Here is a 112,511-nt window from a genome sequence, read left to right as displayed (position 1 = left end):
GTGGGTGCCGATGTGCCAGTGATTGCCGGCCGGGTCCGTCACGCCGCCGCTGCGGTCGCCATAGAACATGTCCGAAGGCTCCATCACCGACGTGCCGCCGGCCTTCAGCGCCATCTGGTAAACCGCATCCACATTGGGCACGTAGAGGTGCAGCATGGCCGAGGTGGCCTTTGCGCGCTCGGAAGAATCGGAAATCATCACGACGGAATCGCCGATCTTGAGCTCCGCGTGCATGATCTTGCCGTCGGGCCGCATCATCGGCTCAAACACGAATTGTGCGCCGAATGCGCTCTTCATGAACTGGATGATCCTTTCCGCGCCGTCGACGACGAGATAAGGCGTGAGGGTGTGATATCCTTCAGGAACGGGTTTTACTTTGGTTGCCATCGCTGTCTCCTCTGGTTTGGATGACGCTTGCAGCAGAACGACCCAACATTCCCCCTTGTTCCCCTGGATTTTCACGCGGTTGTTTGTGGAAAGTGTGACGGTCTCATTGCCACGACGGCGGGTCCGCCGTGCTCGCGCTGCAGGGGTTCCGCGTTCCTTCGCGGAACAACAGGAAAGCTTATGGTCTAGCGTGCCCGTACAGGCGCATGCTTCCGCAGATCGCGCCGAGCATTCCTCAACATCACGAAAGCTCGGCCTAACGCGACACCAGCGGAACAAAATCGTATTCGCCGACGCCTTGCAGAACCAGGAAGATGAGCGACGTCGTGCCGCCGTTGGTCACCAGATGCGGGCGCGTCGGTTTGACGACATAGACTTCGCCGGGCTTCAGATTCACTTCCTCTTTCGGCTGCTGCAGGAACAGCCGCATGTGGCCTTCCAGAACGTAAAACGTATCTGACACATTGGTGTGGGTGTGCCACGGCACCTTCTGGGTCGCAGAGAGCTGCAACTCCGTAATGCGAAAGCCGGGGCGCGCGGCGTGCTCGGCACGGCGCTCGACTTCGTAAAGCTGACTGGCGTCCTTGACTGGCTGCGGCTGGTTCATGACGGCCTTCCTCGGATCATGTGCCCCCATCGCGTGGTGATGCCGCGCGATGATAGCCTTGCTCTGGCCTTCACGAAACGGTCAGCTTCGTAGGGTGGGTTGGGCGAAGCCGTAACCCACCAACGTGTCGATACGCGGTTGGTGCGGCGGTGGGTTACGCTCCGCTAACCCACCCTACGAGGCTGCGACCGTCGCCGCTGCCTTGTCACTCCTCTTCGTCCCTTAGGCGCTGCTCGCCCTCGCGCAGGCGCTGCGCGATCGCGGTTCGCCTTGGGATCAGCGCGGCCTCATCCGCGAGCCGCTGCGCGAGATCGGAGTGATATTGCTGCACGACGTCGAGCACCGCGTCCTTGGCGAGCCTGCGATGGTACTCGGCAAGAAATCTGTGCAGGTCAGCGAGCTGTTCGTCATCCATGGGCATCGCACCAAATATACCGCGACCGGTGGATCCCGCGCCAGCTTTCGACGCTCCCAACCCCGACAAACCGGGCCGCGGCAGAGCGGGGCAGCCGCGGTACCTCAAATGGGCTGCTCACCGCTCGTTCCGTTAACCATCTATTAACCATAGCGACCTAGCCTGTAGTCATTGCCAGTCATCACTAGCGGATTTACCGCCGGTTCGTTCGAGGAGAACAGCCGATGTCCGTTGAGATTCTGACCTATGGCGCCCTCGGCGCCCGCCTGAACATCTCGCCAGTGGCCGCCCGTTCGCTTGCCAGGCGGCTCCGGTTGCCGCGCTCGCTGTCGGACGATGGCAAGGCCCTGGTGAGCGTTGATCTCGCTGAAATAAGGCATACGCCGCAGCCACTGGGCCGTCGCCAGGCAGATGACGTCGCTCAGTGGGCGGCAAAGGTGGCGGTTTTGGAGACGGAGATCGCGCAGCTCGAAGCGAGGGCAGCCGGTCACCGCGCGGATTTCGAGCATGAACGCGGGCGCGCCGATCGCCTGATGGCCGAGCTGCTGCAGGCGAGAGCCGAGTCCACGGCCGCCAGGGAAGCGGCGGCGCGGCTCGAGGGGGAGGTGGCAGTTCTTCGGACCGCTGTCCGAACTGGCGGTTCGAACGAGAATCACGGACATTCTGCGCGCCGGGTGGGGCATCTGGCTGCGAGCCTGGTGGAATCAGACCGCAAGGCGGCGAGTGGGTAACAATCTTTTCATTCCGCGGCTTGGCGGAGCAACCGTGGGGCAAGAATGGACGTCACCGATATTCACGAACTGAGGGCACGCATCATCGTGTTCGGGGTCGGCGGCGCCGGCGGTAATGCCGTCAACAACATGATCGAGGCCGGGCTCGAAGGCGTCGACTTCATCGTCGCCAATACCGACGCACAGGCGCTCACCAGTTCGAAGGCCAGGCGCGTCATTCAGATGGGCACGAAGGTGACCGGCGGCCTTGGCGCCGGCGCGCAGCCCGACGTCGGACGCGCCGCGGCCGAAGAGGCCATCGATGAAATCCGCGATCATCTGACCGGCGCACACATGGTGTTCATCACGGCCGGCATGGGCGGCGGTACCGGCACCGGGGCCGCGCCTATCATCGCCAGAACCGCGCGTGAACTCGGCATTCTCACCATCGGCGTCGTCACCAAACCATTCCAGTTCGAGGGCCAGCGCCGCATGCGTTATGCCGAAACCGGCATCGCGGAACTCCTGAAGGCGGTCGACACCCTGCTGATCATCCCGAACCAGAACCTGTTCCGGGTCGCCAACGAGAAGACCACCTTCGCCGATGCCTTCGCCATGGCCGATCAGGTGCTCTATTCGGGTGTGGCCTGCATCAGCGACCTCATCGTCAAGGAAGGTCTGATCAATCTCGATTTTGCCGACGTTCTCTCGGTCATGCGCGAGAAGGGCAAGGCCATGATGGGCAGGGGCGAGGCCTCCGGCCCGAAGCGCGTGCTCAACGCCGCTATTGCCGCAATTTCCAATCCATTGATCGAGGATCCCTCGATCAAGCGCGCCAGTGGCCTGATCGTCTCCATCACCGGCGGCAGGGATCTGACGCTGTTCGAGGTTGACGAAGCTGCGACCCGCATCCGCGACGAGGCCGATCCGGACGCCAACATCATCGTCGGCGCGACCTTCGATGCAAGCCTCGAAGGCGTCGTCCGCGTCTCGGTCGTGGCGACCGGCATCGATAATCTCGCCGAAGCGCGTTCGACGCAGCCGGCAGAAAACTCACTCGCGGATCTCGCCGGCCGGCTGAGCAACGACAGGCGCCGCATCGCCGACCGTAGTGTGCCGCCGCCGCAATACGCGAGCCCGCCGTCGCTCATTCCGGCGGCCCGCCACCCTGAAGTGCGACCGGCAAGGCCGATCGCGGAGCAGGCGCGGCCGGCGGCGCCGCAGCGCCTCGATCCGTTCGGCCGCGCGGCTCCTGCACGCAATCCGGCCGAGGAAAAGGTTCTCGATATTCCGGCCTTCCTGGGCCGCAAGGCGAACTGAGCCGTCGTTGGGACCAGGGCAATTCGCTTCCAGCTGTCGGAAGCAGAGCGCTGCGCCGCGACTTCAGGAAGCCTACCGTCAAAGCCGCGTGCGGACGCAACAGTCCGCATTGCCCAAAATCAGCCCTATACTTTCCATCCTCCAGCCTTGCTTTGGTCAAAACAGCGGTAGGGAGTGTCTACAATCCGACGATCGCCCGTTCAGTTGACGGCAAACTGGCAGGAGGCGCCCCATGGATTCCTCTGTTAACACTAAGCAAACCGATCCACGCGAGGTTGGTCCGGGACTGTCCACGCAAGACATCGAGCTGGTCGCGCGCGCCGATGAACGGCTCGCGCACGCTTACGAACAGATCGCCCGCGCCGATGAACAGCTGGCGCGCGTCAATGAACAGATTTCCAGGATGGAGGACGATTCCGCACGGAAGAAGGCCGTGCACAAGCTTCACCGGCCGTCGCGTGGCAGGCCGGCGCTGCGCGGCTTCATCGGCCTGCTGCTGACTGCCTGCATTTGTATTGCTGCATTCGCTTCGCAATCCTATGGCGAGACGGCCCGGCTGATGATCTCCCGGTGGACGCCGCAACTGGTTTCGTCGTTGCCGTCGGCAACACCGAAGCTCGCCGCCCAGCAGAGCCTGCCCGCTGTTCAGGTGGCTGCGGCGGACGCAGCCATTTCGCAATTATCGCCTTCGGCTCAGGCCGTGCCGCAAGACGCGGCGCCCGCCCCGATCCCACCTGAGGTGACACAGTCGCTCCAAACGATGGCGCGCGATCTCGCAAGCGTGCAGCAGGAGATCGGGCAGCTCAAGGCCAGCCAGGAAGAATTGGCGCGCGAAAATGCCAGGACCGCCGAACAGCTCAAGGCAAGCCAGGAACAAATGGCGCGCGCGATCTCCAGCGCCTCCGAGCAGAACCTGCGGAAGACATCAGTGGCGACATCAGCTAATCCGCCGCTGCCGGTTGCCAAGCCTGCGCGTAAGCCTGTGTCGACGCCTCCGCCGACGCAAGCCAGGGCGCAAGCGCGCGTGCCGGCGCCGGCGCCGGTGCAGTTGCAGTCCCGACAACAGTAGTCGTTTTCATAGACGCCGCCGTCCCCGAAGGCTGTGTCCACTTTCTTGCCGGGAGAGGGGACAAGCCGGCACCTGGAAGTTGGGCAAGGCAATGGCCGAGCGCATGATCATGAGGATCTTGCTGCCAATCGTGCTGTCCATGGTTGCCCTCGCGCGGGAGGCGACCGCACAGGAGGAATGCGCCGCCGAGCGCGCCGCCATGGTCGAAACCATCCGCGCCTACGCCCGGTCCGACAGTGCTGTGAGACCGCAGGGCCTCTCGGAGCGAGTTCTTGAGGCCATGGGGCGGACCAAACGCCATCTGTTCACCCCTGAGCGGACTTGCTCCATCGCATACGCGGACAGGCCGGTTTCGATCGGCCACGGCCAGACCATATCGCAGCCGTTCATCGTGGCCCTGATGACAGAGCTGGCCGAGGTCGCGCCCGATCATGTCGTGCTCGAAATCGGCACGGGTTCGGGCTATCAGGCCGCCATCCTTGCGCAGCTGGCGCGGAAGGTCTGCACCATCGAGATTATCCCGGCATTGGCCGAGACCGCCACGAAAACACTCAAAGACCTCGCGTATGACAATGTGAGCGTCAAGCTGGGCGACGGCTTTGTCGGCTGGCCCGAATGCGGTCCTTTTGACGCCATCGTCGTGACCGCCGCACTCGGGCAGGTACCGCCGCCGCTGATTGAGCAGCTCAAAGTGGGTGGCCGGCTCGTCATGCCGGTGGGGGCCGCTTACACCACGCAGCAGCTCACGGTGGTCGAAAAAACCGCCGCTGGCAAGACGACGACGCGCGCCGTCGCTCTCGTGCGCTTTGTGCCCTTCACGCGTTCGAAAAATTAAGAGCCGGCCTGGTTCTTGAAGAAGGCATCGGCGCGGTTACATTAACGATGCCTAAAATCGAATGGTGAGGGAAAGACACGATGGCGGCGGCGCCGGAAGTCAAATCCGCGGGCGCGAGCATCCGGGCAAGCGCGACCAGCACCATTGTGCTCGGCTTTGCGGCCGACCCGATGGCGCGTTGGGCTTGGCCTGAATCGTCCGAATACCTGAGAGTGATGCCTCAGTTCGTCAATGCTATCGGCGGCCGGGCTTTCGAGCATCGCACAGCCGACATCACTGAAGGGGCTCGCGCCGCCGCCCTTTGGCTGCCGCCAGGCATCGAGCCAGACGAGGTAGAAATGAGCGCAGTGATGGAGCAGTCCCTGCGTCCGGAGATCGCCGCGGACATTGGCGCCGTCATGAAAGGCATGGCCGAACATCATCCCCGTGAGGCGCATTGGTATCTACCCCTTGTTGCCGCCGATCCGAACTGGATCGGGCAAGGGCTCGGCACGTTGCTGATGAAACACGCGCTTCGACGATGCGACGAGGAGGGCGTCGCGGCCTACCTCGAAAGCTCGAATCCGCGTAACATTTCCTTCTATGAACGGCATGGCTTCAAGATTACCGGCAAGATACAAAGCGGCTCTTCTCCCGTGATGACACCGATGCTGCGGCCCGCGTCCCGAGCGCTCTAACGAGCTACAACAGGGTCGCCCGGCCTGCGCTCGCTTCGTCCCCGTTCAACTCGTATAAAACGTCGTCGCTGCCGGCCAGTCCGTTTTCTTATGGGTTCTTATGGGCTGAGGTGCATCCAGGCGGTGGAAGCGCTGCGACAACTCCCGTTTCAGGAGGATGAGCAATCGCTCGTCGCCATATTCTCTTGTGCGGAAAAATCGAGTTGCAGATACCGTCACTGCACGCCTGCGAGTCATGTCAGGAAAGCCCGTATTTTTGAGTGCGCCAATCTGTCCCGGCATTCCCACGTGGCACTAGCGGGACGATGCGCTACGCTCCCTGAAAAATTCAGGGAGAGAATCATGTCAGTGAAAATCAATCGCCGTCACTTCATCGCTGCCGGCACGGCAGCCGCCGCGACGCCTTTCCTGTTGCGCGGGGCCTCGGCGCAAGCCGCGTGGCCGTCGCGGAATATACGTATGGTCTGCAGCTACCCGGCGGGCGGGCAGACCGACCTGCTCGCGCGCGCCTTCGGCGATTTCATCACCAGGCAGCTGGGACAGACCGTCGTCATCGAAAACAAGGCGGGCGCCTCCGGCTCGATCGGCGCGGCGGAAGTCGCGCGCGCGGCGCCGGATGGTCACACGATCCTGTGCTCGATTTCGACCACCTATGTGATGAACAGGGTCATGATGAAGAACCCCGGCTACGACATGGACAGAGACCTGACGCTCGTCAGTATCATCCCGGGCGCCGGGCTGCCGCTGGTCGCGAGCCTGGCGTCCGGCGTCAAAACGCTGGACGATTTCGTCGCGTTCGCGCGCAAGAAGGGCCAGGTGAATTTCGGCACCTATAGCGCGGGCTCAGTGCCGCACATGACGATCAACGAACTCAACAAGCAGTATGGTCTCAAGATCGAACCGATCCACTACCGGGGCGAAGCGCCGATGTGGACGGGGCTGCTGGACGGCACGCTCGATGCCGCGATGGGCAGCTACACGGCCGCGCAATCCGTCCTGCAAGGCGATAAGGGCGTTGTGTTCGCGGTGAGTTCGAGGAAGGTCGCCGCGATCCCTGATATCAAGACTCTGCCCGAACAAGGCGCGACATCGAAGTTCTTCACCGTAAGCGGCTTCACCGGATGGGCGGTGCCGAAGGCGACACCGCAGCCGATCGTCGATCGGCTGGCGGAACTTTGCGTGGCAGCCAACAGCGATCCGAAGGTGAAGGAAGTTCTCTCTACATTCGTGCTGGATCCGGCGATCGGCTTCAAGGAGAGCAATGCCTTGTACCAGCGCGAATTGCCAACCTGGATCGAGAGCGCCCAGGCGCTCGGCCTCGAGCCAGCCTAGCGCGACAGGCGATCAGCGGGTAGGGTGGGTAGAGCGAAGCGAAACCCACCCTGTGAACCTGATACATTGGTGCTCGATCTTGAATGCGATGGCTGAGGACGACCCGACCGACGAGATTTCACTCATCGAGGAGCGGCTCCAGGAGCTTGCCGTAGTCTCGGAGCGATGCCGAAAGATCATTCTGGTTTCCAAGGCGGCCATCGCCGGCGGCGGCGCATTGCTGCTCGTCATGATGCTCGGCCTGTTCGGCTCCAGTCAGGTCGCGGCCCTCGGCTCGATCGCCGCAGTGCTGGGCGGCATCGTGTCGCTCGGATCGAATGTCAGTACGTTGCGGCAGACGAGCGACGCCATCAGCGCCGCCGAGGCGCTCCGTTCCGATCTGATCGGCAGGATCGATCTTCGGGTGGTCGGCGATAGCCCCATGAAACTGAGTTGACGCGCCCGCTCGCGCGGTGCCGTAGGGTGGGCAAAGCGAAGCGTGCCCACCACCCATCGGCATATTGCCTGGAAATGGTGGGCACGCTTCGCTTTGCCCACCCTACGAAGCTGGAGAGCGCAACTATCTCAACGCAACTTCGAAGGCAGCGCTCGACCCCACGATCTTGATCAGGCGGCGACCGATGCCGGCTTTGACTTCCGGCGATAGGCCATGAAGCCAACGCCGGCGAAGCCGAGCAGCATCATCGCCCAGGTCGAGGGTTCGGGGACGGCCGAGGTTACGGAATAGGTGAGGATGGCATCGAACTGAATCCCGGTCGGGCCGGTTGATGACGTTAGGTTGCCGGATATTCCTGTGCCGGTATCGTTTATAATAAAGGACAGTGTGTTCTGACCGACGAGGAAGCCGCTTGTCACGTCATCATGGGGCAGGCCATTCCCTGACGTGAATAGAAACGGATCATTCGCGCCGCCGCCCGTGAAAACGAAAGACCCGGGACCCGGGCCAAAAATGCCGGTGTTGCCTACTGTGGTGCCATTGAGCTGCAGGATGGCGCGATCGTCAGCGTTGAACGTGGTAATGGTGAGCTTCGCGTTTGTAAAACCACTGGGTAGACTAAAGCCAAGGTCAGCAGTGTAAAATGAAGTAAGAAAGCTGTTGTCGAGGGAATAATTTAAATTAACAGTCTCCGCCGAGGCAGAACACATTCCCACCGCTGCGAAGAGAATAGCGGCGGCACAGGTCTTGATTGAAAGCATTTTCAGTCTCTCCTCAATGAAAGTCTTAAACTGATTTGAGTAAACGCCAGAGTTTGCCGGTTGCTCGGGAAATCAGCGCGACCGAGGGCGGCCTTTTGCATTCATCTCGATCAGGCGGCGAGGGCCGCCGGCGCGGCTTTCCTACGGCGATAGACGCCGTAGCCAATGCCGGCGAAGCCGAGCAGCATCATGGCCCAGGTCGAGGGCTCGGGCACGGCGCCCGTCACAAAATTCCGACTGAAACTGTCGGCATTCAGGCTCAGGTCTCTAAAGGTGATCGTGTTCGCGCTAGAGCCGCTATATTCCTCGAGCAGAAACACATCGAGCGTGAGCTGCTGGTTGGTGAAGCCCGAGATCGTAAACGTACCGCCGCCTGCGCCAGGGGTGTAGGTCAATGAGTTGATGCTCAGAAAGTTGTTGACGTGAACGTCGCCGGAACTGGCGAAATGAAACACGTCGGAAAAACTGTTCGCCTGATTATGGACTTCCAGTCCGGCTTCACCATCCGGAGCAAGTATCGACGGATAGAGGTCGAAGACCGAAAGCGTGAAGTTGCCGGAGAACGTAAAGTTGCTCTGGAGATCGGCGCGCCCATGGTTGGTGCCGCTATCATGGGTGAATACAATTCCATTACTGGTCAGCGCGGCACCGAAGCCCGGGGTGGTGGTGATCGAAAGATTTGGATTGAGCGTGCCGCTGGTGAGGCTGTCGAAAAATGTCACCGCTTGCGCTTGACCTATCGAGCTGACTGCAAGCCCGGACAGGAGAGCGAATGCCAACGCATTATTCCTGAACAATTTCATTTTGCGAAAATCTCCTACACTCAAAATTGACCGATGCGAAAGGCTAGAAGATGGATGGGGCAGAAGCCATCCGTTCGGGCTTTTGCGCGGCGTTCGGTCGCTACATCAAATGATGTACGGCAGGGCCGGCTGTTGCAGTTATTGGGCACGGCGCTACACTGTCTTGATTACGGTGCTGCAAGTCGTTTCAATTCTGCCATTTTACCGCGGGGGCGGGGGCTTGATGAACCAGGACGATTTGCTCGTCATCATCGAGAAGATCTATGAGGCCGCGACCGACACCAGCCGGTGGCCCGTCGTCCTTCAGACCATCGCCGATGCCTTTGGCGCGCAGGATGCGTCGCTGAGCGCGGTCTCGCCGGTGGCCGTGCCCTGGCTGGTCGCGCCGCGCACCGATCCTTCGTTCCTGCAAAGCTACGGGCAGCATTATCACCCGCTCAACCTGTTCTGGGACCGGATGACGCGCGTGCCGGTCGGCACCGCGGTGACGGACCGCATGGTGCTTCGCCAGGAAACCCTTCGCGCCAGTCAATTCTACAACGAGTGGTCGCGGCCGCAGAACTATCTTTCGGTGATGGGGGCGACGCTTCTCGTCGAGGATCAATGGCGCTTCGAGTTCGTCGTCCCCGGCAAGAACGCGTTCGGGCTGGAGCAGATCAAGCTCTACGATGCGCTTGCGCCGCACCTCAAACGCGCGGTGCAACTCACCCACCGCCTGCAATCCGCGGAGCTCGATCGCGCCTATTCGCGCGGTGCGCTCGACAGCCTCGATCGCGGCATGCTGATGGTCGACTCTAGGGCGCGCGTGCTGTTCGCAAACCAGGCGGCAAAGAAATCGTTCAATGCCGGCCTGAAAATGGTCGACGGCGTGCTGTGCGGCACGAAGCCGTCGGAAACCGCGCGGCTTCATCTGGCGATCGCCGATCCCTTCAACAATGGCGGGCGCAACGAGATCGCGATTTCGCGAGGTGCGGATCGCGCGCCGCTGTCGTTAACGGTGATCCCGCTGCGGCATCGCGTCGAATGGATCGCGCGGCAAGAGCAGGCGGCGATCGTCTTCGTCAGCGATCCCGAAGACGCCGCGGGCCAGCGGCATCAGGTGTTGCAGCAGCAGTTCGGCCTGACGCGCGCGGAAGCCGGCCTGGTCGAGGAAATGCTGAAAGGCGGAGACATGCCGGATGTCGCAGCCCGGCTCGGAATAGCTCCGGCGACGGCGCGAACGCACCTGCATCGCATCTTCAGGAAAACGAGAACGACGCGCCAGTCGGAGCTGGTGCATCTGGCGTTGTCGCCGGGCGAGGGTGTTCGACAAAACGGCGGTGCGTAGGGTGGGCAAAGCGAAGCGTGCCCACCACTTTTTCTGCCTCACAGAGATGGTGGGCACGGCGCATATGCGCCTTTGCCCACCCTACGAAGCTACGAAGCCTCTTCACTTCATCCCCGTACAACTCGCATAGAACGTCGTCGTCGCCGGCCAGTCCGAGAACATGCCGCGCACGCCGACCTGTTTTGCGAGCACGTCCAGCACCGTCAGCGTATCGCCGTCGCGATCGACCGCTGATCTGATCGATTTGTGATAGAAGCCGCCGCCCTTGTGCAGCGGGCCGTCGCGCTCCAGCGACCAGCCGATCAGGTCGAGGCCTGCGGCCTTCGCGGCCTTGGCGTATTCGGACGGGACGATTTCGCGTCTGTCGTTCAGCGTCAGCATGGTCCAGATCGGCGGTCCGAGGATCGCGACGCCTTGCGCTTTCAATTCCGCCATCGAGGGTTTCCAGGTCTCGGGCTTATTGGGATCGAGACCCTGCTTCTCGTAGCGATCCTCAAGATACACCGCCTGCGCCCCGAACGCCGGCTCGGTCTTCACCCAATAGAGTACGTCGGCGAGATTGAAGCTTTGCGCAAACACGTCGCTTGGGGGAATGCCGGCCTTCTTGTAGGCGTTCAGCATTTGCGAAGCATATTTCTCCTGGGTGTAGTCGCCGTCGAACGGCATCGCCACTTCGGGCGCCTTCAGCTCCGGCGTGAATTTGGCGCCTAAGCTCTTGATCAGCGCGATGCTCTCGTCATGCGTCATCAGCGTGCCCGAATTGGCGTAAAGATCCGTGCGCCAGCGCGGCGTGCCGTTCTGGTATTCCTCCGGCGTCTTCGCATCCGCGTTGAAGCCGTCCATCTTCGCGGTCAACGTGCGGAATTCGGCGAGCGTGATGTCGCTGGTGCAGCATTTCGCCGACGCCTTCTTGCCGGTTGCCGGGTCGGCCGGGCTGAACGCTTGCGAGCATTTTGCGGCAAGCTCCGGCACCGTCAGGATGTTGGTCGTGGTGTGCAGGTCGCATTGCGAATGGCGGCAGACCAGTTCGCGGTCTTTGGTAAAGGTCACGTCGCATTCGATGATGCCGGCGCCCATCCGGGCGGCCGCCACATAAGACTCTTTCGTGTGCTCGGGAAACTCCAGCGCCGCGCCGCGGTGGCCGATGGAAAAGTCGGTCTTGCGAAACGGCCCGGTGCATTGGCTGAGCTGTTGCTTCAGCGGCCCGTCCTTCATCTTGTCGACCAGATAAAACGGCCGCGGCCCGATCTGCGGCTCGCGCGGCAGCATGATCTCGTCGGCAAGAGCGGGAACGGCTGCCGTCAACAGGCACAGGGCTGCAAGAAGGGCGGAGCGATGGCGGGCAGGCATGGGTGGCACCTCGGATAACGCGTTGCGCGCGGCCTTGATATCACGGAGCATGTGACAGTTTGAATGGTGCGTAGGTGCGTAGGGTGGGCAAAGCGCAGCGTGCCCACCATGTCTTGCACCGTTGTTGATGCGTGGTGGGCACGCTACGCTTTGCCCACCCTACGAGAAGCTACAAGAACAATTCCTGGGAGAGAAACATGCCCGCAGCCTTTTTCGTCGTCCGCGCCACCGTGTCGGACCCCGCCAAGCGTCAGGCCTTCGATACCTGGTATTCGCGCGAGCATCTGCCGGATGCGATGAAATCGTTCGGGGCCGTGAAGGCATGGCGCTACTGGAGCGTCACCGAACCATCGCTGCACCAGGCGATGTACCAATTCCCCGATAAGGCTGCGCTCGACCGCGCGATCGAGGGGCCGGAGATGAAGCGCCTGATCGCCGATTTCAACCGCGACTGGCCGGACGTGACGCGAACGCGGGATGTGCTGGTGCTTGCCGAGGAGCTGGTAGCGGCTTGAGATGCAGACAGCGCGGCCGGCACACGCCCGCGCGATGCAGAAATGCCGCAATAGCAATAAAAGTTCCGCTGTGACCAGCAGCGCTATGAAAATAATTCTGGATCGGCTTCGTTCGCAGCAAAGCTGAACGCGCAGTTCACCGCGCATTCATCTCGGCACCTCGAAACTCTCTTTCTCGCACACAGCAGACGGAGGAGGAGATGTGATGGAACGCCGCCACTTTCTGAAACTCGCCTTTGGATTTGCCGCGGGCGGCATCGCGCTTGCAGCGAGCGCGCAGGCCGCGCCGCTGATGCCGGCGCCGCTCGCCGACGACGCCAAACTGCCCGCCAATCCCGATGCTCAACCCGCCGTCACGTCGGGCGAGGAGGTCGATCGCCTCACGCCGGAAGAAGTGCGCTGGGGCCGCGGCCGCGGCCGTCATCGCGGCTGGGGCCGCCGACGCTGGGGCTGGCGTCGCCGGCACTGGGGGTGGCGCCGCCGCCGTTGGCGTCGCAGGTATTGGGGCTGGCATCGCCGCCGTCGTTGGCGCCGCCGCTACTGGCGTCGTCGTCGTTACTACTGGTAAGTCGCCGTCAGGGATTGCTTACAAGGAATAAAAAAAAGCCCCGCGCGAGCGGGGCTTTTGTCATGAATTGGAAATGTCAGTAAGCGCGGCAGCGTCCATACCGCCACACGGTGCCGTAAGGGCACCCGCGACCGGGCCGCACCACCACGACCGGAGCTGCGGGCCGCACCACGACGACCGGGCCCGGACGAACCACAACGGCCCGGCGATTGGGCTGGCAACCGCCATAGGGACCGCGATGCCAGCCGGGGCCGCATCCGCCCGCGGCTTCCGCCGCGCTGAAGCTGGCAACGGTGCCCAGGGCCAAAACTGCTGCGAAAAGGTACTTCAATGTTTTCTCCCGTTCTTGGCCGCAAGGCGGCACGGTTCGGAACCTAGTCACGAACACCTGAATGGAACATGAATGTTGTGATTTGTCATGGGGCTACAGCCAGAAATCCGAGCACCAGTTCGCTGTACCTGGCCGGCGCCTCCAGAAATACAAGATGGCCGGCATTCGGCACCACCTCGGCCCGGCCGTTCGCCATCCTGGCGGCGACGGCTTTGGCCAGCTCGGCATTCTGTCCCATTTTCGCGCGCAGTGCCTCCGGCGCATTGGCCCTACCCGGCGCGTTGTGATCGTCGGCGCCCATCACGAACAGCGTCGGCTGCGTGATCAGCGGTATCTCGTGCGCGACAGGCTCGCGGTAGATCATTTGCGCCGAGCTGACGAAGGCGCGCAGCCAGCGCGGATATTCGGCGCTGCCCTTGATGTTGAAACGCGCGTCGATGAAGGGTGTGACCTGTTCGGGCGGCAGCTTTAGCGCGTAGTTGGTCTCGAGCTGCTTGCGATAGCCGTCGGCGGTGAGCTTGTCCTCGTTCTCCAAAATCTTCTCGGTTGGCGTCGGCGGCACGTAGAGCCGATAATCCTCCAGGCCGATCGGGGCGGTCAGCACCAGATGGGCGATCCGGTCGGGATAGGCGCGCGCGATCCGGACGCCGAGCATGCCGCCGAGCGAATGCGCCACGATGTCGGCCTTGGCTACTCCGAGATGATCGAGCAGTGCGATCGTGTTGCGCGCCAGCGTATCGAAATGCAGGTCGGCTAGCGGCTTGGAGGATTTGCCGAAGCCGATCTGATCCGGCACCACCACGCGATAGCCGGCATCGTTCAGCGTCTTGATGACCGGCGCCCAATAGCTCGATGGAAAATTTCGGCCATGCAGCAGCACCACGGTGCGCCCGTTCGGCTGCGCGGGAGCTACGTCCATATAGGCCATCCGTAACTGTTCGCCGTCGTTGACGAGCGGCAGCATGTGGACGGGGTAGGGATAGGCAAAACCTTCGAGACCGATGCCGTAGGGTTCGCGCTGCCCGCTTTCCGCGGCTCCGGCCGGCAGCAAAGGCTGGATGCAAAGGGCGACGGTGAGCACGCCGGCAAGAATTCGTCGCATCGCAAACTCCATCTGAAGATGAAGCTGTATTGATGCCGATACCGGCCGTCGTAAAGGCCGCACAGCTTCACATTTTGCGGAGATCAGGCCTGTCTCATTCCGCCTTCAGCACGGCGCTGAAATCGCCGCCGGTGTCCGTCGTGTAGAGATGCTTCAACTGGCCGCGGTCATCGATCAGGTAATAGTGATTGCCGTTGATGCCTTGCTCGTTGCGCTTGCCGCGGAACACGATGAGGCGGCTGTCGGCCCGGCTGATCACGGGCTCGAAATCATCTGATACTTCGCCCCAGTTGGAGACGGTGAAGAACTGGGTGATCCGCCCGGTGCGGACGTCGAGGAATGTCGGCGCCTGGCATTCCGAACCGCAGGGCAGGATGACGACGATGTAGCGCCCGCCGGCATTGACCTTCTTGTCTTCCATCGCCCCGCGATAGGTTTCGCTGCGATCGCGCCAGAATTCGTGGTCGAGGCGCGGTTTTGTGTGCTTGCCGGTGTAGACCTTCACCGTGTAGTCGCCGAATTTGGGCGGAGCTTCTGCGCGGACGGGCAGGGCGTAGCACGCGAACAGCATCGCGGCGGCAATAGCTTTAAGGAAACGATTCATGGAAGTCTCGTCGGAAACGCAGGCACCGTTTGGTCTACGTTCCCGCCGGACTGGTTCACAAGGCGCGCTTAAGCCGGCTCGTTCCCGAACAGTGCGGCGAAGCGTTTTTCACCGGTGCGTGTAAAATTCACGACACGGCTGCCCGGCGCGGGATCGCGCGCCGCCCAGTTCAATTCGGTGAACCGGTTCATCACGGCTGCACCCAGCGTGCCGGCGAGGTGATGCCGCCGTTCGCTCCAGTCGAGGCAGGCCTTGCACACCGGCCTGCGCGGATGCGCCAGCGCCTCGGTGTCGATTTGCAGCGCCTGCGCCATGAAGCGCTTGCCTTCGCCGGTGAGCTCGATGTCCTGTTTGGTTTGCCGGACCAGCCGCTGCTTGCGCAGGCTGTCGAGCATCTGCACGCCGAGATCGCCGGCGAGATGGTCGTAGCAGATCCGCGCTCGCCGCAGCGCCGGCTCCTTCGGTCCCGTGCGCACGCGGGTGTGGCCGGCGCGCTCCGCGAGACCCGCAAGGCCTTCGAGCACATGCGCGACATCGGGGCCGGTGAGGCGGTAGTAGCGGTGACGGCCCTGTTTTTCCGGCTCGATCAGGCCGCCGGCCTCGAGTTTCGCCAGATGCGAACTCGCGGTCTGCGGCGTGATGCCGGCCTGGTGCGCCAGCTCGCTCGCGGTCAGCGCGCGACCGGTCATCAGCGCAGTCAGCATGTTGGAGCGCGCGGGATCGCCGACGAGAGAGGCGACCATGGCGATGTCGGGGCCTGCTTTCATAGTTCGATGATAGCCGAAGCATTGACGTAGGGCAAGCGGGTACTCTCAGGGCTGCAACACAAGGCTCCGTCATTGCGAGCGAAGCGAAGCAATCCATCGCGCCGCAAGCGGAGGAATGGATTGCTTCGTCGCTTCGCTTCCTTGCGCAAACGCTTCGCGTTTGTCGCAGGTAATGACGGTGCAGAAGTATTGGAGAATCTCAATGACCATCACCGTTTTCATCCGCTACCAGCTCGATCCGTTCAAGCGCGCTCAGTTCGAGCAGTACTCAAAAAACTGGCTCACCATCATCCCGAAATGCGGCGGCGACCTCATCGGCTACTGGATGCCGCACGAAGGCACCAACAACATCGCGTTTGCGCTGATCTCGTTCGAGAGCCTCGCCGCCTATGAAAGCTACCGCGCGCGGTTGCGCGCCGACAGCGAAGGCATGGCCAATTTCAATTTCGCCGAGAAGAACAAGTTCATCCTCACTGAGGAGCGGACGTTCCTGCGCAAGGTCGTGGCGTGAGGCGTCTGGCAGAACGGGCGTTGCACACCTATGTACGCGGCGCAAACAACATTGAGGGGAGCGACCCATGCTGACACCTGCTGACAAACGCGCCGCATTCAGGAAATTGCACGAGAGCGGGTGCTTCATCATCCCCAATCCCTTTGATGTCGGCAGCGCGGTAGCCTTGCAGCATCTCGGCTTCAAGGCGCTGGCTTCGACGAGTGCGGGCTTTGCCTGGACGATTGGCAAGGCCGACAACCGCGTCACCGTCGACGACGTCTGCGACCATCTCACCGCGATCTGCGCGGCGGTCGATATTCCCGTTAATGCCGATTTCGAGGACGGCTTTGCGCACGAGCCGGACAAGGTCGGCGTCAATGTCACGCGCGCCGTCAAGACCGGCGTGGCCGGCCTTTCGATCGAGGATTTTACCGGCGACAACGCAAAACCCCTGTTCGATCGTGCGCTCGCGGTCGATCGTATCAGCGCGGCGCGCAAGGCCATCGATGCCGACAATAGCGGCGTCCTGCTCACCGGCCGCTGCGAGGCGTTTTTGCGCGGGCAGAAGGATCTGACGCTCGTGATCGACCGGCTCACCGCCTATGCCGAGGCGGGCGCCGATTGCCTCTATGCGCCCGGCATCACGACGGCTGAAGAGATTTCGGCTGTCGTGAAGGCGGTGCATCCAAAACCCGTCAATCTCCTGGTCGGCGCGGCCGGCCCGTCGCTGAAGGCGGCCTCCGATCTCGGCGTGCGCCGGATCAGCGTCGGCGCCTCGCTGGCGCGGATGGCATGGGCCGGCTTCATGAAGGCATCAAAGGAGATGGCGGAGCAGGGGACGTTCGCCGAATTCGCGAACGGTTATTCCGGTGGTGAACTCAACAAGATGTTCAGCTAGACATAAAATTTACTCGCCACAAAAAAAGCAGCGGGCCGATGGGCCCGCTGCGCGCCGTTTCAAATGACGATTGTTACTGCTTGGCCGGCGCGTTGTCGGCTGGCGGCGTAGTCGCCTTGTTCATGTCCGTGCTCGAATCAGTCGGAGCCGCCGGGCGATTGGTCGCCGCGCCCGTGGTCGTGCCCGGCTGGTTGTTGGTGCGGGGCGTCACGTCACGCATGCCCGGAGGCGCCGCAGGGTTGGCTGGCTGCGTCTGTGCGGTCTGGTTGGTCGGCGAGGTGCCTGCCTGGTTTACGGTCGTATTGTTGAGGCCATAGAACAGGGCGCCCAGCACCACCGCGATGGCGACCGCGAACATGGCGACCTTGCCGCCACTGGGAGGACCCTCGGCGAGGCTGGGATCGGCTTGCAACTCATTGTCCAGACTGTTGAGGCGGGCCTGATGGCGGATTTCTTCTTCGCTCAGGCCGGCGCGGTAGGGATCGTTCGGATTGGGTTGGTATGCCATGAATGGGTTCCTCCGTTAGCATCCCAGAGTTAAGCGCCAAGACAATGGTTGGCGTGACCGGATGTTCCGCGCCAATGTTGCAACCCCGTAGCGTTGGAACCGGTGATTCCCTGGAGTTCCCAATGTGAGGTTGCCAGATTCGAGGTTGTCATGTGGAGCCTGCCGCCCGGCGATACCGTTCTGCATTTGCTGTCCTATGTGGCGCTGACCGCGCAGGCCATGACCGCCGCACTCGCGGCGGGCCGGCGCAGCATGGACTGGGCTGGCGTATGCATGCTCGGCTGCATTACGGCGCTCGGCGGCGGCACCATTCGCGACGTGCTGCTAGGACACTATCCACTGGTCTGGGTGCAGAACCCTTCCTATCTCGCGCTGACGGCGGTAGCGGCATTCGCCACCATCCTGATCGCGCGGCACGTGCACCGGCTCAATACGGCGTTTCTGGTGCTCGATGCGATCGGGCTGGTCGTGTTCACCATGGCCGGCTGCGATGTCGCCTGGCAGATGAATGCCTCGCTGCCGATCGTGATCGTGGCGGGCATGATCACCGGCTGCGCCGGCGGCGTGCTGCGCGACATTCTTTGCAACGACGTGCCGCTGTTGTTTCGCTCTGAACTCTACGCCAGCGTCTCCGTCGTGACCGGACTGTTCTATGCCACCGCCTTCGGGCTCAACCTCAATGCCCAGGTCTGGACCGCGCTGACCTTTGCGCTCGGTCTCACGCTGCGCCTGCTGGCGATCCGCTACAAATGGGAAATGCCGAAATTCGTGTTCAATGGTGAACCGCGCTGAGCAGCTATCTTGCCTTTCGCGCCTTCGCGACTTCATCCGCCGTCACCAGCGGGGCCGCATTGCCCCAGGCGTTGCGGATGAAGTTCGTCACGTCGGCAATCTGCTGGTCGGTCATCTTTGCGGCATAGGCCGGCATCGATCCCTTGTTGGGCGCGCGCGGCGTCGTCACGGTCTGTGCGCCGTCCAGGATGATGCGCAGCGTGCTCAAGGCGTCAGCCGATTGCAGGTTGGCGTTGCCGGGCAGCGGTGGGTAGATCCGCGGCGCGCCTGATCCATCGTCCTCGTGGCAGGCGATGCAGGCGCCATTATAGAGCTTCGCGCCCTCCGCCATTTGCGCCGGCGGAGGCGGGGTGACCTTCGGCTCGGGAGCGCCGGCCGGCAGGTCTTTCAGGTAGACCGCGATGGCGCGGACATCCGCATCGCTCATCTTCGAGGTCGAATTGACCACGACCTCCGACATCAGTTCGCCGGCATGGCTCCTGCCGTTGCGGCCGCTCTGCAGATACTCGGTGATGTCTTCCACGCTCCAGGATTTCAGGCCGCTGCGCTCGGCGCCGTCCAGCCGCGGCGCGAACATGCCGTCGACCCGCCCGCCGCCGTAAGCCTGGCCGCGTTTGTCGGCGCCAAACATGTTCTTCGGCGTATGGCAGGCGCCGCAATGGCTGACGCCCTCGACCAGATAGCGCCCGCGATTCCACTCCGCGCTCTTCTGCTGGTCCGGCATCAAAATGCCGGGCTTGAAGAACAGCCAGTTCCAGCCGCGCATGACGACGCGATAATTGTACGGCCAGCGCAGCTCGGACGCGCGCGGCGCATTGCTCACCGGCGTCAGCGTCGCCAGATAGGCGCGGATGGCAAAAATGTCCTGGCGCGTCAGCCTGGTGAAGTTCGGATAGGGGAAGGCCGGATAATAGCGCGAGCCGTCGCGCGCCATCCCGAACCGTAACGCGCGGTAGAAGTCGTCATCGCTCCAGGCGCCCAAGCCCGTCTCGCGGTCCGGCGTCAGATTGGGCGAATAGATGCCGCCGAACGGGGTATCGATCCGCTTGCCCCCGGCGAACGGTTTTGCGGGATCGGCGGTATGGCAGCTTGCACAGTCGCCGGCGTCGGTCAGCGCCTTGCCGCGCGCGATATCCTCTGCGGTCGGCTCGACCCTCGACTGGGCGTGGACTTCGCCAATGGCGAGCGCAGTGCACAAAAGCACGCGAGCGAGAATCGTCCGCATGGTCCGGCGTCTTCCCTGCACCATCTGGCCTCCTGGGGCGTTATAGCGCGAAAGCGGACCGATGAGGGATGTCATGCCGTTTCGCGGCGGGGCTCCCGGACGACACAAACCGAAAAGCGCTGCCGCTATTCCCGGCACGAAATTGCGATCTTTGAAAGCGCGGCTCTTTGGCCGAGATTTGTGGTGGCGCGGCTCGGAAAATCCGACATAGACTGGTTCTAAGAAGTTCAGATGCCTAGATAAAAAGCGGCGTCTCGATCAACGCTCAAGAGGCAAAAGAGGGCTTAAATGGGAATCAACCAGGGTCCGATCAGTCTCGATCAGAAATACACCCAAGGTACCGGCCACATCTTCCTGACCGGCATCCAGGCGCTGGTCCGCCTGCCGATGGCCCAGATTCGCCGCGACCGTGCCGCGGGGCTGAACACCGCCGGCTTCATCTCCGGCTATCGCGGCTCTCCCTTGGGCGGCTACGACCAGCAGCTCTTCGCCGCGCGAAAACACCTCGAACAGTACAACATCAAGTTCCAGCCCGGCGTGAACGAGGACCTCGCGGCCACCGCGATCTGGGGCTCGCAGCAGCTCAATCTCTCGCCCGGCGCCAAATATGATGGCGCGGTCGGCATCTGGTACGGCAAGGGCCCTGGCGTCGACCGCTGCGGCGACGTCTTCCGCCACGGCAATACAGCAGGCTCGGCCAAAAATGGCGGCGTGCTTTGCCTCGCGGGCGACGACCACGGCGCAAAGTCCTCGACCGTCCCGCATCAGTCGGACCACGCCTTCATCTCCGCGCTGATGCCTTATCTTTATCCCTCCAGCATCCACGAAATAATCGAGATGGGCCTCTTGGGTATCGCAATGTCGCGCTACTCTGGCTGCTGGGTCGGCATGAAGGTGATCACCGAGACGGTGGAAACCACCGCCGAGATCGACCTCACCGACGAGATGACCCCCTTCGCGATCCCAACCGATTTCGAGATGCCGCCGGGTGGACTCAACCTGCGCTGGCCTGATGATCGTTATGCGCAGGACCTGCGCCTGCAGGACTACAAGGGCTATGCGGCGATCGCGTTTGCGCGCGCCAACAAGATCAACCGCATCACCATGGATTCGCCGAATGCCCGCTACGGCATCATGGCATCGGGCAAGAGCTACGAGGACATCCGCCAGGCGCTGCGCGAACTCGGCATCACCGAGGAAGTCGCCGCCAAGATCGGGCTTCGACTTTACAAGATCGGCATGCCCTGGCCGCTGGAGCCGGAAGGCGTGCGCAATTTCGCCGTCGGCCTCGAGGAAATCTTCATCATCGAAGAGCGCCGCGAGATCGTCGAAAATCAGGTCAAGCAGGAATTGTTCAACTGGCGCGACGACGTCCGCCCTCGCATCGTCGGCAAGATGGACGATCACGACAAGCGTTTTCTCACTTTCGCCGCCGAACTTTCCGTCGCTTCGCTCGCGAGCTCGCTGACCGAACGGCTGCTTCGGCTTAATCTCAATCCCGAAATCGCCGCGATGCTCCGCGCCAAGGCCGACTGGTTCAACGGCCGGCAGGCGACCCAGATGCAGGCGGTCGCCCCCGTCACCCGCACCCCGTATTTCTGCTCAGGCTGTCCACACAACTCGTCGACCAAGGTGCCCGAGGGCAGCCGCGCCTTCGCGGGCATCGGTTGTCATTTCATGGCGCTGTGGATGGACCGCAACACCGAGACCTACACCCACATGGGGGGCGAGGGCGTGCCGTGGGTCGGCGTCGCACCGTTCACCAAGGAAGAGCACGTATTCGCCAATCTCGGCGACGGCACCTATTTCCACTCCGGCAGCCTCGCGATCCGCCAGGCGATCGCCTCCGGCGCCAATATTACCTACAAGCTCCTCTACAACGATGCCACCGCGATGACCGGCGGCCAGCATGTCGACGGCGAATTGTCGCCGCAGCAGATCACCTTCCAGCTTCATTCCGAAGGCATCCGCAACATCTATCTCGTCTCTGAAAGTCCGGCTGCTTATCCGGCGTCCGACATCGCGCCCGGCGTCAAGGTTGCGCATCGCGACGAACTCGACGCGGTCCAGAGGACCTGCCGGACGCTGAAGGGCACCTCGGCGATCGTCTTCGTGCAGACCTGCGCCGCTGAAAAACGCCGCCGCCGCAAGCGCGGCCTGATGGAAGATCCGGCGCGCCGCGTCATGATCAATCCCGCCGTGTGCGAAGGCTGCGGCGATTGCTCGGTGCAGTCGAACTGCATTTCGGTCGAGCCTTTGGAAACCGAGATGGGCCGCAAGCGCACCATCAACCAGTCGACCTGCAACAAGGACTATTCGTGTCTGAAGGGCTTCTGCCCGTCCTTCGTCACCATCGACGGCGGCAAGCCGCGCCGCCGCGCGCCGGCAAACCTTGGCGACACCGGCCTCGGCGACATCGGCGATCTGCCCGAGCCGGCCTCGTTCCCCTCGCTGCAGCGGCCCTACAACATCGCCGTCGGCGGCGTCGGCGGCACCGGCGTGCTGACGATCGGCGCGCTGCTCGGCATGGCCGCGCATATCGAGGGCAAGGCCAGCATGATCCTCGACATGTCCGGCCTGGCACAAAAGGGCGGCGCGGTGCTCAGCCATGTTCGTCTGTCAGAACATACCGCCGACGTCACCTGTTCGCGCATCGTCACCGGCACCGCCGATCTCGTGATGGCCGCCGACGAGGTGGTGGCTGCCGCCAAGGACACCATCACGCTTTGCGAAGCCAGCCGCACCGTCGGCGTCATCAACACCCACGTCATTCCCACCGCCGACTTCATCCTCAACCGCGATTTCAATTTCCAGAGCCGCAAGGTCAACCACGTGCTGGAAACCGAGCTGCGCAAGGACTCGTCTTTCTACGACTTCACCAAGCCCGCCGAAGCGCTGCTGGGTGACTCCATCGCCACCAACATCATGATGCTGGGCTACGCCTACCAGAAGGGCCTGCTGCCACTGTCGGCAAAGGCTATCCTGCAGGCGATCGAGGTCAACGGCGTCTCGATCAAGATGAACACGCAGGCCTTCCAGCTCGGCCGTCTCGCCGCGGCCGATCCGGCGCGGCTTGAAGCGATGATGAAGGGGCAGGACGAAACGGTCGCGCCCAAGACGCTGGACGCGATGTCGCTCGACGAGGTCATCGCCCACCGCAGCGCGCACCTCGCCGATTATCAAAATGCCGCGCTCGCCGACCGCTATCGTGGCCTCGTGAAGCGAGTGCGCGATGCGGCTACCAATGGCGGCTATGGCGATGCGTTGCCGCGCGCAGTCGCGGTCAACTACGCAAAGCTGCTCGCCTACAAGGACGAATACGAAGTCGCACGGCTGTTCACCGATGGCCGCTTCGAAAAGCAACTCCGTGACCAATTCGAAGGCGACTTCAAATTCAACTTCAATCTCGCGCCGCCCATCCTCGGCGGCGGCAAGGATGCGCTCGGCCGCCCGAAGAAGCGCGCATTCGGCGCGTGGATGATGCCGGTGTTCCGGACACTTGCAAAACTGCGCTTCCTGCGCGGCACGCCGTTCGACATCTTCGGCCACAGCGCCGACCGCAAGCTCGAGCGCGACCTGATCGCAGGCTACGAGAAGGACGTCGCCACCGTGCTCGGTCTGCTGTCGCCGGTGACGCACGATACCGCAGTCGAAATTCTCTCGCTGCCCGACCGCATCCGCGGCTACGGTCCGGTGAAGGAGAAGGCGGTGCAGGACGCAAAGGTGCGCTACACGCAACTCGCCGCCGACCTCGCCAATCCGCCACCTGCGCCACGGCAGATCGCGGCGGAGTAGGCTGCGTAGGGTGGGCAAAGCGAAGCGTGCCCACCATCTCTCGACGGCTGTTGTCCGGAATGGTGGGCACGCTTCGCTTTGCCCACCCTACGGGCGACTGTTCGTTTCGCGGCTGCGAGCAATGCAGCAGGCTCGGACTAAACGATGCTTCGGCTGCGCAAACGCATACCTGAAATCCTCCTAACCACGGTAGCATTATTGCATTCTGCGGTTCTGGAGTTGCGGCAATGCCGATCAAACCGCCCATTGTTACAGAGATAGACCTGATACGCGGTCGTCAGATCGTGCGCTCATTGCCGCCCCTCAAACGGCTCTCTTGCGACGATGCTCAGATCGTTGCGAGGGTAATTGCCGAAAGCTTCGCGGAGGGTCGCAGACAAGGTTTCGACATAGCGAAGGCCAACTTGCAAGCATACCCATGGTGTCCCAAGGAAGCCGCAGCGAAGGGGATGCCGCCTATTCCGGAGTTAAAGGAAGTCCTTCGGTTTCTGTCGGGACACCATGGACAACCAAGCCACGAGTAGCTTGGTAAGACTTCATTTCCGGCTTGGGTCATTGGCTTCGTTTGACCCGGAGCCGGTTGGCTTCCTCCTCGGGCTTTGTATGAGTAGCAAATCGGAATATTGTGAAAGTCAGTCGGAGAAGTTTGCCCTGCCGGGCCTTCCCGCCAGATTGAGAATTCAGAAACCGTTTCCAACTCGCGAAAGGCCGCAGAATGCGGGCTTCCTTCGCACCATCGCCGGATACGCTCGACCAAGAGCCGCTAAGGGGAACCCGATGGAAATGATCGATCTGAGCCGTGACCTGTTCCACCGCACGCAGACGCATCCCGCCCACCCTCCCGTGATCATCTCCGTGTGGTACGACCACGCCGAGAAGAAGCGCGCGGGAAACACGGACTTTTCCTCCAAAGCTTTGTCCATCGCCTTCAGCGATCATGCGGGAACACACGTGGATGCGCCGGTGCACTTCGATTGCCGTCCCGGTGCCCTTTCAATCGATCAGATGCCGCTGGAGAAATTTTATACGTCTGGCATCTGTCTTGATCTGTCCCACGTACCGTTGCGCCATGCCGTGACGGTCCCGGAAATGGAAGCGGCCCTGGCGGCTTCCGGGCAGGAAATCCGCGCCGACGACACCGTGCTGCTGCACATGGCCACCAACGAGCGCCTGTTGGGTAAGCCGGGCTACCTCCACGATTTCCCCGGTCTCGCGGTGGAAAGCGGGCATTGGCTGGCCGACCGGGGCATCGGCATGTTTGGTGTGGAGGCGGTGAGCCCAGCCCGCCGAAGGCGAACCCAACTTCCAGGCCCATCTTGCATGTGGCGAACGGGGGATCACGCACATGGAATGCCTTGCCAATCTCGACAAGCTTGTGGGACGCGGTCGATTCCGCTTCATCGGCTTTCCACTCAAGATCCGCGGTGGCACCGCAAGCCCCATCCGCGCCGTCGCGATCTTCGAGTGAACCCGCCAAAACCTGATGGTGGGTTACGCCTGCGCTCAGGATAGGTAAAGCATGGACTCGGCCCAAAAGATCGTCACACAGATGCCGCTCGTAGAGCTCTGGAACGCAGACGGCCTGTTGGATGCACGTCGCGCTGAGAATCTGGGAGAGACAGATATTAAGCGGCTTCTGCGGGACGGTTCGAGTTTCGTGGTTGCTGAGGCAGGGCAGCCCCTGCGGTGGATATCCGAGGGCGATCGCTTTGCCTTCTGGAAAACCGAGGTGAAGTGTCGACTGGTAGCACTAGATGCGGATGGCTTCTGCCTCGGCGACTATCCAGGCAATTACTGCTATGTCGCGTCAATGTGGAAGTGCGCGTCCTCCACATCGATCATTGTTCTGGAAAAGCATCACTGATTTAGGGCTGCGACTGCTCCCCCTCCGTCATTCCGGGGCGCGCCTTTTGGCGCGAGCCCGGAATCCATTGGCCTGCAAGCGTTGTGGTGAAATGGATTCTCTGATGTGCAATTGCACATCATAGCTCGTGCTTCGCACGCCCCGGAATGACGGAAAGATTGCCTGTCGGGCAAATCAGCAGGCGTCAGCGCTCGGCGCACGTTCAATATACCGCAAAACCCGCTGCGCGCAAAAACGAATTTCACCAGCCATTTCAACGTGATTTCGGTTGTCCAGAGTGCGCGGCAAAAATATTCCGCTTCTCGTTTCCCCCAAATCAGCTCCATCTTCGCGCCATCCCGCCTCATCGAAGAGGGGCGTACGCGTCGTCACGATACGTGGAGTGCGGGTTGCGGTGGACGCGATGGCGTTGCGCGCGCGAGGCATTGCAGGGCGGCCTCAAGCTTTGTCTTGGGGCTGTGAGCGATCGATCCGCGCAAGGCGAGCGGCGTTGTTGCGTACGGCAAAAGCGTGTGGTTCTGGCACCCGTGGCTGGTGTCAAGCTGGCGGAGGCTGATCGAATCCAACCGGGGTCGATCGGCCGCTAATCCGGCAGCGACGGAGGCAAGAGGAATTCGTCTCCGGGAAGAGCGCGCCATAAGCCGTCAAACCATTGCGCAGGGAAGGCCGGATGCTCTCCGCTGGACCTGTATGCTCGTGTGCGCACTTCTTTGTGCACATTGCACACGAGACCGCGGGTGCAGCGCGCACCCGGTCTTCCCTGCGCCCTCTCATGTCAGAGAGGGCAAGCGACCAGGTACAACTCGGGCGCGTCGCGCCGCGAGAACGCACCGGCATATCCGCCTCTCCCGACCTGATACGATTTCCGCCGATAATCATCCCGAGTTGAGTCCAGTCGCTACTGTCTCGCTCTGCGGAATATTTCCGCGCTTGCCAAGGGGGCGGCGACAGGCCAGAAAAAACCTGGAAGAAGAAACGCCAACGGAGAACGATTTGACCATCAAGGGAAAAGCCTACATTGCCGGGATCTACGAGCATCCCACCCGGCACGCACCCGACAAATCGACCGCGCAGTTGCACGCCGAGGTCGCCAAGGGGGCGATCGAGGATGCCGGGCTCACCAAGGCTGACATCGACGGCTATTTTTGCGCCGGCGACGCCCCCGGCGGCCTCTGGCCGATGGTCGATTACCTCGGCCTCAAGGTTCGCCACATGGATTCCACCGATACCGGTGGTTGCTCCTATTTGATCCATGTCGGTCACGCCGCTGAGGCAATCGCGGCCGGGAAATGCTCGATCGCGCTGATCACCCTGGCGGGCAAGCCGCGCACCGGCCCGATGCCGCCGCGCGCGGCCGGCGCGGAGGTAGATTTCGAGGCGGCCTATGGCGCCACCACCCACAATGCTTACGGCATGTGTGCCATGCGCCATATGCACGACTACGGCACGACAAGCGAACAGCTCGCCTGGATCAAGGTCGCGGCCTCCCATCACGCCCAGTACAACCCGCACGCGATGCTGAAAGACGTCGTCACCGTCGAGGACGTCATCAACTCGCCGATGATCTCGGACCCGCTGCATCGCATGGATTGCTGCGTCGTCACCGACGGCGGCGGCGCGCTGATCGTGACCACGCCGGAGATCGCCAAAAGCCTGAAGAAGCCGCTGGTGCGGCTGATCGGCCATGGCGAGGCGATGAAGGGCCCGCGCGGCGGAAAGGATCTCGATCTCACTTATTCCGCGGGCGTGTGGTCCGGCCCGCGTGCGTTCGAGGAGGCGGGCATCACGCCAAAGGATATCAAGTACGCCTCGATCTATGACAGCTTCACCATCACGGTCTTGATGCAGCTCGAAGACCTCGGCTTCTGCAAGAAGGGCGAGGGCGGCAAGTTCGTCGCCGACGGCAATCTCATTTCCGGCGTCGGCAAGCTGCCGTTCAACACCGATGGCGGCGGTCTCTGCAGCAACCATCCTGTTAATCGCGGCGGCATGACCAAAATTCTCGAGGCTATCAGGCAATTGCGCGGCGAAGCCCATCCGAAGGTGCAGGTGCCGAATTGCGACCTCGCCATCGCCCATGGCACCGGCGGACTTCTCGGCGTGCGTCACGCCGCCTCAACCTGCATTCTGGAGCGTGTGTGATGGCAGAAGTGAAAAAATATCCGGCACCGGTGACCAATCCGGAGACCGCGCAGTTCTGGGAAGCGGCCAAGGCCGGCAAGTTCATGATCAAGCGCTGCACCGCCTGCGGCGAGCCGCACTACTTCCCGCGCTCGGTCTGCCCGTTCTGCTTCTCCGACAAGACGGTGTGGGAAGAAGCTTCCGGCGAAGCCACGATCTACACCTACAGCCTGATGCGCAAATCGCCGACCGGGCCGTACGCGATCGCCTATGTCACGCTGAAGGAAGGCCCGTCGCTGCAGACCAACATCGTCGACTGCGATCTAACGAGCCTGAAGATCGGCCAGAAGGTGAAGGTGGTGTTCAAGCCAACCGACGGCGCTCCACTGCCGTTCTTCACGGCGGCCTGACGGAATTGCTCGCGCTGCGCGGCAAACAACAAGTCGTCATCCCCGCGAAGGCGGGGATCCAGTAAACGCCGGTGGTTACTGGACCCCCGGCCGGAGCCTGTCATCCGGCCGGCCAAAGGCCGGACCGGGTGGCGGGGGTGACGAAAGAAAGCGTTGCAACGGCACAAGAAAGATTCGGGAGAGGACGACCGCGATGCCGATCAATTACGAACAGCTCATGGCCCTGAAAAATCTCGGCCAGAAATACGCCTATACCGATCGCGACGTGATGCTTTATGCCTACGGTATCGGCATGGGCGCCGACCCGATGGACGAGAACGAACTCGCCTACGTCAACGAAGGCACCTTCACCCCGCGTCCCCTAAAAGTCGTGCCGACCTTCGCCTCGGTGGCGGCGTGGGGTTCGGGCCCCGGCGAGATGAATCTCAACCGCATGATGGTGGTCGACGGCGAGCGCGACATCACCTTCCACAAGCCGCTGCCGGGCGCGGCCAAGATCACGGCCGACTCGACCGTGCTCGACGTCTTCGACAAGGGCAAGGACAAGGGCGCCGTCATCCGCCACCAGACCGTGCTGAAGGACGAGAACGGCGAGAAGCTCGCCACCCTGGTCGCCTCGCGCTTCGCGCGCGGCGATGGCGGATTCGGCGGGCCGTCCGAAGGCCAGTCTGAACCGCACAAGGTGCCGAGCCGCGCGCCCGACAAGATCGTCGACATCACGACGCGACCGGATCAGGCGCTGGTCTATCGCCTCTGCGGCGACCGCAATCCGCTGCACTCCGATCCGGAGTTTGCGAAGAAGGCCGGTTTCCCGAAGCCGATCCTGCACGGCATGTGCACCTACGGCATCACCTGCCGCGGCGTGCTGCAGACCTATGCGGACTACGATCCGTCGGCCTTCAAACAGCACGTCGCGCGGTTTTCCTCACCGGTCTTCCCCGGCGAGACCGTGACGATGGAATTGTGGAAGGACGGCAACGTCGTCTCGTTCGAAGCCAAGGTGAAGTCGAGAGGCGTCACCGTGATCAAGAGCGGCAAGACGGTGCTGGGTTAGACGGTGTACTCCCTCGCCCCGCTCTTGCGGGGAGAGGGTCGGGGTGAGGGGTCTATCCGCGAGTCCGGTGTTTCTAGATAGACCTGTACCCCCTCACCCGGATCGCAAGTGCGATCCGACCTCTCCCCGCAAGCGGGGCGAGGTTAAGGAAGAAACCGAAAGGGAGAAACCACCATGGGATTACTCGACGGCAAGGTCGCGATCATCACCGGTGCGGGCGGCGGGCTCGGTGAGGCCTACGCAAAGCTGTTTGCGCGCGAGGGCGCGGCGGTCGTGGTCAACGACCTCGGCGGTCCCCGCGATGGTTCCGGCGCCGACGTGTCGATGGCGCAGAAGGTGGTCAACGCGATCAAGGAAGAGGGCGGCCGTGCCGTCGCCAACGGATCCGACATCTCGACCATCGCAGGCGGGCAGTCGGTCTTCGAGGACGCCATCAAGAATTTCGGCCGCGCTGACATTCTGGTGAATAACGCCGGCATCCTCCTCGACGAGACTTTTGCAAAAGCCAAGGAAGCCAACTGGGACAGGGTGATCAAGGTGCACCTCAAAGGCACCTTCTGCTGCACCCAGCCGGTGTTCAAATGGATGCGCGAAAACGGCGGCGGCGTCATCGTCAACACGTCCTCGACCTCGGGCCTGATCGGCAATTTCGGCCAGACCAATTACGGCGCCGCCAAGGGCGGTATCTGGGGACTGTCGAACGTGCTGGCGATCGAGGGCCGCAAGTACAACATCCGGATCTGGACGCTCGCCCCGGGCGCGCTGACCCGCATGACCGCCGACCTGCCGCGCTATAAGGAGAACCCCGGCGCGGCGCTCGGCCCGGACGGCATCGCGCCGGCCGTGCTATACATGGTCAGCGATTTGTCGGGCGACCAGACCGGCAAGGTGCTCGGCGTTTCCGGCCCGCGTGGCGTGCGGGAAATGCGGATGATGGAAATGGAAGGCTGGACGCCGCCGTTTACGGGGTGGAAGGCCGAGGATATCGTTACCCACGCCAAGGAAATCTTCTTCTCCGAGGAGGAGATCAAGAAATCGGCGCGGCGATTCAAGTAAATGTCGTTCCGGGGCGATGCGATAGCATCGAACCCGGAATCTCGAGATTCCGGGTTCGCGCTATCGCGCGCCCCGGAATGACGAAAGAGGATAGAGGATCCCACCATGAAACTGACCGCTCAGGCCGCAGGCACTTTTGCGATCGCGCCGACCCCGTTCCACGATGACGGCCGCATCGACGAGAAATCGATCGACCGGCTGACCGACTTCTACGCCGAAGTCGGCTGCGACGGCGTCACCGTGCTCGGCATTTTGGGCGAGGCGCCGAAGCTCGATGCCGCTGAAGCCGAGCAGGTGGCGGTTCGCTTCGTCAAGCGCGCCAAGAACATGCAGATCATCGTCGGCGTCTCGGCGCCCGGCTTTGCCTCGATGCGCTCGCTGGCGAAAGCGTCGATGGACGCAGGCGCCGCCGGCGTCATGATCGCGCCGCCGCCGCATCTGCGCACCGACGACCAGATCACGGGCTATTTCAAGCAGGCCCAGGAAGCGATCGGCGACGAGATTCCCTGGGTGCTGCAGGACTATCCGCTGACGCTCAACGTCATCTTCACGCCCGCCGTGATCCGCAAGATCGTGATGGACTCGCCGTCCTGCGTGATGCTCAAGCATGAGGACTGGCCGGGTCTGGAGAAGATTTCCACGCTGCGCGGCTATCAGAAAGACGGCTCGTTGCGGCCGCTGTCCATTCTGGTCGGCAATGGCGGACTGTTCCTCGATTTCGAAATGGAGCGCGGCGCCGACGGCGCCATGACGGGTTACGCATTCCCCGAACTCCTGATCGATGTCGTCAAACTGTCGAAGGCCGGCAAGCGCGACGCGGCGCACGATCTGTTCGACGCGCATCTGCCGCTGATCCGCTACGAGCAGCAGCCCGGCGCGGGCCTGTCGGTGCGCAAATACGTGCTGCAGAAGCGCGGCATCATCTCGTCCAGTGCGCAGCGCAAGCCCGGCGCCACCATCACGGCCACCGCAAAGGCCGAAGTCGATTATCTGCTGTCACGGGTGGCGCGCGTCGATCGCCGCGCCAACCTGCAACCGCAATCCAGCGCGGCAGGTTAGTCCAATGGCCGAAACCATCGCCCCGCGTCCCGCATCCACGATCCTGCTGTTGCGCGATAGCGCTGCGCTCAAGGAAATCGAGGTCTTCATGATGGTTCGCCACTATGAGATCGATTTTAATTCCGGCGCGCTGGTGTTTCCCGGCGGCAGCGTCGACAAGGGCGACAAGGAGATCATCGCGACATCAGAGCTGTATTCGGGCGGCGAGGGGCTCGATGAGGCGACGCTCAGCTTCCGCATCGCCGCGATCCGCGAGACCTTCGAGGAGAGCGGCATCCTGCTGGCACGGCCGAAGGGCTCGAAGACGCTGGTCGATGCCAAACGTGCCAGGGAAATCGAGGCCGCGCATCGCGCCGACCTCTGCGACAGCAAGATCAGCTTCCTCAAGGTGCTCTCCGACAACGCCATGGTGCTGGCGCTCGATGAACTCGTTCCTTACGCGCACTGGATCACGCCGGAGGGCATGCCCAAGCGGTTCGACACCTGGTTTTTCCTCGCCGCCGCGCCACCGGAACAGGTCGGCGCCCATGACGGCAAGGAATCCACCGACTCGATCTGGGTCTCGCCGCGCGAGGCGCTGGAGGGCGGCGAGAGCGGGCGCTTCAAGCTGCCATTCCCGACCACGCGCAACCTGATCAAGCTCGGCAAGCAGCAAAGCGTGAAGGTGGCGCTCGACGACTCCAGAGGCAAATCCGTCGTCACCGTGACGCCGGTCATGACGAAGAGCAATGGCGGCCGCCAGCTCCGCATTCCCCTCGAAGCCGGCTATGACGGCGAGGTGTTCGAGGTCGGCTCGGTCGGCTGACGCGTCCGACGCGGGCCGCAGCGAAGGCTGCATCCACACTTCGGCGTACAACGAAGTATTGAGGGGCTTCCGGCTGTAATGTCCGTCCCGGCATTCATCGAGACCGGGAAACACGGACATGGGCGGTACGCATCCTCAACGCGCCAGCATGGCGACCGAACTGGCGTTGCTGCTCGCGCTCGCGACGCTGTGGGGCGCGTCCTACACCTTCATCCGGATCGGCGTCGCAACCATCCCGCCGATCACCCTGATCGCGTGCCGCACGCTGATTGCCGGATTGCTGCTGCTGATCATCCTGCGCTGGCGCGGCGTGAGAATGCCCGTGGATGCCACGACCTGGCGGCGCTTCCTGTTTCAGGCCTGCCTCAACAGCGTCATCCCGTGGACGATGGTCGCCTGGGGCGCGCAGGCGTTGGACGCGGGGGTGGCAACCATCCTCAACTCCACGGCGCCGATATTCACGTTTTTCCTGACGCTCGCTATCAGGCGCCATGAGGAGGTGACGTCACGGAAGCTGCTCGGCGTCATCGCCGGGATGGCCGGCATCTGCCTGATCGTCGGGGTGCAGGCGCTGTCCGGCTTCGGCGCGGAACTGACGGCCCAGATCGTGATGGTGCTTGCCGCCATCGCTTACGCAGGTGCGGCCATCCTCGGCCGGGGGTTCAGGGATCTCGATCCGATGGTGCCCGCGGCCGGATCCTTGCTGTGCGGCGCGGCGCTCCTGATTCCCGTCAGCCTGGCGCTGGAGCGGCCGTGGACGCTGCAGCCGTCGACCAGTTCGATGCTGGCGCTGGCAGCGCTTGCGGTGTTCTCCACGGCGCTCGCCTTCGTGATCTATTTCCGCCTGATCCGGACCCTGGGATCGATCGGCGCCACGGCGCAGGCCTATCTGCGCGTGCCGATCGGCGTCGCGGCGGGCGTGGTTTTCCTCGGCGAGCAATTGAGTTCGACCGCCTGGATCGGGCTCGCCTGCGTCGTCGTCGGCGTCGCCGCGATGACGATTCCGGCGCGAAAGGCGAGACCGATCGGGGAGGCTGCCTGAGCGGGCTTCACGTCAGAAAGGTGTCGACCTGCGCCTGGTCCTGGTCATAGACCCAGCATTCGGAAAGCAGTCCGTCGCGCACGGCGTACGCCAGCAGGCGCTCGACTTCGGCCGTCCTGCCTTCACGCTCGAAACGCTCGCGCACCAGCAGCGCGCCGCGCTCTGGCCCAGCCATGACGTCGACGATGGCGATCAGCCGGCGATTGGTGCGACGCGTGACCTCGGCCAGGATGCCGAGCGCGGCGGCCTTGCCGGCGTGGTCGCCGGCCAGCGGGTTGCGGCCGAAGTAATGCAGCGTGAAGTCGTCATGATAACAGGCGGCAAGCGCTGCGCGATCGCCTGCAAGCCATGCGCTCGCGTAGCGGCCAACGGCTAGTCGTGTGCGCTCAATGGCGGTTTGGTGCTCGATCTCAGACCGGTTATTTGTCATCGTTGTCAATCCTGGGGGATCGTTGCCATTCCAGATGTTAGATCCGCCTGACAATCCGGGGCTTTCAAGAACTGGCTATGCGCGCAATGACGGCAGCGAAACTGATCGGGTGGGGCGCACGGGTGCTGTACCTCGGCCCGGCCTTCGGGTTGACGCCGCACCGGAATGCGACCGCCGTCCTTGCCGTCGGCCTCGATGCGCCGCTGGAAGTCGCTGACGATCCGGCGGATCGCACGACGCATTATCGCGCAGCCCGCAGCGTGCTGATCCTGCCCAACAGCCTGCACCATTTGCGCATCGAGCGGGGCCGGATGGCGTTCCTCTATGTCGATCCGTTGGGGCGCGACCTCAAGGCATTGATCGCGCGGATGACGACCACAACGCCGCGGGCCGCCTTCGACCTGAGGGACGAGTCCGGTGTGGTCGAAATCATGACCGGCCTGGCCGAAAGCCGGATCGCGCCGCAGGATGGACGCGTATCGCTCGGCGAATTGCTGGGTGTGGGGTCGCGCGGGAAAACCAGCGCGCGCATCGCCGCAGCACTACAGCATTTGCGGGATGAACCACAGCGCGCCCATCGGCTGACGGCCTTGGCGGCGCGGGCTGGCCTGTCGCCGTCGCGGTTTTTGCACCTGTTCAAGGCGGAGACCGGGGTGCCGCTGCGGCGCTACCGCATCTGGAACCGGATGGGCGCGGCGGTTCGCGCCAGCGGCGAGGGCGCTTCGCTTACGGAAGCGGCCCATGCCGCCGGCTTTGCCAGTTCGGCACATTTTTCCAGCGCATTTCGCGACATGTTCGGCATGATGCCGTCGGATCTGGCGAGGGCGCTGAGGCCGGGGGCGACCCAAGTGTGACAGGGCTGCGTGACCGGGCCGCTGCCCGTTCGACCGAGGAATCGGCCTATATACCGCCATTAACCACCGGCCGACATGTTCCCCACGGCCCGAAATACATCGTATATTGCGCCCGATAGGAGCCCGGCCCCGACCAACATGACCGCTGAAACGCCGCCGAATTCGCTGCCGCCGCGATCGTTCTCGCTTTCGATCGGCCAACTGACATTCGGCAGTTTCATGCTGGTGCTGGCGGTGATCATCATCACCTCGACCGCCAGCGTCATCGCTATCCGCCATATCGATTCGACCTTTGCCGAGCTGCAGCGGCTGCAGAGCGTGGGCGATTTGGCCGAGGACATCGACCGCCGCATGAACGAATTGCGGCTCGCAGCGCGGGATTTTGTCACCGACCCCGGCAGCCAGTCGTTCCAGGTCGGTGAAGCCGCGACTACGCTCAGCGAGGTCCTGAAGAAGACGCGGCTGGAACTCGCTCCCGAGCAGCAGGATATGATCGACGGCGTATCCGAACGCCTGTCGACCTACCGCAGCGGCATCGAGCGCATTTCAGCGCTGATCAACCGCCGCGCCGAAATGATCGTCGCGTTGCCGCCTTTGCGCGAAAAATTCGATACGGCGATCGCCGAAGCGTCCGATTCCCGGATGGCGATGGCCCTGCTGCAGACCCAGAGCCGCATCGCCTCGGCGCTGCTGGCGCATAACCCCTCGGCTGCAGAACAAGCCGCGGAAAGCATGCGCTCGATGACGATCGCGGATCCGCAGCTGCGCGCCGTAGTCGACGATTATGCGCTGGCGATCGTCAACATATCGATCCGCGAACGGCAGATATCCGACATAGACAGGGAAGTACTAGGCGCGGAGGGCCGCCTGATCCAGCGCGTGACGGAATTGTTGCGCGACGTCAGCGAGCGGCGGGGGCGTGTCCTCGCCCGCGATTTTGCGCGGACGCTCGCGGAAGCCAAGTGGCAGAGCATCGTGCTCGGCACCGCCGGCGTTCTGATCGGGCTTTTCGCATCAATGCTGGTGGTACGCCGCACCGTGCGCCCGCTCGCCTCGATCGCAAACTCGATTCGCGCAGTGGCCCGTGGCGAAAAGAGCGCCTCGATCCCGGCAACCGACGTGGACAACGAGATCGGCGACATTGCCCGCGCGGCCGAGGTGTTTCGCCAAACGCTGGTCGATGCCGATGCGGCGCGCGAGGCGGCGGTGCGCGCGCTCGCTGAACAGCGGCTTGCCGAGGAAAGTTACCGCAAGCTGTTCGAGTCCTCGGTCGACGGAATTTACGTCACGACGCCCGGCGGCGCGCTGCTGAACGCCAACCCGGCGCTGGCGCGGATGATGGGTTATGCCACGCCGCAGGACCTGATCAACGGCATCGGCGACATCGCGGGTACGGTCTACGTCCATCCCGAGGCACGGGCGGAATACGAGCGGCTGATGCAGCGCGACGGCATGATCCGTGAGTATGAGTACCAGGTTCTCACGCGCAACGGCTCGGTGCTGTGGCTCTCCGACAGCGCGAGCGCCGTGCACAACGAGGCCGGCGTCATCGTCCGCTACGAGGGAACGGTGCGCGACATTACCGACCAGAAGCGCGCCGAGGATGCGATCGCCGAAGGCCGCCGCTTGCTGCAAATGGTGATCGACACCGTGCCTGCGGTCATCAACGTCAAGGACAAGGAGCTCCGCTACGTCCTGATGAACCGCTATATGGCTGGAATTTTCGGGGTCGAGCCGGTGGATGCGATCGGCCGCACCACGGCAGATCTGATGTCGCGCTACGGCGCCGAAAAGACCGACGAGCCCGACAAGCGGGTGCTGGCGGCCGGCAAGGAACTCGGCTTCTACGAGGAGGAATACAAGGATGCGTCCGGCCATATGCGGCAATGGCTGGTCAACAAGCTGCCGATCCTCGATGCGGCCGGCGAGATCGAGAACATCGTGACCGTTGCGCTCGACATCGGCGAGCGCAAGCGCGTCGAATCCGAGATGCGCAAGGCCAAGGATGCGGCGGAGGGCGCGTTGCGTAATCTGCGGGAGACGCAGAATTCGCTGATCGAAGCTGAAAAGCTCGCCGCCTTGGGACGGCTGGTAGCGGGCGTAGCCCACGAGGTCAACAACCCCGTCGGCATCAGCCTGACGGTTGCGTCGGCGCTGGAGCGCAAGACGTCGAACTTTACGGCCGAGGTCGCCCGTGGCGAACTGCGGCGCTCCAGCCTGAACGATTTTCTCGAGACCAGCCGCGATGCGTCGTCGCAGCTGGTCGCCAACCTCAACCGCGCCGCCGAGCTGATCCAGTCGTTCAAGCAGGTCGCCGCCGACCGCAACTATTCAGACCAGCGCTCTTTCGACCTCGGCGATCTCACCGAGCAAGTGGTAATGAGTCTGCGGCCGGGTCTGCGCAAGCACAATTTGACGCTCAACGTCGAGTGCCAGCCCAATCTGGTGATGAACAGCTATCCCGGACCCTACGGACAGGTGCTCACCAACCTGTTTCTCAATTCGGTGGCGCATGCCTTCCCGGACGGCAAGTCCGGCACGGTCGACATCCAGGTTCGGGAGTCCGGCAAAGACAATGTCGAGATCATCTTTTCCGACAATGGATGCGGCATGAGCCTCGACGTCCGCCGCCGCGCCTTCGATCCGTTCTTTACCACGCGACGCGATCAGGGCGGTACCGGGCTCGGCCTGCACATCGTCTACAGCATCGTGACGACACGCCTGGGCGGCCGGCTTGATCTCGATTCGCAGCCGGGCGGCGGCACGCGAATCCAGATGATCCTGCCGCGCACCGCGCCGCTGGAGCAGGCGGCGGAGTAGCAACCAGGGACCATAAATGAGCAACGGAATTGATTTGGCGGAGAAGCTGTCCACATTCTCCGAGCACTGGTCGCCCCGCACGGTGACGCAGTTCAACAATTGCGACGTGATGGTCGTGAAAGTGGAAGGCGAATTTGTCTGGCACAAGCACGATGACACGGACGATTTTTTTCTCGTCCTTAAGGGGGCTGGATATTCAACTTCGCGATCGAACCATCACGCTCGGGCCGGGGCAAATGTATGTCGTGCCCAAGGGCGTGGAACATCGTCCCGTTGCGAGGGAAGAGGTTCATCTGCTGTTGATCGAGCCGAGCGGCACGCCCAACAGTGGCGATGTCGCAACAGCCGCGCCGCGCAAGACGGCATGAAAATCCACCGACGAATAGGCGGGCCGACTAATTGATATCCGCCAGCTTGTGCAGGGTGGCGCCGAAGATCTGGCTCGCTTTGCCGACCAGCGCGGTTCCATTCATGCTGCCGCGGGTGTCGGTGAAGGTTCCGGATACGCCGATGCCGACCGGATTGGGGCCGCCGAACAGCGGGTTGTCATTGTCGCGCGGGGTGGTGTGGCGCTGCACCAGGACCTCGCCTTTGAAGGTGTCGCCCTTCACGGTGTAGCTGCCGGTATAAAACAGATAGGCGTCGCCGCCGAGGATCTGGCCATCCCGGAACAGAATGACGCCACTGCCCTTGCCGGTGCGCCCATCCAGCAGGGTGACGTGGATCGAATAGAGCCCGTTCTTCATGACGTCCCAGATGCCGGCCGCCGCGCCCACGGAAGCCGGTCAAGGAGTTATGCCAAAGCGTGGCCCGCACCGTCAACGCGTCAGGTTGACTGCTAATTCCCGCTCAGGAAGCAAACATTGTGCGCACTACTCCGGCGTGATGCGAGGATGACGGTGGGCCGACTCAACTTGGCCCGCGAAATGCATAGCTCGATTTGGCACCGGCCGGCGGGTGCTGGAGCAAGAGAAACAGGTGACCAACTGGATCAATTCCGGCGGCCACGTGCCGCACCCAAAGATCGGGAACAGTGAAACTACGGGCCGTCATCGCGCGGGCCGTTGGAAAAAGTGGATGATGATCGGCAGCGTGTTGTTGATGTTGCCGCTCGCCGCCGATCGCGGCGAGGCCCGCGATCCCGACGGCCGCTACGCGAACTCACCGCTGAAGCAGTGGTTCGACAGCCTGAAGAGCGGGAAGGGACCGTGTTGTTCCGACGCCGATGGATATGCGCTGAGCGACGTCGATTGGGAGTCCGGCAACGGGCATTACCGCGTGCGGATCGACGGCGAGTGGCACGACGTGCCCGACGACGCCGTGATCACCGAACCGAATCGGGTAGGCCGAACCATGGTCTGGCCGATGCGCGGTTATCAAGGATTGAGCATCCGCTGCTTCATGCCGGGCAGCATGACGTAACGGTCGCCGTTTCGCGCGCTCGCGTCGGAGTCTGACCGTCATACTCCGCGAAAGCGGAGTATCCAGTACGCCGCGGCTTTTCAGTCTGTCTGAGGTCTCTGGAATACTGGATCACCCGCCTTCTTCGCGGGTGATGACAGTCCGGAAGCGTCAGCGCGTCACGCATATTTCTTGTCGCGCTCCAGCAGCTCGACTGAAATGCCCTGCGGCCCGCGGATGAAGCAGATGCGCACGCCGGGCCGGATGGTGGTCGGCTCCTTCGTGAACTCGACGCCCTTGGCCTTGATCTCGGCGGCGACCGCGTCGATGTCTTTCACGGTCAGGCCGAAATGGTCGAGACCCTGATAGGGCGTCACCGGCGGGGTGTTGACGCCGTCGCCGGCGGTGACGGGTGCGATGAACACATTGGCGCCGCCGAGTTTGACGTCGATCCGTCCGGGGCCACGGACGATCTCGCCACCCAGAATGTCTTCGAGCCACGCCGCGGTCGCTTCGGGATCGGGACTGCGCAGGTGAACATGATCCCAGGTAACGGTCGGCATTTCGGTCTCCCCCTTATTGTTGTTGCGGCGCTCAAGGCCGGTTGCGGTGCGGCCAATGTAGCCGCCGGGCATCCGCAATTCCATCCCGGTCGCGCCGCCGCCGCAATATTGTCGAGGTGGCATGAAACCAATTCTGCCTTCGGTGATTGTTGACGGGCGGCGGGATCCGTACAGCGGCGGTCGTGACAGAAGCCGTACGGGAAAACGCCCGTAGGGCTTTTTTCGTGCGCGGCACGGCAATCGCCGGTGCTGCCGGGTGAGGGCACGGCTATGAGAATCGCCGGGTGGTCGTTCGGAAGGTCCGAAGCACGGCTCGCCGTGCTGCCGGCCATCGCCATCGCTGGCTGCGCCATGTGGTTGATGCTCCCGCAGGCAAGCGATGCGGAGGGTCATTCCACCGCGACGTCGCCTGAAGTTACCCGCGTCACGCAAGATACATCCCGCAACGGCGACACGGCCGGGATCCAGGCGACCTTGTCGGGCCCGGCTCCGTCAGCCGTTTCCCCCGACGCCAATCCGGCGGCAGCCGCTGCCGCGCCTACTGACATCGCGCCGCCCGAAACGGTGGAGCCCCAATCGCCGCTCGACGGCCTGAAAATTATCTCGCAGTCGTGGCGAAGGGGCGGGCTCGGCTCGAAGGCGCTGGTGACCTTCACGCTCCGCAACGCCAATGACTACGCGGTGAAGGATATCGAGATCGCCTGCAAGTTCGCCCGCCGGGACGGCAGCCATCTGACCGACCGCAGGCGTATCATTCCCGATACCGTGAACATGAAGAGCCGGAAGCGGTACGCCGGCATGCTGGTCGGGTTCATCAACGTCAACGCAAATAAGGCGAAATGTTCGGTGGTTACAGCCAGCCGTATTTAACCCTGCGCGATCAAACGCGCGGTCCCGCACCCGAAAATGTGATCGGCGTCTTTGAACCTTGCCGGTGGGCCAGGAACTAACTGGTGTATCGCCCGTTAGGCGATTGAACCGCGCAGTACTCGCGCGGGGGGAGCGAGACCAATGCCCGTAGCGCGTTATTTCCTGTTTGTCGGCGGAGTGCTGCTCGCGCTGTTGTTGGCGATCGATACGATCATCCCACAGCAGGCCGTCGTGGCCAGCCAGGCCGCTCCTTCGGTCAACAAGACCGTCAACAAGACCGTTGTGCGCATTCGCTCCGACCAGAAGCTGCCGGAGCGGGTGGTTTACGACACCAGCCTTCCGACGATTGTTCCGCCGACCGTGACGGCCCAGGCCGTTGCGCCGCCGACGCCTGCCGTGGCCTCAGCCGATGCCACCGCCCAGGCCCGTGTGCGGGAGACGTTTGCACAGTTCGTCCCGGCGGAGGCGAAGAAGCCCGAGCCGCAGGTTCAGCGCAAGCGCAAGATCGCCAAGAGCCGTCAGGCGCCGCAGATGCAGTTCGCGCAGCCGCAAATGCGGGTGGCGCAGCAGTCGCATTTCGGCTTCTTCGGCGGTCCGAGTTGGAACAGCACCTGGTAAGGTGCGCCGACTGCTTTAGTTAGCGCGGCAGCTTCGGAATCTTGTCCGCAAAACCGTTGTAGCAGGTCAGCCGCTCGTCTTCCTCCTTGAGGAAGCGGCAGTCATTGACGCCCTTCGCCGCCGGCGCCTTCGGCTTGGGTTGCGGCGCATAAATGGCGTCGTAGCAATTCAGGCGTTCCTTGGTCGCATCGTCGATGTCCTGGCAGGCCTGCAACTTCTGGGCGGGGGACAAAGGCTTTTCCTTCTTACCCGCCTCTGATTTCTTCGACCCGACCACAACCAGTGGTTTGCCGCCGACAGACGGGGGATTGGCGGGGGCGGTCCCCTGAGCCAGCGCCGCCGCCGGATACAGGATCGCCAGCGTCAGGATGATCTTTCTCATGTCGAAATGTCCGAATAGCCGTAAGCCGAACGAGCGCGCCCGGAGAGACCAGAACTCCCGACCTTCGGAATCGAAAATCCCGCTGCCCGCCTGCGTTCTCTAGCACCATCCCCAAGCGTCTGTCTAACCTGTTGATTCAATGGCCATTCAATTGAGCCTGCGACGGCCCGGAGGGCGCGGGCGGCCGGTCCTTGCTTTTGACCTTTGGTTGCCCTGCGGCGTGGCGACTTGCGGTCGGCACGCCCAGTGCCAACCTTGTGGTCTGGAGAGCGCTTGTTCGGCGGTCGCGTGGGGTGTCGTCGTCGGAGCATTCGCTGGGCCGAAAGGAGAGCATCATGTCCGATCCGCAACGCCGGGAGTTTCTGGCCGCCGCGGGCATTGCCTCGCTGGCAGCGCTGGGCGGGGCCCAGCCGGCCGCCGGCGGCGATCCGAGCTTCATGAACAATGTTCCGGACCCAACGCTCGCGGGCAAGGATCTGCCGACCTTCAAATTCGCGCTGGAGAAGTCGGACGGCAAGGTCATCGGCAACAGTTACGGCAAGGAGGCGACCGTCGCGCAACTGCCTATCTCCAAGGGGATCGCCGGCGTCTCGATGCGACTCGAGCCCGGCGCGATGCGCGAACTGCACTGGCACGCCACCGCGGCGGAATGGGCGTTCGTTCTTGAGGGCCGCGTCCGCACCACTGTCGTCGACCCAGGCGGCCTCGCCGAGACCAACAATTTCGACCCCGGCGACGTCTGGTACTTCCCGCGCGGCCACGGCCACATGCTGCAATGCCTCGGCGACAAGCCCTGTCATTTCATCCTGATCTTCGACAACGGCTACTTCTCCGAATTCGGCACCTTCAGCATCACCGACTGGGTCGGACATACGCCGCCGGCGCTGCTGGCGAAGAATTTCGGCCTGCCCGAAGCAGCGTTCGCGACGTTTCCGAAGGAGGAAGTGTATTTTGCACGCGGCAAACCGCCGCCTGCCGAGCCTTCGGTGCCGCTGCAGGGCTGGAAGCTGCCGCCGGAGACCCACAAGTACCGCCTGCTGGCGCAGACGCCGCATGCGACCTATCAGGGCGGCCGCGAGTGGCGCGTCGATTCCTTGAGCTTCCCGATTGCGAAGACGATCACGGGCGTCGTCCTCGATCTCGATCCCGGTGCGCTGCGGACGCTGCACTGGCATCCGAACGCCGACGAGTGGCAGTATGTCGTCGAGGGCGAAGTGAGCGTCACCCTGTTCGGCTCGCACGGCCGCTACCGGACCGAGCGATTGCAGAAGGGCGACGTTGGCTACATCCCGCAGGGCTATGGCCACTCGATCGAGAATGTCGGCAGCGCACCCGCGCGCATGCTGATCGGGTTCAATGCGGGCATCTACGAGACCATCGATCTGTCGCAATGGATCGCGGCAAATCCCAAGGACGTGCTCGCCACGAATTTCGGTCAGCCGGCGGAAGTGTTTGGAAAATTCCCCGATCGCGACGTGTTCATCGCCGGAAAGGATGGCGGCCGGTAGGAAAGTGCCGCCAGGCGTGAATCAAAACGCCGGCTGGTCGCGCGGCGCCATCGTGCCGCGTGGAGCAGATCTAGCGCAGGCGATAGGCATCGAACGCGTGGGCGAGGAATATGCCGATGCTGACGAAGATGAGGAACGCTGTCACGACTTCGGTCATAGCCTTCCTCCCTGTGTTGCCATGCCGGAAAGGGCACGCTTGAGGAATCCGCGATAAATGAGGTTCAGGACCGATACAAACATGATCTAACCCCGTGTTTGATGGGACAACACCGTAGGGGGCCTTTGTTTCCAGAGGACTTCGCGGCGGATCGAAATGGTTTCGTTGCGCCGCCCGCGGATCACGGAATCGCGACGGAACTGGAACAAATGATTGCCATCGTCCGCCCTTTTCTCGCCATCCTAGTTCGGGAGACCTGCGGTCGCGGGTCTGCGAAGGCCGTCTTCCCAAAGGTCCTGTGTGATCGTCCGAGATTTGTTGCAAAACGAGACTTCCCGCCGCGCATTCCTGCGCGGGATCGCGTCTTCCGCCAGCGTGCTCGCGCTCGGTGGATGCGCCAGTCTTGGCGCGACCGGCGCGCGCTACGACGCTTCGTCGCTTACCGCGGAACCCACATTGCTCGTCACAACCACGCGCAAGGCGGTCAACGGCGGGCGAACGAAACCCTGGTTCGGGCCGGAGCGCGCGACCAGGATGACCGTGGCACGAGCAAAGCTGGTGGCGCCTGACGAGAGCCGTTTCTCGCTCGCCGCCGCCGGTATTGGCGATTGGCGTCTCGATGGGGTCGAACCGGTGTCGGCAGAGGTCAGCGATCTTCTCGCGCAGGGCGGCGGGGGCGACGTCCTGATCTACGTGCACGGTTTCAAACAGACATTCGAGACGGCCGCGCTCGACGCAGCACACCTCGCCGACGGCATCAAATTCCGCGGCCAGACGATGGTGTTCTCCTGGCCGTCCAAGGCTGGACTGTTCGACTACGCCTATGACCGCGACAGCGCGATGTGGTCGCGCGATGGCTTCGAGCGCGTGCTCCAGGCCGCCGTCACGACTCCGGGCGTCGGCCGTGTTCACATCGTCGCACACAGCATGGGCACCATGCTGACGCTCGAAAGCCTGCGCCAGCTCTATGCGCGAAACGGCGACAGCGTTACGGACAAGATCGGGGCCGTGGTGTTCGCCTCGCCTGATATCGACATGGACGTATTCTCGTCGGCCGTCACCCGCATCGGTCCGCTCGGCCGCAAGATCACCGTCGTTGCCGCAACGAACGATCGCGCGCTGGCGCTGTCGGGACGGTTGGCCGGCGGAATGACACGGGTCGGCGCCGCCGAGAAGGCCGCCATCGAGCAACTCGGGGTGCGCGTCATCGATGCGTCCGACTCCGGCTGGGGCGTCATCAACCACGATCTGTTCCTGTCCAATGCGGAGGTGCGGCGGGTGATACGCCGCTCGATCGATACCTCAGCCGCGTAAAGCGGGCCTTGAGCAGCTGTTTTCGGCGGCGTTAGCGAGCCGTTAACCAGCCGCGCAGCGCCATGGAACCGGCCGAGCATCGATTTTAAGGGTTTGGCGGCACGATCAAGGCGATTGGATCCCTTGTGGTTGCCTCGTGAACAATATCGCGAAGTTATTTCGGATCGATGCCGAGAATCACGAATTGATGGGCGCGCAGCTCGCGGCGTTTTCGCGGCCGGTCCGGTTGCTCTATTTTATCCTGAGCGTGAATTCGATCGCGTTGGCGTTTACCCATCTTGGCATGGCGCCGCTAAGCCTGACCGTTGCGTTTCCAGGCTTTCTGGTGGGGGCCTGCGCGATCCGTTGCCTGATCTGGCTGCGGCGCCGTGACGGCGTGGTCGAGCCGAAGGCCGCCGCCCGCACCCTGCGGGCGACGGTGTTGCTGGGCGGCGCACTGGGCTTTGCGTTCCTGGCGTGGGCGCTTAGCCTGTTTCCGTATGGCGACACCTCCCGCCACGGCCATATCCTGTTCTTCGTAGGTATCACGGTCGTCAGCTGCATCTTCTGCCTGATGCATGTGCGCCCGGCGGCGCTGATCCTGACCGGCACGGTGATCGCACCGTTCGTGGTGTTTCTGCTGGCGAGCGGTGACGTGGTTCATATCGCCATCGGATTGAATCTTTTCCTGGTCACGGTCGCGATGATCTACATCCTGATCATCTGTTCCGGGCAGTTCGCCGCCATGGTCAATGGTCAAGTCGAGACCAAGCGTCTCAGCAACGAGAACTTCCGTCTCGCCAATGTCGACAGCCTGACCGATCTGCCCAACCGGCGCCAGTTCTTCCACCGGCTGTCGGTCCTCGCAGAACGAGCGAAAACGGAAAACCACCGGTTCGTCGTCGGCGTGCTCGATCTCGACGGCTTCAAGGCGGTCAACGATCTCTACGGGCACGGGGTCGGCGATCGGGTGTTGAAGGAAACCGGCCAGCGCCTGCTGGAGCTTTCCGATGACACGCAATTCATCGCGCGTCTCGGCGGCGACGAGTTTGGCATCATCGTCGATGCGGACCTCGACCCCGAGGCTGTTCTTGCGGTCGGCTCAAAAGTCTGCTCAGTCTTCGACGCGCCGTTTTCCGTCGCCGGGATCGTCGCCAAGATCGGCGGCTCGGTGGGATTTGCACTTGCTCCGGATGCCGGCATGACGGCGGAACTGCTCTACGAGCGCGCCGACTACGCGCTCTACCACGCCAAGGCGAGATACCGCGGCCAGCCGGTGATCTTCTCCAGGGAGCACGAAGTCGAAATCCGCAAGCTCAGCATCATTGAACACACGTTGCGGCGGATCGATCTCGACGCAGAACTGTCGTTGCATTACCAGCCGATCGTCAATGTCGGGACGGCGCGGCTGGTCGGATTCGAAGCGCTCGCGCGATGGCATAATCCCGAGCTCGGCGATGTCGCTCCCGACGTCTTCATCTCGGTCGCGGAGCGCACCGAACTGATAGGGACGATCACGCAGGTCCTGTTGCGCAAGGCGCTGGCCGCAGCCCACTCCTGGCCGGAGGATATCTTCCTGTCCTTCAATCTGTCGATGCGCGACCTGATCTCGCAAGTCACCATCCTGCAGACCGTGGCCCTCATCGAAAGCAGCGGCATCGATCCTCGCCGCATTATCATCGAGGTCACCGAGACGGCGTTGATGCAGGATTACGAGCAGGTGCAGGATTCGCTCAGGATTTTGCGATCGATGGGATTGAAGGTGGCGCTGGACGACTTCGGATCGGGGCAGTCCAGCCTGAGCTATGTCCATCAATTGTCGCTGGACAAGATCAAGATCGACCGGGGCTTCATTCGCAATATCGCGACGCAGGAGAACGCCCGCAACATCGTCAAGACGGTGATCGACCTGTGCCGCAATCTGAAATTCGACTGCGTGGTCGAAGGCGTCGAAACGGCAGAGCAGGTCGAGATCATCGGCCGACTCGGTTGCTCGACGATGCAGGGATATTTCTTTGCGAAGCCGATGCCGCTGCGTGAGGTCGAAAGCTTCATCGCCAACTATCGTATATCGGATCATCCGCGACTGGCCGCCGCGGCCGGGTGAGGTTCGATCAACGCCTGATGTCGCAGCGCCGTTGCCGCACAGTGCAACGGGCTAGCGCCGCAACATGATGGCGACAACCTGTCATTGATCGCGCGGGCCGTCGCAATGTCACCACGCTGTCACCCTTAATGTCGCCAAATTGACGGAACACTTATTCGTGGCCGGCACGAAGGTGCCCGGTCTCGCCTCGAACTGCTCAACGCTTGAACTGCTCAACGTGCGCAACGCCGACCGGTTGTCGGCGCGCGACGCTTTGCGGATAGATCGGGGAGATACGGGCGGCGCCGGGTGCTTGCCGGCGATCCAAATTATTCAGTTGGTACAAGGGAATGAGAATCATGCGTCAAGCAACATCAAAGGCCGTGGCAGGTTCGAGCGCGGACCGCCGACCGGTGCTGTCACTCGCGGCGGGCATCGCCTTGCTCGCGGGCGTCACCACGGCTCACGCGCAGAGCACGGGTATTGCCGCCTGTGACGACTTCCTGACCAAATACGACGCCTGCGTCGTCTCCAAGGTCCCCGAGGCGCAGCGCGCGATGTACAAGACGCAGATCGACCAGACGCGCAAGGCGTGGGTCGACATGGCCAAGAATCCGTCGGCAAAGGCGACCATGGAATCGACCTGCAAGCAGACCCTGGATGCGACGAAGGCCTCGCTCACGGCGTATGGCTGCTCATTCTGATCGGCGCGTGCGCCGCTGAAAAGGAGTGGCGCCGAGTGGGCGCCATTCCTTGACGGCGGCCGGGGCGGGACGGGGGAGCGGCCGACGATGCCGGCGAGGCGCTCTTCCGGACTTTGGCCGAAACGACGTGTGCACCGCCGGCGCGCAATTCACAACCAAGCGGCGCGTCTTCAAGGCGCGGTCTGCAAACTTCTCTTTATGCCGATTAACCACTTGTTAACCATAACGCCCCAGCATTGCCCCTCTAAAGAGAGCCGCCACGGGCGTTAGTCCGAAGGCGCAATTGATCGTTCATCTTGGGGGCGGGCCGAGGCTCGCGGGGCTCCAAGGAGTAACGTCATGTCGTCACCTGGCGTAAAACACGAAGCAAGTTTGCTTTCTGAATTCGTTCCGGCGATTTTCGGCGCACTTGGTTTGGGTGTTCCGATTGCGGTTGCGATCATCTGGATTTGTTCCTGATCGGCATGCCCGCTTGTTTCTTGACGGCGCTCGGCTGTGAGGGGCGTGGCGGGCTGCGGCCGGTCAAGATCGGCGCTGTTCGTTCGCAGCGCTCCCATGCTGCCGCAGCACTGCGCGCCGCCGGCTACCGTATCTCAGATCGCAGGCGCTATCATTCCGACCCTCATATCCTTGGCGATATATACGCATGCGTCGTTGGCAAACACGCTGCCGTCAGCAATTCCAACAGCCAGTTTGCCGCGCCTTACCTGGCGCATACAGACCTCGTAGCGCACGCGCTTGATGTCTGGCTTGATGTCTCCCCGGAACTTGACCTCGCCGACGCCGACGGCGCGGCCCTTGCCCGGTGAGCCCGACCAGCCAAGCCAATAGCCGACGAGTTGCCACATGGCGTCCAGACCCAGACATCCCGGCATCACGGGATCGCCGGGAAAGTGGCAATCAAAAAACCAGAGGCTTGGTGTGATATCCAGCTCAGCGATGACGTGGCCCTTGCGGAATTCGCCGCCATCCAGGCTGATCTCGGTGATGCGGTCCATCATCAGCATGGGCGGCGCCGGCAGCTGGGCGTTGCCCGGGCCGAAATAGCCACCTTCGCTCGATTTGAGCAGATCCTCTTTTGTGTAGGACGATTGCGGCGCGTGAAAGTCGCGAGGGTTGGACAAGGCAAACTCCTTCGGCGTTAGGCTGGCGGTTGCTGAGCGTCAGGCGACTTTGTCGCGACCTCTTTTTTCGATGCCGGCGTTAGCCGTCAGGCGCAGGGCTCCGGCCATGAAGGCCCAAATCTCATCCGTGAGTTTCTCCGGATCGGGTCGTCGTTCGCTCATCAGGGCGCCGATCAGCGCCTGGCGAATTCCGCCGATCATCAGCGCAATGGTGAGATGTGGATCGACGTGATCGGGAACGAAGCCGTCACGCTGTGCCGCCTCGATCATGCGCGCGCCACCAGCGAGCTGTTTGTTGGTGAAAGCTCTCTCGACATCCAGGACTTCAGGCGCGCGGCTCAAGGCTCCGATGACAAGGGGAGCGAAGGGGTGGTCGTAGTGGAAGGCGATGTAGGAGGCTATTCGCCGCCGTTCTCTGTTCGCCCAGCTTTCCGAGGGCCGGCACGCGTCGTTGAAAACCTCTTCATCGAGGCGGCTATAGAACGCTTCAACAACGGCGGCGATCAGGCCGGCCTTCGATCCAAAGTGGTGATAGGCCAGCCCGACCGAAACCTGCGCCCGCTTCGCGACAGCCTGCATTTCCAGATGGCCATGATTCCGGATGAGCTCCTGTTGGGCCGCCCGGATTAATCTTTCTCGTGTCGTGATCGTCGTGGTCATCTTTGATTGAGGGTTAAATTGAATTCAATTCAATATCGATTTTCGAGCCGAGATTCAAGTCGGGGATCGCGCTTGGCGAACTGGGTCAACAGGACGTCCGTCCGTCTCTCCTCCGGCTCAAATGCAACTGGACCGGTTCGATCCCTGCGGCCATGAAATGAGGAACAGTGGGTAGTGACAGGCGGGCGCCTGTCGTGCACCTCCTGCGGGAATCGGCCGACTTGCTGCCATCTTTGCGGCGCAGGCTGCCGGCGGCTCAACTGATTCTTGTTAATTTTAATTGTGATGAAGGGCGCGAATGCCGCGGCCATCATAGGCGGTCAATGTATGGCGGGAACAATCTTGGTGCCGGGGACGATTTCGGCATCGCCCGGGGGAGGAGAATTTGCGTAACCGCCAATGCGAATTCGGCTAGCGTCGGTCGAAAATGCATCACCACACGGCTTTTCATGATCCCGTTCTGGTCGCGCTATCAATTCTGATCGCGGCACTCGCCTCCTATACTGCATTAGACTTGGCAACCCGGATGCGAGCCGCTTCCGGCAGGGCCCGCAGAGCCTGGCTTGTAGCCGCTGCGATTGCCATGGGGGGTGGCATCTGGTCCATGCATTTTGTCGGCATGCTGGCCTTCAGCCTGCCCGGAATCGAGATTTCGTACGATCCATTCCTGACTCTTCTCTCGCTTGCCATTCCAATTGTCGTCGCCGCTGCCGCATTTGCCGTTGTAGGACGGCGCCCACAGGCGCTCCTCGCATCGGGCTTCGCGATGGGGCTTGGTATCTCCGGTATGCACTATACCGGTATGGCCGCGATGCGAATGGCAGCCTTCATAGCGTACGATCCCCGGTGGGTTGTGCTCTCGATCGTGATCGCAATCAGCGCCTCCGTCGTGGCGCTCTGGCTCGCCTTTCGTAACACTAGCGCGATCCAGCGGCTGTTCGCGGGATTCGTGATGGGGCTTGCGATCTCCGGCATGCATTACGCCGCGATGGAAGGCGCCATGTTCCTGCCGACGATCCCCATGGCAGGGCAGACAGGACATCTCGGCGTCGGTCAGGCGCCGCTCGGGTTCCTGCTCGCTGGCATCACAATTGTGATCCTGAGCATCGGGATCGCCGCCGCCGTCTATGACAGGGCATCCGCGGAACGCGCCCAACGCGAGGCCAACGTACTGCGGCGCAGCGAAGAGCGCTTTCGGCTCCTAGTGGAAGGTATCGTCGACCACGCGATCTTCATGCTCGAGCCGGACGGGCGCGTGGGCAACTGGAATCTCGGCGCGCGCGTGCTGATGGGCTATGGCGACGACATCGTAGGGACGAGCTACAGGGTCTTTCATACCGAGGAAGATTGCGCGGCTGGGGCGCCCGCACGCGCTCTCCTTGAAGCTGAGCGGAAGGGGAAGTCCGCCATCGAAGGCTGGCGTGTGCGCCAGGACGGCAGCCACTTCTGGGCAGAGGCAACGATCGTCGCGGTACGGAATGAAAGCGGCGCAATCGCCGGCTTTGCTAACATCGTGCGCGACGTCAGCGAAAGGAGACGGGCGCAGGAAGCACTGGATCGGGCGCGCGAAGCGCTGATGATGTCGCAGAAGATGGAGACCATCGGCCAGCTCACCGGCGGCGTGGCCCACGATTTCAACAACCTGCTTGCCGCCGTTCTCGGTAGCCTTGAGCTCTTGAAGAAGCGCTTGCCGTCGAGCGATCCGAAGACCCAACGCCTGGTGGACAACGCGATGCAAGCCGCGTTGCGCGGCGCCTCATTGACCCAGCGTATGCTCGCTTTCGCGCGTAAACAGGATCTCAGGCCAGCGGTTGTCGATGTCCGCGAATTGGTGCGTGGCATGGCATCGCTGTTAAAATTCGAGGCCGGCATTCGTGTCGAGACGCTGTTTCCGATCGACCTGCCGAAGGTGAGGGTCGACGCGAACCAGCTCGAACTGGCTGTCCTCAACCTGGCGGTCAACGCACGCGACGCGATGCCGGACGGTGGCCTGATTACCATCGCCGCTCGCGAGGAGCAGGACTATGGCGGCCTTCCGACGAGCGGCTATATTGCGCTCTCAGTGAGCGACACGGGTTGCGGCATGGACGATGAGACCCTCAAACACGCTCAAGAGCCGTTCTTTACGACCAAGGGTGTCGGCAAAGGCACGGGGCTCGGTCTGTCAATGGTCCACGGGCTTGCCGAGCAGTCCGGCGGCAGGCTCGTATTGAAGAGCCGTCCTGGAGAGGGCACGACAGCCGACATCTGGCTGCCTATTGCCGAAGAGACCGCGGTGCCAGAGCCGCGTGTGAAGGCTCCGGCACCCCTACCTCTGGCCAGCCGACGGCTTTCCGTGCTCGTCGTCGATGATGACCTCTTGGTGCTTGAGAACACAGCGGCGATGCTGGAGGATCTTGGGCACACAGTGGTCGAGGCACGCTCGGGCGAGGAGGCGCTGGCTTTGCTCCGCCGCACGCGTACCGTCGACCTAGTTGTTACCGACTATGCCATGCCTGGTATGACTGGACTGCAACTTGCCAACGCGGTCGCTTCGGAGCGCCCCGGGACGGTCATTCTCCTGAGCACGGGATACGCGGAGCTTCCAAGCGACGCGCGATCCAGCTTGCCGCGTCTATCAAAGCCATTTGACCAGGCCGCGCTTGCGAAGGCCATCGAGGCGGTGATGCACGAAGAAGAGCAAACCGGATCAATCGTCGCGTTTCGGCCGAAGAGCGCGTGAATGCCTGATTATGAATGGCGCGCCACGGCCGATGAAGATGGGCACTATTGCTTCGCCGTGGCGCTATGATGCAACGGCCGCTTAAGCGATCCGGCCGGATGACCACCGATGGCCTGCGATCTTGCGCTACGCCTCATGGGCGGCTGTCCGCCCGATCTCGCTGGTGGTCCGGTTACCCTTCGGCTGCGGCCATTTCGATCAGTCCCAGGAACGGCGCGATGGGGCACAAACTACATCCCACCGGGCAGTCGACAAGCTTAGTTTATCCGCGGGCAGTATTGATCTCGCCCGTTTTGGTGCCACACCAGGCGATCGACCAATTCGTCTTTGTTGCGTAGGAATGTGACCTGTGCATCGACAATCCGAAGAAAGAATCGATTTTCGCTTTCAGCGAACAGTTCAAATTCGCTCTGGCCCGTTCCACGGCCAAACAGATGCCCATCCGCCGCGCGTATCGTAATGCTGAACGTTGGTGTGAGCTCATAGACGCCCCCGTAGCTTGCCAGCACGCCCTGATCTACGGTCACTTTCGGAAGATAATCTGCAACCTTGAACGCCGGGTTGGCGAGGTGAAATCCGAGATCATCGATCATGTATATGGCGGTGTTCGACAACACGACGGCACCGGACTTCAGTTTCGTCGAAAAGCCAACGTGGCCGCAATAGCCGCCCGTGGCGCCGCCATGTCGGATAATTTCATCACCATTCGCCTTGCGTACGTGCCAGCCGAGATAGTAGCTGTTGCCGAAGATATGGGGCCGTCGCTTCTCCAGCAGGAGCGCGGCGGCTTTGCTCAATGGGCCCTGCGGATCAGGAAGGCACGTCGCTCGCATGAACCGGACAAGGTCATTGGCCGTGGACCGCAGCGCACCGGCGCCGGCGATCGCCGGAGGCAGGTCCCAATTCATCGCCGGCTTGAGATCGGCACGATGGCCTTGAGCCAATCGTTCCTGCATTGACGGCGTCAAGCTGGCCCGCGTGTCGGCGAGGTTTAGAGGATCGCAGATGCGGGAAATGATCAGCTCTTCGTAGCTCGCGTTGGCGCGCAACGCCAGGACGTGGCCAAGCAGGCCAAATCCAAGGTTTGAATACGATGAAATCGAGCCAGGTTCATATTGCGGGTACGAGTTCGCAACGGCGCTGTAGAGCTGATCGGTCGTGTATGCTGCATAGGGATCGATGTCATCCCTGAAAACGAAACCCGCCGGTTCGCGCGGAAGCCCGGACGTGTGAGAGGCCAGATGCCAGAGCGCGATCTGTTTGCCCCGACTCTCCGGGACGCGAACGCGATCTGGAAGATATTTCGAAACAGGGTCGTCAAGCGCAACCTCACCCCGCGTTACCATCTCCGCCAGCAAGAGCGCGGTGAAGACCTTGGTGATCGATCCGATTTCGAAAACGGTATCGCCATCGAGTGCGCGGTTATTCTTGCTGTCCGATTTGCCGTAAGGCACGATCCGCTGCGTATTCGCATCAAAGGTCGCCGCAACAATGCCAACACTTTGCCGGGTCGTATCGACGCGTTCGCGCAAGGCCGTGAGAATGTCGTCAGTAGAGAGCGGCTCGCCACCTGCGGTCTCGATGAATAGACCACTTGCCGCAGCGGTCAGCGCTGCAGCGGCTCCACCCAATGCGGCGCCGACGAGAAAATCACGACGTCCAATCATGAGCCCGCCCGCTCAAAAGTAATGGCCAACTACCAATGATTGTAGATAAGCTGTTCGGCACAGCAACATCACCAGCGCTGGCCGGCAATGACCAAGCGGTCAATTTTGACCTGGTTTTGACCCATACGATCACCGCTCCGGGTCATAAGCTGCCATTGAAGACGAAGGCACATTTTTTACTCGATCCTGACCGGCTTTCTTCCCGATCTCCTGATGTCTATCTTGGTTGAAAAACACGAGAGGCAGCGAAATGCTACCGGCACCAATCGCTTATTGCTTCTACCGATGTCGCGGGCTCTGCCTTCACACTTGGGTCGTCGCGACTTTCGCAATCGTGATGGCCTCCGCTCCACTGCAGGCTTCAACAGCACCAAAAACGTCAGCGTGCGGATACCTCGCTGGTCTGATCGATAAGGCACCGCCATCAGAGCCGTTGTTCCTGCCCAGCTATCCGACCGTCGAATCGGGGCCTCTGCATGGCGCCGCCTACCTCTATGACAATGCGGTAGCCGCCATCGCGTTGGTCGGTTGCGGTGAGCAGGACAAAGCGTATCGGATTGGCTCGGCGATTTTCTGGGCCATCGACAACGACCGCACCTGGCATGATGGACGGCTCAGGAATGCTTACGCCGCGGGTGTGGTGGCGAACGGCCCCGTCAAACTTCCAGGGTGGTGGGACAATGCTCAGAACAAATGGTTGGAGGATCGATATCAGGTTGGCAGCGATGTTGGTAACATCGCATGGGCCATGTTGGCATTGCTGTCGATTGATGATGTGAACACCGGCTCTCGGTTCCGCGATGGTGCAGCACGGCTTGGCGCCTGGGTCGCGCAATGGGCCGATACGCGCGGTGCTGGCGGTTTCACGGGTGGTACGTTCGGGCACGAACCGACGCCGGACGTGCGGACGTGGAAATCGACTGAACATAATACTGACCTCGCCGCCGCGTTTGGCCTTCTTGCGATCCGTACAGGCGATTCGGGCTGGCGCGATAAGGCAACGGTTGCTGAGTACTTCGTAAATACGATGTGGAATCCGGCATGCGCCTGTTTCGCCGCTGGGACAGCGGAAGACGGCGTCACGCACAATCCGGTTTTGGCTCTGGATGCTCAGATCTGGCCTTTAACAGCGCTTCACGGAGCGGCCGGGAAATTTGCATCGGCAATGACGACCGCCGAACAGCGAATGAGTGTCGACGGAGGCTTTTCTTACGGTGAAGACCGGGATGGTGTGTGGACCGAAGGGACGGCCCAAATGGCTCTGTTGATGAAATTGCTCGGCAGAACTAAGAGGGCAAACTCGTTGATCGCTGTCATCGAATCCCAGAGGTCACCGGATGGTGGGTTCTATGCCGCAAGTGTCCGCGAGTTACCGACCGGGTTCGTGTTGGACACCGACCCGACTAAGCCGCGGCTTTATTTCCGATTGTCACATCTTGGCGCAGCTTCGTGGGCTGCCCTCGCGGAACGTGGGTTCAATCCCTTTACGATGACAAAAGCACTTCCGTAGTTGAGCCGCAGCGCTTCTCGTCTCGGCCTGTTCGGTCTTTTTTGATTTCGATATGTCCGCAAAGGGTCCAGGCTGTGTGAAAACCCCGTCGATGCTATGATTCTCTTGCTGAATCGGCGGGGGAAGTGATGCGGGGTTTCGTTCAAGGGGCGGATCGCCAGCAGACGACGCTGTTGCCGGAATGCCTCGATGATTGGGTCGACGAGAGCAATTCTATTCGCGCGGTCGATGTATTCGTGGATGCATTGGAACTGCGCGACCTCGGGTTCGATGGCGTTGATCCTGCGGCGACCGGCCGGCCGGCGTACCATCCTTCGCCGATGCTCAAGCTCTACATTTACGGCTATCTCAACCGGGTGCAATCGAGCCGGCGGCTGGAGCGCGAGGCTGGCCGCAATCTTGAGGTGATGTGGCTGACCGGACGGCTCGCGCCGGATCACAAAACCATCGCCGACTTCCGCAAGGACAATGGCGCAGCGATCAAAAAGGTTTGCGCGCAATTCGTCGAGTTGTGCCGCAAGATGGGCCTGCTGACGAAGGCCAGCGTTGCCATCGACGGCAGCAAGTTCAAGGCCGTGAACAGTCGCGACAACAACTTCACGCAAGGCAAGATCCAGCGCCGCCAGAAGCAGATCGAAGAGAGCGTGGCGCGCTACATGAGCCAACTGGACACCGCCGACCGCCAGACGGCCGCAGGAGAAGAGCCGTCGGAAACGGTGCTGATGACCAAGACGCGGCTTAGGGAAAAGCTGGCGAAGCTCGAAGAAGAAGTGAAACGACTGGCCGCGATTGAAAAGGCATTGCTCGCCTCGCCCGACAAGCAGATATCGCTGACCGATCCCGATTGCCGCTCGATGGCAACGAGCGGGCGCGGCTCAGGCATGGTCGCCTACAACGTACAAAGTGCGGTCGACACCACGAACCATCTGATTGTCGCGCACGAGGTCACCAACGTCGGCACCGATAGATCGCAACTGGCGACGATGGCGCAGGCGGCGAAAGCCGTGCTGCGCAGCGATAACTTGGACGTCGTTGCGGATCGGGGCTACTTTAAAGGTGAGGAAATCCTGGCATGCGAACAGGCCGGGGTCGCGGTCACGCTACCCAAGCCGCAAACTTCGGGAGCCAAGTCGGCAGGCCGCTTTGGGAAACCTGATTTTGTCTATTTGGCCAAGGATGACGTCTATCGCTGTCCGGCCGGCGAGAAGCTGGCGCACCACTTCACCGCTGATGAAGATGGCCAGAAAATGCGGATTTACTTGACGAAGGCGTGCCGCACATGCCCGTTCAAGGATCAGTGCACAACGTCCAACGAGCGCCGCATCAAACGCTGGGAACACGAACACGTCGTCGAGGCCGCGCAGACGCGGCTCGATCAGAACCCGCAAGCCATGCGTGTGCGCCGCGAAACCGTCGAGCATCCGTTCGCCACACTGAAGATGCGGATGGGTGCGACACACTTTCTAATGAAGCGGTTGCCCAATGTCGCGACCGAAATGGCGCTGAACGTACTCGCCTACAACCTCACGCGCGTAGTGAACATCGTCGGCATCAAGCCGCTCCTGGTGGCAATCCGGGCGTGAAGAGCTCGTGCTGTTATGCGCATCGTGTAACCGCTCAGGTCGCTCAGCGTGGCCCGAGGTTGCGCCCGGATTGACTCCAGACTCGATACAGCAAAAATACGCTCAGACCGTCGTGTCGACGCGGATCGTCCCCGGTTGCGTGCAGTTTTTGGGGGCGGAAAAACGTTTTTACACAGTCTGGGTCATTCGCGTCGATATTGCCGAGTCCGCCTTCTCGTCCGCTATCGACAATACCCGGCATCACCCGACCGAGAGCTGGGGCGCAGATCTCGCCCGATTAGGACGGCAAGATAAAAGCGACGATGTCGCTCGGGGCCGTCGGGGGTGGTAAGTGTTTGTCTGCACATTGATTTGGATGGCACTGCAGCGGCACCGCATGAAGTCGCCTGGTGCCGCTCGAACCGAGAAAGCATTCAAAATCAACGTTCCGAGCGCCATCGTTCGCAGCATGGCGTCTTGTTGCGCGTGCTCGGCGGGATGTCCGGCCAAGAACGCATGGGAGGCCGCTGCCGGACCAACAGTGCGCCGTCAAGGCTCGCGCTGCGCGCGACCGGCTCCGCCGGCTCGCGGCCTTGACGGCGCTCCGTTGGCCCGGCTCTTTTGCTTCCATGCGTTCATGGCCTGCTCTGCGCGATCGCGCTCATGCTGCAGAGAAAGTGCGAGTTCGCAGGGCTGCAGCGTGACTTGGCGCGGACTTCGGCCATTCTGTGGATCGGCCAGGCCTGCCACAGTGGCGCCATGGCTCCCCCTCACAAATCGCAGCTACGGCGTCCGCCGGATCGCGCCCCACTTGACGATCTCTACGACTATGCGCGTGCGCCCGCGCGTCGTGGTCGACGACGAGCGAAGCGCGCTTCGATGACATGGGCGGTGACGGATGATTGGCCGAAGGACGTGCCGGTGACCGAAACGGAGATCGATGTCTTCGAAGCTTGGTTCGGTGATCTGTTCGACGAGTTGTTTGGAAAGGACTGAGGGGACATCACCATGGCTGCAACGGTTCGGGCGGCTCTCTACCTGCGGGTCTCGACGGGACGGCAAGCCGATAGCGATCTCTCTATCCCGGATCAGCGCCGCCAGGCGAAGGGCTATTGCGCATCGCGTGGGTGGGAGATTGTCTCCGACTATGTCGAGCCGGGCGCGTCTGCGACCGACGATCGGCGGCCGGAGTTCCAGCGCATGATCGACGCGGCGACGGTCAAGCCGCCGGCGTTCGAGGTGATCCTGGTCCACAGCTTCAGCCGCTTCTTCCGCGACCAGTTCCAGCTTGAGTTCTACGTCCGCCGGCTCGCCAAGAGCGGCGTGCGTCTGGTGTCGATCACGCAAGAGCTCGGCGACGATACGATGAGCAACATGATCCGCCAGATCATGGCGCTGTTCGACGAATATCAGTCCAAGGAGAACGCCAAGCATACGCTGCGGGCGATGAAGGAGAATGCACGGCAAGGCTTCTGGAACGGCGCGCTGCCGCCGATTGGTTACCGCATCGTGGAAGCCGCCGAGCAGCGCGGCCACCGCACCAAGAAGACATTGGAGATTGATCCGATCCAGGCCGAAACCGTGCGGCTGATCTTCCGGCTGGCCCGCGAGGGAAACGGTTCATCGGGGGCGATGGGCGTCAAGTCAATTGCCAAACACTTGAACGAAGCCGGCATCCGAACGCGTGACGGTGGACGCTGGGGCATTGACGCCGTGCACAAGGTGCTGACGCGTACGACGTACACCGGCCGCCACCGCTTCAACACCAAATATTGGAAGACCCGCGAACGCAAACCGGAGGCCGAGGTGGTCGAAATGGCGGTGCCGCCGATCATCGAGGTCGGCCGAATTTGAGGCGGTACAGACGTTGCTCAAGACGCGCAGCCCCGCACTGAGCGCGCCGCGCGTCGTCAGCGGCCCGACCCTCCTTACCGGCATCTGCTTTTGCGCTGCCTGCGGTGGCGCGATGACACTGAGGACCGGGAAGAGCGGGAGGTACAGGTATTACACTTGCTGCACCAAGGCCCGGCAAGGTGAGACTGGCTGCAAGGGGCAGACCGTTCCCATGGAGAAGCTGGACAGCCTCGTTGCCGACCACATCGAGCAGCGACTTTTGCAACCCAAACGCCTAGAGGAAGTCCTCTCGGCAATCCTCCATCGCCGGAAAGAACGTGCCGAGCGCCGAACGACGCATATCGCCGAATTGCGCAAGCGCGCGGCCGAAGCGGAAGCCAAGCTCAAGCGATTGTACGATGCAATCGAAAACGGGATCGCCGATGTATCAGACCCGATGCTCAAGGAGCGCGTGACCGAGCTGAAGTCCGTCCGCGATCAGGCCCGCGCTGACGCAGAGCGGGCCGAGGGCGCGCTTGATCGGGCTGGGCCGAGCATGACACCCCAGGCGCTCAAGACCTTTGCCACCCAAGCCCGCAGGCGAATGCGGACCGAGTCGGGCGGCTACCGCCGCGACCACCTCCGCGCCTTGGCCCAGCGCGTGGAAGTGGATACGAAAGAAGTTCGCATCATGGGGTCGAAAAGCGTGCTCCTGCGCACGCTTGTCGCCGCCTCAAGCGCAAAAACGGCAGGTTTTGGAGTGCCCAGTTTTGTACCGAAGTGGCGCGCTCGGAGAGATTCGAACTCCCGACCCTCGGAATCGAAATCCGATGCTCTATCCAGCTGAGCTACGAGCGCGTGCGGCCTGCCGATTATCAGACTTGGCCCGGCAGGGCCAGCAGCGGAATGTCAGTAACAGGGATGCCGCCGGCGGTCCTGGCCGATATAGGCGGCCGCGCCCTGGCGGCAGAGGACGGTGGACGGACCGTCGTAATAGGCGAAGGTGCCGGGCTGCAGGCCGGGGCCGTAATTGTGCAGGTAGCTGATCGGGTAGGGCAGGCCCCAATTGTGCAGGTGGTGCCGATTATGGCGGGCATCGGCCAGACCTGGGGTCAGGGTCGCGGTGGCGAGGAGGGCGGCGGCAACGAAAAACTTCGCTTTGGTCATTTCGATTCTCCGGGAGTCCCACTGGGACGGTAGCGATTTCGAGCTGAGCGGATAGCCATTCGTGTGAAGAAAGCACGTCAAAACAATAAGATAGACACTGAACCTGTGATTCGATCGAAGCCTGTGTCCCCTGACATTTTGGCCGATCTGATTTGGCATTCTAGGAGAAACGGGCAGAAAAGCTGCGGAAAACCGCCCTGACGCGCCCATTTTTGGCCTCAAGCGATGCTTAACGAATTCCCAACACAGTCCGGCCAGAATTTTGCTGTCCGGTTCTGACTCTACGGGCCGACTTATCCCGCGTCACACAAAGGCTATCCGGTTCCCGATCGACCCATGCGCATCACGCCCCTTGCCTTGCTGTCCCTCTCGGTTCTGGTCGCGACGCCAGCGCGCGCCGACCTGCATATCACGCGCGATCACGGCGGATATGTCGAGGAGTACAAGGCCAAGTACAAGCGCATCCGCGAGCGCAGGGAGCGCGTGATCATCGACGGCATCTGCAATTCGGCCTGCACGCTGGTGTTCGGCATCGTGCCGATGAACAAGATTTGCGTGACGCCGAAGGCGAGCGTTGGTTTCCACCAGGCCTATTACGACAAGGCCTTCACCTTCGGCATCAAAGTCACCAGTGCGGAAGGGACGTCGGACCTGATGTCCTATTACCCGGAAACCGTGAAGGACTGGATCCGGCGCAATGGCGGGCTCACCACCGAGATGAAGAAGATCAAGAACGGCCGCGAGCTCTGGAGGATCGTCGATCCCTGCCCGGAGGAGTGGTGATCGCGTGTTGATCGCGCTTGCCGCCGCTCAAGCGGTGACGCGATCCCGGCCGGCCTGTTTTGCCTCATAAAGCAGTTTGTCGGCGCGGGTGAGGGCATCGCTGATGCTTTCTTCCGGTGCGACCGCGCAGGCGCCGATGCTGATCGAAACCGTGCGGCCCGGCCCAAGGCCCGGGTGCGGAATTTTCAGATCGTGCACGGCCTTGCGCAGGCGTTCTGCCGCCTGCCGCGCCTCGGTCAGGTCGGCGTCTTGCAGGATGACCGCGAATTCCTCGCCGCCGTAGCGGATCACCAGATCATCCTCGGAGCGCATGGCGTGGCGAAGCGCCTCGGCAATCTGCTTCAGGCAGCGATCGCCTTCGGCGTGTCCACCATGATCGTTGAACAGCTTGAAATGGTCGACGTCGATCATCAGCACGCCTTGCCAGGGCGCGGGGGCGATCGAAATGGACGATTGCTGCACGAACTGGTCGAGGTAACGGCGATTGAATGCGCCGGTCAGGGAATCGGTGTTGGATAGCTCCGACAGCCGGATGTTCGCCTTGCGAAGCTCGGCGGTGCGCTCGGCGTCGATCACGCGCATGCGGCGCAGTTCGGCCAGCCGCGTGTCACGCTGCAATCGCATTTTCAGGGCGAGGAAGCAGAGCGGGATGGCGAGGCCAACGAGATCGAGGTTGGCCCATGCCGGAGGCATCTGCAGTCCGGTGGCGGCCACGACGGCAAACCCGGCGAGCGAAGCCAGCGTCACGGCCTTGGGAGCCTTTCGGAAGCCTAGAACGTCACCACGCCGCGGATCGACTCGCCGCGCTTCATCAGTTCGAACGCGTTGTTGATCCGGCGCGATCAGTGCTTGCCGCATAGCATATGATCGGGCAACAGGGGCGCAAATGACGGGCGACCTTGAAAAAATGGCCGCGCGCGCTGCGCCGGCGATCTTCGTCGTGCTGTGGAGCACGGGCTTCATCGGCACCAAATATGTGCTGCGCGATGCGGAGCCGCTGACCTATCTCGCGATCCGTATGGCGTTTGTTGTGGGATTGATGGCGATCATCGTGGCGGTCGCGCGGCCACCCTGGCCGGATCGCATCGGTGTCGCGCACAGCGCCGTCGCCGGCATTCTGGTGCATGGAATCTATCTCGGCGGCACGGCGATCGCGATCGCGCATTCGATTCCGGCGGGGCTCTCGGCCTTGATTCCGGGCTTGCAGCCGATCCTCACCTCGACGCTCGCGAGCCGCTGGCTCGGCGAACGCGTCACGCCGCTGCAATGGAGCGGATTGCTGCTCGGGCTCGCCGGCGTCGTGCTGATCCTGCACGACAGGCCGATGGGCGGGGAGGCGGGCTGGGGATGGCTCGCCTCGGCCATCTCTCTGGTCAGCATCACGCTCGGCACGCTGTACCAGCGCCGCTACTGCAGCGAGATCGACTGGCGTTCCGGCAATCTCGTGCAATACATCGCCGTGACGATTTTCTTCGGCCTCGGCGCATGGCTGTTCGAGACCAATGTGGTGCACTGGACCACCGAGTTCATGCTGGCGCTGGCCTGGCTTGCCGTGGTGCTGTCGATCGGATCGATCGGGCTGCTGTACTGGCTGATCCGCCGCTCGGCCGCGACATCGGTGGCGAGCTTGTTCTATCTGGTCCCGGCGGTAACGTCGCTGATGGCGTATGTGCTGTTCGGCGAGAAGCTCGACGCGGTTTCTATTGTCGGCATGATCGCCTGTGCCGCCGCGGTGCTGGTGGTCAATCGCCGCTCAGTTTGAGGTAGAGTCCGGGGCGTTCGCACACGTATAAATTTCATATATCTCCCAATAACTTGCCAAGGGTTGTGCCCATTAAGGCGATCGTAAGCAAAACGGGTCAGATTAGGCCCGATTTTGGGGGATTTCTCGTTATGACCACGCGATCTATTGGAAAGTTCCTGCCGGCGCTCAAGCTGCGGCTCGGTACCAAGGCCGTCATCTCGGCCATCCTGCTGATTGCGGTAAATACCGCGCTGGTGGTGGGGGCGGCCCATTGGTCGCTGACATCAGAATTCGGCGACAGGGCGCTGCGGGACATCGAAGTCAACCTGCGCACGCTGGGTCTGGCGTTTGCCGAGACCTACAGCGACGCCAAGATCACCCTCAAGGACGGGGCCGTCGCCCGCGCCGAAATTGCCAAGATGCCCGAGTTCAAGGACCACGCGATCGTCGATCGCGCGGTCGGCTATACCGGCGGCAACGCGACCCTGTTCGTTTATGACGAAGCCAGCAACCAGTTCGTCCGCCGCACCACCAACGTCAAGAAGGAGAACGGCGACCGCGCCGTCGGCACCCAGCTCGCCCCCGACCACCCCGGACAGGCGGTGGTGCGCCGCGGCGAGGCCTATAAGGGGCCGGCGACGCTGTTCGGCAAGACGTTCATGACGGCCTACTACCCGATCATGAATCCGGCCGGAAAGGTGGTCGGACTGCTCTATGTCGGCATTCCGATGGCGCACTACGAGACCATGCTGTCGCATGCCATCCAGAACATGGCGATCGCCGCCGGCATCGCAGCACTGCTCGTAATGCTGCTGACCATGCTGATCGTGCGCCGGGTGACCAAGCCGCTGACGTCGGTCACGGCCTCGCTCACCGCGATCGCCAACGGCAACGCCGATGTCGAGATCGATTGCGAAGACCGCATGGACGAGATCGGCGAGATTGCGCGTACTCTCGCAGTCTTCAAGAACAACTCGGTCGAACGTCGCCGGATGCGCGACGAGCAGATTGCGGCTGCCGCCGCCGCAACCGAGCAGCGCAAGACTGAATTGCGGAGCTTCGTCGACGAGTTCCAGACCAGCGTCGGCAGCATCCTCGACAAGGTGCTGAGCTCCTCCAGCGAATTCGAGCGCGTCGCGCGGCAACTCACCGAGACCGCGCGGACCACGGCCGGCCTGTCGGGCAAGTCGGCCGGCGCTTCGGAAACTGCCTCCGAGCATGTCCGCACCGCGGCGACCGCCTCGGACGAACTCTCCAGCTCGATCGCCGAAATCACCCGCCGGGTCCAGGAATCGAACGGGATCGCGGCCGACGCCGTCAAGCAGGCGGCCGCCACCGACCAGCGCATCAACGAATTGTCGGAAGCGGGCGCGCGGATCGGCGACGTGGTGAAGCTGATCACTTCGATTGCCGAGCAGACCAATTTGCTGGCGCTCAACGCCACCATCGAGGCGGCGCGGGCAGGGGACGCCGGCCGCGGCTTTGCCGTGGTGGCGCAGGAGGTCAAGAGCCTCGCCGGCCAGACCGCGAAGGCGACCGAGGAGATCTCCAGCCAGATCGGCAACATGCAGCTTGCGACCGAAGAGTCGGTCAGCGCGATCAAGGCGATCGGCCAGACCATCGAACGCATCAGCGATATCGCCACCTCGATCTCGGCGGCGGTCGAGCAGCAGCGCGGCGCGACCCAGAACATCGCCCAGAGCGTTCGCGCAGCGGCGAGCGGAACGGCCGATGTCGCGGCCAACATCCGCAACGCCGCGCAGGGCGCCGACGAGACCGGCGAGACGTCGAGCCGAATGTTTGCGTCCGCACAGAATCTGTCGAGCGAGAGCCTGCATCTGAAGGCCGAGGTCGAGAAATTCCTCGACCGCGTCCGCGCCGCCTGACGGAAGCGTCACGGCGGCAGCGCCTGCTGCCCGTGAAACCGGAAGCCTCCACGTTCGTAATTCGCTTATACCGCGAATGATTGCCCCTCGTTTCCCGGGCTGGAGGGCTTTGCGTGAACCGATACGCCGCGCTCTATCTGGTGACGCTGATCGTCATCGTGCCCCTTGATTTTCTGTTCCTTGGCGTCGTCGCCAAGGACTTCTTCACCTCCCAGGTCGGCAACATGCTGGGCGAGATCAAGCTCGCACCCGCGATCCTGTTCTATCTGCTCTACGTCGCCGGCGTCGTGATCTTCGTCAGCGGCGGGCAGGGCGCTACCTGGCAATCGACGCTGCTGTATGGCGCGTTGTTCGGCTTCTTTTGCTATGCGACCTTCGACCTGACCTCGCTGGCGCTGCTCAAGCACTGGAGCTGGCCGGTCGCGATCGTCGACATCGCCTGGGGCGCATTCGTGACGGCGGTCTCGTCGACCGCCGGATTGCTCGTGGCGAATTGGCTGGTGCCGCGAGGCTAATCGTTGCGGCGACTCTGTAGGGTGGGCAAGGCGCACTTGCGCCGTGCCCACCATCGAGAGTGACGCAAGTAGTGGTGGGCACGCTGCGCTTTGCCCACCCTACGACTTCGGACCATTCCGGGATGACCGCTACGCCATCACTTCGGCTGCGGCACGATCCGGATGTAGGGCTTCGGCGCCTTCCAGCCTGCGGGATAGATCGTCTTCGCCTCGTCGTCGGACACGGAGCCCGCGATGATGACGTCCTCACCCTGTTTCCAGTCGGCAGGCGTCGCGACGCGATGCTTGGCCGTCATCTGCAGGGAGTCGATCACGCGCAGGATTTCCGCGAAATTGCGGCCCGTCGTCATCGGATAGACCAGCACCAGCTTGATCTTCTTGTCCGGCCCGATGATGAAGACGTTGCGGACGGTCTGGTTGTCGGCGGGCGTGCGCGTGAGCGGATCGCCCGACGTTGAAGCCGGCAGCATGTCGTAGAGCTTGGAGACGTTGTAATCGGTGTCGCCGATCATCGGATAGTTCGGCGCCGCACCTTGCGTCTCCTTGATGTCCTCGGACCATTTTGAATGCCGGTCGACGGGATCGACGCTCAGGCCCATCAGCTTGACGCCGCGCTTGTCGAATTCCGGCTTCAACTTCGCGAGAGCGCCGAGTTCGGTGGTGCAAACCGGCGTGAAATCCTTCGGGTGCGAGAACAAAAGCGCCCAGCTATTGCCGATCCAGTCGTGGAAGTTGATCTTTCCTTCGGTGGTCTGGGCTTCGAAATCGGGGGCGACTGCGCCAATCTGGAGTGCCATGGTTTCACCTCATCTTATTCAAGTTACAGGGAAATTCGTCTTTAAGATTATACGAGTCTGAAGCGGTTAAGTGAACCGGTTAGCGCAAAAGGTGAGATCCTTCTCCGCAAGCCCGGAACTCCTAGCATCTTCTTTTGATCCGCGCCTCTGCGACGAAAAGAACCCGTTTGCTCCGCATTCGACGGGGACAAGAGAGGTTCTAACGCTATCTTTCTGTTTGATCGCAATCTTTTCAACACTGTTCCACTTTTCTGCCGCCGCGGCCCCGATATTGCCTTTTATCGCCCGCATCACGCCGGGCCGCTTTGCACCCGAGGGTGCGTTGAGGATGCTTTGGCCTGAACCGTGACCGGCATCACAGCGACCAATTGGCAACCATCTAAAAATCTCGAAGTGCCAGTTTCGAATCGTTAACCGCTCGTTCATGCCCCGTATGGAAATGCTGGACCTGAAAAAGAAATCGAGAAGTGCAACTATGCCTGCCCCGACTGCCACCACTGAGACGTCCGACGTCCCGCAACCTTCCTGCCGCCGGACCGCAGCCCACGCCCTCACCATCGTGCGTGACGGCGTGATCACCGGCGAGGGCCCCACGACCCGGGGCCGTATCCATTTCTCCCGCGCGCTCGACGCCGATGACGCCGCCTGGTGCGCGCGCATCCTGACCGTGAGCGCGGTGGAGCATCAGCCGGTGAGCCGCGCCGAGATCGAGGCGCTGTTCGAAATCAGCGACGCCGCCGCCGAGCGTACCGACGACGGCCGTTTCGACGACCTGCTGGCCAAGGCGGTCGCCCACCATGCGGCGTCCGAGTCCGGCCTGCCGGTGCCGCCGCGCACGGTTGCGCTGTCGCCCGACACCGACATCGAGAGTTGGGCGCCGACGCAGGCCGCCAAGATCGATACCAAGGTGCTGGAATGGCTTGCCAGCCAGATGCGCGGCAAGCGCCGCATCAACCACCGCCTCACGGCGCTGGTCGCAACCCTGATCGGCGCCGCGGCGCTGCCGCTCGCGCAACTGCCGGGCATGCTGGATATGGGAATGCTGTAGGTTCATCTGGCGATCCCTGATCTGAAGACGGCGGGGTCATTCCCCGCCGTTTTTGTTTTGTAGGATGGGTGGAGCCAATGGTGCGTCATTGCGAGCGCAGCTTGTAGCCCGGATGAGCGAAGCGAGATCCGGGGCGGTGTCAGAGTGGTCCCGGATCTCGCTTCGCTCATCCGGGCTACGAACTGAATATGACTTCGCCTTCTCGCGGCGCTGATCGCCCGAGGTTTGCATCTTCGTTTGCCCTCCAGAGAAACAGAGGGCGCAGGGAAGACCGGGTGCTTGCTGCACCCGCGGTTTCGCGTGCGATTTGCGCAAACAAAAATGCACACGAGCATACAGGGCAGCGGGAGCATTCCGGCCTTCCCTGCGCAATGGCTTTACGGCTTATAGCGAGCTCTCCCCGGTGAACGGCTCTTTTGCCACCGTCGCTCGTGAGAGGCGTGCCTCTCGCGAACTTGACGCCAGCACCGCGGCGTCAGGACCACACGACTTCGCCGTACGTTTGAGCCACACACGTCAGTCGCAGCTCTCGCGTCCACCGCATCTCACCGCACGTTCGTGACGATCGCGAGCGCCCCTCAAATTGGGTGAGACGGGTGGAGTTATGCGGCTGATTTGGCCTGCGGCGGAAGCGGAATATTTTTACGCGAATGGCTGGACAGGTTCTGACTGATTTGCCCGTCGTGTTGATTTGTCGCAGCCGTGCGTCGAGATTGTGCTTGCGCGCAAAGCAAATCAATTTGCAGCGCATTGTAGGGTGGGCCAAGCGCAAGCGTGCCCACCAGGCGACCAGTCAAACTTAGGTATGTCCTCCTCTACAAAAGGTTACATACGGTCAACCTCTGTTCAGTGGTCTGGTTCACCTCTCACGATTACGCTTGGTGAGGAACTTGGTAGTGGACGGCACGTGAGCCGCCTCGCACTGCCATAAGGGAACAACAAAAGGTGAGGGACGACATGGGCTCGCTGTTCGACAATGTCGGACGCTTTCTCGCTCGGCTGCAGCAGCCAGCCAACCGTGAGCCGTTCGCTCCAAACGACATGACGGCTTTACGCGAGACCCTTCGACCTGGCGATGTTCTGCTGGTCGAGGGCAAAGGCCGTATCTCCGGCAGCATCAAATATCTCACTCAGTCGGTTTGGTCGCATTCGGCGCTGTACGTAGGGCCGATGGCCGGCACAGAAACCGAGGCCGAACCCCATGTCCTGATCGAAGCCAATATCGAAGAAGGAGTCGTGTCGGCGCCGCTGTCGAAATATCTGCATTGCCGAACCCGCATCTGCCGGCCGGTGGGCCTCACCCAAGCGGACTGCGAGACCGTCTGCCGTTACGCTTCCGAACGCATCGGTCTTGGCTACGACTTTAAGAACGTCATCGACCTGATGCGGTATCTCTTTCCAGGTCCGACGGCGCAACGTTGGCGCCGCCGAACGGTCACGCTCGGCTCCGGCGATGCCAGCCGCATCATCTGTTCTTCGCTGATTGCGCAAGCTTTCGACGCCGTGCGTTATCCGGTCCTGCCCGAGATCAAGCGCGTCGAGGGCCAGACGGGGCGGCACGAAGTTGCCGAGATCCGTCACTCATCTTTTTATGCGCCACGCGATTTCGATATTTCGCCCTACTTCATGGTCGTCAAGCCCACGCTCGCGCGCGGCTTTAATTACAAAGACATGCGTTGGGCCGATCTTGCCCAAATTCATGCCGCGCAGGTCACGCTCGCTCCAGAGAAAGGCGATAGCGATGAGTGGTCCGAGTACGCCGACTTTCCCCAGTGCGCGATCCTCACGGCGTAGGACATTCAAGCTCCTCACCGATCTACAGGTTGCGCCACCATGCTCAGAGATAAGTTGAAGGTGCCTCGATGAGTACAAATCGTTCGCACGACGGGCGCGCACAAATCCTTTCCACGGTAGCTGCCGTACCGCCGCCGCGCGTAAGCGTCCGGACGACGCCGCAGTTTGAGCGATGCAAAGAAGGAGTTGCGATTTGATCAATCCAACAAGAATGGTGGACAGTTACGAGCAACCGGTGAACTGGGCACGGATTGTTGTTCTCGTCGCAGTTGCGTTGCCGGTTCTTGGCTATCTGTTGGAGAGGAGATCAGGCGCTGGTCGTCGCAAACCATTGACGATAGGAGAACGTGTCCGACTGAATAGCGGAAGCCCAATCGGCTTAGTTGTTGAGACTGGCGAGCTGGTGACCATCGCTTGGCCGGCGGGAGAAGCAACATTCTCCGCGGAGTGTTTGCACCGCGTTTAGTGCATTCGACATATTCGACGAACATTGGCTTGCGTTTTGACTGCGGTGTGCGCCGCGCCTCCTCGCAGTCGCCACCGTTGCCGGTCTTGGGGTTGCTCTTAGCGCTTTCGTTTAGCGCGTGCCACAACGTGTACTCACCGATTTTCGTCCGGATACACTGCTAAGCCATGTCGCGCTGGCGCCCGTGGGTTTCAACACGTGAGCGGGGCAGGCTGCTGTCACGCGATGCTTTCAGCGCCTTCAAATAACCGCTTCTGGAGGTACCCCAAAAGAGTGAGTCTTAGGGGACGTGCGCGGGCAGTATAATTGCATGTGCCGATCCGAATGCGCGCGGTGACGGAGCAGAGGCGGACCGTACATCATTCTCCAACGCTGGATCGTGATGTTGGCAACGCATTGCTGCATACAACCGATTTCGTTCGTCGATGCTTTCAGCATTTGAGCCGTTCGGCACGGGCATACATGCATTCGATCGAGATGCACGAAACCGACAGAGGAGGACGCCATGCGCTTGGTCCATACATCAGCAATAGTCCTTTGTCTGCTCACCGCCGCTCCGGGGGTGTCCCTCGCCGAGGACGCCAGAGGCGCGGTCGAGAAGGCATACACAGCATGGGATGCCGCATTTAACAAGCAAGACGCGAAGGCCGTCGCTGCCACGTATGTCCCCGGCGCCAAGCTGATGCCGCCGACGCACCAAGTCGCGTCGGGGCCAGCGGAAATCGAGAAGTTCTGGGCCGGGCTCTTCGCGAATGGCGTGACGGGCCACAAGCTGGAGATCATCGACGCCGGCGGAGACGATAAGGTCGTTTTCGGCACGGCCAAGTGGAGCGCAACCGGGAAGGACAAGGACGGCAAGCCGGCGCCACTCAGTGGGCTCGCGACGCACGTATTCGAGCGCCAAGCGGATGGTTCGCTAAAGCTGAGACTTCAGACGTTCAACTGAGTTGGAGCGATGCTGGACAAATGACCGCATTTTCACCCCAAAATGCCAGGAGGGTGCAGATGAGCGAACATGAGAACCGACAGCTTGTCGAGCAGGCTTACGCCACCTTCAAAGCCGGCGACATCCCGACGCTGTTGCAATCCATGTCAGACGACATCACGTGGCAGATGCCAGAGGTTGAGAACGTGCCTTTTGCCGGCAAGCGACAGGGGCTCGACGCGGTCGGCGAGTTCTTTTCGACGCTCGCCAGTTTGCAGGATGCGCGTTCATTCGAGCCACGTGAATTCATTGCACAGGGCGACAAGGTCGTCGTGCTCGGTCACTACGCCTGGGAGGTCAAAGCCAACGGGCGCACCTACGAGAGCGACTTCGCGCACGTCTTCACCGTCCGCGGCGGCCAGATCGTAGCCTTTCATGAGTACACGGACACAGCCGCGGCCGCCAAAGCGTTTCGTTAAGGTTGAGCGCCAAGTAGGAGCCATAGACCGCGCCGGAGCTGACGTGGACTTGATGTCGCACGTAAGCTCCTCCGTTGAGCGGCGGTAACCCTATGGGAGCACATGATAGTGGCGCTTGATGACTTACGCCTGATGGGTTCTCCAGTTTGACATGCTGTTGCTGAGACGACGGAGGATTTAAGGGTTTAGCGGACGGAAATGAAATCGACTTGACCCAGGAAGTCTATGACGCTGAGGGGGGCAAATCGGTGTTGGAGCCGTACGAGGCATCGGCCGTCTCAGCGCAGCTCAAGGGCGTGCAACAGCAGCGCCCGGTTTGGCGTATCGGCGGGCGCGAGATCAAAGCGGCTGCAGTTGCGTGACCCGCTCGTATGACGAACCCGCGTTGCGCGGTCTCGGAAAGGGACGGTTGTTCGGCTTTGTCCGTTGAAGATATCCGTTTGGACGTGATTCAAGCGCCCAACTGGACTAATGAGCCGCGCGCCAGGTTCCTGGAGTTGAGGTTCCGGGGCTTTAATTCTCGCTCGGGCACCCTATATAAGCTCACATGGCACAATGGAAATCATCGACCACGCGGCAACCACCGATGACAAAGGACGAGTTGCGTCTGATGCTGGCCGAAGCTGTCCGCAACACGCAACCGAGCCCGGACCCCAAGCCGAGAGGCTCGAAGGTCGAGGACGACCAGGCCTGATTGGCGCCCTCGATCAACCGTATTGGATTGATTGCCTACCAGCCGGAAACGAACATAAGTCGCGGCAGTGATGTCGACCCGACAGTGCTGCCTTGATCAAGAATTCAAAAGGGAATAGCGGATGCGGATTGCGGCCAAGCCCACCGAGCAAGAGATCATCGAGGGGCCACAAGCGGTATCCTTTCTGATCGCGAACGGGAATGCGCGGCAGCGCTGCATTCTGCAAACCGAGCTGCCGACGAAGGCGCTGGCGCAAAAATATCTTCTCGCAAATTGGTCTGTTATCGAAAAGATGGCACGCGACGCGCTTGCGGCGGGAAACTTTGAAGACGGCCAGATCAAACTCGTGGCCTGAGTAGTTCATTGGCCTAAGCCGTTCATCATCAACGCCAGTTTTGGATTGCAGGACCAGTTATGCTGAAAGATCGCGAGAATATCCTGAATGCGCTTCGCGAGAAGCCGCTCAAAGCCTATCAACTCATGCGGCGTGCCAATCTTCCGAATGAAGAAGCTTGCCAATCGCTGCTTCTGAAAATGCGCGACGAAGGTTTGGTGAAATTCGACATCCACAAGGGGCTTTGGCTCATCGGATAGTCAGATACATGCGGCGGGGTTATTTCCCCGCCGTTTTTTTTGTTTCGGTGCGTTTTGGGGCAACTTCGTAGGGTGGGCAAAGGCGCGCTTGCGCCGTGCCCACCACCTCTCGAAGAGCGTCATCCCGAATGGTGGGCACGCTACGCTTTGCCCACCCTACGAAACTTCAAGCTGAACGAACTTCAGCCTGCCTTTCGCAGCTTCAGGCTGTCGTAGAACGCCGTTTCGAAGTTCATGTAGCCGACGAACGAAGCCGGATCGCCGAACGGCAGAATTTGTGTGGCCCAGAATCCACCGAACCCGTTCGCCCGGTCGATCCAGTAGAAGAGATTGGCGAGGCCGGCCCAACCGAGAGCACCGGCCGGACGTCCCGTCGGGGCCTGTTCGTCGTTGATCATGAACGTCAGCGCCCAGGACTTCGACTGGCCCGGGAAGAACTCCGCGTCATTGGACAGCGAGGGAATGACTCCCGGAAGCGCCGTCACCTTCGTGTCGCCCAGGTGGTTCTGCGCCGCCATGCGCACGGTCTCAGGCTTCAGCACGCGGCCATTGTCGCCCACACCATCGTTGAGCCACATGCGGATGAAGCGCATGTAATCGCCGACGGTGGCGTAAAGGCCATGGCCGCCCATGTGAACTTCAGGATTGGCGGGAAGCTCGAAGTCCATCGGCGTGAGCGAGCCATCGGGGCCTCTTGCATGAACCCCGGCGAGCTTGCTGCGCATCGCATCCGTGAGGTCGAAGCTCGTGTCATTCATTCCAAGGGGGTCGAAAATGCGCGTCTTGAACACCTCGCCGAGCCGCTTTCCGGTGATGGCCTCGACGATCTGGCCGCACCAGTCGATATTGGTTCCGTATTCCCATTTGTCACCCGGATCAAACAGAAGCGGGGTCATCAGCGATGCCTTGGAAGACGTGATGACGCTGGGCTGACCCTTCTCCTGCGCCAGTCGATTATAGGTATGACTGAAGAAATCGTAACCAAAGCCGGCGGTGTGAACCATCAGCATGCGCGTGGTCACATCGCGCTTCGGGGGGCGTAATTTCGGTTCGCCCTTGGCGTCGAAGCCCTCGATCACCTGCAGCTTGCCGATGTCGGGGGCGTAGACCTTGGCAGGCGCATCGAGATCGAGCTTGCCCTGTTCGACGAGCTGCAGGATCGCCGTGCCGGTGATCGCTTTGGTCGTCGAGAAGATGGCGAAAGCGCTGTCCGTCGTCATTTCGGCGGCCTGATCGAGACGACGCTTGCCGGCCGCGCCTTCGTAGATATTGCGATGACGGTCTGTGACCATCGCGACCACGCCGGGGACGCGCGGGTTTGACGCAACGAACCCATCGAGAACGGCGTTTGCCGACGCATTGAAACCGGTACTCATTGTTTTCCTCCCATTATGTGATGAATGCTTTCGATTGCTATCTGGCGCCGCCTGGAGCGTGCGTCCGGCCGCACGCGACCGCAGCGGTCGCGCGACAGGATAGTTGGCACGAGGCTTGGTGGCGCCGCGCTCACTGCATGGCGAAGCCGCGGTAGCCGCTTGCGGCGACCTCGTCGCATTTGCCGTGATAGGTGCCTACACCGCCGGTGTAGGACAGCACCCGGCGCGGCTTGCCTTCGACATTCGAGCCGAGATACCAGGAGTTAGTCCTGGCGATGAGTGTCGCATTGGCGGTCTCGTCGTGATGCGCCACCCATTGGTCTTCCGCATCCTTTGTCGGCTCGATGACTTCCAGATTCCTGCTGCGCATGTACTTGATGCAGTTGTCGATCCACTCGACCTGCTTCTGGAGGCAGGTTGTCATGTTGCACAGGGCGGCCGACGGAGCGAGCGGCACAGCTGTCGTGAACAGGTTCGGATAGCCATGAATCTGCAGGCCCATGGTGGTGCGGATATCCGCGCTCCAATCGTCCTTCAATGCCCTTCCGTCGCGGCCGCGAATGTCGATGCGCGTCAGCGCACCTGTTCCGGCGTCGAACCCGGTTGCCAGAATGATGACATCGAGCCGGTGGACCGTCCCGTCCGCCGTCTGCACCCCATCAGGGGTCACGCGCTCGATCGGATTGCTCTTGACGCTGACGATTTCGACATTGGGACGATGGAACGTTTCCAGGAAGTTCTGTTCCAGCGGCACGCGGTGCGTCCCGAAGCCGTAGTCGGTCGCGGCCGGAATCAGCAGTTCGCACAGCTTCGGATCCTGGAGCCGCTCGCGCATCTTCTCGCGCACGAATTCAGATATTTCCCGGTTGACCGCCTCGTCGAAAAACATCTCGCCGAAGGAGGCGAGCCATAGCTTCAGCGAACCGTCGTTCCAGCAGTCTTCCAGCACCTCGCGGCGCCGATCGGGCGTGAGATCGGCCCAGGCATATTCGAAATCATACTCGAAGCCCGTGAACGTGCTCGGCAGCTGCTTGGTGAAGAACTGAAACTTCGCCTTGTAGGCATCGACATCAGCGGCAGTGTATTTTGGATTTTTCATCGGGATGATGTATTGCGGCGTGCGGATGAAGACCTTGAGATGACCCGCGTCGGCGGCGATCGTCTGGATGACCTGAATGCCGGTCGCCCCGTTGCCCACCACGCCGACGCGCTTGCCGGCAAGGTCGACGCCTTCCTTTGGCCAGCGCGCCGTATGGAATAGCTGACCCCTGAACGTCTCTTGTCCCGGAAACCTCGATGTCAGCGGTGCGGAGAGCATGCCGCAGCAGGTGACCAGGAACTGGGCGTGGATCGTATCGCCCTTGTCGGTCAAGACCGTCCAACGCTTCGCCGCCTCGTCGAAATGCGCGCGCTCGACGGTCGTATTGAACTGAATATCCTTGCGAAGGTCGAGCCGGTCGGCGACGTAATTCAGCCAGCGCTCGATTTCGGGCTGGCCGGGGAATTTCTCGCTCCAGCTCCATCCTTTGTAGAGCTGTTCGGAGAAGAGGTACTGATAGATATAGGCTTCGGAATCGAAACGCGCGCCAGGGTAGCGATTCCAATACCACGTGCCACCGACGCCGGATGCGGCGTCGATCACTCGCACGTTCAATCCCTGCTCGCGCAGGCGATACAATTGATAAAGCCCGGCGACACCGGCTCCGACGACCACGGCATCGAAGCTCGCCGTCTTCTGCGCCCCGTTGCCTCTCCCGTTCGCTGTTGCTGCTTGGGTCATGCTTCCCTCCATTTGGCGTTTGTTTGAAGACATGCGACTTCGCTCGTCCGTCGCGAGACGGACGGCGCGCACATCGTGGTGTCGTTCACGGCAGAACAGGCGGCTGGACGCTCGCTCCCGCGTCTCTTCTGGCTTGCCGGTGCTGTTAGCCGTGTCGGATGGGGAAGCTAGACGCCGTCCGGCATTCCCGGCTTGGATGAATTGCGCATTCTTTTGAACGAAAATGGCGGCGTCGCGCTGCGTTCCGCATTGGCCCTTGGCAAATTGCGAAACGGCCTTATGCTCGCCGGCTGCCGTCTGGCCAGAGAATATAGAGCGGTCAACCGCCCCAGGAATTCCAGACGCGGGAGGTGCGCGATGGGCCGGTTGATCACCGTGGAGGAGCTCCCGCAATATGCCGGTGGCGACCTCAAGCTGGATAGCGTGGCGACGGGAATGCCGGAGTTTCGAATGCGGGTGTTCCGCTACGCCCCATCCGACATCTCGGTGCCCCCGTCGGAGAATTTCCTGATCGTCAATTATCGGGAAGGCGCGACATCCATGAACCGCCGCGTAACCGGCAAATGGAAGCAAGATCACGTTGGCCGCGGCGTGACGACATTGCTAACGCGCGCGGAGCCTTCGAACTGGGTCTGGCGACACGATATCGAAGTGTCGCATTTCTATGTCTCGCCCGCGCTCATGATGAAGACGGCAAGCGAGGCTTTCGACCGCGACGCGGAGCGGGTTGAACTCCATGACTTGGTGCGCGCGGAAGATCCGGTACTGGCCTGGATCAGCGAGCAAATGATTCAGGAGGTGGCCGCTGGAGGTCCGGGTGGGCGGCTCTGTTATGATGCGCTGGCGCTTCAGGCCAGCGTGCACATCCTGCGAAAATACGCCTCCGTCCAGTTCAAGTTGCCGCGCTCGCAGGGACGTTTCAGGCCGGCCCATGCACGGCTGATCGAGGACTACATCGAACACAACATCTTCCGGAACATCACGCTCGAGGAATTGGCCAATATATGCAACTGCACGCCGGTTCAGTTTGCGCGCAAATTCCAATCGCATTACGCAACCCGGCCGCATGCCTACGTCTTGAAACGCAAGGTGGAACGTGCGTGCCAGCATCTGCGCAAAGATCGCCTGGCACTCAAGGAAATCGCTCTCTTAAGCGGCTTTTCCGATCAAAGCCATCTCAACCGGGTCTTTCGCCGGTACATGAACATCACGCCGGCCGAATATCGCAAGCACAACTGCGTCAGCGGCAAGGGATAGACGCGTAGGGTGGGCAAAGGCGCGCTTGCGCCGTGCCCACCATCTGTCGAAGAGCGTCATCCTCATCGGTGGGCACGCGGAGCCTGTCATCACTGTGCGAGCGCAGTTGCGCTCGTCGCCGGGCGCGCATTCGCGCGATCCGTTGGCTTTGCCCACCCTACATTCTGCAGCGATTACTTCCCCGCCGTTTTCTGTTTGCCACCTTCCGCTTCCAGCCCGAGCGTGCGGCCGGGGAAGCCCGCAGCATCGAAATAACGTTGCGAGCCGACGCGCTGGAAGTTGAGCACGGTGCGCAGCCCGTTCGCTGACGGTTTTGACGCCACGGTGCCGGCATAGGCTTTCGGCGTGGCGCCGTTGGGCATGGCTTCGGTCATGACGCGGCCGATCAACTTGCCCTTGGCTTTTTGCGTGAGCCCCAGGAGCTTGGCCGCGGTGGCGCCGACGTCGGCATTGCTGACGGGGAGGGGATCGACATAGCCCGATTTGAAGTCGGGTCCGATCGCCGCCATGAAGTTCATGGTATCCCCGCGGCTGAAGCTGCCATGCATGCCCTGGCCTTGCCGCAGCACGGTGTCGGCAATCTGCACCGAGCAGTTGGTCGGCTCGTCGCAACCCGACGACCATGAGCGGAAGTTGACCACGATCGACGGGTGCGGCACGACCGCCTTGCCCTTGAGGCCGAGCTGCGACATCGGCAACGTGCCCGGAAAATTCCCCAACTCGTCATCGACAAAGAGGCCGCTGACGTAATCCTGTTCCAGCAGCGCCTTGATGGTGCGGTCCGCGAGCTTGCGTTCCTTGCTGGGAATATAGATCAGGTCCGATCCGCCATTGGTCGCAACCACCACATCCGGCTTTGCGGGATCCTTTCCGATCAAGCCGTTGCCGGCCCGCGGATGGGCGTTGTCGGCGACGCGCGCATTCTTGTCGTTGGGGTCGAACAGCGGCAGGTTCAGCGCCTTCGCCAGATCGATGGCAACGAAGCCCATCGGCAGGAAATCCTTCGGCGTGCCTTCGAAGGAGATCTTCGCCGCCGGGCTGGTCTTGCTCTCCTTCGAGATCGTCGAGAAACCGTGGTCGGAGGAGACGATGATATTGGTGTTTGCGGCAAGCCCCAGCTCGTCCAGCGCCTTGCGAAGCTGGGCAAGATTGTCGTCCGCGTTCTTGATGCCGGCCATCGAGGTCGGTCCGTTGATGCCGGGCGTGATGGTGTTGAGGCTGTCGCCGGTATTGTGCTGGCTGCCGTCGGGATCGCGCGACCAGAACACCAGTACGAACGGCTTGTTGCGCGCCTTGAACATCGGCAGCACGACCTTGGAGGCGACGTCGGCAATGTAGGCTTGCTGGGCGACATTGGCGCTCGTCGTGCCCGGCGTCTTGGCGTCGCCGGCCTTGCTGTTCTCGCCGCGCGGGGGCGTCGCCAGCGGCAGGTTGGCCTTGGTCAGCGCCTCCTTCATTTCATCCGACAGCGCAACGCCGTTCTTGCCGCCGGTGGCGTCGTCGATGATGATCGAATGCAGCCCGGCCGTGCCGACCTTGTCGGTATGGTCAAAGATGAAGGTGGGGCCGTGCTTGCCGATGGCGGCGGTGCTGTAACCCTTCTCGCGCGCCATCTTCAAAAGCGTCTCTTCGTTCATGTAGTCGCCGCCGAAATGCTCGTCGACCTCGAGAAGAACGGGATTGACTTCGAGGAACGGCGTCACGGTGTTGTTGGAGTGGGCGATGGGGCGGCCGGTGTAGATCGTGTTGCTGAAGGTGCCGGTATCGCCGAGGTAATGGCCGCTGGCCATCGCCGAGCCGTTCGCCATGGTGAAGGTCGGAAACAGCGAATGCGAGTTCTTGAAATTGACGCCCTTGTCGCGCACCTCGGCCATCGCGGGCGCGGTCTGCGGCGTCACGATGCGCCCGCGCAGGCCGTCCGGCACGAACAGGATCAGGTTGCGCGGGTTGGCGTTTTGGGCAGACGCTGAGCTTGCGGCTAGTGCGATCAGACCGGCGAACAGCAATACGATTGTGCGGCGCATCAGGTTCTCCCCCAGCAAGCAGCGGTTCCGGCGATCCGCCGTCGCTCCCGTTTAGTTTTGCTCTGCGACAGGATTGTTACATTGTGTGGAACCGGCCTCAAGAGCGGGGATCAGGCACAAGAAGCTGCGCTCGGTCAAAGGTTTGGACTAATTGGAGGAAACATCGGAGCCCTCGCGCCGTTCTCATTGTGAGGGAGACCCAGCCATGAGCAAGTTCCAACAGAAGGCCGAAGCCCAAACCAAACAGATCATCGGGCAGATGCTCGGCGACGAGCTACTGGTGAAGGAAGCCAAGGAGCAGCAACGTCAGGCGACGGACCCGGGATCGAGCGGGGAGCGTCATGACGATGATCGCCATGACCAAGGCATCGTCCGCGACGAGCGTGGACAAGAGCAGCCGCGGGACAAGGAGCGCGCCCAGCGGGTGAGCAGGGTGGATCGCGGCGGCGACCCACCGGGAAAAAAGGCAAAGAAGGGGGAGGCTGTCCCCAAGCGCGCGCCGTCAGTTACCTGACTGTAGATGCGGATCCCAGCAGACAAGAAGAGAGGCGGCTGTAAGCCGCCTCTCTGTTAGGTCACGCATACGCTCTCGTTACTGACAGATATGACGTCGACCGTCCTCACCCCAGAACATCGTTCCGGGGTGACAGACGAAACCGCTGTTGTAGCCGCCGTAGTAGCGGCGTCCATAGTAGCCGTCATTATACGCGTAGACGTCGTTCCGGAACGGAGCGGTGGCGATAGCGCCGGCCGCTCCGATCGCGCCGCCGACCACGCCCGCGGCTACTTCACCCGGCCAGAATCCGCTGTGCCGGTGATAGACGCGTTCCTGGGTTTGCGGTTGACGGATGGCATCCGACCGTCCGTGAGGATCCTGCGCCAGTGCAGGCGCTGCGACCGCAGTGGAAAGAACAGCCGCTGCTGTCAGGAGCTTCAAGTTCATAAGTTGCCTCCGTTGTAGTGACGCAGGGGCCAACGAACAGCGATAGCGACCGTTCCGATACCGTGATCCCGTCATTTCAAACGGATGTGAGGTTTCAGTTCCGGTTTCATGTTCCGCCGGCAAGGCGGATTTGTACGTTCCTGCGAATGAACTTCTTGCATCAACGCGCTTGCAGCGGGCGCTTCGTCACGCCGCATGGCGAACGCGGTACCAGAGTGGATAGGCCAGCCAGAATGCGAGCAACGCGAGCAGCGCGATCGAACCAGCGCTAAAGGCAATGACCGTGTCTCCGGTCGTCTTGAAAAACACCACCGCGACGTCGCCGGAGATACCAATGGCCAAGGGTATCGAGGCCGCGATCACAAGGCGAGAGCCGATGTCGAAAAATTCCGGATCGTCTTCGCCCTGAAAGCCAAGGCGGTGAAGCGCGGCCGGCGTCATCAGAAGGATGACGGCCAGTGCCACCGCACATAGCGCGGCACAATGAATATATTTGAACAGATCGGGCAGCTCGTTGAACGCCTTCGTCAACGTGGCGATCAGTTGAAATCCGAGAAGCGCCTGGCCGCCCGGGATGATAACCCGGGCCTCCGTCAGCATTTGCTCGATCTTGGATTTCAGTGAGGTCTTGCTTGACGTTTCCTGCATCTGGTTCTTCCGATCCCGTCTCAGCGCGAAGCCGAGCCCATACAGCAGCGCTAGTCCGATGGCGGTAAATGACGAGCCGGCAGCGATAGCAAAGCTGCGGCCGAAAACGTGTTCGAGGGCCACGAAGGCCGAGATGCCCAATCCGATGGTCAGGGGCAGCAGGCTGATGCCTGCCAGCCTCGTCGCCGTTGCGATCGCCCCTGGCCGGCTGTCTCCGGCGAAAATGATCTGGTGAAACAGCGAGGGGGCTATCAGCAGACTGATGCTGATCAGCATCAGTACGAGCCCCGCACCATGCATATGCCGGGCGGTGTCGGAGACATCGGGAAAGCGTTCCTGAAAAACAGCCTCGAACTGGAATCCGAACAGCACCTGGGCTCCGAGGATCAGGAGCCTTGATTCATCGAGGGCGGTCTTCAGGCGGCTTTCGACATCCATTGCCATCTCCACCTATTGAACTTTCCTCGAATTGAGGGGTTCCAAACGCGCGCCTCCGGCGCCGCAAAGGGGCTCGCTTCAGACCGCTGGGAACGATGTCTGCCGACGCCGATTGACCGGGGAGTGCCGCGCGAGCCGCCTCAAGAAGGCGGGCGCAACCGTCGAGCTGCAGGCGTAGCGCGGCCTGATCGGCAATTTGCGAGGTCACCTATGAAGAGCAAGCGCATCGGCGCCGACGAGCAGCCGCAGGTTCACGTCATCATTCTTGACACGGGTGAGGAGGCGTTTGCAGCGCTCACCCGTTTCGCCAATGAATCAGCGATTTCCGCGGCCTCGCTGACGGCGATCGGCGCATTCGAACGGGCCACGGTCGGCTGGTTCGATATCGCCTCGAAGAGCTACCGCAAGATCGAGGTCAACGAGCAATGCGAGGTGCTCAGTGCGATCGGGGACATAGCGGTCGGCGATGACGGCAAGCCCAGCCTCCATGTCCACATCGTGCTGGGGCTGGCCGACGGCTCCACCCGCGGCGGCCACCTGCTGGCAGGCACGGTGAGGCCGACGCTCGAGGTGATCCTGACCGAAGTCCCGGCAACGCTTCGACGAAAGAAGCGGGCGGAGCTCGGGATTGCGCTGATCGATCTTGAGACCGCACGCGGCTGAGGCGTCGCGCGCGGCTTAGGAACCATTCCGTTCGATTCAATGTTGTCCGCCCGCCAACAATGGAGGACGACATGGCTGAGAAAGACCTCAACGAACTATTTCTCGATACGCTCAAGGACATCTATTACGCCGAAAAGCAGATCCTGAAGGCGCTGCCGAAAATGGCGAAGGCGGCGAATTCGGACAAGCTGCGGGCCGCGTTCGAAAAGCACCATGGCGAGACCGAGGGACAGGTCGAGCGCCTGGAACAGATATTCGAGCTGCTCGGCAAGGCCGCGCGCGGCAAGAAGTGCGATGCCATCGAGGGCATTCTCGATGAAGGCAAGGAGATCATGGAGGAGTATGCCGATACGCCTGCGCTCGACGCCGGCCTGCTGGCCGCGGCTCAAGCGGTCGAGCATTACGAGATTTCGCGTTACGGCACGCTGAAGGCCTGGGCAGCCAAGCTCAATAATCCGCAAGCCGTGAAGCTGATCGACCAGACCCTGGCCGAAGAGAAGAAGACCGACGAAGCCCTGACCAAGATCGCGGAGACCGCGGTCAACTACGAGGCCGCGGCGTAAGACTGAAAGCCGGCCGATGGCGCTGTGCCGAGCGCCGTCGGCCCTTGCTGGATGGCGGCACCGCAGGCGTCGACTATTCCCGGCGCGACAATCCGAAACCCGTCCAGCGCCGGAGCAGCCGTTCGACCGCAGCGCCGATCGCAAGGCCGGCGATGACATCGCTGGTCCAGTGCGCAAGGAGAACGATCCGCGTCAGGACGAGGCCCGCGCCGATCGACCAGGCCAGGTTGCGTTGCGCGGGCGGTAACTTTGTAGCGGCCGATGCCAGCGCGCCGACATGGATGGCATGGCCGGATGGAAAGGCGTCGAGAGGTTTTCCCGAGAACGGCACGCCGCGAAGGTGCCCGCGGAGCATCAGACGGTCAGGGCGCTTCTGGTCGAAGATCGACTTCAACAGATGCGGCAGAAGCGTAACGGCGACCGTCGTCAGCAGGATATGGTTGCTGTCGGTACGATGGCGCGCGCTTCGATGTCTGCAGTAGAGCCACCAGCCTGCGGCGAGCGCGCAAACGACATGCTCGTCGGCGCCCCAGGTAAGAACCTTGGCAATCTGTTCGACCTCCGGATTGGTGTGGTCCGAAATCCGTTCCGCGATTTCGATGTCGGCCTGGGTTGGCCTTATCCGAAACAGCGCCATCATCCGTCCTTCAACCGAAATTAAAGGAGCCCCGCCAACCCCGTCCAGAGGATTTTCACGGGATGTTCGGCGGGGCTCGAGTTCGACGTCGCGGGGGGAAAACGTCGATACGGGAAAACCCGCACCAAGCCCGATCGTTCCTGTGGCCGCTTCGCGCCGACACGTTCACTGGCTGCAGCGAGGCCGATCCCGCGAGGAAATGCCACGGAAAAACGCTCGCCAAGGTAGTGGTTTTGCGAGGCCGAACAAATATTTGCGTGGCGGCCGCTAATGTAAGCAAACGTTTAGCCGCTGCCCGTAAAATACCGGCATCAATATTTGCATTAACCTCTGGTTAGTCATGCGCCTTCTGCCGATGAAAGAGCCGGACAGGTCCTGGCGGTCGATCAAGGGCCAGTGGAAGAAGGACGCTGAAAGCGTCGGCGAGGACTTTTCGACTTTTTCGACGGGAAGCTTTACGGCCTATGACGGCCTGACCAAGGACGGCGACCACCCCAGCCTGTACTGCCTTTCCGACGGTGAGCGGATTCATGCGGCCTGCCAGGTCAGCCGCCTGATGATGAGCAAATTCCCGTCGCCGATCCTGCGGGCGCGCTTTATCCTGGTGTCGCCGGTCTATGAACTGGGGATCGCAGACGCCGGCCAATACGCCCAGATGATGGTGGCACTGTTCTCGGGCATCGTATGGCTGTCGCGGGATACGATGACCGCCAGCCACATTCGCTTCTTTCTGAAGAGTCCCGGGGATGCGCAGTTCTTCGCGCCGCTGCAGGCCGCGACCGCGCTGTCGCCGTTCTCGGAGTTCACGATCGACGGCGCGCTGATCGAATGCAGCCTCAAGGAAGCTGAATTGGCGGAAACCGCCTGATTCCGCCGCCGCTTTAACCTCGCGATAACTCATTTTGCTAACGCCCTTTTGGGTTGTGCTCCCTACAACAAGCGCCTGTGGGGGCAGCGGAAATGCTGAATAATTCATCGCAAGACGTCATCGCGGAGAGCCAGCCGCAGTTCGGTGCGGGCAAGCCGTGGCGGATCAGGCTGGGTGCGATCCAGTGGCTGATCCTGAGTGCGGCGGTGCTCGTGATCGCGATCATGCTCGGCACCGGCTATTTCGCCATGCAATATCGCGAGCGGGCGCTGGAAGTTGCCGAACGCGAACTCAACAACCACGCGCTGCTGCTGTCGCGGCATTTCGACCAGCAACTCCTGGACCTCCAGCATGTCCAGCAAGACGTCGTGGCCGGACTGCGGGCGGATGGGGTCCACACCGCCGGCGACTTCGAAAGCAAGATGTCGACCTTGAGCGCGCACGAGATGCTGCGCACGAAGCTCTCGGTGCTGCCGCATGTGGGTGCCTTAAATCTCTGGAGCGCCAGGGGCTGGCTGATCAATTCGTCCGAGATGTGGCCGGTGGCGGACAAGACCATCACGGACCGGCGCTACTTCCAGGAGTTCATGTCAGGCAAGCCGACGCCTGACGTGATCGTCGAGCCGGTCGTGAGCAGGGTGACCAAGGTCTGGACGACGGTCTTTGCGCGAAAGATCACCGGCCGCCAGGGCGAGATCATCGGCTTCGCCGTCCGCGGCGTCGAACCTTCGCACTTCGAGGACTTTGTCGCATCGCTGGCGCTGGGCAGCGACACCGCGATTTCGATGATTCACCGCGACGGCACCATCATCGCCCGCTATCCCAAGGACGACAAGCTGATCGGCCACAACGTTGCCAACACGGACGCGTTTCAGCAAGCGCTGGCGCTGGACGGCAATGTTTCGGGACGCTTCACCAGCGCGCGGTTGTCCGAAGACAAGGTCGGCGCGGTCAAGTCGCTGATGCATTTTCCGATCCTGATCGTCGCGACCACCAGAACGGAGACTGCGCTCGCCGACTGGCGAGCGCAGGCCAGGTTGCAATTTTTTGCGGCGGCGCTGGCGATCGTCGTCGTGATCGGCATGGTCTTCCTGATCGTGCGCCAGCTACGCCAGCAGCATGCCGCCGCGCAGCGCAAGCTCTCGGAGAAGAGCCAGCATCTCGACACCGCCATCAACAACATGACGCAGGGCCTGCTGCTGTTCGATTCCTCAGGGCGCCTCGTGATCTGCAACCGCCGATACATCGACATGTTCGGCCTCTCGACCGACGTGGTCAAACCCGGCTGTCATCTGCGCGACCTGATCCAGCACCGTCAGGAGCGCGGCTCCTTTGTCGGCGACGTCGACGCCTATTGCGCCCGGTTTCTCGATCCCAACAGCAGCCTGGTGCAGGACACCGTGACCTCGACGCCGGACGGGCGCACGATCCGGCTGATCTTCAAGCGCTCGCCGGACGGTGGCTGGGCCACGACATTGGAAGACGTCACCGAAGGGCGGCGCGACCAGGCCAGGATCGAACATCTCGCCCATTACGACGCGCTGACCAATCTGCCGAACCGCTCGCTGTTCCAGCGCCATGCGGAAGGGTTGCTGCTGGAAACCGAGGGGCGCGAATTCGCGATCCTCTATATCGACGTCGACGAGTTCAAGCGCATCAACGATACGCTGGGACATCTGATCGGCGACGAGTTCCTGAAGGGCGTGGCGGAACGGCTGCGCCAGTCGGTGGGACCTGAAGATTTCATCGCCCGCCTCGGCGGAGACGAATTCGCCATCCTGCAGCACGGCATCGAGAGCGGTGAGGACGTGCACGCACTGGTCGCGCGGATCTATCAGGCGCTACGGACGCCGTTCGATTGCGATGGCCACCAGCTTGCCTGCGATGCCAGCATCGGCATCGCGGTCGCCCCGCGCGACGGCTCTGACCTGTTCGATCTCCTGAAGAACGCCGATCTCGCGATGTATGCGGCGAAGGCGGCCGGCCGCAGAACCTATCGCTTCTTCGATCCCGCTATGGAGCAGCAGGCCAATCATCGCCGCGAGCTGGAGGCGGACTTGCGCGCGGCGCTGGCCGAGGGCAGCTTCGAGCTGCACTATCAGCCGCAGGTCGATCTGCGCAGCGATCGTGTCACCGGCTGCGAGGCGCTGTTGCGCTGGCGGCATCCGGTGCGCGGCATGGTCTCTCCGGCCGACTTCGTGCCGGTCGCGGAGGAAACCGGCCTGATCGAGGAGATCGGGCAGTGGGTGTTGCGCACCGCCTGCGCGGAAGCGGCGAACTGGCCGGCCGATGTACGCATTGCCGTCAACGTCTCGCCGATCCAGTTCCGGTCGGACACGCTGTCGCTGAAGGTCGCTTCGGTTCTTTCAGAGACCGGGCTCGACCCGCGCCGGCTGGAGCTGGAGATCACGGAAGCCGTCCTGATCGCGGACGACGACGCGGCGCTCGCGACGCTGAACCAGCTCCGCGCGCTCGGGGTTCACATCGCGCTCGACGATTTCGGCACCGGTTATTCCTCGCTGCAATATCTGCAGCGTTTCCCGTTCGACAAGATCAAGATCGACCGTTCCTTCGTCAAGGAAGTGACGCGCAATTCCTCGTCGGCCTCGATCATCCGCGCGGTGGTGAGCATCGCCGCCGACCGCAACATGGTCACGACCGCAGAAGGCGTCGAGACCCTGCAGCAGCGCGAGACCGTGCAGAATCTCGGATGCACCCAGATGCAGGGTTATCTGTTCAGCGCGGCGCGTCCGGCGCGGGAGGTCCGCGCGCTGCTGGCATCGGGCGGGGCAGGCGTCGAGGACGCCGCGTAGGGCTGGAGACCATCTTGCTTCAAGCCGGCTGTGGCCGCGCCTCGGAAATCGCCTTCCTGAGAATCCGCGACAGCAATTCCACCGAATAGGGTTTCTGGATCAGCTCAAAGCCGCGGTGGGCATTCTCCGCCAGCACGTTGCTGTAGCCGCTGGTGAGGACCACGGGCAGGCCGGGATAGCGTTCGCGCACGATGCCGGCGAGTTCGACACCGTTCATCCCGGGCATGATGACGTCGGAAAACACCAGATCGGCGGAAAACTCATCCTCGGCCAGGATCGCGAGCGCGGCATCCGCGCTGGCGACGCGGCGGACGGTGTATCCGAGATCTTCCAGCAACTCGGTGGAGAACTGTCCGACGTCGTCATTGTCCTCGACCACGAGGACGCGGTAGCCGCGGCCGCGTGCGGCGGGTTCGCTGGCGCTCGCCGCCGCCTCGACGGCATCGGCCGGCACCGCGGCCTGGGGCAGGTAGATCGTAAACGTCGCGCCCTGGCCGGGGTCGCTCACGACCGCGATGTCGCCGTCGGACTGCTTGGCAAAACCGAACGCCTGGCTGAGGCCGAGGCCGGTGCCCTTGCCGACTTCCTTGGTGGTGAAGAACGGCTCGAAGATGGTCTCGAGCAGGGCAGGCTCGATGCCGGTGCCGGTGTCAGTCACGGTGACGGCGATGAAGTCGCCGCTGCGGGCGGGCTGGGCGCGGAGCGGCGGAATGGCATCCACCTTCCGGACCTGGATATTCAGCCGGCCTTCGCTGTCCATGGCGTCGCGGCTGTTGACGGCGAGATTGATCAGCGCGGTTTCGAACTGCGCGACATCGGCGATCGCGAAGCAATGGAGATCGGCGATGTCGACGTCGATCCTGATCCGGGCGCCGACCAGCGGCCGGATCAGTTGCGCCACCGCCTCAACCTGGGTGCCGACATTGAACACCTGCGGCTTCAGCGGCTGCTTGCGGGCGAATGCAAGCAATTGTCCGGTCAGCTTGGAGGCGCGCTCCACCGTCTCGGAGATCGCGTCGATATAGCGCCGGCGCCGCTCTTCCGACAGTTCGCGGCGGCGCAGGAAGTCGGTCGCGGACCGGATGATGGTCAACAGATTGTTGAAATCGTGGGCCACGCCGCCGGTCAATTGTCCGACCGCTTCCATCTTCTGCGACTGGCGCAGCGCTTCCTCACCCTGGCGGCGCTCGGTGATGTCGATGGCCTCCGGCACCGCGCCGATGATCGCGCCGTGCTGGTCGCGCAGCGGGCGCATCGCAAAGTCGAAATAACGCTCGCCGATCGGCAGCTGCAGCCGCATCTCGGTCTGGATTTCTTCGCCCCGCATCACGGCGATGAAGGCGTCGCGGACGGCGTCCCGCATGCCTTCGGTTCCGGTGAACCACGGCGTTTCCCAGAACGGCTTGCCGATCACCTCGCTGGCATTTGCGCCGATACCTGCGAGCGAGGTGCTGTTCGAATGCAAGACGTCGCCGTGCGCGTTGAGCAGCCCCTGATACTGATGGCTGGTCTCGAAGATCGCGCGCATCTGGGCTTCGCTGGATTCCAGTTGTGCCGTCCGCTCGGTGATCCGCAATTCGAGGATTTCATTCAGCCGGCGCAGATCGTGCTCGGCCTGCTTGGCTGACGTGATGTCGTGGGCGACGCCGATGAAGCCGATGTGGGCGCCGGTCGGGTCCCAGCGCGGCTGGGATTCCGATCGCATCCATCGCCAGTCGCCGTCGGCGCGCTGGTAGCGGGCTTCCAGCGCGAACGGCCTGAGCGAGGCCTCGCCCGCGACCAATTCCTGCAGGAAACGGGGCAGGTCGTCCGGATGCAGCATCTTGCGCCAGTCGTACACGATGGCTTCCTCGAACGGCATCCCGAGAAAATCGAGATAGGCCTGGTTGAGGAAAGAGCGGGTGCGATCGAGCTTGGTGACCCAGATCGGCACCGGCGCGCTGTTCGCGATCAGGCGGAACCGCTCCTCGCTTTCGCGCAAGGTGGCCTGCGCCAGCATTTGAGGGGTGACGTCGCAATCGGCGCCGACCAGGCGCAGCGCGCGGCCGTCGCGGTCGCGCTCGATCTTGGCGACGACGCGGATCCAGCGCATCGCGCCGTCATTCGGCCGTACAATGCGGTATTCGGCCGAATAGTCCTCGCCCTCGCTCTTTAGGACGTCGAACAAATGCTGGACCGTTCGCTCGCGATCCTCGGGATGGATTCGGCTGACCCATTCCTCATAGGTCTCATTGGCCGCGTCGGGCGGCAAGCCGTGCACCAGGAGATATTCGGGGGAGCGGCGGTTCTTGACGCCGTCACGGAAATCGATTTCGAGACCGCCGACACCGGCGATGCGCTGGATCCGCACCAGTTCCGCCTCGCGTTCCTGCAGGGCGCGATGAGCCCGATCGCGTTCGCTCGCGATTTGCTGGAGATGTCGCCGCAAGCGCTCAGCGGCAGCTTCGGGCAAGACGCTTGAAGTGTCGGAAGTGGTCATGCGTGCCGGCAACCTCTGCCTGCACTTTCACACAAGAAGTGGCGCGATTGCCAGCTTCATTTGCTCCTTGTGGTTGATCGGCAGTTATAAGCCCTGCGGAACCCGGCGGCTTGCGCATCTTCCTCGGAACAGAACCAGCGGTCCGGCTTGGTCAGGCCCGGATAGGAGCGGCACATCTGGAGGTGGTAGATGCCGAGGTTCCCGGTGACGCGGGCGCGGACGGCGTATTTGCCCTTGATGTTGCAGCTCGCCGGCATCACGAGATCCTCGGGGAACAAGGCCTCGCGGATTTCGCGGTCGCGATCAGCGCGGCAGGAGGCACCGAGCAGGGTGCCGTCCTTCCTGGCCGCGCGGAACTCGCGCGGCGCGACGAAGCAGCCTTTCCACAGGCCCTGGCGGTCGTCTTTGGCGCGCGCCTCGTCCGCCTGGAAGCGGCCGCTGGCGGAAGCTTCGACATTCAAGCCAAAGCCGTTGCGGACCAGCAACTGGCTGAGACTTGTGGTGTCGCCCTCGATCTTGCACACACCGATACGCCGTTTCTTGTAGGCGGGATCGGGACCCAGATCGTCGCAGCGGACCTGTTTGCCGCCGAGCAGTTTTGCCAACTGATCGCGCGCCTCGATACCGCAGGTCCAGCTATCGGCATTCTGGTCGATGCAGAGTTGATCGACGGTGGGCGCCTCGATGCCGTCGAGCCGGTAGGTGACGTTGCCGAGCTGAAGCGTGCTGCCATCCCGGACGATGGCGGTGGCGGCCGAACTCTGGCTGGCCGGAAGTACGATCGATAGCAACGCCGCAACCAGAAAAACCCGTGACCGCATCTGTTTCACTTTAAATAGATTTCGCACTGATGCGTTCTAGCACAGACTGGCGTCAAGGAACCAAGCGCGGCGGCCTTACGCCTCTCTGACGTCTATTCCCCGGGCACTCAAGGCGTCGAAGAGAGCTTCGATAATATCGGGCTCAAGCCTGTGGGCAGACGACGGCGCGAGCTCGTTAATTTGGTCAAATGTGATGAACCCATGCTGGTCGCCGATTTCAATCGCTCTTCTGATGATCGCCGATAAATCCATTTGATCGTCCTCCGATATCGAAGCTCCTACTAAAAGGGGACGAGAGCACCATTGACTTCACTAGAACAAAAGAAGAACATTAGCAGCGTCGCTCAACACGGAATATTTGCCATGTCGTCCTCTTCACAGCCGAAGTCCGAAGAGAACGACGAACTGGAATCTGCAGTGGATCAAGCCATTTCCGCCTGCGGCGGCGACATGCGGGCGACGATCCGCGCGCTGATCGTGGCCAACGAATATCTGGAATCCGAGGCCGCCGAGCTGATGAAGGCGGTATCACGCGCCTATGCGCGGGGCCGGTTCAACGCCTATTCCGGGTGAATTACGGCCAGCCGGTGCGGCGAGGCCGATACGAGACCGTTGCCTCCATCGATTTTTGCTGTACGACGGGTGGGTTACCCGCGTCCCGCATGTCACATTGCGGGGGAGGATCCCGCCCAAAAGCCCAAGCAAGAAGAACATGTTCAAACGAATTCTGATCGCAAATCGCGGCGAGATCGCCTGCCGGGTCATCAAGACTGCGCGCCGGATGGGGATCGAGACGGTGGCCGTGTATTCCGAGGCCGACCGCGATGCGCTGCACGTCGAAATGGCCGATGACGCCGTGCTGATCGGCCCGCCGGCCGCGGCCGAAAGTTATCTGCTGATCGACAGAATCGTCGATGCCTGCCGCAAGACGGGCGCGCAGGCCGTGCATCCCGGCTATGGCTTCCTGTCCGAGCGCGAGGCGTTTCCGCGCGCGCTTGCCAAGGCGGGCATCGTCTTCATCGGTCCCAATCCGGGCGCCATCGCCGCGATGGGCGACAAGATCGAATCCAAGAAGGCCGCCGCCAAGGCCAAGGTCTCGACGGTGCCCGGACATCTCGGCGTCATCGAAGATGAAAAGCACGCGGTGAAGATCGCCGACGAGATCGGTTATCCCGTGATGATCAAGGCCTCCGCCGGCGGCGGCGGCAAGGGCATGCGGATCGCGCATTCGAAGGCCGAGGTCGCCGAAGGCTTCAACCTCGCCAAGGCCGAGGCCAAATCCTCGTTCGGCGACGACCGCGTCTTCATCGAGAAATTCATCGTCGATCCCCGGCACATCGAAATCCAGGTGCTGGGCGACAAGCATGGCAACGTGATCTATCTCGGCGAGCGCGAATGTTCGATCCAGCGCCGTAACCAGAAGGTCATCGAGGAAGCGCCGTCGCCGCTGCTCGACGAGACCACCCGCCGCAAGATGGGCGAGCAGGCGGTGTCGCTGGCAAAGGCGGTGAACTACGATTCCGCCGGCACGGTCGAATTCGTCGCCGGCCAGGACAAGAGCTTCTACTTCCTCGAGATGAACACCCGCCTGCAGGTCGAACATCCCGTCACCGAACTGGTCACCGGCATCGACCTCGTCGAGCAGATGATCCGCGTCGCCGCCGGCGAAAAGCTTTCGCTGTCGCAGAAGGACGTCACGCTGACCGGATGGGCCGTGGAATCGCGCGTCTATGCCGAGGATCCGTTCCGCAATTTCCTCCCCTCGATTGGGCGTCTGGTGAAGTACCGTCCGCCCGCCGAGGCGAGCCATGACGGCATCACCATCCGCAACGACACCGGCGTGCAGGAAGGCGGCGAGATCTCGATCCACTACGATCCGATGATCGCCAAGCTCGTCACGCACGCGCCGTCGCGCGCCGCTGCGATCGAGGCGCAATCAACCGCGCTGGACGCGTTTTACGTCGATGGTATCAGGCACAACATTCCGTTCCTCTCGGCGCTGATGAACCATCCGCGCTGGCGCGAGGGCAAGCTTTCCACCGGCTTCATCGTCGAAGAATTTCCAAAAGGCTTTTCCGCGCGCCCGCCGGAAGGCGAGATCGCGCGGCGGCTGGCTGCCGTCGGCGCCGCGATCGATCATGTGCTTGGCGAGCGCAAGCGGCAGATTTCCGGACAGATGAACGGGCGGCTGGTGCAACGCGAACGCCGCCGCGCGGTGTGGCTCGATCGCGACGAAATCGCACTCGATGTGGCGCGCGAGGCCGAGGGCATCGCGGTGCGCTTCATCGGCGCCGACGGTCTGCCCGGCAATCCGCACAATCTGGTTTCCAACTGGACACCGGGCGAACCGGTCTGGCAGGGCACCATCGACGGCCACTTGGTGGCGATGCAGGTGCGCGCGATCCCGAACGGCATCCGCCTTGCGCACCAGGGCTTTGATGTCGCGGTCAACGTCTTCACCGAAAGCGAGGCTACTGCCGCCCGGCTGATGCCGGTGACATCGGCGGCCGACACCGGCAAGAAGCTGTTGTGCCCGATGCCGGGGCTCGTGGTGTCGATTGCCGTCAGCGAAGGGCAGGAGGTCAAGTTGGGCGAGACCTTGGCCGTGGTCGAGGCGATGAAGATGCAGAACGTGCTGCGCGCCGAGCGCGACGGCACGGTGAAGAAGATCCACGCCGCGGCCGGCGCCACGCTGGCGGTGGATGCGTTGATCCTGGAATTCGCGTAACGCATAGCGCCGTCATTGCCTGCGACAAACGCGAAGCGTTTGTGCAAGGGAGCGTCAGCGACGAAGCAATCCATGGTTCGGCTTGTAGCGCTATGGATTGCTTCGCTGCGCTCGCAATGACGGGGATAGAACTGAGGGCAACCATGGCTTTCCGTCAGCGCCGAGAGAAATTGCGTTCCATCCTCTCCGGCTCCACCTGCATCCGCCCCGGATCGGTCTATGACGCGACCTCGATCCGTATTGCCGAAGACCTTGGTTTCGAGCTCGGCATGTTCGGCGGCTCGGTTGCCTCGCTGGTCGTGCTCGGCGATCCCGACATTGCGCTGATCACGTTGACGGAACTGGCCGAGCAGATGCGCCGGATGTCGCGCGCCTCCACCTTGCCGGTGCTGGTCGATGCCGACCACGGCTATGGCAATGCGCTCAACGTCCGCCGCACCGTGCAGGAGCTGGAGACGGCCGGTGCCGCCGGCCTGACCATCGAGGACACGCTGCTGCCGCCGGCCTTTGGACAGGCCGGGACGCAACTGATCTCGCTGGAGGAGGGCGTCGGCAAGATGAAGGCCGCGCTCGATGGCCGCAGCGATCCGTCGCTGGTCGTCATGGGCCGCACCGGGGCGGTGTCCATCACCGGCCTCGATGACGCGATCGTGCGGGCGCGGGCGTATGAGGCCACCGGTGTCGATGCGCTGTTCTTCACCGGCATCAAGAACCGCGAGGAATTGGAAGCTATTTCCGCCGCGACCCGCCTGCCGATCGTGTTGGGCGGTGCGCCCGAGGATATGACCGCGCTCGATTATCTCGCAAGCCAGCGCGTTCGGATCGCGCTGCAGGGCCACGCGCCGTTCGCCGCCGCCACGCAAGCCGTCTATGAAACGCTGAAGGCCTTGCGTGAGGGAACCTCGCCGAAAAACCTGAAGGGTCTGGCGTCGTCCGAACTGACCGGCAAGGCGATGTGCGAAGCCGACGTGAAGGCGCGCAGCGGCGTATTTCTCGGATTGAAGAAGCCATGAGCGACGCGATCCGCCACGTCACGATCAGGGGCCGGGTGCAGGGCGTCGGCTACCGCGCCTGGGTCGAGCACCGGGCTGTGGCACATGATCTCGAAGGCTGGGTACGTAACCGGCGCGATGGCAGTGTCGAGGCGCTCTTTGCGGGGCCGGAGGCCGTGGTGATGACCATGATCGCGGCCTGCCGGCGCGGACCATCATCGGCGCGGGTGGACGCCCTGCAGGACGAAGCCGCCGGTCCCGACATGCTGAACCTGCGGGAGGCAGGCGAGCGGTTCTCTGTGCTGCCGACGATCTAACGACCGCGATATGGCTAAGACGCACCCACGAGGTGACTGAATGAAGCCGCAACCCGCAGGACGCGACTGGAGACGGATCCATCATTCCCCGATGTTCTGGATCGGGATCGTGATGTGCCTGGCCGCGATTACGATCTATGTGCTGTCTGATGACCTCTCGTGGCGGCCGCAGGCGCTGCGATAGGGGCCGGGGGCGCTAGAAGAAGCCCGGGCTTAGATCGAGGCCGTAAGTCAGCATCAGCAGGGAAACGAACAGGGCGGCCGCGCACAATAGCGCGAACTGCTTGAGAATCTCGTTGTCGTTGATGGTGACCATGACGCGCGAAAGTGCCCGTGCGATAGCTGTCATTGCGACCTCCATGCGTCGGCGCCCGTGCAAGTGATAGCGCGGAGGGCTTTGCATGGATGTGAGCTGGCTCACCTGTCAGTCAAATGATCGGCAGAAGATGCCGTCGTTGCTTCCGGGAACCACGAACTAGCTAGCACAACCGCCGTTTCCGAGATTACCCCTAAGCGGACATGACGCGGATTCCAAAATCGACGCAAATGACCTCTTCAGACTTCGCGGGGGTAAAGACGTACTACCAGCCGCGCGTTCTGCTAACTCGAATTGGGTAGTTTCCTCAACGAACCCGAATTGCGATTATGCAGGGCAATTGCGGTGGCCGCCGGGGTTGTGGGGGCGGCGTTGAGATGCTCCATCGCACGCGCCATCACTTCGTCCACCAGCAGACTGCGGTGAACAATTCGATTTGAGCGCATCTTGCCGAGTTTTGCATTGTCGCACCGGTCGGACGTAGGGGGTGTCGATCAACCGCTTGGTAAACGCGAAAGTAGCGATCCTTCTTTATCAAAGAGATCAAAAAGTCAGTCATGGTGGACGATCCAACTGCCTAGTCCAGGCGTCGACGATGTCCGATCCACGATCACTAACGCCAGAGATAAATTTCCGCCGAGGCATTAGCTATGCCGGCGGTCTGGTCGCAATTGGAGTGATCTATTTCGCCCTGGCAAAAGGCGGCCTTGCTCTCGCCTCTATTCATGCCAGTGCAACGCCAATTTGGCCACCGACGGGTGTCGCGCTGGCGGCGGTGCTGTTGTGGGGATATCGGGCTTGGCCCGCGATTTTCACGGCAGCGGTGATCGCCAATGCGACGACCGCCGGCTCGGTTGCCACCGCAATTGCGATTGCGACCGGTAACTCTCTTGAAGCGGTTGTTGGCGCTTACCTGATCAATCGATGGTCGAGCGGATGTAATACTTTTTCGACGCCAAATTCTGTCGCGAAGTTTGCTCTGATTTGCTTCGTGATCGCGACACCGATCAGCGCCAGCATCGGACTGACCAGCCTGGCAACTGCCGGGTACATCGAACGGACGAATTTCGCGAACGCCTGGGTCACATGGTGGCTGGGAGATGTGACCGGCGCGCTGGTCATTGCCCCCGTTATCGTGCTTTGGGCATCAAGCCACTACCATGCTTTCAACCGCAATGAATATTTGGAGGCGATCGGCGTCCTCGCAACAGCGGCGGCTGTTGGACTCATTGCTTTCAGCCCCCTGATCGAGCAAACGCCGAGTCGAGATCCACTGGGTTTTCTTGTGATCCTGCCGTTGTTGTGGGCGGCGCTGCGCCGCGGTCCACGTGACACCGCAACGGTTGCGCTGGTGCTTGCCGGCTTCACCATTTGGGGGACGCTCACGGGCGGCGGCCCCTTCACGACCGCGGATCTCAACGTTTCATTCCTGCTGGTGTTGATGTTCCTGATCAGTATTACGGTTCCGAGCTTGTTACTGAGCGCCGACGTCGAGGTCCGCAAGAGAGGGGAGGAATGGCTGCGCCGCGCGCAGATCGAACTCGAACGGAAGGTCGCAGAGCGTACGCAAGAGCTTGAGCTCGCCAATGCGGCAAAATCGCGCTTTCTTGCCATGGCAAGCCACGATTTGCGGCAGCCATTACATGCACTAGGCTTGTTCGTTGCCCAGTTGCGTACGCCGCTCAGATCGGGGGAACGGACAAGGACGATCGATCTGGTCGATGCAACGCGCAAGGAAATGGATGAAATGCTCAATTCGCTCCTGGATATGTCCAGGCTCGATGCTGGGATACTCATACCCACAATTACTGAATTCCCGATCGCGCGCCTGTTGCAAAAAATTGAGACGACGTTTGATCAGGCAACGCGAGAAACAGGCTTGCGTCTACGCGTCAGGCGAAGTGACGCCTGGGTGCGGAGCGACGCCATGCTGCTCGAACGCATACTGCTCAATTTGGTATCCAATGCTGTGCGCTATACATTGCGGGGCGGGATCATTGTCGGCTGTCGTCGGCGCGGTCAAATGTTGCGCATCGAAGTATGGGATAGTGGTCCCGGCATTCCTGAGGATCAGAAGCAGAATATCTTTGGCGAGTTTTTTCAACTTGCTGCCCGAGACCGGAACCGGTACGGCAGCATGGGGCTCGGCTTGGCTATCGTCGACAGGCTTCGCCTGCTTCTCAACCATCCAATCGACTTAGCTTCGACTGTGGGCCGAGGTTCGCGATTCGCGATCCTGGTTCCGATGGCCGACGAATGCGACACGTCCACCGAGCCCGTCGACTCACCTCACCCCGTGGCCTTTGCTGTCGAAGGCAAGGTCGTTCTTGTTATTGCCGATGCTCCAATCGTGCAGGAGGGAACGGGCGGATTGCTTGGCAGATGGGGATACACCGTCCTTACCACCGGATCCGACGAAGCGGCACTTATCCGACTTGCGGAGCGCCAACAACGCCCCGATCTTATAATCTCGGATTATCATCTTGCGAGCGGAAAGACCGGGATCCGAGCCATTGAACAAATCAATGCGGCGTTTGGTTTATCCATTCCAGCTATTCTCATCAGCGGCGATACGGCACCTGAACCAGCACGTGAGGCCAAGGATAGAGGATACATTTTGCTGCACAAGCCTGTCGACCCAATGCGGCTCCGCGCTGTCATGCACGAGCTCTTTATGGATCATGACGATAGGAGAGATACCGGGCCGGCTTTATGACTCAGATCGCGGCGACGATTCCCAGCCCATTTTTCCTACTTTTATTACTGCCTCGGTGCGGCTCGTTACGCTGAGCGCCTTGAGAACGACCGTGATGTGGTTCTTCACCGTCGGAACTGCCATATTGAGGGTCTTGGCAATGACCTTGTTGCTTTTTCCCTTCATCAGGAGCGCAAGCACTTCAATCTGCCGATCGGTCAACCCGAGCCCCTTAAGAGAGTCGTGCGTCGCCAGCTTATTTGTAAGCCGCGGAGACGTTGTTTCCTCCAGAATTTCCGAGGGAATGTAAATGCCGCCGGAGAACACTAACTTAATGGCGTTGAGCATGACCTCACGTTCGGTAGTTTTCGGGATGAAACCCAGAGCGCCAAGTTTGAAAGCGCGCTTGACTGTGTCTTGATCATTCGAGGACGAAAGAATGATGATAGCAATGGTCGGATAGCGGTCTCGCAGTTCGCGGAGGACAGAGAAGCCATCTCTGTCAGGCAAATTGATATCAAGCAAGATGAGGCTGATGTCGGGATGTTCCTCGACTATGTCCATTGCCTGACGGCTGCTCGAAGCTTCAAATATGACGGCTTCTCGCTTCAGTTGTCTCAGGACGGCGTACAACGCCTCGCGTATCAATGCATGATCGTCAACAATAAGAACTTTCATGAAAAGCTCTCCGTCATCCCATGGCACGGAGATCCAATTGAAGAAATCATACACCCACCTTTGGGTCTTTGGCGAGGAAGAGGCTGGCGGGAAGACTGGCCCCGAAACCGTTCATTCTTCATCCCTGGCCCAACCAGCGGTTCACGGTTAGGCACTCAAGATAGAAGTCGAATGCCGCTGTGTGCTGTAATTGTAATCAGCTCACAGGACGTCGAAAAAGCGAGTGCGGACCACGAGAGTCATGGGATTCAGAGTGCGGTACCTTGATCATAGGACCTAGGAACCCCTCTGTGAGGACCTCCGGCTGATTTACCCGCTGTGCCGTTGAATGATAATCGTCAACCGACAGCCTCCCGCGCCAAGGGGTTCTACGAGGCGTCGCTATAATTCGCGGCCGGGTTCGGCGCGGCTGATGTTTTTCGTCAGATTCGGTCCCTCTTGAAACGTGCTTGGACGCCGGACGGGGAACCATATGCTTGATCGAACTGCTCCCCCGAAGCCATTGGCAGGCGCGCTGCCGGAGCTGAAAGGCTACGGCCGCGATCTGCGCATTGATGCCTGCCGCGGCATCGCGCTCTGGTGCATCTTTCTTGACCATGTCCCCAACAACATCGGGAGCTGGCTAACCCTGCGCAACTACGGCTTCAGCGATGCCGCGGAAGTATTCATGTTTCTTTCGGGTGTGACCTGCGCGCTGTCCTACGGCAAGGCACGGCAGAGCGGGGGCTGGACCGGCGTGATCGGCCGGACGCTGTGGCGAAGCTGGGATATTTATGTCGCATTTCTGCTGCTCACGCTCGCCTGCGCCGTCGTGGTTCACCTCGCAGGCGGCGGCCGTCTTGCCGATGAGAGCAATACGCGCATTCTGTTGGATCAGCCGGGCGTGACGCTCGCGCACGCGGCGATCCTGCAATACCGCCCGGTCAACACCGACATCTTGCCGCTCTTCGTGCTTTATCACCTTCTGTTCGCGCCGCTGCTCTGGCTACTGCTGCGAGCGCCGAACGCAACGCTCGGCGCGTCGCTGTTGCTTTACACCCTGGTGCACGTCTTCGGCTGGACCATCCCGGCGTGGCCGAACAGCCACTGGTTCTTCAATCCGCTAGCCTGGCAACTGCCGCTCGTGCTTGGCGCGTGGTGGATCATCGAAGGCAAGAGATTCCGACCGTGGGTGACCTCACGCACCGTGCTTGTGCCTGCCGTTCTCTATCTGGTGTTCAGCCTCATCATCGCATTGAGCTGCAGCATCAAACCGCTGGAAGCGCTGGTCCCGCAGGCGCTGCTGACGCTGTTTTACCCGATGGACAAATCGAATCTCGATCCATTGCGACTGCTGCATTTTTTGGCCCTTGCGGTTTTGGCGGCATGGTTCGTGCCTCGCAATTGGCGAGGGCTGACGACGGCGGTGATGCGCGGCGCCATTCTCTGTGGCCAGAACTCGCTGCCAACCTACTGCCTCGGCGTTCTGCTGACGCTGGCCAGCCACCTGGCGCTGCTCGACATCTCGGACGGGCTGATGATGCAGATCGCGCTCAGTGTTGGTGGCGTCCTGGTGATGATCGTGGCGGCGACGCTGCTGAACTCGATCAAGAGCAAACGCGGGCAGCAGCCGCACACGAAGCCCGCCGACCTGCCCGTCGAGCAGCCAACCAAGTTTGATCTGGTCATCAATCTGAAGACAGCCAAGGCGCTCGGCGTTGACATTCCGCCCACGCTGCTCGCCTCGTGCCGACGAGGTGATCGAATAAAGATGCTGTTTGCTTCGGTGCGCGAGTCCGGCTGCGGCGCTGATCCAGTGCCAGCAATCGCGCACGCCTTCGGGCCACCAGCGAAAAATGTGGGTCAGGATGTGAATTAGAATCACAAGGGGGCCGTTGTACAGGAGCCAAGGCCATGATTTCCCACCCAAGGACCCACAAGGGAGCGGTGCTGATCGCGGCGTACGTGATGTTTGCCTGCGTTGCGGCATTACTGTCGGTCAACTTGACGTCACCCACCAGCGCCGCGCTCGGCGCTGACTGGCGGTGCAGCCGGTTTGCGCTCGTACTCACGACCTGCACCCCGGTGCCTGCACGCGAGACCGTTTCCACTGGCGTGCGCAAGCGGCCCTAGTACACGACAAAACGAACATCATGCTGCGAATGTCAGCTTAAATCAGCGGACACCCTCTGCGAGGGCTCCTTTCCTAATTTGAGTCGGGCTGGCGATACGCTCGGCCAACTCCAACAGCTGCTCGGTCTGGCACTCGGTTGGAAACTTCTAATGCGTCCGTTCGCCCGGTGCGAACTCGCCATCGGGCTGGATGGGGGCGCTCTCGACATATTGCAGGTCGAGGGAGGAATAAACGATGCTGCGATTGCGGCCGAGACGCTTGGCCTCATAGAGCGCGGTGTCGGCTTCTCCCACCAGCGCGGCCTCGTCGAGCGTCGAGCGGCTTTTGGCGGCGACGCCCGCGCTGATGGTGATGTAGCCGCGGCTGGAGGCCGTGTTCGGAATGCCCAGAGCCCGAACCGTCAGCCGGATGGCTTCGGCGACCTTCAGGGCATCGTCTTCCGTTGTGTTCGGCAACACGACGGCAATTCCTCGCCGCCATAGCGCGCGGACAGGCCTGACGTATTGGCGGTCGCATCGCCGATGGCTTTCGCAACCGCCTGCAGGCAACGGTCGCCGGCCTGGTGTCCGTAGGTGTCGTTGTAGCCCTTGAAATTGTCGATATCGAACAGCAGCACTGAAATTTCCTCGCAGGCTTCGTATTCGCGCCGCAGGAAGCCGTCGAAGGTGCGGCGGTTGGTGAGCCCGGTCAGTCCGTCGGTTGCAGCGAGCTGGGTGAGGCGGCGGTTGAGCTGGGTCAACTCATCCTCCATCCGCTTGCGCTCGGTCACATCGCGGATGACGCAGAGAAACTCCGTCCGTGCGGGGTCGCTGGTTTCCGACGCCAGCTTGAACTTGCTTTCCACCCACGCCAGCGTCCCGTCGCCGCGATAGTGTCGAAACACGACGGTGCTGACGCTGTCGAGGCCATTGATCCGGGCAGTCGCCGATTTGACGCTCTCCCTGTCGTCGGGATGCACCAGCTCGAAGCATGATTTGCCGAGAAGATCCTTCGGCCGCAATCCCAGCACCGGCTCGGCCGACCGCGAAACATAGCGCAACAGGCTGCGGGCATCGATCAGGATGATGATGTCGGCGATGTTGTTCGCCAGCAGGCGATAATGCGCCTCGCGCTCGCGCAGTGCGCGCTCGGTTTTGCTGCGGAAATGGAACTGCAGGGCGAGCAACGCCGCCAGCAGGAGGATCATGCACAGCAGTACGCCGGCAACGATGACATCGGTCCGCAGGGTCTTCCACCATTCGGCCAGCATCCAGTCTTCCGACATCGCCACGGTGACGACCGCCGGGTAATTCGGCGTTTCCTCATAACTGAGGTGCTTTGTGATGCCATCGAACGGCGAGCTGATCTTGTAGGATCCGACGGAACTCAGCTTGAGATGCCTGGTGAACAGGTCGGTCTTGGAAAGATCGGCACCCTTGTCCGACGACGGCCATCGGAGCAGGAGGACACCGTCATTTCGTATCAGGCTGATGCCGCCGTCCGGGCCGAGTTGAAAGGTCCGGTAGAAGCCGTGGAAATAGTCGCTCTCGATCTCTGCGGCGACGACCCCGCCGAAACTGCCATCCTGCCTGGTAATGCGCTTCGACAGCACCATCGTGGGGCGATCGTCCAGCCGCGACCGCAGCGGTTCGCTGATGCGGAGCTTCTTTCCGGGTGTGTCGCGATGATAGGCAAAATAACCGCGGTCCGAAATGTTGTAACGCGGCCTCTCCGGATACGAGGAAAAGCGCCAGGCGCCGTTGGCATCGGAGACGCCGATGCCGCGGAGTTGTGGCAGCGTATTCGCGGTGTCCGCCAAATAGGCGTTGAACCGTTCGGGGTCCGGATCCCGGAATTTGAGCGAGTCGACCATTCCGGCCATTGCAATATCGACGGCCTGAATAGCGTGCGAAGCGTGCTCGGAGAATGAATGGGCGAGGTTCTGGATCTCGGAGCTGCCGCTCGCCAGCGCCGCTTTCTTGGCGTCGAGCGCCTTCCAGGCCATGACGCCCAGGACGCAGGCCGTCATGACCAGCGCAAAGGTGATGACCACGGCCGTCGATGTTACCCGCCGCAGCGGCCCGCCCGGGTCCGGGGTATTTCGATGGGGCATCTTTCGCCTTGATGACCGCGTCAGACCTAGTTGCCGGCAACGCGCGCGGTGAATCCTAGGACGCGACCGGTACTGAGGGGTTAACGGATCGACTGGGAAAACAGCGGAACCCGGATTCGACAGGGTTCCATATCGGGAACCCAGCCTAGGCAGAGCGCGGCTTCCGACGGGGGCGACGGGCTTGACATTCGAACAGTTCCGTCAGATATTTCTGTCATGACAGAAACAACCGACAAGAAGAAACTCCCTGCCGTCGTCGAACGGTTCATCCTGCACTGGGGCGACATGGGGGATGAGTGGGGCGTCAACCGCTCCGTCAGCCAGATCCACGGCCTGCTGTATCTCGCCGAGGCGCCGATGACCGCGGAAGACATCGCCGAGACGCTCGGCATGGCGCGATCCAACGTCTCCAACTCCATCAAGGAATTGCTGGCCTGGAATTTGATCCGGCGTGTGCCGATCCTTGGCGACCGCCGCGATCATTTCGAGGCGGAGACCGACATCTGGGAAGTGGCAGCGCGGATCGCCGCCCGCCGCAAGGAGCGCGAGATCGATCCCGCGGTCGATGCGCTGCGCGCCTGTGTCTCCGATGCGGCCGATGATCCGACCATCAGCCCGGTCGCGGCTAAGCGGCTCAAGGAAATGCTGGCTTTCACCGAACTGGTCGACCGCTGGTACACGCAGATGCTGGGCGTGCCGCGGCCGAGGCTGGTCGCGCTGATCAAGCTTGGCGAGAAGATCGTGAGCTTCTTGCCGGCGGGGAAATCCAGGTAGGGCAGAGGGGCAGGGCAGGAGCGTGCGATGGCGTCCACAAGAGTACCAAGGCTTCCCGCAACGCCCGCTTCGAACACCATCCTGCTCGACGACCGCCGCTTCCACGATCTGTTGCCCGACGAGGATTGGGGCCGGCTGCCGCTGGCGATCTGGCGGCGCTTCTCCAAGCGCTTCGCCGATGGCGAGACCGTCGTCTATGTCGGCACGGTCGAGGAGGCGAGTTTTAGCCGCGCCGGCTGGTGGCTGGCGCAGCTCGCGCGTGTCATCGGCGGGCCGTTGCCGACCGGCGCCGAGACCGGTGTCCCGATGGTCGTGACAGTGACCGAGGATGCGGCGAGCGGCGGCCAGATCTGGACCCGGATCTGCGCGCGCAGCAACGGCTTTCCGCAGGTCATTCACTCCGCGAAACGTTTCGCCGGGCCGACCGGGCTCGAGGAATATGTCGGTTACGGCGTCAGCATGGCGTTGCGGATATCGGTCGAGCATGAAGCCCTGGTGTTTCGCAGCGTCGGCTATTCCCTGCAGATCGGGCCGTTGAGATTGCCGCTGCCGATGCGGTTCACGCCCGGCGATCTCACCGTGATCCATTCCGATCTCGGCGGCGGCACGTTCCGCTTCACGCTGGAGATCGATCATCCGCGCTTCGGCAAACTCAGTCGTCAATCCGCCGTGTTCCGGGAGGCCGCATCATGACGTCGCTGCTTTGGATCCTGATCGCCATTCAGGTCGTGATGGGCGTGTTCGACACGTTCTATCACCATGAGCTGACGGAGCGGCTCGCATGGCGTCCCTCGCAGCGCTACGAGCTCCAACTCCATGCGCTGCGCAACATGCTTTATGCGCTGCTGTTCCTGGTGCTGGGCTGGCTGGAAGTGCACGGCATCCTCGCGATGCTGATCATCGCCGTTCTCGTCGCGGAAATCGTCATCACGCTGATGGATTTCGTCGAGGAGGACATGAGCCGGAAACTGCCGGCCAGCGAACGCATCAATCACACGCTCCTCGCGATCAACTACGGCGCCATTCTGGTGCTGCTGCTGCCGGTCCTGATCGGCTGGGCAGGGCAGCCGACCGCTGTCACATCGGCTTACACGGGTTGGCTCAGCCTGATCGCGGCGGCGGCAGCCGCGGGCGCCGCGCTGTGTGGCCTGCGCGATTTCACCGCGTCGAAGCGCCTTTCGCGCATGACCAGCGCGCCTGCGGCGAGCCTGGTCGAAAAACTGCCCGCACGGCAGACCGTGCTGGTGACCGGCGCCACCGGCTTCATCGGCAGCCGCCTGGTCGCAGGCTTGAGCGGGGCGGGGCATCAGGTCATCGCGCTGGTGCGCAATCCGGCGAAGGCCGAGATGCTGCCGCCGCCGATCACGCTGATCACGAGCCTCGATCAGCTTCCGGCGGATACCAGCATCGACGTCATCGTGAATCTCGCAGGCGAGCCGATCGGCAACGGGCTGTGGACCGACGCCAAGCGTCGAAAAATCCTCGACTCCCGGATCAACATGACCGGCGACATCGTCAAGCTGATCGCGCGGCTCGAACGCAAGCCGGCCGTGCTGGTGAGCGGTTCGGCCATTGGCTGGTATGGGCTCTGGCAGGATCAGGTGCTGACGGAGTCGGCAAAATCACACGCCTGCTTCAGCCACGAACTCTGCGACGCCTGGGAGAACGCGGCGCGTCCGGCGGAAGAGCATGGCGTGCGCGTGGTCTGTCTGCGGATCGGCCTCGTGATCGGCACCGATGGCGGCTTCATCACGCGGATGCTGACGCCGTTCGAATTCGGCCTTGGCGGGCCGCTCGGTTCGGGCCGGCAGTGGATGTCCTGGATCGAGCGCGACGATCTGATCCGCCTGATCGCGCATGTGATCGCAAAACCTGAACTGGCAGGGCCGATCAACGCCACCGCGCCGATCCCGGTCACCAATCTGAAATTCACCGAAGAACTCGGCCGCCGCTTGCACCGGCCGGCGGTGTTCCGCATTCCCGGCGCGCTGCTGCGCCGCGTCGGCGGTGACTTCGCCGATGAATTGCTGTTGGGCGGCCAGCGCGTCTTGCCGAACAAGGCGCTCAGCAACGGCTTCGTGTTCCGGCACGAAACGCTGCGCAGCGCGTTCGAGGCGATCTTGTGAGGAGGGTGAGATGCGCTCCAGTACCCGATCCAGCGCGATCAAAGGATGGCTCGCCGCATGCGGAACAGCAACTGCCGCAATCTACGTGCTCGGGCTGTTGCTCTTCGTAACCGCGACCGGCGCGCGCTCGATGACGGTTACCAGGGTGGACTTCATCGCAAGTCTGATTTTTCTCCCTGTAATCCTCGTCTTCACTTGCTTGCTGACCGCAATTCCGGCTGCTCTTGTTGTCTGGATAAGTGAGGTATCTCGGATACGCTCTGCATTGTTCTTTGGCTTCGCTGGCGGCGCGGTGGGGGCATTGAGCCAAGCTATCGCATTTCAATCGTTTTTTTCTTCCCCGCCGCCGGATTTTTCGCTTTAGCCGGATTTGCGGCCGGGCTGACCTATTGGCGCATCGCAGCCAAGCCTGCGGACAGCGAGCGGGCCCAGCATCGTCACCGCGGCAGTTTCGCGATCGCCTGGCTGAGTTCGTGGATTTCGTAGGGCTTGCGCAGAATGGGAAAATCGCCGCGCACGTTCAGTGCGGCATCGCTGTAGCCGCTGGTCAGGAGGATCGGCAGTCCGGGCCGCACAGCCTTCAGGTGGCGCGCGAGACTGAGCCCGTCCATTTTGCCGGGCATTACGATGTCGGAGAAGACGAGATCTATTCCGTCGAGTTCGATTTCGCGCAACGCCGCTTCGGCGTTCGCCACCCGGCGGACGGTGTAGCCGAGCTGTTCGAGCAGGCCGCTGCTGACGGTTGCGACATCCGGATTGTCCTCCACCAGCAGCACGGTGCCGCTGCCGCCGGTTTGGGCCGCATTGACGTCTTCCGCCGCGGGAGCGGCTTCCTTTCGCGGCAGCAGGATCGTGATCCTGGTGCCCTTGCCGAGCTCGCTCGCCACCTTGACCGTTCCGCCGGCCTGATGCGCGAAGCCGTGAACCTGCGACAGCCCCAAACCAGTGCCCTTGCCGATCGGCTTGGTGGTGAAGAAGGGATCGAAAATCTTGCTGAGAATATCGGGCGCGATGCCGGCGCCGGTGTCTTCGACGGTAATGGCGACATATTCGCCGGCGTTGACCTCGTCCCTGAGCGTGTCGTTACGCGCCGATATCGTGATGACGCCGCCGCCGGTCATGGCGTCGCGCGCGTTGACGACGAGATTGACCAGCGCCGTCTCAAACTCGGCGACGTCGACCATGACCGGCCAGACGTCCCGGGCTACGTCGAATTGCATCGTCACCGCGCTGCCGACGCCGGTGTTGAGCACTTCGCGCACCGCATCGATGCGTTCGGCGACGTCGACCGCCTGCGGATTGACGCTCTGCCGCCGTGCGAACGTCAACAACTGGCTGGTGAGGGAGGCGCCACGCTTGGTTGCCCCTCCGATCGCCGACAGCGCCCGCTGGCACTTGGGATCGTTGCCCACCGCTTTCCTCAGCGTGTGAAGACTGCCGCTGATGATCATCAGGAGATTGTTGAAATCATGCGCCACGCCGCCGGTCAGCTGGCCGAGCGCGTCGAGCTTCTGCGATTCCGCAAGCTGCTGGTGCATCTGCTCGAGCTGGAGCTGGGCTTCGCGGCGCTCGGTAATGTCGCGGGTGATCTTGGCGAAGCCGACGAGCTTGCCGTCCTCGCGGATGGGATCGATGATGACGCTGGCCCAGAAGAAAGTGCCGTCCTTGCGGACCCGCCAGCCTTCCTCCTCGTACCGGCCCTGTTCCCGGGCAATGGACAGGGCGCGGAGCGGCTTGCCGTTGGCGCGGTCGACTTCGGTATAGAAGCGGGAAAAATGTTGCCCGATGATTTCGTTGGGCGTGTAACCCTTGATCCGCTGGCCGCCGATATTCCAACTCGTCACCACCCCGGTCGGATCCAGCATGTACAGCGCGTAGTCGGCAACGCCTTCAACCAGGAGTCGGAAATTACGTTCGGATTCGTATAGATCCCTTTGCTGTTGCTGATCTTTCGTGAACATCCGACTGCCCGTTTAAGAGGCGCAAACGCACAAGGCGCCAATTGGTTCCTGAAAAATCGGACTTTTTAACGAAACGGTACGTTACGCCGGCGAAACGGACCGTTACGCCGAGGCAACCACGCTCTTGAACGTCGCCGCCAGCGTCCGCAACGCTGCGAGCTTGGCGGGGTCGCTGACCTTCGAGTGCAGCGTCACCTTCGAGGAAGAAAGCCGCGGCAGCCCTTCGGCCGGCCCGATGTCGACCAGGCCTGGCGGCGCGATCCGCCGGGCCAGCGGCGCTACCGCAAGGCCGGCCAATGCGGCTGCGACCACGGCGGTGACGCCACCGCCCACAAAACGCTCGGTCCAGGCGATGCCGGCCTTGTCGAGGGCGCGGACGGCGAGCGCGCGCACACCGCAGGGCGGCGCCAACGTCGCCAGCGGCAGCGTCTCGCCGCGGCGCCAGACGAGGCGCTTGGCGGCGAACCAGCCGAAGGCGTCTTCCGTCAGCTTCTCGCCGCCGCGGCGGCTGCCTTCCTGCCGCACCACCACGGCGTCGAGTTCGCCGGCATCGTAGGCATCCAGCATCGCGCGCGAAAATCCGATCGTCACGGAAAGCGCCAGTTGCGACGACATCGCGTGCAGCCGTTCGAGCAGCGGCACCAGTTCCGGTCCTGCGGCGTGATCGGAGATCCCGAGCGACAATTGCTGGCGCGTGGACGTCTCGCCCGACAGCGCGCGGTCATGGGCTTCCATCAGCGCGCGGGCGTTGGTCAGGAACGCTGCGCCCCCAGCAGTCAGCGCGACCGCCCGCGGCGAGCGCTCGACCAGCCGCTTGCCGACGACGCTCTCCAGCCGCTGCAGCTTCATGCTGACGGAGGCTTGCGTCGTGCCCAGCGCCTCGGCGGCGCGGGTGAAGCTTTGCAGTTCGGCAACCAGCAGGAACGCCTGCACCGTATCGATATCCAGCGTGCTCATGTCATCATCATCATCGGTTATCACTGCTATGAATAGAGATAAGATACCAAAATGATGGCCGCAGGTCTAGGTAAAGGGGAGCGCGAAACCAGCGCACACCTCTCAAGGAGAACGACCATGCCTCTCATCACCGTCACCTATTCCAGCGTCCGCAAGGCGCCGTCGCTGAAGGCCGAGATTGCGTCCGCCGTCAGCGATCTCACCGCAAAAATCCTGCGCAAGGATCCCAAGGTCACCGCAATCATCGTGAAATCGGTCGATGCAGCCGACTGGTTCGCCGGTGGCCAATCGCTCGCCGAGCAGAGCCTCGCCAGCTTCTGGCTCGACGTTCACGTCAGCGAGGGCACCAACACCAAGGACGAGAAGGCGGCCTATCTCGCCGCTTTATTCCAGCGCATGGGCGAGCTGCTCGGGCCGCTGCATGAGGAAAGCTACGCCCATGTCGACGAGGTCAAGGGCGATGCCTACGGCTTCGGCGGCCTCACGCAGGAGCGCCGCTATATCGCAGGCCAGCTGGAGGTCGCGCCGCGGAAGGCCGCGGCGTGAAGATAGCCTGACTTGCGGACGGCGCTTGCGGCGTCGTCCGCGGACTTGCCGTCAGCGAGATGCAGGGTTGGCGGCCACCGGCGCATGATAGTCGCCGAAGGCAAGGCCGCGCCCGAGCGACCAGTCCACCGGCGCATTTTCGGTGAGTACGATCATGACGTCGTCTCCGGAAAATCCGGCGCGGACGGCCCGATCGGCGATCCGCCGAAACAAGTTTTGCTTCTGATCGATCGTGCGCCCCTCGAGAAACAGAATCTCGATGATCGACGCGTCCGGCGTACGCGCCACGTCAGGGAAGGTCGGGTCGATGAACATCATCTCCGGCGCATAGGCCGAAACGAGCTGAAACCGGTCCTTGGGCGGAACGCCACACGTCTCGACAAGACCCTCATGCACGGCGTCGGCAAGGGCGCGAATTCTGGCCGGCGCCAGATGGGCCGGAACGGATAGGCGGGCGAGAGGCATGGCGAGGTCTCCGGTTTTCTGGGACCTCCGTCCTATTCATGCTAAGAATGGAGATAAATACCGCTTCTGAGAAGAACTCATACCAAAAAGTCATGAATATGCTGATGCACCCAATGTCGGACCTCGCGGTCTTTGTCCGGACGGTTGATTTGGGGAGTTTTGCGGCCGTAGGCGCTGAGATCGAGCTGACAGCCTCGGGCGTCTCCCGCATCGTGACCAGACTGGAGCGCCGCATCGGCGCGAAACTTCTGCATCGGACGACGCGGCGGCTGGTGCTGACGCAGGAGGGCGAAACGTTCCTCGTTCATGCAAGGAGCATCCTGGCTGCGGTCGAGGCCGCCGAAGCCGATGTTGCTTCCGTCCATGGACGGCCGCGCGGGCATCTGCGGATCAACAGCGGCACCGCGTTCGCAAGACACCGGCTCGCGCGGCTGCTGCCGCCATTCACGGATCAGTTTCCGGAAATCACCGTCGATCTTTCGGTGAGCGATCACCGCATCGATCCGATCGCCGACCAGGTCGACGTCACGATCAGGGTAGGGCCGCTCGGGGATAGCGAGCTGATCGCGGTTCGCCTCGGCGAGGTCAGGCGCATCATCGCCGGCAGCCCGCGATATCTGGAGCGCCATGGCGTGCCTGCGCAAGCCGCCGATCTTGCGCGCCACAATTGCCTGCAACTCAGCGGCTTCGCGCGCCTCGCGCAATGGCCGATGTTCGAGCAAGGCAAGCGGGTCATGATGCCGGTGAAGGGATCGATCCGCTCCGACAGCGCCGACTTCCTGCTCGACCTCGCGCTGGCGGGCGCGGGTCTTGTGCGCTTCGGCGACTTTCTGGGGGAGGTGGCCTTGAAGGATGGCCGGCTGGTGCCGGTGCTGTCGCACTGCCACGATCCCGACCCGCAACCGATCACGGCGCTGATTTTGCCCGGGCGACAGAACATCCCGCGGGTTCGCGCTTTCGTTGATTTCCTCAAGGCTGCGGCGTGAACGTCGGTGGGGCGTGTGTCACGTCCTTAGCACGCCCAGTACTGCCGCAGTGGCTGCGACAAGGGTGAGCGCAATTACGGTCGCGCGCCAAAGCAATTGTTGTCGCGCCGCGCGCCGATCCTGGAACGCCAGCCAGTCACGGACAAAGCCGGCCGGAACGTCCTGTACAACATTGCGCCGGTTAGGATGCCGCGTTTCGTGATCCACAAACAAGGCCCGTACGTTCGCCACGCCCAGATGGTCAAGTTCACAATTCCATTGCAGCGCGTTCGCGTTGTTGGTCCACCGGTTCTCGAAGGGAAGTCTGTGCGTCGTCATCGCGACCTCCTCTGTCACCGCTGATTCTGGATATGTGGCTCCGCTCGCGGGAGTGGAAGCCCCTCAGCTGGGCGGGGGACGTCTCAGGCCGTCGCTTCCGGCAGGCGCGCTGGTGGCACCGAACACTTCTTCAAATGCCCGCCGGAGCGCGATGTCGACGTCTTCCATCGTCACGGGCAGGCCGAGATCCACCAGCGAGGTGACGCCGTAACGCGGATCGATGACGCCGCAGGGCACGATCGCGGAAAAATGCGCCAGCTCCGGCTCGACATTGATGGCGATGCCGTGGAACGACACCCAGCGCCGTAGCCGCACGCCGATCGCGGCGATCTTGTCCTCATGGCCAGCGCCCTTGTCCGGCCGTCTGACCCAGACTCCGACGCGATCCTCGCGGCGTTCGCCGCGCACGTTGAAGGTGTCGAGCGTGCGGATGATCCATTCTTCCAGGCCCGCCACATAGGCACGCACGTCCGGCCGGCGGCGCTTGAGGTCGAGCATCACATAGGCCACCCGCTGGCCGGGGCCGTGATAGGTAAGCTGTCCGCCGCGGCCGGTGGTGAACAGCGGGAAGCGCGGATCGAGCAGGTCGCCTTCCTTGCCGCTGGTGCCCGAGGTGTAGAGCGGGGGATGCTCCAGCAGCCAGACCAGTTCGGCGGCCGTTTGATCGGCGATCCCGGCCGCGCGTGATTCCATCTCGGCCACGGCCTCAGGGTAGGGCACCGGGCCGGCCGAAATCCGCCATTCGACCTCGCCGCCGCCCTGGACTAGCGCGAACGTCGTCAAATCAAGGCTTTGGCGGTCATTAACCATTGGCTAACCATAACGTGGTCAGGTGGAACTACACCAATTTAGTCCCCCTTTTGGCGGTTTCGAAGTGGCCACCCTCGATAAAGTCAGCGTCGATCTCATGGTGGTGCTCGGCACCACGACCATGCCCATCCACCAGGTGATGCGGCTTTCCCGCGGCGCCATCATCGAACTGGACGCCACCGAGGCGGACGAGGTCAAGATCCTCGCCAACAACCTTCCGGTGGCTTCCGGCGTGGTACTGGTGGATCGCAACCGCATCGCGGTCGAAGTCAAGCAAATGCTGCCGAAATCCCCTGATGTCAGGTAGTTATCGGAGCGCAAAACTTCCTTGTCCCCCCATCCCTGATTTGTTACATCGGCGCCGTTGATCCGGCGGACGCTAGTCCTTCCAGCCGGTATCCCAAGCGCTCGTGGCGGAATTGGTAGACGCGCTGCCTTGAGGTGGCAGTGAGTAAAATCGTGGGGGTTCGAGTCCCTCCGAGCGCACCATACCCACGCCTAACTGTTTGAATTCACAGCGTCTTTTTTCCAAAGTTACTACGCAATGTTACTACTTTGTTCGCATCGGGCGTTCTCGCGCTGTTCCCATCGGGCAGCGGCATAAAATCGTCGAGCGACTGGCTCTGATCGAACGCGATGATCTTGTCCATGCCGGTCATGCCGAGCTTTTCTCGATTCGCCTGGGCGATGTAATGCGCCGGCATCTTCGGATCGGTCCAGCCGAACATCGCCATCATCTGGCTCTCGGTGCAGTCGGCATAGGCGGCGACTTCAGCGCGGGCCTTGCGCACGCCATGGCAGCTCTTCTTCGGCTCGTTGACGCCGGCAAGCACCGCGTACTTCTTGAACTTCATTGCCCATGCCTTCTTGTTCATCGGTAGCACGCGGCCCTTCAACGTCTTGCCGGTGAAGACCTCTGCACCGATGATGCCAGCCGCGCGCGCCGCCCGCAGGCTTTCTGCAAATGCCGGATGCACCGGCACGGTGACAGTGGTGTTGCCGCGGCTCTTTTCGGTCGCGATCTGCACCGCCATCTTGCGCACGATTTGCCGCAGATGAGGCGGCCCGAAACGATGGGCGTCGCCCAGTCGCAAGAAGGTGTAATGCAGGATGTCGAACATCAGCCGGGCTTCGGTGCCAAGGGGCCACTTCGCGCGATAGAGCGCCATGTCGTCCTCGGTCCAGGGCAGAAAGCCACCGGTCTCACGGCTCGCCTTGGCCTTGCCGGATTTCAACCCGATCGTTGGGTCATCGTCCTCATCGAGATGGCCTTCGTCGATCATCCAGCGGATCATGCCACGCAAAGCCGACAGTAGGTTGCCTGCCTGCGACGGAGTGCGCGCCTTCATTTCCGCCTTGATGACTTTGCGTGTTAACACTGCGAACGGCTTCTCGCCATTTTCGGGCAGCAGGCTCTCGATCAGTCCGGTGCGTTGTAGCCGGGTCGATTCCGAAAGCCCTTCGTGGCCGACGCTGAGATCGCCCAGCCAGTGGTCGCTCTGTTTGTAAAGGGTCCAATACCAGCGCAGCGTATGAGGCGTCGGAGGCTCACTGGGAAGTTCGCCGCGTGGTTCGTTGCGCTGCTTTTGTGCGTTGATGTAATCGGACGCGTCGCCGTAGAGCGCGATCTGCGAGGCGATGGCTGCATCGCACTCTTCATCGAAGTCTTTTGTGCCGAGCTCGGCATTGATCCTGATCTTCGGTAGTCCGTTGCGGAGCTGAACATAATAGCGCGTCTGTCCACGCTGCGAGCGATCGGCCTGCACATAGCGGCGTTCGGGCTGCACCAATGGATCGGGCGCGCTACGGCGCTTACGCATGACTCCTCCCAGCGCCGTGACCGCCGCGTCATATGCGGCGTCGAACGATTTGGTCCCGTATTCCTCTCTTATGCCGATCCGGCGACCCTTGCGGCTCACCTTCACGTACCAGCGCAGCGCGCCCAGCGAGGAATAGTCGAAGTAGAGATACATTCGCGTATCCCCGGGTGCGCGGGGATCGCGTTTTTCTGGCTCAAGCATTGGCTTTCTCCGGAGACCAATGCTTGGAGTCTAACGACGCGGTGACTCCGCATCAATTGCATAAGGTGCGTTTCACCCGCTTTCGGTGCTTTTTAGGTATCGCTGCAACGCCTCTGATGGGGTCCATATTTCTTCGCGACCATTTATGGCTTTGATCGGCATGGCGTCTACCGTCAGCGTAATTCGAATAACACCCTCTGCATCGACCGTAATCGCGCTCGCGCCAGCTTCCTTGGCGGCGCGGATCGCGCGGGCAATATCTGCTTGTGTGACCTTGGCCGGACGCCGCGGCATTACGCTCCTCCTATTGTCCAGGAATCAGCGGCGGCGAGCCTGAGCTTCCGCATACGTGCCGATGTCACATCGCGCTGATAGTCACCCACTGGCTCTGCTAGAGCTGCTTCACCGTATGTAAGACAACGAAGGGCTGCGGCGAAAAGAGTGAGAACCTCTCCGTCGGGCATTCGGCTAGATTTGAGCGGAAATCGGAGGGGTAACTCGAAGAGGCGGGGGATGCTCGGCTTGGCTCTTGGACCTGCTGACTCATAACCTGAAGTTCATAGGTTCAAATCCTATCCCCGCAACCAGTCATCAAGCCCTTGAGAACGCACCGTTTTCGAGGGCTTTTTGCTGCTCCCAATTTGGCTGGAAATTTAGCTCGTGGAAGCGCCGTGGAAGCGGCAGGACGAAAGTCGCAGCGTAAAATCGGCGAGGGCGGGCGGAGAGCGATGACTCAATTGTGATCGCAGGTCGACGGCGAGCGCCGCAACTCACGTCAGATCACGGCTCGCGTGGCCGTTCACGATCTTTTTTGCTGCGCCGGCTTCGCTGCCTCACCGTTAAACTACGAATCTGGGGGTCAGGAGTTCGAATCTCTTCGGGCGCGCCATTCATATCAAGCACTTACTAAAGATCACCGTTTGAAGCGGCCAAATTAAAACGGTTTTTCAAACGGTTCTTTATTGCGCGAGTCAAACGGGTCTTTTTCGCGCCAGCAAGTGTTGATCACGCCGGGGAGCAGGACACGCCTCAGCTTTATCTTTGAATGAACTCGAATCCCTTTCGCACTCCACGCGAAGCGCGCGAGCACCTTGATCGTCACCAAGGCTTCGGAATTCACGAAAAAATACCTCATCCGCTCTTTAGCGGCGCGCATGGTGCCGCGCGGCGATGTTGCAAGTCTACGGCCTCACACTTCCGATGGCGGTTCTAGACCCAACGCGGCTGGCCCCACCATTGAATTTTGGAGATAAGTAACTGACTGGACGTGATTTTCGCAGGCGAATTATGGGCGCTACCAGCAGGAATACCAACACCAATAGTTGTTTGATAGTTCTGAGGAACGTACCGGGGGCGCGAATCCCTCCGAAGGGCGACCGCGTGGAAGACCCTTGGAACTCGATCACCGAGGTCGCTCCAAGGAAGCCTCCTGCCTCCGCTCCGACCGTAGGATGGCGGAGCTTGGTTTCGAAAGTTCAGTCGGCGTCTCCCTTTGCCGTCGGTTTGAACGTTCACCGACGGCGCCGCGAGTCGGGGCGGTGCACTTTCTGCGTGCGGAATGTCGATCGATCTCGTAGCGTGCCAGTCCGATGACCTTGCGCTCGGGGAGCGC

At 62.0% G+C, this 112,511-nt stretch carries 111 protein-coding genes, 2 tRNA genes and 3 pseudogenes (1 of these 116 only partly in view); 73 read left to right on the top strand and 43 right to left on the bottom strand.

Going from position 1 to position 112,511, the window contains the following annotated elements; genetic code table 11:
- From IVB05_RS28425 to IVB05_RS28415, 3 genes are all read right to left on the bottom strand, one after another.
- Window positions 1-387 carry the 5' portion of a VOC family protein gene (locus tag IVB05_RS28425; protein WP_247779249.1) on the bottom strand. The gene continues 75 nt to the left of window position 1, outside the view, so 387 of the gene's 462 nt are visible here — the first part of the coding sequence; its start codon is at window positions 385-387; its stop codon lies beyond the left edge, outside the window.
- A 256-nt stretch (window positions 388-643) separates the two neighbouring features.
- On the bottom strand, window positions 644-994 hold the full coding sequence (locus IVB05_RS28420) for a cupin domain-containing protein (RefSeq protein WP_247779248.1): 351 nt from the start codon (window positions 992-994) through the stop codon (window positions 644-646).
- Between the two features lie 205 nt (window positions 995-1,199).
- A complete protein-coding gene (locus tag IVB05_RS28415; RefSeq protein WP_247779247.1) occupies window positions 1,200-1,409 on the bottom strand; it encodes a hypothetical protein in 210 nt (69 codons plus the stop codon).
- Window positions 1,410-1,633: 224 nt separating this feature from the next.
- Here IVB05_RS28415 and IVB05_RS28410 point away from each other — a divergent pair, with 224 nt between their 5' ends.
- The 7 genes from IVB05_RS28410 (at window position 1,634) to IVB05_RS28380 (ending at window position 7,788) form a co-directional block, all read left to right on the top strand.
- A complete protein-coding gene (locus IVB05_RS28410) occupies window positions 1,634-2,140 on the top strand; it encodes a hypothetical protein (RefSeq protein WP_247779246.1) in 507 nt (168 codons plus the stop codon).
- 45 nt (window positions 2,141-2,185) lie between these two features.
- Window positions 2,186-3,439 (top strand): cell division protein FtsZ, encoded by a 1,254-nt coding sequence (gene ftsZ / locus IVB05_RS28405; RefSeq protein ID WP_247779245.1) that lies wholly within the window; start codon window positions 2,186-2,188, stop codon window positions 3,437-3,439.
- A 232-nt stretch (window positions 3,440-3,671) separates the two neighbouring features.
- Window positions 3,672-4,508 (top strand): hypothetical protein, encoded by an 837-nt coding sequence (locus IVB05_RS28400; RefSeq protein WP_247779244.1) that lies wholly within the window; start codon window positions 3,672-3,674, stop codon window positions 4,506-4,508.
- A 91-nt stretch (window positions 4,509-4,599) separates the two neighbouring features.
- Complete coding sequence (locus tag IVB05_RS28395; protein WP_247779243.1) at window positions 4,600-5,343, top strand: protein-L-isoaspartate(D-aspartate) O-methyltransferase; 744 nt, start codon at window positions 4,600-4,602, stop codon at window positions 5,341-5,343.
- A gap of 80 nt (window positions 5,344-5,423) precedes the next feature.
- Complete coding sequence (locus IVB05_RS28390; RefSeq protein WP_247779242.1) at window positions 5,424-6,020, top strand: GNAT family N-acetyltransferase; 597 nt, start codon at window positions 5,424-5,426, stop codon at window positions 6,018-6,020.
- Window positions 6,021-6,362: 342 nt separating this feature from the next.
- The gene (locus tag IVB05_RS28385; protein ID WP_247779241.1) at window positions 6,363-7,352 is read left to right on the top strand and encodes a tripartite tricarboxylate transporter substrate binding protein; all 990 of its coding nucleotides are present in this window, start codon (window positions 6,363-6,365) and stop codon (window positions 7,350-7,352) included.
- A gap of 88 nt (window positions 7,353-7,440) precedes the next feature.
- The gene (locus IVB05_RS28380) at window positions 7,441-7,788 is read left to right on the top strand and encodes a hypothetical protein (RefSeq protein ID WP_247779240.1); all 348 of its coding nucleotides are present in this window, start codon (window positions 7,441-7,443) and stop codon (window positions 7,786-7,788) included.
- A gap of 170 nt (window positions 7,789-7,958) precedes the next feature.
- Here IVB05_RS28380 and IVB05_RS28375 read toward each other — a convergent pair whose 3' ends face one another.
- A complete protein-coding gene (locus IVB05_RS28375; RefSeq protein ID WP_247779239.1) occupies window positions 7,959-8,549 on the bottom strand; it encodes a PEPxxWA-CTERM sorting domain-containing protein in 591 nt (196 codons plus the stop codon).
- A 110-nt stretch (window positions 8,550-8,659) separates the two neighbouring features.
- A complete protein-coding gene (locus tag IVB05_RS28370) occupies window positions 8,660-9,352 on the bottom strand; it encodes a PEPxxWA-CTERM sorting domain-containing protein (protein WP_247779238.1) in 693 nt (230 codons plus the stop codon).
- Between the two features lie 223 nt (window positions 9,353-9,575).
- Between IVB05_RS28370 and IVB05_RS28365 the strand changes: the two genes are divergently transcribed.
- Window positions 9,576-10,679: a helix-turn-helix transcriptional regulator gene (locus IVB05_RS28365; RefSeq protein WP_247779237.1), complete on the top strand. Its 1,104-nt coding sequence runs from the start codon at window positions 9,576-9,578 to the stop codon at window positions 10,677-10,679.
- A gap of 102 nt (window positions 10,680-10,781) precedes the next feature.
- Here the strand turns inward: IVB05_RS28365 and IVB05_RS28360 are convergent, their stop codons facing one another.
- Window positions 10,782-12,029 carry a glycerophosphodiester phosphodiesterase family protein gene (locus IVB05_RS28360; protein ID WP_247779236.1) on the bottom strand — a complete coding sequence of 416 codons (1,248 nt, stop codon included), beginning with the start codon at window positions 12,027-12,029 and terminating at the stop codon, window positions 10,782-10,784.
- Window positions 12,030-12,226: 197 nt separating this feature from the next.
- Here IVB05_RS28360 and IVB05_RS28355 point away from each other — a divergent pair, with 197 nt between their 5' ends.
- Window positions 12,227-12,544, top strand: coding sequence for a hypothetical protein (locus tag IVB05_RS28355; RefSeq protein ID WP_247779235.1), 318 nt, complete (start codon window positions 12,227-12,229; stop codon window positions 12,542-12,544).
- A gap of 205 nt (window positions 12,545-12,749) precedes the next feature.
- Entirely contained in the window at window positions 12,750-13,112 is a 363-nt protein-coding gene (locus IVB05_RS28350; RefSeq protein ID WP_247779234.1) for a twin-arginine translocation signal domain-containing protein, read from the top strand.
- A gap of 76 nt (window positions 13,113-13,188) precedes the next feature.
- On the opposite strand, the gene IVB05_RS28345 is transcribed toward IVB05_RS28350, so the two are convergent.
- The 4 genes from IVB05_RS28345 to IVB05_RS28330 form a co-directional block, all read right to left on the bottom strand.
- Window positions 13,189-13,443, bottom strand: coding sequence for a hypothetical protein (locus IVB05_RS28345; RefSeq protein ID WP_108518213.1), 255 nt, complete (start codon window positions 13,441-13,443; stop codon window positions 13,189-13,191).
- Between the two features lie 85 nt (window positions 13,444-13,528).
- Entirely contained in the window at window positions 13,529-14,545 is a 1,017-nt protein-coding gene (locus IVB05_RS28340; RefSeq protein WP_247779233.1) for an alpha/beta hydrolase, read from the bottom strand.
- A 94-nt stretch (window positions 14,546-14,639) separates the two neighbouring features.
- Window positions 14,640-15,149, bottom strand: a complete 510-nt coding sequence (locus IVB05_RS28335) for a hypothetical protein (RefSeq protein ID WP_247779232.1) — start codon at window positions 15,147-15,149, stop codon at window positions 14,640-14,642.
- 68 nt (window positions 15,150-15,217) lie between these two features.
- Window positions 15,218-15,916: a winged helix-turn-helix domain-containing protein gene (locus IVB05_RS28330; protein ID WP_247779231.1), complete on the bottom strand. Its 699-nt coding sequence runs from the start codon at window positions 15,914-15,916 to the stop codon at window positions 15,218-15,220.
- 202 nt (window positions 15,917-16,118) lie between these two features.
- On the opposite strand from IVB05_RS28330, the gene IVB05_RS28325 reads away from it, so the two are divergent.
- Complete coding sequence (locus tag IVB05_RS28325) at window positions 16,119-16,427, top strand: NIPSNAP family protein (RefSeq protein WP_247779230.1); 309 nt, start codon at window positions 16,119-16,121, stop codon at window positions 16,425-16,427.
- Between the two features lie 67 nt (window positions 16,428-16,494).
- Window positions 16,495-17,307, top strand: coding sequence for an isocitrate lyase/phosphoenolpyruvate mutase family protein (locus tag IVB05_RS28320; protein ID WP_247779229.1), 813 nt, complete (start codon window positions 16,495-16,497; stop codon window positions 17,305-17,307).
- A gap of 73 nt (window positions 17,308-17,380) precedes the next feature.
- Here the strand turns inward: IVB05_RS28320 and IVB05_RS28315 are convergent, their stop codons facing one another.
- Window positions 17,381-17,815 (bottom strand): hypothetical protein, encoded by a 435-nt coding sequence (locus IVB05_RS28315; protein ID WP_247779228.1) that lies wholly within the window; start codon window positions 17,813-17,815, stop codon window positions 17,381-17,383.
- Window positions 17,816-17,965: 150 nt separating this feature from the next.
- Between IVB05_RS28315 and IVB05_RS28310 the strand changes: the two genes are divergently transcribed.
- Entirely contained in the window at window positions 17,966-18,607 is a 642-nt protein-coding gene (locus IVB05_RS28310; RefSeq protein WP_247779227.1) for a trimeric intracellular cation channel family protein, read from the top strand.
- A gap of 4 nt (window positions 18,608-18,611) precedes the next feature.
- On the opposite strand, the gene IVB05_RS28305 is transcribed toward IVB05_RS28310, so the two are convergent.
- A complete protein-coding gene (locus tag IVB05_RS28305) occupies window positions 18,612-19,832 on the bottom strand; it encodes a c-type cytochrome (protein ID WP_247779226.1) in 1,221 nt (406 codons plus the stop codon).
- Window positions 19,833-20,120: 288 nt separating this feature from the next.
- Here IVB05_RS28305 and IVB05_RS28300 point away from each other — a divergent pair, with 288 nt between their 5' ends.
- The 10 genes from IVB05_RS28300 (at window position 20,121) to IVB05_RS28255 (ending at window position 33,038) form a co-directional block, all read left to right on the top strand.
- Window positions 20,121-23,627: an indolepyruvate ferredoxin oxidoreductase family protein gene (locus IVB05_RS28300; protein ID WP_247779225.1), complete on the top strand. Its 3,507-nt coding sequence runs from the start codon at window positions 20,121-20,123 to the stop codon at window positions 23,625-23,627.
- 777 nt (window positions 23,628-24,404) lie between these two features.
- On the top strand, window positions 24,405-25,139 hold the full coding sequence (locus IVB05_RS28295) for a cyclase family protein (RefSeq protein WP_247779224.1): 735 nt from the start codon (window positions 24,405-24,407) through the stop codon (window positions 25,137-25,139).
- Between the two features lie 7 nt (window positions 25,140-25,146).
- On the top strand, window positions 25,147-25,491 hold the full coding sequence (locus IVB05_RS28290) for a hypothetical protein (RefSeq protein WP_247779223.1): 345 nt from the start codon (window positions 25,147-25,149) through the stop codon (window positions 25,489-25,491).
- A gap of 993 nt (window positions 25,492-26,484) precedes the next feature.
- Window positions 26,485-27,633 (top strand): thiolase domain-containing protein, encoded by a 1,149-nt coding sequence (locus IVB05_RS28285; RefSeq protein ID WP_247779222.1) that lies wholly within the window; start codon window positions 26,485-26,487, stop codon window positions 27,631-27,633.
- Window positions 27,633-28,022, top strand: coding sequence for an OB-fold domain-containing protein (locus IVB05_RS28280; RefSeq protein WP_247779221.1), 390 nt, complete (start codon window positions 27,633-27,635; stop codon window positions 28,020-28,022). Before IVB05_RS28285 ends, IVB05_RS28280 begins: the two co-directional genes overlap by 1 nt.
- 193 nt (window positions 28,023-28,215) lie before the next feature.
- Window positions 28,216-29,076 carry a MaoC/PaaZ C-terminal domain-containing protein gene (locus tag IVB05_RS28275; RefSeq protein ID WP_247779220.1) on the top strand — a complete coding sequence of 287 codons (861 nt, stop codon included), beginning with the start codon at window positions 28,216-28,218 and terminating at the stop codon, window positions 29,074-29,076.
- A 174-nt stretch (window positions 29,077-29,250) separates the two neighbouring features.
- Window positions 29,251-30,132: an SDR family oxidoreductase gene (locus IVB05_RS28270; RefSeq protein WP_247779219.1), complete on the top strand. Its 882-nt coding sequence runs from the start codon at window positions 29,251-29,253 to the stop codon at window positions 30,130-30,132.
- A 105-nt stretch (window positions 30,133-30,237) separates the two neighbouring features.
- The gene (locus IVB05_RS28265) at window positions 30,238-31,191 is read left to right on the top strand and encodes a dihydrodipicolinate synthase family protein (RefSeq protein ID WP_247779218.1); all 954 of its coding nucleotides are present in this window, start codon (window positions 30,238-30,240) and stop codon (window positions 31,189-31,191) included.
- 4 nt (window positions 31,192-31,195) lie between these two features.
- Complete coding sequence (locus tag IVB05_RS28260) at window positions 31,196-31,996, top strand: NUDIX hydrolase (RefSeq protein WP_247779217.1); 801 nt, start codon at window positions 31,196-31,198, stop codon at window positions 31,994-31,996.
- 118 nt (window positions 31,997-32,114) lie between these two features.
- Window positions 32,115-33,038, top strand: coding sequence for an EamA family transporter (locus tag IVB05_RS28255; RefSeq protein WP_247779216.1), 924 nt, complete (start codon window positions 32,115-32,117; stop codon window positions 33,036-33,038).
- Between the two features lie 7 nt (window positions 33,039-33,045).
- Here the strand turns inward: IVB05_RS28255 and IVB05_RS28250 are convergent, their stop codons facing one another.
- Window positions 33,046-33,468 (bottom strand): nuclear transport factor 2 family protein, encoded by a 423-nt coding sequence (locus tag IVB05_RS28250; protein WP_247779215.1) that lies wholly within the window; start codon window positions 33,466-33,468, stop codon window positions 33,046-33,048.
- Between the two features lie 86 nt (window positions 33,469-33,554).
- Between IVB05_RS28250 and IVB05_RS28245 the strand changes: the two genes are divergently transcribed.
- From IVB05_RS28245 to IVB05_RS28235, 3 genes and pseudogenes are all read left to right on the top strand, one after another.
- Complete coding sequence (locus IVB05_RS28245) at window positions 33,555-34,322, top strand: AraC family transcriptional regulator (protein ID WP_247779214.1); 768 nt, start codon at window positions 33,555-33,557, stop codon at window positions 34,320-34,322.
- Between the two features lie 138 nt (window positions 34,323-34,460).
- Window positions 34,461-37,142, top strand: coding sequence for a PAS domain S-box protein (locus tag IVB05_RS28240; protein WP_247779213.1), 2,682 nt, complete (start codon window positions 34,461-34,463; stop codon window positions 37,140-37,142).
- Window positions 37,143-37,158: 16 nt separating this feature from the next.
- Window positions 37,159-37,510, top strand: a pseudogene (locus tag IVB05_RS28235) (cupin domain-containing protein).
- A gap of 27 nt (window positions 37,511-37,537) precedes the next feature.
- Here IVB05_RS28235 and IVB05_RS28230 read toward each other — a convergent pair.
- Complete coding sequence (locus IVB05_RS28230; RefSeq protein WP_057838711.1) at window positions 37,538-37,888, bottom strand: GrlR family regulatory protein; 351 nt, start codon at window positions 37,886-37,888, stop codon at window positions 37,538-37,540.
- 331 nt (window positions 37,889-38,219) lie between these two features.
- Here IVB05_RS28230 and IVB05_RS28225 point away from each other — a divergent pair, with 331 nt between their 5' ends.
- Entirely contained in the window at window positions 38,220-38,564 is a 345-nt protein-coding gene (locus IVB05_RS28225) for a hypothetical protein (protein WP_247787035.1), read from the top strand.
- Window positions 38,565-38,722: 158 nt separating this feature from the next.
- Here the strand turns inward: IVB05_RS28225 and IVB05_RS28220 are convergent, their stop codons facing one another.
- Window positions 38,723-39,106, bottom strand: a complete 384-nt coding sequence (locus tag IVB05_RS28220) for a VOC family protein (RefSeq protein ID WP_247787033.1) — start codon at window positions 39,104-39,106, stop codon at window positions 38,723-38,725.
- A 318-nt stretch (window positions 39,107-39,424) separates the two neighbouring features.
- Here IVB05_RS28220 and IVB05_RS28215 point away from each other — a divergent pair, with 318 nt between their 5' ends.
- Window positions 39,425-39,976, top strand: a complete 552-nt coding sequence (locus tag IVB05_RS28215; protein WP_346771789.1) for a hypothetical protein — start codon at window positions 39,425-39,427, stop codon at window positions 39,974-39,976.
- Window positions 39,977-40,117: 141 nt separating this feature from the next.
- Window positions 40,118-40,594, top strand: coding sequence for a hypothetical protein (locus IVB05_RS28210; protein ID WP_247779212.1), 477 nt, complete (start codon window positions 40,118-40,120; stop codon window positions 40,592-40,594).
- A gap of 19 nt (window positions 40,595-40,613) precedes the next feature.
- On the opposite strand, the gene IVB05_RS28205 is transcribed toward IVB05_RS28210, so the two are convergent.
- Window positions 40,614-40,976, bottom strand: coding sequence for a hypothetical protein (locus IVB05_RS28205; protein WP_247779211.1), 363 nt, complete (start codon window positions 40,974-40,976; stop codon window positions 40,614-40,616).
- Window positions 40,977-41,311: 335 nt separating this feature from the next.
- Between IVB05_RS28205 and IVB05_RS28200 the strand changes: the two genes are divergently transcribed.
- From IVB05_RS28200 to IVB05_RS28185, 4 genes are all read left to right on the top strand, one after another.
- Window positions 41,312-42,484: a cupin domain-containing protein gene (locus tag IVB05_RS28200; protein ID WP_247779210.1), complete on the top strand. Its 1,173-nt coding sequence runs from the start codon at window positions 41,312-41,314 to the stop codon at window positions 42,482-42,484.
- Window positions 42,485-42,956: 472 nt separating this feature from the next.
- The gene (locus tag IVB05_RS28195) at window positions 42,957-43,955 is read left to right on the top strand and encodes an alpha/beta hydrolase (RefSeq protein WP_247787027.1); all 999 of its coding nucleotides are present in this window, start codon (window positions 42,957-42,959) and stop codon (window positions 43,953-43,955) included.
- 136 nt (window positions 43,956-44,091) lie between these two features.
- Window positions 44,092-46,041, top strand: a complete 1,950-nt coding sequence (locus IVB05_RS28190; protein ID WP_247779209.1) for an EAL domain-containing protein — start codon at window positions 44,092-44,094, stop codon at window positions 46,039-46,041.
- A gap of 338 nt (window positions 46,042-46,379) precedes the next feature.
- Window positions 46,380-46,724, top strand: coding sequence for a hypothetical protein (locus IVB05_RS28185; protein ID WP_247779208.1), 345 nt, complete (start codon window positions 46,380-46,382; stop codon window positions 46,722-46,724).
- 593 nt (window positions 46,725-47,317) lie between these two features.
- Here the strand turns inward: IVB05_RS28185 and fabA are convergent.
- Together fabA and IVB05_RS28175 are read right to left on the bottom strand one after the other, a co-directional pair.
- Complete coding sequence (gene fabA, locus IVB05_RS28180) at window positions 47,318-47,848, bottom strand: bifunctional 3-hydroxydecanoyl-ACP dehydratase/trans-2-decenoyl-ACP isomerase (RefSeq protein WP_247779207.1); 531 nt, start codon at window positions 47,846-47,848, stop codon at window positions 47,318-47,320.
- Between the two features lie 39 nt (window positions 47,849-47,887).
- Window positions 47,888-48,508 (bottom strand): TetR/AcrR family transcriptional regulator, encoded by a 621-nt coding sequence (locus IVB05_RS28175; protein WP_247779206.1) that lies wholly within the window; start codon window positions 48,506-48,508, stop codon window positions 47,888-47,890.
- 427 nt (window positions 48,509-48,935) lie between these two features.
- Here IVB05_RS28175 and IVB05_RS28170 point away from each other — a divergent pair, with 427 nt between their 5' ends.
- Window positions 48,936-51,230 (top strand): MHYT domain-containing protein, encoded by a 2,295-nt coding sequence (locus IVB05_RS28170; protein WP_247779205.1) that lies wholly within the window; start codon window positions 48,936-48,938, stop codon window positions 51,228-51,230.
- 257 nt (window positions 51,231-51,487) lie between these two features.
- Here IVB05_RS28170 and IVB05_RS28165 read toward each other — a convergent pair whose 3' ends face one another.
- A complete protein-coding gene (locus tag IVB05_RS28165; protein ID WP_247779204.1) occupies window positions 51,488-52,897 on the bottom strand; it encodes a serine hydrolase in 1,410 nt (469 codons plus the stop codon).
- Between the two features lie 35 nt (window positions 52,898-52,932).
- On the opposite strand from IVB05_RS28165, the gene IVB05_RS28160 reads away from it, so the two are divergent.
- The 6 genes and pseudogenes from IVB05_RS28160 to IVB05_RS43800 form a co-directional block, all read left to right on the top strand.
- Complete coding sequence (locus IVB05_RS28160; RefSeq protein ID WP_247779203.1) at window positions 52,933-53,127, top strand: hypothetical protein; 195 nt, start codon at window positions 52,933-52,935, stop codon at window positions 53,125-53,127.
- Window positions 53,128-53,330: 203 nt separating this feature from the next.
- Entirely contained in the window at window positions 53,331-54,407 is a 1,077-nt protein-coding gene (locus tag IVB05_RS28155; RefSeq protein ID WP_247779202.1) for a hypothetical protein, read from the top strand.
- A 128-nt stretch (window positions 54,408-54,535) separates the two neighbouring features.
- Entirely contained in the window at window positions 54,536-55,990 is a 1,455-nt protein-coding gene (locus tag IVB05_RS28150; protein WP_247779201.1) for an IS1182 family transposase, read from the top strand.
- Window positions 55,991-56,632: 642 nt separating this feature from the next.
- Window positions 56,633-56,965 carry a hypothetical protein gene (locus tag IVB05_RS28145; protein WP_247779200.1) on the top strand — a complete coding sequence of 111 codons (333 nt, stop codon included), beginning with the start codon at window positions 56,633-56,635 and terminating at the stop codon, window positions 56,963-56,965.
- Window positions 56,966-56,977: 12 nt separating this feature from the next.
- Entirely contained in the window at window positions 56,978-57,823 is an 846-nt protein-coding gene (locus IVB05_RS43805; protein WP_346771788.1) for a recombinase family protein, read from the top strand.
- Between the two features lie 112 nt (window positions 57,824-57,935).
- A pseudogene (locus tag IVB05_RS43800) lies at window positions 57,936-58,010 on the top strand (hypothetical protein); the annotation flags it as partial.
- 573 nt (window positions 58,011-58,583) lie between these two features.
- Here IVB05_RS43800 and IVB05_RS28135 read toward each other — a convergent pair.
- Together IVB05_RS28135 and IVB05_RS28130 are read right to left on the bottom strand one after the other, a co-directional pair.
- Window positions 58,584-58,660, bottom strand: a tRNA-Arg gene (locus IVB05_RS28135).
- Between the two features lie 51 nt (window positions 58,661-58,711).
- On the bottom strand, window positions 58,712-58,969 hold the full coding sequence (locus IVB05_RS28130) for a hypothetical protein (protein WP_247779199.1): 258 nt from the start codon (window positions 58,967-58,969) through the stop codon (window positions 58,712-58,714).
- 336 nt (window positions 58,970-59,305) lie between these two features.
- Here IVB05_RS28130 and IVB05_RS28125 point away from each other — a divergent pair, with 336 nt between their 5' ends.
- Window positions 59,306-59,752: a hypothetical protein gene (locus IVB05_RS28125; RefSeq protein WP_247779198.1), complete on the top strand. Its 447-nt coding sequence runs from the start codon at window positions 59,306-59,308 to the stop codon at window positions 59,750-59,752.
- A gap of 27 nt (window positions 59,753-59,779) precedes the next feature.
- Here the strand turns inward: IVB05_RS28125 and IVB05_RS28120 are convergent, their stop codons facing one another.
- Window positions 59,780-60,499, bottom strand: coding sequence for a diguanylate cyclase (locus tag IVB05_RS28120; RefSeq protein WP_247779197.1), 720 nt, complete (start codon window positions 60,497-60,499; stop codon window positions 59,780-59,782).
- 139 nt (window positions 60,500-60,638) lie between these two features.
- Here IVB05_RS28120 and IVB05_RS28115 point away from each other — a divergent pair, with 139 nt between their 5' ends.
- From IVB05_RS28115 to IVB05_RS28105, 3 genes are all read left to right on the top strand, one after another.
- Window positions 60,639-61,514, top strand: a complete 876-nt coding sequence (locus IVB05_RS28115) for a DMT family transporter (protein WP_247779196.1) — start codon at window positions 60,639-60,641, stop codon at window positions 61,512-61,514.
- Window positions 61,515-61,645: 131 nt separating this feature from the next.
- The gene (locus IVB05_RS28110; RefSeq protein ID WP_247779195.1) at window positions 61,646-63,382 is read left to right on the top strand and encodes a Cache 3/Cache 2 fusion domain-containing protein; all 1,737 of its coding nucleotides are present in this window, start codon (window positions 61,646-61,648) and stop codon (window positions 63,380-63,382) included.
- A 113-nt stretch (window positions 63,383-63,495) separates the two neighbouring features.
- Window positions 63,496-63,897 carry a DUF2177 family protein gene (locus IVB05_RS28105; protein WP_247779194.1) on the top strand — a complete coding sequence of 134 codons (402 nt, stop codon included), beginning with the start codon at window positions 63,496-63,498 and terminating at the stop codon, window positions 63,895-63,897.
- Window positions 63,898-64,034: 137 nt separating this feature from the next.
- Here IVB05_RS28105 and IVB05_RS28100 read toward each other — a convergent pair whose 3' ends face one another.
- On the bottom strand, window positions 64,035-64,694 hold the full coding sequence (locus IVB05_RS28100) for a peroxiredoxin (protein WP_247779193.1): 660 nt from the start codon (window positions 64,692-64,694) through the stop codon (window positions 64,035-64,037).
- 475 nt (window positions 64,695-65,169) lie between these two features.
- Between IVB05_RS28100 and IVB05_RS28095 the strand changes: the two genes are divergently transcribed.
- From IVB05_RS28095 to IVB05_RS28065, 7 genes are all read left to right on the top strand, one after another.
- Window positions 65,170-65,742: a hypothetical protein gene (locus IVB05_RS28095; RefSeq protein ID WP_247779192.1), complete on the top strand. Its 573-nt coding sequence runs from the start codon at window positions 65,170-65,172 to the stop codon at window positions 65,740-65,742.
- 957 nt (window positions 65,743-66,699) lie between these two features.
- Window positions 66,700-67,536 (top strand): YiiX/YebB-like N1pC/P60 family cysteine hydrolase, encoded by an 837-nt coding sequence (locus IVB05_RS28090; RefSeq protein WP_247779191.1) that lies wholly within the window; start codon window positions 66,700-66,702, stop codon window positions 67,534-67,536.
- A gap of 1,028 nt (window positions 67,537-68,564) precedes the next feature.
- Window positions 68,565-68,948 (top strand): nuclear transport factor 2 family protein, encoded by a 384-nt coding sequence (locus IVB05_RS28085; protein ID WP_247779190.1) that lies wholly within the window; start codon window positions 68,565-68,567, stop codon window positions 68,946-68,948.
- A gap of 59 nt (window positions 68,949-69,007) precedes the next feature.
- Complete coding sequence (locus IVB05_RS28080; protein WP_247779189.1) at window positions 69,008-69,406, top strand: nuclear transport factor 2 family protein; 399 nt, start codon at window positions 69,008-69,010, stop codon at window positions 69,404-69,406.
- A gap of 209 nt (window positions 69,407-69,615) precedes the next feature.
- The gene (locus IVB05_RS28075; protein WP_247779188.1) at window positions 69,616-69,768 is read left to right on the top strand and encodes a hypothetical protein; all 153 of its coding nucleotides are present in this window, start codon (window positions 69,616-69,618) and stop codon (window positions 69,766-69,768) included.
- 453 nt (window positions 69,769-70,221) lie between these two features.
- Entirely contained in the window at window positions 70,222-70,455 is a 234-nt protein-coding gene (locus IVB05_RS28070) for a hypothetical protein (protein WP_247779187.1), read from the top strand.
- A gap of 59 nt (window positions 70,456-70,514) precedes the next feature.
- Window positions 70,515-70,694, top strand: coding sequence for a hypothetical protein (locus tag IVB05_RS28065; protein ID WP_057855515.1), 180 nt, complete (start codon window positions 70,515-70,517; stop codon window positions 70,692-70,694).
- Between the two features lie 182 nt (window positions 70,695-70,876).
- On the opposite strand, the gene IVB05_RS28060 is transcribed toward IVB05_RS28065, so the two are convergent.
- On the bottom strand, window positions 70,877-72,070 hold the full coding sequence (locus tag IVB05_RS28060; RefSeq protein WP_247779186.1) for a serine hydrolase domain-containing protein: 1,194 nt from the start codon (window positions 72,068-72,070) through the stop codon (window positions 70,877-70,879).
- 130 nt (window positions 72,071-72,200) lie between these two features.
- Window positions 72,201-73,850: an NAD(P)/FAD-dependent oxidoreductase gene (locus IVB05_RS28055; RefSeq protein ID WP_247779185.1), complete on the bottom strand. Its 1,650-nt coding sequence runs from the start codon at window positions 73,848-73,850 to the stop codon at window positions 72,201-72,203.
- Between the two features lie 357 nt (window positions 73,851-74,207).
- Between IVB05_RS28055 and IVB05_RS28050 the strand changes: the two genes are divergently transcribed.
- Window positions 74,208-75,107 (top strand): AraC family transcriptional regulator, encoded by a 900-nt coding sequence (locus IVB05_RS28050; RefSeq protein WP_247779184.1) that lies wholly within the window; start codon window positions 74,208-74,210, stop codon window positions 75,105-75,107.
- A gap of 173 nt (window positions 75,108-75,280) precedes the next feature.
- Here IVB05_RS28050 and IVB05_RS28045 read toward each other — a convergent pair whose 3' ends face one another.
- A complete protein-coding gene (locus IVB05_RS28045) occupies window positions 75,281-77,131 on the bottom strand; it encodes an alkaline phosphatase family protein (RefSeq protein WP_247779183.1) in 1,851 nt (616 codons plus the stop codon).
- A 205-nt stretch (window positions 77,132-77,336) separates the two neighbouring features.
- Here IVB05_RS28045 and IVB05_RS28040 point away from each other — a divergent pair, with 205 nt between their 5' ends.
- Entirely contained in the window at window positions 77,337-77,645 is a 309-nt protein-coding gene (locus IVB05_RS28040; protein ID WP_247779182.1) for a hypothetical protein, read from the top strand.
- Between the two features lie 78 nt (window positions 77,646-77,723).
- Here IVB05_RS28040 and IVB05_RS28035 read toward each other — a convergent pair whose 3' ends face one another.
- On the bottom strand, window positions 77,724-78,074 hold the full coding sequence (locus tag IVB05_RS28035; RefSeq protein ID WP_247779181.1) for a hypothetical protein: 351 nt from the start codon (window positions 78,072-78,074) through the stop codon (window positions 77,724-77,726).
- Window positions 78,075-78,260: 186 nt separating this feature from the next.
- Entirely contained in the window at window positions 78,261-79,160 is a 900-nt protein-coding gene (locus IVB05_RS28030) for a DUF6328 family protein (protein ID WP_247779180.1), read from the bottom strand.
- Between the two features lie 210 nt (window positions 79,161-79,370).
- On the opposite strand from IVB05_RS28030, the gene IVB05_RS28025 reads away from it, so the two are divergent.
- Both IVB05_RS28025 and IVB05_RS28020 read left to right on the top strand, forming a co-directional pair.
- Window positions 79,371-79,823: a PPC domain-containing DNA-binding protein gene (locus IVB05_RS28025; RefSeq protein WP_247779179.1), complete on the top strand. Its 453-nt coding sequence runs from the start codon at window positions 79,371-79,373 to the stop codon at window positions 79,821-79,823.
- 71 nt (window positions 79,824-79,894) lie between these two features.
- Window positions 79,895-80,386 carry a DUF892 family protein gene (locus tag IVB05_RS28020; RefSeq protein WP_247779178.1) on the top strand — a complete coding sequence of 164 codons (492 nt, stop codon included), beginning with the start codon at window positions 79,895-79,897 and terminating at the stop codon, window positions 80,384-80,386.
- A gap of 73 nt (window positions 80,387-80,459) precedes the next feature.
- Here IVB05_RS28020 and IVB05_RS28015 read toward each other — a convergent pair whose 3' ends face one another.
- Complete coding sequence (locus IVB05_RS28015; RefSeq protein ID WP_346771787.1) at window positions 80,460-81,026, bottom strand: phosphatase PAP2 family protein; 567 nt, start codon at window positions 81,024-81,026, stop codon at window positions 80,460-80,462.
- 337 nt (window positions 81,027-81,363) lie between these two features.
- Here IVB05_RS28015 and IVB05_RS28010 point away from each other — a divergent pair, with 337 nt between their 5' ends.
- Window positions 81,364-81,891, top strand: a complete 528-nt coding sequence (locus IVB05_RS28010) for a hypothetical protein (protein WP_247779177.1) — start codon at window positions 81,364-81,366, stop codon at window positions 81,889-81,891.
- Between the two features lie 92 nt (window positions 81,892-81,983).
- On the top strand, window positions 81,984-84,704 hold the full coding sequence (locus tag IVB05_RS28005) for an EAL domain-containing protein (protein WP_247779176.1): 2,721 nt from the start codon (window positions 81,984-81,986) through the stop codon (window positions 84,702-84,704).
- A 19-nt stretch (window positions 84,705-84,723) separates the two neighbouring features.
- On the opposite strand, the gene IVB05_RS28000 is transcribed toward IVB05_RS28005, so the two are convergent.
- From IVB05_RS28000 to IVB05_RS27990, 3 genes are all read right to left on the bottom strand, one after another.
- Entirely contained in the window at window positions 84,724-87,195 is a 2,472-nt protein-coding gene (locus IVB05_RS28000) for a PAS domain-containing hybrid sensor histidine kinase/response regulator (RefSeq protein ID WP_247779175.1), read from the bottom strand.
- A 44-nt stretch (window positions 87,196-87,239) separates the two neighbouring features.
- On the bottom strand, window positions 87,240-88,004 hold the full coding sequence (locus IVB05_RS27995; RefSeq protein ID WP_247779174.1) for a thermonuclease family protein: 765 nt from the start codon (window positions 88,002-88,004) through the stop codon (window positions 87,240-87,242).
- 75 nt (window positions 88,005-88,079) lie between these two features.
- On the bottom strand, window positions 88,080-88,256 hold the full coding sequence (locus IVB05_RS27990; protein WP_247779173.1) for an RNA polymerase sigma factor region1.1 domain-containing protein: 177 nt from the start codon (window positions 88,254-88,256) through the stop codon (window positions 88,080-88,082).
- A gap of 111 nt (window positions 88,257-88,367) precedes the next feature.
- Between IVB05_RS27990 and IVB05_RS27985 the strand changes: the two genes are divergently transcribed.
- The 5 genes from IVB05_RS27985 to IVB05_RS27965 all read left to right on the top strand — a co-directional run bounded on the left by IVB05_RS27985 (window position 88,368) and on the right by IVB05_RS27965 (window position 92,225).
- The gene (locus IVB05_RS27985) at window positions 88,368-88,577 is read left to right on the top strand and encodes a hypothetical protein (protein ID WP_247779172.1); all 210 of its coding nucleotides are present in this window, start codon (window positions 88,368-88,370) and stop codon (window positions 88,575-88,577) included.
- A gap of 139 nt (window positions 88,578-88,716) precedes the next feature.
- The gene (locus tag IVB05_RS27980) at window positions 88,717-90,732 is read left to right on the top strand and encodes an acetyl/propionyl/methylcrotonyl-CoA carboxylase subunit alpha (RefSeq protein WP_247779171.1); all 2,016 of its coding nucleotides are present in this window, start codon (window positions 88,717-88,719) and stop codon (window positions 90,730-90,732) included.
- 143 nt (window positions 90,733-90,875) lie between these two features.
- Window positions 90,876-91,745 (top strand): isocitrate lyase/PEP mutase family protein, encoded by an 870-nt coding sequence (locus tag IVB05_RS27975; protein ID WP_247779170.1) that lies wholly within the window; start codon window positions 90,876-90,878, stop codon window positions 91,743-91,745.
- A complete protein-coding gene (locus tag IVB05_RS27970; RefSeq protein WP_247779169.1) occupies window positions 91,742-92,041 on the top strand; it encodes an acylphosphatase in 300 nt (99 codons plus the stop codon). Before IVB05_RS27975 ends, IVB05_RS27970 begins: the two co-directional genes overlap by 4 nt.
- A 40-nt stretch (window positions 92,042-92,081) precedes the next feature.
- Entirely contained in the window at window positions 92,082-92,225 is a 144-nt protein-coding gene (locus tag IVB05_RS27965; protein ID WP_247779168.1) for a hypothetical protein, read from the top strand.
- Window positions 92,226-92,237: 12 nt separating this feature from the next.
- Here IVB05_RS27965 and IVB05_RS27960 read toward each other — a convergent pair whose 3' ends face one another.
- Window positions 92,238-92,390: a hypothetical protein gene (locus IVB05_RS27960; protein WP_247787437.1), complete on the bottom strand. Its 153-nt coding sequence runs from the start codon at window positions 92,388-92,390 to the stop codon at window positions 92,238-92,240.
- 454 nt (window positions 92,391-92,844) lie between these two features.
- On the opposite strand from IVB05_RS27960, the gene IVB05_RS27955 reads away from it, so the two are divergent.
- Complete coding sequence (locus IVB05_RS27955; protein ID WP_247779167.1) at window positions 92,845-95,073, top strand: MASE1 domain-containing protein; 2,229 nt, start codon at window positions 92,845-92,847, stop codon at window positions 95,071-95,073.
- On the opposite strand, the gene IVB05_RS27950 is transcribed toward IVB05_RS27955, so the two are convergent.
- Window positions 95,068-95,730: a response regulator transcription factor gene (locus IVB05_RS27950; RefSeq protein WP_247779166.1), complete on the bottom strand. Its 663-nt coding sequence runs from the start codon at window positions 95,728-95,730 to the stop codon at window positions 95,068-95,070. The genes IVB05_RS27955 and IVB05_RS27950 overlap by 6 nt on opposite strands.
- Before the next feature lie 502 nt (window positions 95,731-96,232).
- On the opposite strand from IVB05_RS27950, the gene opgC reads away from it, so the two are divergent.
- Together opgC and IVB05_RS27940 are read left to right on the top strand one after the other, a co-directional pair.
- A complete protein-coding gene (opgC, locus tag IVB05_RS27945; protein ID WP_247779165.1) occupies window positions 96,233-97,588 on the top strand; it encodes an OpgC domain-containing protein in 1,356 nt (451 codons plus the stop codon).
- 35 nt (window positions 97,589-97,623) lie between these two features.
- Window positions 97,624-97,842: a hypothetical protein gene (locus tag IVB05_RS27940; RefSeq protein WP_247779164.1), complete on the top strand. Its 219-nt coding sequence runs from the start codon at window positions 97,624-97,626 to the stop codon at window positions 97,840-97,842.
- A gap of 147 nt (window positions 97,843-97,989) precedes the next feature.
- Here IVB05_RS27940 and IVB05_RS43795 read toward each other — a convergent pair.
- A pseudogene (locus IVB05_RS43795) lies at window positions 97,990-99,827 on the bottom strand (diguanylate cyclase).
- 324 nt (window positions 99,828-100,151) lie between these two features.
- Between IVB05_RS43795 and IVB05_RS27930 the strand changes: the two are divergent.
- Genes IVB05_RS27930 through IVB05_RS27915 form a run of 4 tightly spaced genes read left to right on the top strand, consistent with a single transcriptional unit; the run spans window position 100,152 to window position 103,199 of the window.
- Window positions 100,152-100,709, top strand: a complete 558-nt coding sequence (locus tag IVB05_RS27930; protein ID WP_214489801.1) for a MarR family transcriptional regulator — start codon at window positions 100,152-100,154, stop codon at window positions 100,707-100,709.
- Window positions 100,710-100,736: 27 nt separating this feature from the next.
- On the top strand, window positions 100,737-101,402 hold the full coding sequence (locus tag IVB05_RS27925; protein ID WP_247779163.1) for a DUF4166 domain-containing protein: 666 nt from the start codon (window positions 100,737-100,739) through the stop codon (window positions 101,400-101,402).
- The gene (locus IVB05_RS27920; protein WP_247779162.1) at window positions 101,399-102,835 is read left to right on the top strand and encodes a TIGR01777 family oxidoreductase; all 1,437 of its coding nucleotides are present in this window, start codon (window positions 101,399-101,401) and stop codon (window positions 102,833-102,835) included. The genes IVB05_RS27925 and IVB05_RS27920 overlap by 4 nt, the downstream gene beginning before the upstream one ends.
- 10 nt (window positions 102,836-102,845) lie before the next feature.
- Window positions 102,846-103,199: a hypothetical protein gene (locus IVB05_RS27915; protein WP_247779161.1), complete on the top strand. Its 354-nt coding sequence runs from the start codon at window positions 102,846-102,848 to the stop codon at window positions 103,197-103,199.
- 73 nt (window positions 103,200-103,272) lie between these two features.
- Here IVB05_RS27915 and IVB05_RS27910 read toward each other — a convergent pair whose 3' ends face one another.
- Together IVB05_RS27910 and IVB05_RS27905 are read right to left on the bottom strand one after the other, a co-directional pair.
- Window positions 103,273-104,796, bottom strand: coding sequence for a PAS domain-containing sensor histidine kinase (locus IVB05_RS27910; protein ID WP_247779160.1), 1,524 nt, complete (start codon window positions 104,794-104,796; stop codon window positions 103,273-103,275).
- A gap of 102 nt (window positions 104,797-104,898) precedes the next feature.
- Window positions 104,899-105,753 (bottom strand): LysR family transcriptional regulator, encoded by an 855-nt coding sequence (locus IVB05_RS27905; protein WP_247779159.1) that lies wholly within the window; start codon window positions 105,751-105,753, stop codon window positions 104,899-104,901.
- A 117-nt stretch (window positions 105,754-105,870) separates the two neighbouring features.
- Here IVB05_RS27905 and IVB05_RS27900 point away from each other — a divergent pair, with 117 nt between their 5' ends.
- The gene (locus tag IVB05_RS27900) at window positions 105,871-106,299 is read left to right on the top strand and encodes a 4-oxalocrotonate tautomerase family protein (protein ID WP_247779158.1); all 429 of its coding nucleotides are present in this window, start codon (window positions 105,871-105,873) and stop codon (window positions 106,297-106,299) included.
- Between the two features lie 51 nt (window positions 106,300-106,350).
- Here the strand turns inward: IVB05_RS27900 and IVB05_RS27895 are convergent, their stop codons facing one another.
- Window positions 106,351-106,764: a tautomerase family protein gene (locus IVB05_RS27895; RefSeq protein ID WP_247779157.1), complete on the bottom strand. Its 414-nt coding sequence runs from the start codon at window positions 106,762-106,764 to the stop codon at window positions 106,351-106,353.
- A 92-nt stretch (window positions 106,765-106,856) separates the two neighbouring features.
- Here IVB05_RS27895 and IVB05_RS27890 point away from each other — a divergent pair, with 92 nt between their 5' ends.
- On the top strand, window positions 106,857-107,750 hold the full coding sequence (locus IVB05_RS27890) for a LysR family transcriptional regulator (RefSeq protein ID WP_247779156.1): 894 nt from the start codon (window positions 106,857-106,859) through the stop codon (window positions 107,748-107,750).
- 18 nt (window positions 107,751-107,768) lie between these two features.
- Here IVB05_RS27890 and IVB05_RS27885 read toward each other — a convergent pair whose 3' ends face one another.
- Together IVB05_RS27885 and lipB are read right to left on the bottom strand one after the other, a co-directional pair.
- Window positions 107,769-108,068 (bottom strand): hypothetical protein, encoded by a 300-nt coding sequence (locus IVB05_RS27885; protein WP_247779155.1) that lies wholly within the window; start codon window positions 108,066-108,068, stop codon window positions 107,769-107,771.
- 63 nt (window positions 108,069-108,131) lie between these two features.
- Window positions 108,132-108,878 carry a lipoyl(octanoyl) transferase LipB gene (gene lipB, locus IVB05_RS27880; RefSeq protein WP_247779154.1) on the bottom strand — a complete coding sequence of 249 codons (747 nt, stop codon included), beginning with the start codon at window positions 108,876-108,878 and terminating at the stop codon, window positions 108,132-108,134.
- 64 nt (window positions 108,879-108,942) lie between these two features.
- On the opposite strand from lipB, the gene IVB05_RS27875 reads away from it, so the two are divergent.
- Window positions 108,943-109,185, top strand: coding sequence for a FliM/FliN family flagellar motor switch protein (locus tag IVB05_RS27875; protein WP_066505938.1), 243 nt, complete (start codon window positions 108,943-108,945; stop codon window positions 109,183-109,185).
- A 97-nt stretch (window positions 109,186-109,282) separates the two neighbouring features.
- Window positions 109,283-109,367 (top strand) — tRNA-Leu (locus tag IVB05_RS27870).
- Between the two features lie 23 nt (window positions 109,368-109,390).
- On the opposite strand, the gene IVB05_RS27865 is transcribed toward IVB05_RS27870, so the two are convergent.
- From IVB05_RS27865 to IVB05_RS27855, 3 genes are all read right to left on the bottom strand, one after another.
- Window positions 109,391-110,899 carry a hypothetical protein gene (locus IVB05_RS27865; RefSeq protein WP_247779153.1) on the bottom strand — a complete coding sequence of 503 codons (1,509 nt, stop codon included), beginning with the start codon at window positions 110,897-110,899 and terminating at the stop codon, window positions 109,391-109,393.
- A 72-nt stretch (window positions 110,900-110,971) separates the two neighbouring features.
- A complete protein-coding gene (locus IVB05_RS27860) occupies window positions 110,972-111,193 on the bottom strand; it encodes a hypothetical protein (RefSeq protein WP_247779152.1) in 222 nt (73 codons plus the stop codon).
- 640 nt (window positions 111,194-111,833) lie between these two features.
- Complete coding sequence (locus IVB05_RS27855; RefSeq protein WP_247779151.1) at window positions 111,834-112,019, bottom strand: hypothetical protein; 186 nt, start codon at window positions 112,017-112,019, stop codon at window positions 111,834-111,836.
- Between the last annotated feature and the right edge of the window lie 492 nt (window positions 112,020-112,511).

The organism is Bradyrhizobium sp. 170 (assembly GCF_023101085.1).
GTDB lineage: Bacteria > Pseudomonadota > Alphaproteobacteria > Rhizobiales > Xanthobacteraceae > Bradyrhizobium.
This window is presented reverse-complemented; position numbering and strand designations above follow the sequence as displayed.

Coding starts and splice junctions, on each gene's coding strand:
- IVB05_RS28420 (WP_247779248.1), bottom strand. CDS start 994: ATGAACCAGCCGCAGCCAGTCAAGGACGCCAGTCAGCTTTACGAAGTC.
- IVB05_RS28415 (WP_247779247.1), bottom strand. CDS start 1,409: ATGGATGACGAACAGCTCGCTGACCTGCACAGATTTCTTGCCGAGTAC.
- IVB05_RS28410 (WP_247779246.1), top strand. CDS start 1,634: ATGTCCGTTGAGATTCTGACCTATGGCGCCCTCGGCGCCCGCCTGAAC.
- ftsZ (WP_247779245.1), top strand. CDS start 2,186: ATGGACGTCACCGATATTCACGAACTGAGGGCACGCATCATCGTGTTC.
- IVB05_RS28400 (WP_247779244.1), top strand. CDS start 3,672: ATGGATTCCTCTGTTAACACTAAGCAAACCGATCCACGCGAGGTTGGT.
- IVB05_RS28395 (WP_247779243.1), top strand. CDS start 4,600: ATGGCCGAGCGCATGATCATGAGGATCTTGCTGCCAATCGTGCTGTCC.
- IVB05_RS28390 (WP_247779242.1), top strand. CDS start 5,424: ATGGCGGCGGCGCCGGAAGTCAAATCCGCGGGCGCGAGCATCCGGGCA.
- IVB05_RS28385 (WP_247779241.1), top strand. CDS start 6,363: ATGTCAGTGAAAATCAATCGCCGTCACTTCATCGCTGCCGGCACGGCA.
- IVB05_RS28380 (WP_247779240.1), top strand. CDS start 7,441: ATGGCTGAGGACGACCCGACCGACGAGATTTCACTCATCGAGGAGCGG.
- IVB05_RS28375 (WP_247779239.1), bottom strand. CDS start 8,549: ATGCTTTCAATCAAGACCTGTGCCGCCGCTATTCTCTTCGCAGCGGTG.
- IVB05_RS28370 (WP_247779238.1), bottom strand. CDS start 9,352: ATGAAATTGTTCAGGAATAATGCGTTGGCATTCGCTCTCCTGTCCGGG.
- IVB05_RS28365 (WP_247779237.1), top strand. CDS start 9,576: ATGAACCAGGACGATTTGCTCGTCATCATCGAGAAGATCTATGAGGCC.
- IVB05_RS28360 (WP_247779236.1), bottom strand. CDS start 12,029: ATGCCTGCCCGCCATCGCTCCGCCCTTCTTGCAGCCCTGTGCCTGTTG.
- IVB05_RS28355 (WP_247779235.1), top strand. CDS start 12,227: ATGCCCGCAGCCTTTTTCGTCGTCCGCGCCACCGTGTCGGACCCCGCC.
- IVB05_RS28350 (WP_247779234.1), top strand. CDS start 12,750: ATGGAACGCCGCCACTTTCTGAAACTCGCCTTTGGATTTGCCGCGGGC.
- IVB05_RS28340 (WP_247779233.1), bottom strand. CDS start 14,545: ATGCGACGAATTCTTGCCGGCGTGCTCACCGTCGCCCTTTGCATCCAG.
- IVB05_RS28335 (WP_247779232.1), bottom strand. CDS start 15,149: ATGAATCGTTTCCTTAAAGCTATTGCCGCCGCGATGCTGTTCGCGTGC.
- IVB05_RS28330 (WP_247779231.1), bottom strand. CDS start 15,916: ATGAAAGCAGGCCCCGACATCGCCATGGTCGCCTCTCTCGTCGGCGAT.
- IVB05_RS28325 (WP_247779230.1), top strand. CDS start 16,119: ATGACCATCACCGTTTTCATCCGCTACCAGCTCGATCCGTTCAAGCGC.
- IVB05_RS28320 (WP_247779229.1), top strand. CDS start 16,495: ATGCTGACACCTGCTGACAAACGCGCCGCATTCAGGAAATTGCACGAG.
- IVB05_RS28315 (WP_247779228.1), bottom strand. CDS start 17,815: ATGGCATACCAACCCAATCCGAACGATCCCTACCGCGCCGGCCTGAGC.
- IVB05_RS28310 (WP_247779227.1), top strand. CDS start 17,966: ATGTGGAGCCTGCCGCCCGGCGATACCGTTCTGCATTTGCTGTCCTAT.
- IVB05_RS28305 (WP_247779226.1), bottom strand. CDS start 19,832: ATGCGGACGATTCTCGCTCGCGTGCTTTTGTGCACTGCGCTCGCCATT.
- IVB05_RS28300 (WP_247779225.1), top strand. CDS start 20,121: ATGGGAATCAACCAGGGTCCGATCAGTCTCGATCAGAAATACACCCAA.
- IVB05_RS28295 (WP_247779224.1), top strand. CDS start 24,405: ATGGAAATGATCGATCTGAGCCGTGACCTGTTCCACCGCACGCAGACG.
- IVB05_RS28290 (WP_247779223.1), top strand. CDS start 25,147: ATGGACTCGGCCCAAAAGATCGTCACACAGATGCCGCTCGTAGAGCTC.
- IVB05_RS28280 (WP_247779221.1), top strand. CDS start 27,633: ATGGCAGAAGTGAAAAAATATCCGGCACCGGTGACCAATCCGGAGACC.
- IVB05_RS28275 (WP_247779220.1), top strand. CDS start 28,216: ATGCCGATCAATTACGAACAGCTCATGGCCCTGAAAAATCTCGGCCAG.
- IVB05_RS28270 (WP_247779219.1), top strand. CDS start 29,251: ATGGGATTACTCGACGGCAAGGTCGCGATCATCACCGGTGCGGGCGGC.
- IVB05_RS28265 (WP_247779218.1), top strand. CDS start 30,238: ATGAAACTGACCGCTCAGGCCGCAGGCACTTTTGCGATCGCGCCGACC.
- IVB05_RS28260 (WP_247779217.1), top strand. CDS start 31,196: ATGGCCGAAACCATCGCCCCGCGTCCCGCATCCACGATCCTGCTGTTG.
- IVB05_RS28255 (WP_247779216.1), top strand. CDS start 32,115: ATGGGCGGTACGCATCCTCAACGCGCCAGCATGGCGACCGAACTGGCG.
- IVB05_RS28250 (WP_247779215.1), bottom strand. CDS start 33,468: ATGACAAATAACCGGTCTGAGATCGAGCACCAAACCGCCATTGAGCGC.
- IVB05_RS28245 (WP_247779214.1), top strand. CDS start 33,555: ATGACGGCAGCGAAACTGATCGGGTGGGGCGCACGGGTGCTGTACCTC.
- IVB05_RS28240 (WP_247779213.1), top strand. CDS start 34,461: ATGACCGCTGAAACGCCGCCGAATTCGCTGCCGCCGCGATCGTTCTCG.
- IVB05_RS28230 (WP_057838711.1), bottom strand. CDS start 37,888: ATGAAGAACGGGCTCTATTCGATCCACGTCACCCTGCTGGATGGGCGC.
- IVB05_RS28225 (WP_247787035.1), top strand. CDS start 38,220: ATGATGATCGGCAGCGTGTTGTTGATGTTGCCGCTCGCCGCCGATCGC.
- IVB05_RS28220 (WP_247787033.1), bottom strand. CDS start 39,106: ATGCCGACCGTTACCTGGGATCATGTTCACCTGCGCAGTCCCGATCCC.
- IVB05_RS28210 (WP_247779212.1), top strand. CDS start 40,118: ATGCCCGTAGCGCGTTATTTCCTGTTTGTCGGCGGAGTGCTGCTCGCG.
- IVB05_RS28205 (WP_247779211.1), bottom strand. CDS start 40,976: ATGAGAAAGATCATCCTGACGCTGGCGATCCTGTATCCGGCGGCGGCG.
- IVB05_RS28200 (WP_247779210.1), top strand. CDS start 41,312: ATGTCCGATCCGCAACGCCGGGAGTTTCTGGCCGCCGCGGGCATTGCC.
- IVB05_RS28185 (WP_247779208.1), top strand. CDS start 46,380: ATGCGTCAAGCAACATCAAAGGCCGTGGCAGGTTCGAGCGCGGACCGC.
- IVB05_RS28175 (WP_247779206.1), bottom strand. CDS start 48,508: ATGACCACGACGATCACGACACGAGAAAGATTAATCCGGGCGGCCCAA.
- IVB05_RS28170 (WP_247779205.1), top strand. CDS start 48,936: ATGCATCACCACACGGCTTTTCATGATCCCGTTCTGGTCGCGCTATCA.
- IVB05_RS28165 (WP_247779204.1), bottom strand. CDS start 52,897: ATGATTGGACGTCGTGATTTTCTCGTCGGCGCCGCATTGGGTGGAGCC.
- IVB05_RS28160 (WP_247779203.1), top strand. CDS start 52,933: ATGATTGTAGATAAGCTGTTCGGCACAGCAACATCACCAGCGCTGGCC.
- IVB05_RS28150 (WP_247779201.1), top strand. CDS start 54,536: ATGCGGGGTTTCGTTCAAGGGGCGGATCGCCAGCAGACGACGCTGTTG.
- IVB05_RS28145 (WP_247779200.1), top strand. CDS start 56,633: ATGCTGCAGAGAAAGTGCGAGTTCGCAGGGCTGCAGCGTGACTTGGCG.
- IVB05_RS43805 (WP_346771788.1), top strand. CDS start 56,978: ATGGCTGCAACGGTTCGGGCGGCTCTCTACCTGCGGGTCTCGACGGGA.
- IVB05_RS28130 (WP_247779199.1), bottom strand. CDS start 58,969: ATGACCAAAGCGAAGTTTTTCGTTGCCGCCGCCCTCCTCGCCACCGCG.
- IVB05_RS28125 (WP_247779198.1), top strand. CDS start 59,306: ATGCGCATCACGCCCCTTGCCTTGCTGTCCCTCTCGGTTCTGGTCGCG.
- IVB05_RS28115 (WP_247779196.1), top strand. CDS start 60,639: ATGACGGGCGACCTTGAAAAAATGGCCGCGCGCGCTGCGCCGGCGATC.
- IVB05_RS28110 (WP_247779195.1), top strand. CDS start 61,646: ATGACCACGCGATCTATTGGAAAGTTCCTGCCGGCGCTCAAGCTGCGG.
- IVB05_RS28100 (WP_247779193.1), bottom strand. CDS start 64,694: ATGGCACTCCAGATTGGCGCAGTCGCCCCCGATTTCGAAGCCCAGACC.
- IVB05_RS28095 (WP_247779192.1), top strand. CDS start 65,170: ATGCCTGCCCCGACTGCCACCACTGAGACGTCCGACGTCCCGCAACCT.
- IVB05_RS28090 (WP_247779191.1), top strand. CDS start 66,700: ATGGGCTCGCTGTTCGACAATGTCGGACGCTTTCTCGCTCGGCTGCAG.
- IVB05_RS28080 (WP_247779189.1), top strand. CDS start 69,008: ATGAGCGAACATGAGAACCGACAGCTTGTCGAGCAGGCTTACGCCACC.
- IVB05_RS28070 (WP_247779187.1), top strand. CDS start 70,222: ATGCGGATTGCGGCCAAGCCCACCGAGCAAGAGATCATCGAGGGGCCA.
- IVB05_RS28065 (WP_057855515.1), top strand. CDS start 70,515: ATGCTGAAAGATCGCGAGAATATCCTGAATGCGCTTCGCGAGAAGCCG.
- IVB05_RS28060 (WP_247779186.1), bottom strand. CDS start 72,070: ATGAGTACCGGTTTCAATGCGTCGGCAAACGCCGTTCTCGATGGGTTC.
- IVB05_RS28055 (WP_247779185.1), bottom strand. CDS start 73,850: ATGACCCAAGCAGCAACAGCGAACGGGAGAGGCAACGGGGCGCAGAAG.
- IVB05_RS28050 (WP_247779184.1), top strand. CDS start 74,208: ATGGGCCGGTTGATCACCGTGGAGGAGCTCCCGCAATATGCCGGTGGC.
- IVB05_RS28045 (WP_247779183.1), bottom strand. CDS start 77,131: ATGCGCCGCACAATCGTATTGCTGTTCGCCGGTCTGATCGCACTAGCC.
- IVB05_RS28040 (WP_247779182.1), top strand. CDS start 77,337: ATGAGCAAGTTCCAACAGAAGGCCGAAGCCCAAACCAAACAGATCATC.
- IVB05_RS28035 (WP_247779181.1), bottom strand. CDS start 78,074: ATGAACTTGAAGCTCCTGACAGCAGCGGCTGTTCTTTCCACTGCGGTC.
- IVB05_RS28030 (WP_247779180.1), bottom strand. CDS start 79,160: ATGGATGTCGAAAGCCGCCTGAAGACCGCCCTCGATGAATCAAGGCTC.
- IVB05_RS28025 (WP_247779179.1), top strand. CDS start 79,371: ATGAAGAGCAAGCGCATCGGCGCCGACGAGCAGCCGCAGGTTCACGTC.
- IVB05_RS28020 (WP_247779178.1), top strand. CDS start 79,895: ATGGCTGAGAAAGACCTCAACGAACTATTTCTCGATACGCTCAAGGAC.
- IVB05_RS28015 (WP_346771787.1), bottom strand. CDS start 81,026: ATGATGGCGCTGTTTCGGATAAGGCCAACCCAGGCCGACATCGAAATC.
- IVB05_RS28010 (WP_247779177.1), top strand. CDS start 81,364: ATGCGCCTTCTGCCGATGAAAGAGCCGGACAGGTCCTGGCGGTCGATC.
- IVB05_RS28005 (WP_247779176.1), top strand. CDS start 81,984: ATGCTGAATAATTCATCGCAAGACGTCATCGCGGAGAGCCAGCCGCAG.
- IVB05_RS27995 (WP_247779174.1), bottom strand. CDS start 88,004: ATGCGGTCACGGGTTTTTCTGGTTGCGGCGTTGCTATCGATCGTACTT.
- IVB05_RS27990 (WP_247779173.1), bottom strand. CDS start 88,256: ATGGATTTATCGGCGATCATCAGAAGAGCGATTGAAATCGGCGACCAG.
- IVB05_RS27985 (WP_247779172.1), top strand. CDS start 88,368: ATGTCGTCCTCTTCACAGCCGAAGTCCGAAGAGAACGACGAACTGGAA.
- IVB05_RS27980 (WP_247779171.1), top strand. CDS start 88,717: ATGTTCAAACGAATTCTGATCGCAAATCGCGGCGAGATCGCCTGCCGG.
- IVB05_RS27975 (WP_247779170.1), top strand. CDS start 90,876: ATGGCTTTCCGTCAGCGCCGAGAGAAATTGCGTTCCATCCTCTCCGGC.
- IVB05_RS27970 (WP_247779169.1), top strand. CDS start 91,742: ATGAGCGACGCGATCCGCCACGTCACGATCAGGGGCCGGGTGCAGGGC.
- IVB05_RS27965 (WP_247779168.1), top strand. CDS start 92,082: ATGAAGCCGCAACCCGCAGGACGCGACTGGAGACGGATCCATCATTCC.
- IVB05_RS27960 (WP_247787437.1), bottom strand. CDS start 92,390: ATGACAGCTATCGCACGGGCACTTTCGCGCGTCATGGTCACCATCAAC.
- IVB05_RS27950 (WP_247779166.1), bottom strand. CDS start 95,730: ATGAAAGTTCTTATTGTTGACGATCATGCATTGATACGCGAGGCGTTG.
- IVB05_RS27940 (WP_247779164.1), top strand. CDS start 97,624: ATGATTTCCCACCCAAGGACCCACAAGGGAGCGGTGCTGATCGCGGCG.
- IVB05_RS27930 (WP_214489801.1), top strand. CDS start 100,152: ATGACAGAAACAACCGACAAGAAGAAACTCCCTGCCGTCGTCGAACGG.
- IVB05_RS27925 (WP_247779163.1), top strand. CDS start 100,737: ATGGCGTCCACAAGAGTACCAAGGCTTCCCGCAACGCCCGCTTCGAAC.
- IVB05_RS27920 (WP_247779162.1), top strand. CDS start 101,399: ATGACGTCGCTGCTTTGGATCCTGATCGCCATTCAGGTCGTGATGGGC.
- IVB05_RS27915 (WP_247779161.1), top strand. CDS start 102,846: ATGCGCTCCAGTACCCGATCCAGCGCGATCAAAGGATGGCTCGCCGCA.
- IVB05_RS27910 (WP_247779160.1), bottom strand. CDS start 104,796: ATGTTCACGAAAGATCAGCAACAGCAAAGGGATCTATACGAATCCGAA.
- IVB05_RS27905 (WP_247779159.1), bottom strand. CDS start 105,753: ATGAGCACGCTGGATATCGATACGGTGCAGGCGTTCCTGCTGGTTGCC.
- IVB05_RS27900 (WP_247779158.1), top strand. CDS start 105,871: ATGCCTCTCATCACCGTCACCTATTCCAGCGTCCGCAAGGCGCCGTCG.
- IVB05_RS27895 (WP_247779157.1), bottom strand. CDS start 106,764: ATGCCTCTCGCCCGCCTATCCGTTCCGGCCCATCTGGCGCCGGCCAGA.
- IVB05_RS27890 (WP_247779156.1), top strand. CDS start 106,857: ATGAATATGCTGATGCACCCAATGTCGGACCTCGCGGTCTTTGTCCGG.
- IVB05_RS27885 (WP_247779155.1), bottom strand. CDS start 108,068: ATGACGACGCACAGACTTCCCTTCGAGAACCGGTGGACCAACAACGCG.
- lipB (WP_247779154.1), bottom strand. CDS start 108,878: ATGGTTAATGACCGCCAAAGCCTTGATTTGACGACGTTCGCGCTAGTC.
- IVB05_RS27865 (WP_247779153.1), bottom strand. CDS start 110,899: ATGCTTGAGCCAGAAAAACGCGATCCCCGCGCACCCGGGGATACGCGA.
- IVB05_RS27860 (WP_247779152.1), bottom strand. CDS start 111,193: ATGCCGCGGCGTCCGGCCAAGGTCACACAAGCAGATATTGCCCGCGCG.